This is a genomic window from Streptomyces flavusporus, assembly GCF_046267975.1.
GTDB lineage: Bacteria > Actinomycetota > Actinomycetes > Streptomycetales > Streptomycetaceae > Streptomyces > Streptomyces flavusporus.
Genome location: NZ_CP176503.1, coordinates 1,863,295 through 1,978,637, shown reverse-complemented (window position 1 = coordinate 1,978,637; position 115,343 = coordinate 1,863,295). Strand labels below are relative to the sequence as shown.

The 115,343-nt window shown below is 69.8% G+C and carries 67 protein-coding genes and 6 pseudogenes (1 of these 73 running past the window's edge); 43 read left to right on the top strand and 30 right to left on the bottom strand.

Going from position 1 to position 115,343, the window contains the following annotated elements; translation table 11 throughout:
• Positions 1–62 precede the first annotated feature (62 nt).
• Positions 63–377, top strand: coding sequence for a DUF5955 family protein (locus tag ACKTSN_RS09400; protein ID WP_409468660.1), 315 nt, complete (start codon positions 63–65; stop codon positions 375–377).
• A gap of 3 nt (positions 378–380) precedes the next feature.
• Here the strand turns inward: ACKTSN_RS09400 and ACKTSN_RS09395 are convergent, their stop codons facing one another.
• Entirely contained in the window at positions 381–1,178 is a 798-nt protein-coding gene (locus ACKTSN_RS09395) for an IclR family transcriptional regulator (protein WP_409468659.1), read from the bottom strand.
• A 259-nt stretch (positions 1,179–1,437) separates the two neighbouring features.
• On the opposite strand from ACKTSN_RS09395, the gene allB reads away from it, so the two are divergent.
• Positions 1,438–2,775 (top strand): allantoinase AllB, encoded by a 1,338-nt coding sequence (gene allB, locus ACKTSN_RS09390; protein WP_409468658.1) that lies wholly within the window; start codon positions 1,438–1,440, stop codon positions 2,773–2,775.
• A gap of 32 nt (positions 2,776–2,807) precedes the next feature.
• The gene (alc, locus tag ACKTSN_RS09385; protein ID WP_409468657.1) at positions 2,808–3,938 is read left to right on the top strand and encodes an allantoicase; all 1,131 of its coding nucleotides are present in this window, start codon (positions 2,808–2,810) and stop codon (positions 3,936–3,938) included.
• A 46-nt stretch (positions 3,939–3,984) separates the two neighbouring features.
• Here the strand turns inward: alc and ACKTSN_RS09380 are convergent, their stop codons facing one another.
• Positions 3,985–4,728, bottom strand: a complete 744-nt coding sequence (locus tag ACKTSN_RS09380; protein ID WP_409468656.1) for an SDR family oxidoreductase — start codon at positions 4,726–4,728, stop codon at positions 3,985–3,987.
• Between the two features lie 163 nt (positions 4,729–4,891).
• Here ACKTSN_RS09380 and ACKTSN_RS09375 point away from each other — a divergent pair, with 163 nt between their 5' ends.
• Positions 4,892–5,518, top strand: a complete 627-nt coding sequence (locus ACKTSN_RS09375; protein WP_409468655.1) for a dihydrofolate reductase family protein — start codon at positions 4,892–4,894, stop codon at positions 5,516–5,518.
• A gap of 99 nt (positions 5,519–5,617) precedes the next feature.
• Here the strand turns inward: ACKTSN_RS09375 and ACKTSN_RS09370 are convergent, their stop codons facing one another.
• From ACKTSN_RS09370 to ACKTSN_RS09355, 4 genes are all read right to left on the bottom strand, one after another.
• A complete protein-coding gene (locus tag ACKTSN_RS09370) occupies positions 5,618–8,335 on the bottom strand; it encodes an ATP-binding protein (RefSeq protein ID WP_409468654.1) in 2,718 nt (905 codons plus the stop codon).
• Between the two features lie 218 nt (positions 8,336–8,553).
• Positions 8,554–9,060 (bottom strand): SsgA family sporulation/cell division regulator, encoded by a 507-nt coding sequence (locus tag ACKTSN_RS09365; protein ID WP_409468653.1) that lies wholly within the window; start codon positions 9,058–9,060, stop codon positions 8,554–8,556.
• A 434-nt stretch (positions 9,061–9,494) separates the two neighbouring features.
• A complete protein-coding gene (locus ACKTSN_RS09360) occupies positions 9,495–10,415 on the bottom strand; it encodes an RNA polymerase sigma-70 factor (RefSeq protein ID WP_409468652.1) in 921 nt (306 codons plus the stop codon).
• A 177-nt stretch (positions 10,416–10,592) separates the two neighbouring features.
• Complete coding sequence (locus ACKTSN_RS09355; RefSeq protein ID WP_409468651.1) at positions 10,593–11,525, bottom strand: RNA polymerase subunit sigma; 933 nt, start codon at positions 11,523–11,525, stop codon at positions 10,593–10,595.
• Between the two features lie 626 nt (positions 11,526–12,151).
• Between ACKTSN_RS09355 and ACKTSN_RS09350 the strand changes: the two genes are divergently transcribed.
• Positions 12,152–13,102 carry an alpha/beta hydrolase gene (locus ACKTSN_RS09350; RefSeq protein WP_409468650.1) on the top strand — a complete coding sequence of 317 codons (951 nt, stop codon included), beginning with the start codon at positions 12,152–12,154 and terminating at the stop codon, positions 13,100–13,102.
• Positions 13,103–13,191: 89 nt separating this feature from the next.
• Positions 13,192–14,034 carry an alpha/beta fold hydrolase gene (locus ACKTSN_RS09345; protein ID WP_409468649.1) on the top strand — a complete coding sequence of 281 codons (843 nt, stop codon included), beginning with the start codon at positions 13,192–13,194 and terminating at the stop codon, positions 14,032–14,034.
• A 98-nt stretch (positions 14,035–14,132) separates the two neighbouring features.
• Here ACKTSN_RS09345 and ACKTSN_RS09340 read toward each other — a convergent pair whose 3' ends face one another.
• From ACKTSN_RS09340 to ACKTSN_RS09325, 4 genes are all read right to left on the bottom strand, one after another.
• Positions 14,133–14,630, bottom strand: a complete 498-nt coding sequence (locus ACKTSN_RS09340) for an Ohr family peroxiredoxin (RefSeq protein ID WP_409468648.1) — start codon at positions 14,628–14,630, stop codon at positions 14,133–14,135.
• 290 nt (positions 14,631–14,920) lie between these two features.
• Positions 14,921–15,847, bottom strand: a complete 927-nt coding sequence (locus ACKTSN_RS09335) for an RNA polymerase sigma-70 factor (protein WP_409468647.1) — start codon at positions 15,845–15,847, stop codon at positions 14,921–14,923.
• A 194-nt stretch (positions 15,848–16,041) separates the two neighbouring features.
• Entirely contained in the window at positions 16,042–16,806 is a 765-nt protein-coding gene (locus tag ACKTSN_RS09330) for a class I SAM-dependent methyltransferase (protein ID WP_409468646.1), read from the bottom strand.
• 134 nt (positions 16,807–16,940) lie between these two features.
• On the bottom strand, positions 16,941–17,732 hold the full coding sequence (locus ACKTSN_RS09325; protein WP_409468645.1) for an SDR family oxidoreductase: 792 nt from the start codon (positions 17,730–17,732) through the stop codon (positions 16,941–16,943).
• A 224-nt stretch (positions 17,733–17,956) separates the two neighbouring features.
• On the opposite strand from ACKTSN_RS09325, the gene ACKTSN_RS09320 reads away from it, so the two are divergent.
• Positions 17,957–18,478 carry a hypothetical protein gene (locus ACKTSN_RS09320; protein WP_409468644.1) on the top strand — a complete coding sequence of 174 codons (522 nt, stop codon included), beginning with the start codon at positions 17,957–17,959 and terminating at the stop codon, positions 18,476–18,478.
• A gap of 67 nt (positions 18,479–18,545) precedes the next feature.
• Here ACKTSN_RS09320 and ACKTSN_RS09315 read toward each other — a convergent pair whose 3' ends face one another.
• The 5 genes and pseudogenes from ACKTSN_RS09315 to ACKTSN_RS09295 form a co-directional block, all read right to left on the bottom strand.
• Entirely contained in the window at positions 18,546–19,034 is a 489-nt protein-coding gene (locus ACKTSN_RS09315) for a cupin domain-containing protein (RefSeq protein WP_409474783.1), read from the bottom strand.
• 112 nt (positions 19,035–19,146) lie between these two features.
• Positions 19,147–19,299 (bottom strand): annotated as a pseudogene (locus tag ACKTSN_RS09310) (PIG-L family deacetylase); the annotation flags it as partial.
• A 23-nt stretch (positions 19,300–19,322) separates the two neighbouring features.
• Positions 19,323–19,796: a carboxymuconolactone decarboxylase family protein gene (locus tag ACKTSN_RS09305; RefSeq protein WP_409468643.1), complete on the bottom strand. Its 474-nt coding sequence runs from the start codon at positions 19,794–19,796 to the stop codon at positions 19,323–19,325.
• A gap of 88 nt (positions 19,797–19,884) precedes the next feature.
• The gene (locus ACKTSN_RS09300; RefSeq protein ID WP_409468642.1) at positions 19,885–20,817 is read right to left on the bottom strand and encodes an SDR family oxidoreductase; all 933 of its coding nucleotides are present in this window, start codon (positions 20,815–20,817) and stop codon (positions 19,885–19,887) included.
• Between the two features lie 282 nt (positions 20,818–21,099).
• On the bottom strand, positions 21,100–21,486 hold the full coding sequence (locus ACKTSN_RS09295; protein ID WP_409468641.1) for a ribonuclease domain-containing protein: 387 nt from the start codon (positions 21,484–21,486) through the stop codon (positions 21,100–21,102).
• A gap of 193 nt (positions 21,487–21,679) precedes the next feature.
• On the opposite strand from ACKTSN_RS09295, the gene ACKTSN_RS09290 reads away from it, so the two are divergent.
• From ACKTSN_RS09290 to ACKTSN_RS09280, 3 genes and pseudogenes are all read left to right on the top strand, one after another.
• Complete coding sequence (locus tag ACKTSN_RS09290) at positions 21,680–21,877, top strand: hypothetical protein (RefSeq protein ID WP_409475123.1); 198 nt, start codon at positions 21,680–21,682, stop codon at positions 21,875–21,877.
• 111 nt (positions 21,878–21,988) lie between these two features.
• Positions 21,989–23,101 carry a hypothetical protein gene (locus ACKTSN_RS09285; RefSeq protein ID WP_409468640.1) on the top strand — a complete coding sequence of 371 codons (1,113 nt, stop codon included), beginning with the start codon at positions 21,989–21,991 and terminating at the stop codon, positions 23,099–23,101.
• Between the two features lie 43 nt (positions 23,102–23,144).
• Positions 23,145–23,812: pseudogene (locus ACKTSN_RS09280) on the top strand (response regulator transcription factor).
• Between the two features lie 34 nt (positions 23,813–23,846).
• Here the strand turns inward: ACKTSN_RS09280 and ACKTSN_RS09275 are convergent.
• Positions 23,847–24,869: a Gfo/Idh/MocA family protein gene (locus ACKTSN_RS09275; RefSeq protein ID WP_409468639.1), complete on the bottom strand. Its 1,023-nt coding sequence runs from the start codon at positions 24,867–24,869 to the stop codon at positions 23,847–23,849.
• Positions 24,870–24,986: 117 nt separating this feature from the next.
• Between ACKTSN_RS09275 and ACKTSN_RS09270 the strand changes: the two genes are divergently transcribed.
• The 9 genes from ACKTSN_RS09270 to ACKTSN_RS09230 all read left to right on the top strand — a co-directional run bounded on the left by ACKTSN_RS09270 (position 24,987) and on the right by ACKTSN_RS09230 (position 36,038).
• On the top strand, positions 24,987–25,736 hold the full coding sequence (locus tag ACKTSN_RS09270; protein WP_385515323.1) for a GntR family transcriptional regulator: 750 nt from the start codon (positions 24,987–24,989) through the stop codon (positions 25,734–25,736).
• A 169-nt stretch (positions 25,737–25,905) separates the two neighbouring features.
• On the top strand, positions 25,906–26,910 hold the full coding sequence (locus ACKTSN_RS09265) for a sugar ABC transporter substrate-binding protein (RefSeq protein WP_409468638.1): 1,005 nt from the start codon (positions 25,906–25,908) through the stop codon (positions 26,908–26,910).
• Entirely contained in the window at positions 26,907–27,935 is a 1,029-nt protein-coding gene (locus tag ACKTSN_RS09260; RefSeq protein WP_409468637.1) for an ABC transporter permease, read from the top strand. The genes ACKTSN_RS09265 and ACKTSN_RS09260 overlap by 4 nt, the downstream gene beginning before the upstream one ends.
• On the top strand, positions 27,932–28,723 hold the full coding sequence (locus ACKTSN_RS09255; RefSeq protein ID WP_409468636.1) for an ATP-binding cassette domain-containing protein: 792 nt from the start codon (positions 27,932–27,934) through the stop codon (positions 28,721–28,723). Before ACKTSN_RS09260 ends, ACKTSN_RS09255 begins: the two co-directional genes overlap by 4 nt.
• A gap of 139 nt (positions 28,724–28,862) precedes the next feature.
• Positions 28,863–30,044, top strand: coding sequence for an ROK family glucokinase (locus tag ACKTSN_RS09250; RefSeq protein WP_409468635.1), 1,182 nt, complete (start codon positions 28,863–28,865; stop codon positions 30,042–30,044).
• The gene (locus ACKTSN_RS09245; protein ID WP_409468634.1) at positions 30,041–30,634 is read left to right on the top strand and encodes a sugar kinase; all 594 of its coding nucleotides are present in this window, start codon (positions 30,041–30,043) and stop codon (positions 30,632–30,634) included. The genes ACKTSN_RS09250 and ACKTSN_RS09245 overlap by 4 nt, the downstream gene beginning before the upstream one ends.
• Positions 30,635–30,732: 98 nt before the next feature.
• Entirely contained in the window at positions 30,733–33,606 is a 2,874-nt protein-coding gene (locus ACKTSN_RS09240) for a DEAD/DEAH box helicase (protein ID WP_409468633.1), read from the top strand.
• Positions 33,603–35,633, top strand: coding sequence for an SWIM zinc finger family protein (locus tag ACKTSN_RS09235; RefSeq protein WP_409468632.1), 2,031 nt, complete (start codon positions 33,603–33,605; stop codon positions 35,631–35,633). Before ACKTSN_RS09240 ends, ACKTSN_RS09235 begins: the two co-directional genes overlap by 4 nt.
• A gap of 84 nt (positions 35,634–35,717) precedes the next feature.
• Positions 35,718–36,038 carry a hypothetical protein gene (locus ACKTSN_RS09230; protein WP_409468631.1) on the top strand — a complete coding sequence of 107 codons (321 nt, stop codon included), beginning with the start codon at positions 35,718–35,720 and terminating at the stop codon, positions 36,036–36,038.
• Positions 36,039–36,219: 181 nt separating this feature from the next.
• Here ACKTSN_RS09230 and ACKTSN_RS09225 read toward each other — a convergent pair whose 3' ends face one another.
• Positions 36,220–36,342: a hypothetical protein gene (locus tag ACKTSN_RS09225; protein WP_409468630.1), complete on the bottom strand. Its 123-nt coding sequence runs from the start codon at positions 36,340–36,342 to the stop codon at positions 36,220–36,222.
• 310 nt (positions 36,343–36,652) lie between these two features.
• Between ACKTSN_RS09225 and ACKTSN_RS09220 the strand changes: the two are divergent.
• From ACKTSN_RS09220 to ACKTSN_RS09210, 3 genes and pseudogenes are all read left to right on the top strand, one after another.
• Positions 36,653–37,647, top strand: a pseudogene (locus tag ACKTSN_RS09220) (Rieske 2Fe-2S domain-containing protein).
• A 176-nt stretch (positions 37,648–37,823) separates the two neighbouring features.
• The gene (locus tag ACKTSN_RS09215) at positions 37,824–38,567 is read left to right on the top strand and encodes a GNAT family N-acetyltransferase (protein WP_409468629.1); all 744 of its coding nucleotides are present in this window, start codon (positions 37,824–37,826) and stop codon (positions 38,565–38,567) included.
• Between the two features lie 218 nt (positions 38,568–38,785).
• Positions 38,786–40,042: pseudogene (locus ACKTSN_RS09210) on the top strand (PP2C family protein-serine/threonine phosphatase); the annotation flags it as partial.
• A gap of 153 nt (positions 40,043–40,195) precedes the next feature.
• On the opposite strand, the gene ACKTSN_RS09205 reads toward ACKTSN_RS09210, so the two are convergent.
• A complete protein-coding gene (locus tag ACKTSN_RS09205) occupies positions 40,196–40,474 on the bottom strand; it encodes a hypothetical protein (protein ID WP_409468628.1) in 279 nt (92 codons plus the stop codon).
• A gap of 293 nt (positions 40,475–40,767) precedes the next feature.
• The gene (locus ACKTSN_RS09200; protein WP_409468627.1) at positions 40,768–41,874 is read right to left on the bottom strand and encodes a PucR family transcriptional regulator; all 1,107 of its coding nucleotides are present in this window, start codon (positions 41,872–41,874) and stop codon (positions 40,768–40,770) included.
• Between the two features lie 227 nt (positions 41,875–42,101).
• Here ACKTSN_RS09200 and ACKTSN_RS09195 point away from each other — a divergent pair, with 227 nt between their 5' ends.
• The 5 genes from ACKTSN_RS09195 to nhaA are packed head-to-tail and all read left to right on the top strand — an operon-like array spanning position 42,102 to position 46,448.
• On the top strand, positions 42,102–43,451 hold the full coding sequence (locus tag ACKTSN_RS09195; protein ID WP_409468626.1) for an NfeD family protein: 1,350 nt from the start codon (positions 42,102–42,104) through the stop codon (positions 43,449–43,451).
• A complete protein-coding gene (locus ACKTSN_RS09190) occupies positions 43,448–44,236 on the top strand; it encodes a slipin family protein (RefSeq protein WP_409468625.1) in 789 nt (262 codons plus the stop codon). Before ACKTSN_RS09195 ends, ACKTSN_RS09190 begins: the two co-directional genes overlap by 4 nt.
• 24 nt (positions 44,237–44,260) lie before the next feature.
• The gene (locus ACKTSN_RS09185; protein ID WP_409468624.1) at positions 44,261–44,668 is read left to right on the top strand and encodes a DUF3040 domain-containing protein; all 408 of its coding nucleotides are present in this window, start codon (positions 44,261–44,263) and stop codon (positions 44,666–44,668) included.
• Positions 44,655–45,113 (top strand): CBS domain-containing protein, encoded by a 459-nt coding sequence (locus tag ACKTSN_RS09180; RefSeq protein ID WP_409468623.1) that lies wholly within the window; start codon positions 44,655–44,657, stop codon positions 45,111–45,113. The genes ACKTSN_RS09185 and ACKTSN_RS09180 overlap by 14 nt, the downstream gene beginning before the upstream one ends.
• Positions 45,114–45,161: 48 nt before the next feature.
• Complete coding sequence (gene nhaA / locus ACKTSN_RS09175; RefSeq protein ID WP_409468622.1) at positions 45,162–46,448, top strand: Na+/H+ antiporter NhaA; 1,287 nt, start codon at positions 45,162–45,164, stop codon at positions 46,446–46,448.
• A 540-nt stretch (positions 46,449–46,988) separates the two neighbouring features.
• On the opposite strand, the gene ACKTSN_RS09170 is transcribed toward nhaA, so the two are convergent.
• Entirely contained in the window at positions 46,989–47,510 is a 522-nt protein-coding gene (locus tag ACKTSN_RS09170; RefSeq protein ID WP_409468621.1) for a nitroreductase family deazaflavin-dependent oxidoreductase, read from the bottom strand.
• Positions 47,511–47,674: 164 nt separating this feature from the next.
• On the opposite strand from ACKTSN_RS09170, the gene ACKTSN_RS09165 reads away from it, so the two are divergent.
• Entirely contained in the window at positions 47,675–48,316 is a 642-nt protein-coding gene (locus ACKTSN_RS09165; RefSeq protein WP_409468620.1) for a SpoIIE family protein phosphatase, read from the top strand.
• A 34-nt stretch (positions 48,317–48,350) separates the two neighbouring features.
• Entirely contained in the window at positions 48,351–48,887 is a 537-nt protein-coding gene (locus ACKTSN_RS09160; RefSeq protein ID WP_409468619.1) for a MarR family winged helix-turn-helix transcriptional regulator, read from the top strand.
• Between the two features lie 215 nt (positions 48,888–49,102).
• On the opposite strand, the gene ACKTSN_RS09155 is transcribed toward ACKTSN_RS09160, so the two are convergent.
• From ACKTSN_RS09155 to ACKTSN_RS09130, 6 genes and pseudogenes are all read right to left on the bottom strand, one after another.
• Positions 49,103–50,047: an MIP/aquaporin family protein gene (locus tag ACKTSN_RS09155; RefSeq protein ID WP_409468618.1), complete on the bottom strand. Its 945-nt coding sequence runs from the start codon at positions 50,045–50,047 to the stop codon at positions 49,103–49,105.
• Positions 50,048–50,676: 629 nt separating this feature from the next.
• Positions 50,677–50,862: pseudogene (locus tag ACKTSN_RS09150) on the bottom strand (cellulase family glycosylhydrolase); the annotation flags it as partial.
• Positions 50,859–51,530: an MMPL family transporter gene (locus ACKTSN_RS09145; protein WP_409468617.1), complete on the bottom strand. Its 672-nt coding sequence runs from the start codon at positions 51,528–51,530 to the stop codon at positions 50,859–50,861. The gene ACKTSN_RS09145 and the pseudogene ACKTSN_RS09150, both read right to left, overlap by 4 nt.
• A 647-nt stretch (positions 51,531–52,177) precedes the next feature.
• Positions 52,178–52,354 carry a hypothetical protein gene (locus ACKTSN_RS09140; protein ID WP_409468616.1) on the bottom strand — a complete coding sequence of 59 codons (177 nt, stop codon included), beginning with the start codon at positions 52,352–52,354 and terminating at the stop codon, positions 52,178–52,180.
• Between the two features lie 708 nt (positions 52,355–53,062).
• Positions 53,063–53,551 (bottom strand): nitroreductase family deazaflavin-dependent oxidoreductase, encoded by a 489-nt coding sequence (locus ACKTSN_RS09135; RefSeq protein WP_409468615.1) that lies wholly within the window; start codon positions 53,549–53,551, stop codon positions 53,063–53,065.
• A gap of 335 nt (positions 53,552–53,886) precedes the next feature.
• Positions 53,887–55,062, bottom strand: coding sequence for an acyl-CoA dehydrogenase family protein (locus tag ACKTSN_RS09130; protein ID WP_409468614.1), 1,176 nt, complete (start codon positions 55,060–55,062; stop codon positions 53,887–53,889).
• Between the two features lie 331 nt (positions 55,063–55,393).
• Here ACKTSN_RS09130 and ACKTSN_RS09125 point away from each other — a divergent pair, with 331 nt between their 5' ends.
• From ACKTSN_RS09125 to ACKTSN_RS09115, 3 genes and pseudogenes are all read left to right on the top strand, one after another.
• Positions 55,394–57,073: an ammonium transporter gene (locus ACKTSN_RS09125; protein WP_409468613.1), complete on the top strand. Its 1,680-nt coding sequence runs from the start codon at positions 55,394–55,396 to the stop codon at positions 57,071–57,073.
• 24 nt (positions 57,074–57,097) lie between these two features.
• A pseudogene (locus ACKTSN_RS09120) lies at positions 57,098–57,550 on the top strand (GTP-binding protein); the annotation flags it as partial.
• Positions 57,551–57,740: 190 nt separating this feature from the next.
• Positions 57,741–60,605 carry a helix-turn-helix transcriptional regulator gene (locus tag ACKTSN_RS09115; RefSeq protein ID WP_409468612.1) on the top strand — a complete coding sequence of 955 codons (2,865 nt, stop codon included), beginning with the start codon at positions 57,741–57,743 and terminating at the stop codon, positions 60,603–60,605.
• Positions 60,606–60,618: 13 nt separating this feature from the next.
• Here ACKTSN_RS09115 and ACKTSN_RS09110 read toward each other — a convergent pair whose 3' ends face one another.
• Both ACKTSN_RS09110 and ACKTSN_RS09105 read right to left on the bottom strand, forming a co-directional pair.
• Positions 60,619–61,326: a LuxR C-terminal-related transcriptional regulator gene (locus ACKTSN_RS09110; RefSeq protein ID WP_409468611.1), complete on the bottom strand. Its 708-nt coding sequence runs from the start codon at positions 61,324–61,326 to the stop codon at positions 60,619–60,621.
• Between the two features lie 223 nt (positions 61,327–61,549).
• A complete protein-coding gene (locus ACKTSN_RS09105; RefSeq protein ID WP_409474782.1) occupies positions 61,550–62,125 on the bottom strand; it encodes a transporter substrate-binding domain-containing protein in 576 nt (191 codons plus the stop codon).
• A gap of 591 nt (positions 62,126–62,716) precedes the next feature.
• Between ACKTSN_RS09105 and ACKTSN_RS09100 the strand changes: the two genes are divergently transcribed.
• A complete protein-coding gene (locus ACKTSN_RS09100) occupies positions 62,717–66,010 on the top strand; it encodes a right-handed parallel beta-helix repeat-containing protein (protein WP_409468610.1) in 3,294 nt (1,097 codons plus the stop codon).
• The gene (locus ACKTSN_RS09095) at positions 66,007–67,308 is read left to right on the top strand and encodes a S8 family serine peptidase (protein WP_409468609.1); all 1,302 of its coding nucleotides are present in this window, start codon (positions 66,007–66,009) and stop codon (positions 67,306–67,308) included. Before ACKTSN_RS09100 ends, ACKTSN_RS09095 begins: the two co-directional genes overlap by 4 nt.
• Positions 67,309–67,402: 94 nt before the next feature.
• On the opposite strand, the gene eccCa is transcribed toward ACKTSN_RS09095, so the two are convergent.
• The gene (eccCa, locus tag ACKTSN_RS09090; RefSeq protein WP_409474781.1) at positions 67,403–71,326 is read right to left on the bottom strand and encodes a type VII secretion protein EccCa; all 3,924 of its coding nucleotides are present in this window, start codon (positions 71,324–71,326) and stop codon (positions 67,403–67,405) included.
• A 305-nt stretch (positions 71,327–71,631) separates the two neighbouring features.
• Here eccCa and eccD point away from each other — a divergent pair, with 305 nt between their 5' ends.
• The 8 genes from eccD to ACKTSN_RS09050 all read left to right on the top strand — a co-directional run bounded on the left by eccD (position 71,632) and on the right by ACKTSN_RS09050 (position 80,306).
• On the top strand, positions 71,632–73,026 hold the full coding sequence (eccD, locus tag ACKTSN_RS09085; RefSeq protein WP_409468608.1) for a type VII secretion integral membrane protein EccD: 1,395 nt from the start codon (positions 71,632–71,634) through the stop codon (positions 73,024–73,026).
• Positions 73,027–73,046: 20 nt separating this feature from the next.
• On the top strand, positions 73,047–74,534 hold the full coding sequence (gene eccB, locus ACKTSN_RS09080) for a type VII secretion protein EccB (protein ID WP_409468607.1): 1,488 nt from the start codon (positions 73,047–73,049) through the stop codon (positions 74,532–74,534).
• Between the two features lie 360 nt (positions 74,535–74,894).
• Positions 74,895–75,230 (top strand): WXG100 family type VII secretion target, encoded by a 336-nt coding sequence (locus tag ACKTSN_RS09075; protein ID WP_409468606.1) that lies wholly within the window; start codon positions 74,895–74,897, stop codon positions 75,228–75,230.
• Between the two features lie 65 nt (positions 75,231–75,295).
• The gene (locus tag ACKTSN_RS09070; protein ID WP_409468605.1) at positions 75,296–75,613 is read left to right on the top strand and encodes a WXG100 family type VII secretion target; all 318 of its coding nucleotides are present in this window, start codon (positions 75,296–75,298) and stop codon (positions 75,611–75,613) included.
• A 27-nt stretch (positions 75,614–75,640) separates the two neighbouring features.
• Positions 75,641–76,183, top strand: a complete 543-nt coding sequence (locus ACKTSN_RS09065) for a type VII secretion system-associated protein (protein ID WP_409468604.1) — start codon at positions 75,641–75,643, stop codon at positions 76,181–76,183.
• Between the two features lie 73 nt (positions 76,184–76,256).
• On the top strand, positions 76,257–79,454 hold the full coding sequence (locus ACKTSN_RS09060) for an AAWKG family protein (protein WP_409468603.1): 3,198 nt from the start codon (positions 76,257–76,259) through the stop codon (positions 79,452–79,454).
• Between the two features lie 59 nt (positions 79,455–79,513).
• The gene (locus ACKTSN_RS09055) at positions 79,514–79,960 is read left to right on the top strand and encodes a YbaB/EbfC family nucleoid-associated protein (protein WP_409468602.1); all 447 of its coding nucleotides are present in this window, start codon (positions 79,514–79,516) and stop codon (positions 79,958–79,960) included.
• A gap of 4 nt (positions 79,961–79,964) precedes the next feature.
• Positions 79,965–80,306: a hypothetical protein gene (locus ACKTSN_RS09050; RefSeq protein ID WP_409468601.1), complete on the top strand. Its 342-nt coding sequence runs from the start codon at positions 79,965–79,967 to the stop codon at positions 80,304–80,306.
• Positions 80,307–84,702: 4,396 nt separating this feature from the next.
• Here ACKTSN_RS09050 and ACKTSN_RS09045 read toward each other — a convergent pair.
• Positions 84,703–85,446: a hypothetical protein gene (locus ACKTSN_RS09045; RefSeq protein ID WP_409468600.1), complete on the bottom strand. Its 744-nt coding sequence runs from the start codon at positions 85,444–85,446 to the stop codon at positions 84,703–84,705.
• Positions 85,447–86,157: 711 nt separating this feature from the next.
• On the opposite strand from ACKTSN_RS09045, the gene ACKTSN_RS09040 reads away from it, so the two are divergent.
• Positions 86,158–115,343: the 5' portion of a protein-glutamine glutaminase family protein gene (locus ACKTSN_RS09040; protein ID WP_409468599.1), read on the top strand. The gene runs 280 nt beyond the window's last position; the window shows 29,186 of its 29,466 coding nt (coding positions 1–29,186); it begins with the start codon at positions 86,158–86,160; its stop codon lies beyond the right edge, outside the window.

The window sequence follows — 115,343 nt, the reverse complement described above, 5'->3', positions numbered from 1 at the left end:
CACGGGGCCGCACGGCGGGATCGGACATCACTGCGCACAACGGCGTGCCAGGGGGGAGAGCTGTGTTGCGGAGCTTGGGGCAGAGGTCAGTGACCGGCAGCGACGAGGACCCGAGGGTGGCGGAGCTGCGGACCGCCGTGTCCCGGCTGCGTCGCGAACTCGCCGCGCACCCCGCCGAATTCCCCGACCGGGCCGCCGCCGAGGACGAGCTCGCCGCGCTCGCCGCGATGACCTCCGACGGCACCCCCGAGATTCCCCGGCTGCGCCGCTCCCTGCTGCTGATCGCCGGCGCGATCGGCTCCGTGAGCGCGCTGTCGCAAGGACTGTCGGACGTACGCAGCGCGGTGGAGCTGTTCGGCCCGCCGCCGCGCCGCTGATCCTTACTGGGTGCCGGAACTCGCCAACGCCTGGGACAGTTCCGTCGCCACCTGCTGGAGCACCGGCACGATCCGGTCCGTCGCCGCCTCCGTCACCCGCCCCGCGGGGCCCGAGATCGAGATCGCGGCGGCGGTGGGGGAGTCGGGCACCGACACCGCCAGGCAGCGCACGCCGATCTCCTGCTCGTTGTCGTCGACGGCATAACCGAGGCGGCGCACATCGTCGAGCGCGGCGAGGAAGCCGTCCGGCGTGGTGATCGTCTTCTCCGTCGCGGCGGGCATGCCGGTACGGGAGAGCAGGGAGCGCACCTCGTCATCGGGGAAACCGGCCAGCAGCGCCTTGCCGACGCCCGTGGAGTGCGGCAGGACGCGCCGGCCGACCTCGGTGAACATGCGCATCGAGTGCTTGGACGGTACCTGGGCCACGTAGACGATCTCGTCGCCGTCGAGCAGCGCCATGTTGGCCGTCTCGCCGGTCTCCTCGACCAGCCGGGCGAGGTAGGGGCGGGCCCAGGTGCCGAGCAGCCGGGAGGCGGACTCGCCGAGGCGGATCAGCCGCGGGCCGAGCGCGTAGCGGCGGTTGGGCTGCTGGCGGACGTAACCGCACGCCACCAGGGTGCGCATCAGACGGTGGATGGTGGGCAGCGGCAGCCCGCTGCTCGCGGAGAGCTCGCTCAGCCCGACCTCACCGCCCGCGTCCGCCATCCGCTCCAGCAGATCGAAGGCGCGCTCGAGGGACTGGACACCACCGCCGCCTGCGGGCTTGGCGGAGTCGGTGGTGCTGGCGCTGGACGTCGGCACGGCGCGTTCCTTTCGGCACAGGCAGAACGGGCGGGAAAGGCAGCAGCCTACCCGGCAGTCGGTTGACTCCCCGCTTGTGCGTAGCTACGTTCTGCGTGCTGGAATGCTAATTCCGCTTTGTGGAAACGTCCAGAGAGTGGGCGTCGGGTGCACTGTGGAGAAGTGTGCCCTTGACGGTGCGGGAACGGGAGTGAAGACTCCTTCAACAGAAAGTTGAATTCCGTTACGCGGAAGTTAACGGCGGCAGAGAGGGGTCCGGGTGTCCGACGCTGAACTGGTGCTGCGCTCGACGCGCGTCATCACGCCCGAGGGAACGCGCGCCGCGTCGGTCGCGGTCGCCGACGGCACGATCAGGGCCGTACTGCCCCACGACGCCGAGGTACCTGCCGGAGCACGTCTGGAGGACGTCGGCGACCACGTCCTGCTGCCCGGCCTGGTCGACACCCACGTGCACGTCAACGACCCCGGCCGCACCGAGTGGGAGGGCTTCTGGACCGCCACGCGCGCGGCGGCGGCCGGTGGCATCACCACCCTCGTCGACATGCCGCTCAACTCCCTCCCGCCGACGACCACGGTCGACAACCTCCGTACGAAACAGAAGGTCGCCGCCGACAAGGCCCACATCGACGTCGGCTTCTGGGGCGGCGCCCTGCCCGGCAACGTCAAGGACCTCCGCCCGCTGCACGACGCCGGCGTCTTCGGCTTCAAGGCCTTCCTGTCGCCGTCGGGCGTGGACGAGTTCCCCCACCTCGACCATGAGCAACTCGCCCGGTCCCTGGCCGAGATCGCCGCCTTCGACGGCCTGCTGATCGTGCACGCCGAGGACCCGCACCACCTCGCCGCCGCCCCGCAGCAGGGCGGACCGAAGTACGCCCACTTCCTCGCCTCGCGGCCCCGCGACGCCGAGGACACCGCGATCGCCCACCTCGTCGCGCAGGCCAAGCGCCTCCACGCGCGCGTGCACGTGCTGCACCTCTCCTCCAGCGACGCACTGCCGCTGATCGCCGAGGCCCGCGCCGAGGGCGTCCGGCTCACCGTCGAGACGTGCCCCCACTACCTGACCCTGACGGCCGAGGAAGTCCCGGACGGGGCCAGCGAGTTCAAGTGCTGTCCGCCCATCCGTGAGGCCGCCAACCAGGACCTGCTCTGGCAGGCGCTGGCCGACGGCACCATCGACTGTGTGGTCACCGACCACTCGCCGTCGACCGCCGACCTCAAGACCGACGACTTCGCCACCGCCTGGGGCGGCATCTCCGGCCTCCAGCTCAGCCTGGCCGCGGTGTGGACCGAGGCCCGCAAACGCGGGCACACCCTGGAGGACGTCGCCCGCTGGATGTCCACGCGGACGGCGGAACTGGTGGGACTGGGGCAGAAGGGCGCCATCGAGGCCGGCCGGGACGCCGACTTCGCCGTCCTCGCACCCGACGAGACCTTCACCGTGGACCCCGCGGCCCTCCAGCACCGCAACCGCGTCACGGCGTACGCCGGCCGGACCCTCAGCGGCGTCGTGAAGTCCACCTGGCTGCGCGGCGAACGCATCGTGGCGGACGGCGAGTTCACCGCACCGAAGGGGCGCCTGCTCACCCGCACCCCCTGAATCCCGACTCCCGAAAGGAAGCCCTGATCACCGTGACGGCGCAGCATCAATTCCCTTTGGCGACTTTCACCGGCGACGCCAACCCCTACGCAGGCGGCGACCCCTACGCGGACTACCGCACCGCCGACTTCCCCTTCACCCAGTACGCCAACCTCGCCGACCGCCGCCTCGGTGCCGGAGTCATCGCCGCCAACGACGAGTTCTTCGCCCAGCGCGAGAACCTGCTGGTGCCCGAGCGCGCCGAGTTCGACCCCGAACACTTCGGGCACAAGGGCAAGATCATGGACGGCTGGGAGACCCGACGCCGGCGCGGCGTCTCCGCCGAGCACCCCTGGCCCGCGCCCGACGACCACGACTGGGCGCTGGTCCGGCTCGGCGCGCCCGGCGTCGTCCGGGGCATCGTGGTCGACACGGCCCACTTCCGCGGCAACTACCCCCAGGCGGTCTCGATCGAGGGCGCCTCGGTGCCCGGCTCCCCGTCCCCGCAGGAACTGCTGGCCGACGACGTGAAGTGGACGACGCTTCTCCCGCGCACCCCGGTCGGCGGCCACGCGGCGAACGGTTTCCCCGTGTCGGTGGAACAGCGCTTCACCCACCTGCGCGTCAACCAGCACCCCGACGGCGGCATCGCCCGTCTGCGGGTGTACGGCGAGGTGGTCCCGGATCCCGAGTGGCTGTCGGTGCTGGGCACCTTCGACGTGGTGGCCCTGGAGAACGGCGGCCAGGTCGAGGACGCCTCCAACCTGTTCTACTCGCCGGCCACCAACACCATCCAGCCGGGCCGTTCCCGCAAGATGGACGACGGCTGGGAGACCCGCCGCCGCCGCGACCGGGGCAACGACTGGATCCGCTACCGGCTCGTCGACCGGTCCCAGATCCGCGCGATCGAGATCGACACCGCGTACCTGAAGGGCAACAGCGCGGGCTGGGCGTCGGTGTCGGTACGGGACGGCGAGGACGGCGAGTGGACTGAAGTCCTGCCGCGCACCCGGCTCCAGCCCGACACCGACCACCGCTTCGTCCTGCCCACGCCCGCCGTCGGCACGCACGCGCGCGTGGACATCTTCCCGGACGGAGGCATCTCCCGTCTGCGCCTGTTCGGCTCCCTGACGCAGGAGGGCGCGACGCGGCTGGCGGCCCGGCACCAGGAGCTGGGCGGCTGACGACCTCCATCCGACTCGCGGGGCGCGCCGGTGCGCCCCGCGAGGCTCACGCCGCGTGCCCGCCGTCGACGGAGAACTCGGCCCCGGTGACGTACGACGCCCCCGCCAGGTGGGCGACCGTCGACGCCACCTCCTCGGCCGTCCCGAAGCGTCCCAACGCGGTCATCGCCGCCTGGCCGGCCGCGTACGGGCCGTCGGCCGGGTTCATGTCGGTGTCGATCGGCCCGGGGTGGACGATGTTCGCGGTGATCCCGCGTCCGCCCAGCTCCCTCGCCAGGGCCTTCGTCAGACCGATCAGCGCCGACTTGCTGGTCGCGTAGAGCGTCCCGCCGGGCCCCGGCACCCGCTGGGTCATGCAGGTGCCGATGGTGATGATCCGTCCGCCGTCCGTCATCCGCGCCGCGGCCGCCTGGGAGGCCAGGAACACGCCGCGTACGTTCACGGACAGCACTCGGTCCACATCGGCGAGCGCGATGCTGTCCAGTGGCCCGAGCAGCCCGACGCCCACATTGTTCACCAGCACGTCGAGGCCGCCGAGCGCCTCCGCCGTCCGCTGCACCGCTCCCGCCGCCTCGTCCGCGTCGGCGGAGTCCGCCCGCAGAGCCACGGCCCGGCGCCCCAGCGCCTCGACGGCCCGTACGACGTCGTCCGCCGCCTCCTTGCCGTTCACATAGGTGATCGCTACATCGGCGCCCTCACGCGCCAGCCGCACCGCCGTCGCCGCTCCGATACCGCGGCTGCCCCCGGTCACCAGGGCCACCTTGTCATGGAGGATTCCTCGAGAAGTCATGCGTCCATTCCAGCGACGGCCCCACAAGAGTGCTGGCGGCGAACGGACACCGAGGTCGCACGGCCGGAACTTCCGACTCACCGACGAGTTGCGGGTGCCGGTGGGGTCTGACCTGATGACAGCAGGATCCGCCCCACGCAGACCCAGGAAGAAGGCACCCGTCATGGGCAAGCTCGTCCTCACCTCCTTCGTCAGCCTCGACGGCGTCCACCAGGCCCCCGGCGGCCCCCAGGAAGACACCCGTGACGGCTTCGAGCAGGGCGGCTGGACCGTTCCGTACGCCGACGAGGACTTCGGCCGGTTCGTCAACGAGGTCTTCGAACGCGCCGGCGCGTTCCTCCTCGGCCGCCGTACCTACGACATCTTCGCCGCGTACTGGCCGAAGGTGACCGACCCCGAAGACCCGATCGCCTCCCCGCTGAACGCCCTGCCGAAGTACGTCGCCTCCAGCACCCTCACCGACCCCGACTGGGCCGGCACGACCGTGATCGGCGGTGACCTCGCCAAGGAGGTCGCCGACCTCAAGGAGCGCACCGACGGCGAGCTCCAGGTGCACGGCAGCGGAGCGCTGGCCCGGTCGCTGCTCGCGCTCGACCTGATCGACACGGTCCACCTGCTGACCTTCCCGGTCGTGCTCGGCGCCGGCCGCCGCCTGTTCGCGGAGGGAACCGTCCCGACCGCCTTCCGGCACACCGGCGGCCGGATCACCGCGGCGGGCGTGTCCATCCAGACGTACGACCTGGCGGGTCGCCCGGAGTACGGCTCGTACCCGCTCCCGGAAAACGCCTAGTCGGACAGCATACGCGCCGGTACGGTGATCAACCCCGTGTGAGCCACCGCCGGACTCCACGCCCGCCCGCGGCGATCATCCGAGCCGGACCCCGACGGCTCATTCCGCGGGTTCCTCGTGGAGGGCGGCCAGTGCGGCGGCGAGCTTGCCCCGACTGGTGATGCCCAGGCGTGGATAGATCCGGTACAGATGGGCCCCGACGGTGCGGTGCGAGATGAACAGGCGCTGGCCGATCTCCCGGTTGCTCAGCCCCTGCGACGCCAGCACGGCTATCTGCATCTCCTGGGCCGACAGCTGCTCGCTCTCGTACGGGTGACGCCGACCGCTCGACTCACCGGCGGCGCGCAGCTGCTCGAGGGCCATCTCCGCCCAGGGCTGCGCGCCGGCCCGCTCGAACTCGTCGCGGGCCAGTCGCAGCGGGTGCCGGGCGTCCACATTGCGGCGTTGCCGGCGCAGCCGGCGGCCGTGGTGCAGCTGCAGCCGGGCACGCGCCAGCGCCCAGCCCGCCGGCAGTGCGGTGAGCGCCGCGGCGTACCGCTCCTCAGCTGTGTCGTCCGGTGCCAGCACCGCGTCGGTGTAGGCCCGCGCGACCACCATCATTTCCGAGGGCAACCGGTCGGCCAGCTCCGGAAGTTCGGTGAGCAGGCCCCGGGCCCGCTCAACGGTGCCCGCGGCCACCGCCGCGTCCGCCAGGTCCGGCGCGAGCAGCCAGCGGCTCACGGAGTGGTAGTGCGGGTCGGCCGGATCGAACGCGCGCGCGAGAATGTCGTAGGCCTCGGTGGCGCGGCCGTCGAAAAGAGCGAGCAGACCGTCGATCTGCTGCGCCATCACCGTGACGAACGGCATCCCGGGGAACAGGCTGTGGGTGCGCAGTTCGCGGACCAGCCGCGCCGCGGCCTCGGTCTCCCCGCGCAGCGCTGCCACCAGGCCGGCTGTCGCCTTCACCCCCAGCCAGACGATCCATTCACCGGTCTCCTCCGCCAGGGCGATCCCCTCGCCGGACTCCTCTCGAGCCCGGTCCAGCTGACCGAGGTACACCCGCGGCCAGCTGCCGGCCAGAGAACGGGCGAGCAGCCCGAGCCTGCCCTGCGACCGCCAGGACGCAGCCGCCAGCGACAGGTACCGGGCGGCGCGGCTGATCTCGCCGATGACCATCGCACCGCTGCCGAGGAAGTGCAGGATCCGGCCGTCCTGGCGGTTCGGCTCGATGCTGCGGAGCCGCGCGATCACGTCGGCCCCGTGTCGGTACGGATCGGTGTATGCCCGTACCGTCAGCACGTGGGGGGCGTCCGGATCGGGGTTCCAGCGATCGAGTTCGGCTGCGGCCTGAGCGCGCACCTGTGCGTCGCCGTCCTGGAAGAAGCATCGTGCGGCGGCCCGCCACAGCAGGTCCTCGGCGATGCCCGCGGCTCCCGCATCCATCGCTCCGGCCGCCGCGGTGACCATGTCCTGGATCCGTCGGTGCGGCTCGTCCGGTTCGAATGCGGCCTTGTCCGACACCACCATGAGGCGGGCCTGCTCCACCGGGCCGAGCACACTCATGTCGGCACGGTCCAGCAGCATCTGGGCGTTGATGCGGTCGTTGATCTCGGTGGACAGCTCGGCCGCCCGGACCAGGATGCCGGTGCGGCGGCGCGCGTCCTGCACAAGCTCGGCCGCCTGGCGCAGGGCCGGGACGGCCGCCGCCACCTTGCCCCGGGCCTGCGACGCGTCGGCGAAACGCTCGAGCCGGGCGGCCAGTTCCTCGTCCGGGCCGAGCGTGGCGGCCGCCTGGTGGGCGAGTTGGAGCTCGGGCGTGTCCGCCAACGCCGCTGCGAGGGCGCGGTGGGTGGCCAGCCGGTCGGCGACCGTGGCGCGGGTGTAGATCGCGGAGCGCATCAGCGGATGCCGGAACTCGGCGGTACGGCCGACCAGGGTGACCAGGCCCGCGTCGACCGCCTCCTGCAGCGCGTCCACGGAAACCGCGGAGCCGCAGAGCCGACTCGACACCTCCAGCAGCCGGCTCAGCGGTGCGGTCGGCTCGGCGGCCAGAGCCAGGAGGAAGGTGCGGCACTCGCGGCTCGCAGAGTCGGTACGCGCGGCGAACGCGGCCTCCAGCCGCTGGGTCAGCGGCAGGTCGTCCAGCTGCGCGGGGATGCCCTGCACCGCCTTGGGCAGCTCGACCAGGGCCAGCGGATTGCCTGCGGCGCGCTCCAGGATGAGCGCTCGCAGCGGCGCGGGCAGGCCGGGCGTGCCGGCATCGAGCAGCTCGGCGGCCGCCGCCCGGCCGAGCGGTTCCAGATGGAGGTCCGGGTGCATGCCCAGGCTGAACTCGTCGGTGGAGTGGATCCGGGCGGCGGCGATGACCAGGATGGGAAGGTCGCGGGTGCGCCGGGAGACGAACCTCAGCACGTCCCGGCTGGACGAATCGAACCACTGCAGATCGTCGAGCAGCAGCAGGAGTGGCTGCTGGTCGGCTGCGTCGGCGAGCAGTTCGAGTACGGCCAGTCCGACCCGGAATATCCGGGGCTCGGTCTCCGTGGCGCTGAACGCGTCGGTCAGCGCTTTCCGCTGCGGGTCCGGCAGGTTCTCGATACCGCCGGAGGTCGGTTGCAGCAGCAACTGCAGTGCGGCGAACGGCAGCCACTGCTCGGTCTCCACCCCGGATGTGCGCAGCACCCTGAAACCGCTGTCGGCCGCCTCGGCGCCGACCGTGCGCAACAGAGCCGACTTTCCGACACCGGCGGTGCCGTGGACCAACAGCGCGCCGCCCTGCCCGGCCGCCGCGTCCGTCAGCAGCCTGCGCAGACTGCGCAGCTCCTCATCACGGCCGATCATCGCGCGCGTGCGGGCCTCGCCGGGTGTCCGGTCGTCGGCACGATGGGCAGCGGGCTGAGCATGTGGAGATTCCTCCGAAAACGGCTTACTTCGCGCCACATGCTACCCGTCCGGCGATTTCTCGCAGCAGATGGGGTTCACCATCGGTTGAGCGGTGCACGACGACTCGTCGCATGGCGAGTGATCGTGCACGACACGGAGTCACGCAGAGGGTCTCGTCATATTTCGTCCAGCAGCTGACTGACGGGGCTGTCGATACCCGAGTGACGCTCTTCTTCCCCCAGAGGTACAACTTCCAGGGTGCGCTCGAGGAATATGTCGATCACCTTTGCCGGAGCGGCCACAACGTCCATTTCTGCACCCGAGCGCAACGAGATGAAAACCACGCCGGAACCGTGGATTTCGGAAGGCCAGATCTGGACGTCGCCGGCACCACTGAGCTGCCTCTGGCCGGACAACAGGAGCTCGCGTCCGAATGTCCACTCGACGGTCATATCGGTGTGCGCATTGAATATCACGCACACTGAATACGGGTCGGCGCTGTCGTAGTGGAATTCTGTTACAACCGGCAGACGCCTCTGCCCTCTGATGAGATGCACGACCGTCCGGCGCGTCACAGGCCCGGGTTGATTGTCCACCCACCCCGCCTGGACAGCTTGTGGATATCTGTGCTCTAGGTGAGCAAACCCGCGCTCGTCATCGGTGTCGGAAGCCTTCCCGGTCATCGATTCATCCCTTTCCCACTTCCTGCCCCCGGGGATTACTGATCGGTATTCGATCGGTACACCGGGTTGCCAGAAGTCTGGGGGCCGGTTGAGACCTGAAGCATCAGTCAAGTGACTATGGGCGGCAGCGCGTAGCCGGAGTGCTGCCCGTGTCTGATGATCGGGGGATGCGTCCGCTGAAGCACGGCTGCACCAACCGCACCGAGCATGCTGACGGTGGGTGCGCACAGGGCGGGCCTATGGCGGGGAGGTGCCGCCCTGGCCGGTCCGCAGGGCCGCCATGCTGACCAGATGCGAGGCGCTGCGGCAGTTCTGCGACCGGTGGGAGCCGAACGGTCCGGGTGTGAGGCAGTGGCAGAAGCGCGCTACTGCGACAGCGGGCCGGCAGGCGTAGCCCTGCATGGGTGTGAAGGTCGTGTGGCCACAGCTCGTGATCAGGTGCCGGGCACTGTGGTGTGGCGGGAACACGAGTCGACGAATGCGGCGATCTTGCTCGGGTTGAACACCCACATCACCTGGTGAATGCCTGCCTGCGAGGCCGCTATCGTCATGAAGGTCGATGGCCGGCCGTCCCGGTAGAGCAGCACGCCGCTGCGTCCGTTGGCCTCCACGGGGCGGATGTCCACCACGCCCCAGAATCGCCGAGTGGCCGTCGCCAGGTTCGCCACGCGTGTGCGGCCCAGAACGGGGACGCGAGCGGCGCCCCGGATGCCGTTGCCGTCGGACAGGCTGACGGCATCCGGCGCGAGGAGGGCCTCCAGTGAGGCGACATTCCCCGTCTGCGCTGCCGAGACGAAGGCTTCGAGAAGTTGTCGGTGCACCGCCGTGTCCACGGTCTCCCGCTGGTCGGCCGCGAGATGCTTGCGGGCCCGGCTCACGATCTTCCGGACATTGACGAGACTGAGCTGGAGCATTTCCGCGATCTCGGCATAGGTGTAGTCGAACGCCTCTCGCAGAACGTATGCGGCCCGCTCCGTGGGAGTCAGCTTCTCCAGGATGAGGAGCAGCGCAAATTCCAGGGCTTCGGCCCGCTGTGCGCCCAGCTCGGGATCGGCGCTCGTGTCCACGGGCTCGGGAAGCCACGGGCCGATGTAGGTTTCGCGGCGCACACGGGCCGACTGAGCCACGTTGATGGCCAGCCTGGTGGTCGTACTCGACAGAAAGGCCACGGGGCTGACCACCACCGAGCGGTCGGTTCTCTGCCAGCGCAGCCAGACTTCCTGAACCACGTCTTCAGCCTCAACCGCGCTTCCCAGCACACGGTATGCGATGCCGAAGAGACGTGGACGGAGCTCCACGAAGACAGCAACGGCATCGTCCAGGGCGCTTTCCGCGGGGGATGACTTGAGATCCATGATCCTGCTGTCTCCGTTCCTCCGAGTAACAGCTGTTCCGATCGCGTCCGCTTCATTGACCGGGTGGATCCCCGCCCTGTGACAGGTTTGCCATAGCAAAATCACGCCCGGCGTTCGGAGCGCAGTCGTCGCAGCGTGTCAGACCCCGCGTCTGCGACCTGATCCGCCGGACAGGCCCTAATCCCCGGGTTGCCCGGCCGGGTTGTTGTGCGGCCTCGGCGGGCCGGGAGGAGCGCTGGGTCGGTTCCAGGAGCGGAGTTTGTCGGGGTTGAGGATGATCCAGACCTGGACGATGTGGGGGCCGGCGACGTCGAGGCTGATGATGGCGACGACTTGGTGGTCGTAACGTACGAGGAGGCCGGTGCGTCCGTTGACGGAGTGGGTGTCGAGGGCGGTGCGGGGGTGGCGGGCCAGGAGGGTGAGCAGGCTGCGGGCGACGTGGGTGTTGCCGTGGACGGGTTTGACCAGGGCCCTGACCTTGCCGCCGCCGTCGAAGAAGGCCGTGGCGTCGGGGGCGAGCAGTGAGGCCAGGAGGGCTTCGTCCTGGGTGGTGCAGGCCTCGTGGAGGGCGCGGGCCAGGGCGTCGTGCTGCTGGGGTGGGGTGGGCCGTGCGCGGCGGGCACGCAGGCTGCGGCGGGCGCGGTCGGCCAGTTCGGTGCATTCCGGTTCGCTCTGGCGCACGATGTCGGCGACCGCGCCCGGGGCCATGCCGAAGACGTCGTTGAGGACGAACGCCGCCCGCTCGGTGGGGGACAGGGCATCCAGCGCGTCCAGCAACACCCCGCTGATCTGTTGCTCCAGCGTCCCGGGGGTTTCCGCGGCCGGCTGTGCGGTGCGGGTTGTGTGGTCCTGGCCGGTGCGGGTTGGGTTGCGGTCGGGCAGGGTCAGGCGGGCCAGGCAGATGCTGCCGGCCACTTTCGCCAGCCAGGAGCGCGGCGTCGTGATCCGGGCGCGTACCGGGTCGGACAGGGCGTACCAGCGCCGGTAGGTTGCGTCTATGACACTCTCGGCCTCCACACTGTTGCCCAGCATCCAGTAGGCGACATCGAGCAGGTGCCGCCGCTCGTCGAGCAGCTCCGCGATCGGTACCGCGTCATCGCCACGGTCCATACGGCATCCTCCCTCTCCACACCACCACACAACTGCCGCGGCACTCTGTCTTCGTCCGCTTGACAAGTCAGACCGGACAGACGTGGATCGTGTGACATCAGCCCGGCGAGGACCGCGGCAGCGGCCGGGTGGGCTATGACCGCGCGGGCCGCGGCACGGCTGCGCCTCGCCATCGAAGACGAGTGCCCAGCGGAGGCGGCAGGCATCACGCAGTCGGGCGGCCGACACACCGTGTGCAGCGTCAGCTCGGCCGCACCGTCACCGCCATACCCGCGACGGGTGGCCATCCATCGCGGTGTGTCACATTTTCACGGGTCGGCCGGTCAGAGGAAGGACGGCAGTTCACGCACCCTGTCCAGGCGTACAGCCGGAACCAAACCCGGGCGCCGGCGCGTCATCCGCGGATCTTCCCCGCCTTGTGAAATCACGAACCACACGTTGGGAACAGTGGTGAGGCATGGGAACGAGACCAAATTCCAAGCCCACCGTGCGGGAGCGCGAGGAGATCACCAGCGGAATCGACGGTGACAAAAAAGCTTTCATCAACTTATGTCACACATTGCATGGATGCTCTGTCATAAGGGTGAAAACCCCACACACACGCCCGCCGACCCAAGGAGCACATCGTGAACAAACCCATTCTCGAGCCCGCCGCGCAGAAGATCGCGGAGGCAACGGCCAACCCGCCTTTCCTGTACGAACTCGGCCCCGAAGGCGCTCGGAAGGTCCTCGACGATCTCCAGGCGGCGCCTGTCGAGAAGCCCGACGTGCAGGAAAAGTGGATCACCGTACCGGCCGAGGTCGGCGATGTGCGGGTCCGCATCGTCAAGCCCGTCGATGCTCAGGGCACACTGCCGGTCGTCCTCTACGTGCACGGCGGAGGCTGGGTTCTCGGAAACGCCGGAACGCATGATCGCCTCGTGCGCGAACTGGCCGTCGGCGCGGACGCTGCCGTGGTGTTCGTCGAGTACGACCGTTCCCCGGAGGCCAAGTACCCGGTGGCCATCGAGCAGGCGTACGCGACGGCGCGGTGGATCACGGCGAATGGTGTCCACGAGGGCCTGGACGCCTCTCGCATGGCTGTGGCCGGCGACTCCGTCGGCGGCCACATGACCGCGGCGCTGACCATCATGGCCAAGCAGCGCGGCGATGTGTCCTTCGTGCACCAGTCGCTGTACTACCCGGTCACGGACGCCGCCCAGGACACCGACAGCTACCGGGAGTTCGCGGAGGGCCCCCACCTGACCGCGAAGGGCATGGCCTGGTTCTGGGACTCCTACACCACCGACCCCGCCCAGCGGGCCGAGATCACGGCGTCGCCGCTGCGGGCCGGCCTCGCGGACCTGGCGGGGCTGCCGCCCGCGCTTGTCATCGTCGACGAGAACGACGTACTCCGGGACGAGGGCGAGGCGTACGCCCGCAAGCTGACACAGGCCGGCGTTCCCACCACCAGCGTCCGCTACAACGGCGTCCTGCACGACTTCCTGATGCTGAACGCCGTCCGTTCCACACAGGCCGCCACTGCCGCGATGCAGCAGGCCATTCACACCCTGCGCACCGCGCTCCACACCGGCTGACGCACGGCCGGCAGTCCGGGTCGACCGCACCGGGCCTGCGCCCACCTCTTGCCTCCGCTGAAACCCACACCTTCTTCGAAAGGCCTGTCATGAACCGCCGTTCTCTCTACCGACGTGCGCGCACTCCGCTCTCCCTCATGGCTACGGCTACCGCCGCCGCTGCTCTCCTTGCCACCTCGGTCGCTCCCGCGAGCGCGGGCAAGGGTTCCTCCTCGCCCGGCCGTAAGCCGACCGTGGTTCTCGTCCACGGCGCATTCGCCGACTCCACCAGCTGGAACGGTGTGGTGAAGAAGCTGAAGCGGGAGGGCTATCCGGTGGTGGCCGCGGCCAATCCGCTGCGCGGGCTGTCCAGCGATGCCGCCTACCTCAAGGACCTCCTGGCCGGCATCGACGGGCCCGTCGTGCTGGCCGGTCACTCCTACGGTGGAGCGGTCATCAGCAGCGCCGCGCACGGTGCCGACAACGTCAAGGCACTGGTCTACATCGCCGCGTTCCTCCCGGCGAAGGGGGAGAGCGCTGCTGAGCTGGCGGCCAAGTTCCCCGGCAGCACGCTCGGCGAAGCCCTGCGCCCCGTCCCGATCACCCTGCCCGACGGTTCCCAGGGCGCGGATCTCTACATCGAACAGGCCAAGTTCCACGACCAGTTCGCCGCGGATGTCCCGGAGAACACCACCGAACTCATGGCGGTCACCCAGCGTCCGGTGACCAACGCCGCTCTGGAGGAGGGTGCCTCCGAGCCCGCCTGGAAGACCATTCCGTCCTGGGTCCTGGTGGCCACCGAGGACCTCAACATCCCACCGAAGACTCAGACCTACATGGCCGAGCGCGCCAAGGCCCACACGGTGGAAGTCCGTGCATCGCACGCGGTGAGCGTCTCCCGCCCCGATGAGGTCGCCCAGCTCATTCAGAAGGCAGCACGGTCGGTCCGCTGACCGGCCGACTCCGAGGGCGGGCTGGCTGCGTTGCCATCCCGCCCTCTCGCCTGTCTGCCGCCCAGAGGGCGCGGCTGCGCATGGCCCTGAAGTTGGGGCTAGGAAGCCAACATGATGGTTGTCGGTGTTCCCTGCCAGGCCATCTTGGCGTAGGGGCACAGTGATTCGGCCTTCTCCAGGAGGGGAGTGGCGATCTCCGAAGTGACGCCTGGCCACCTGACCACCAGGTCGACGTGCAGCAGATAGCCGCCGTCTTCCGGATCCCGCCCGAACGCCACGGTCGCCTCCACGGAGATTGCGGCAGGGTCGAGTTCCTCCCGCCGCGCCACCAGACTCAGGGCCCCGTGGTAGCAGGCCGCGAAGCCGGCGGCGAACAACTGCTCGGGGTTGTTTCCCTGACCGTCCCCGCCGAGTTCGGAGGGCATGCGCAGGTCGATGTCCAGGGTCCCGTCGGCCGACCGTGCTCTCCCCGTGGCTCGCCCGTGCGCGGCAGTGCCGCCGCTGACGGTCACAGTCGTGGAGTAGATGGGAGAGAAGGATTCCCCGTCGAAGTCCTTGTCGGTGGACAGATCGGGCAACTTGATCTGGTCGTTCACAGCATGACTCCGGTGTCGTCGCGGTGCCCGCCCGGGCAGGACCTCCCCAGCCCGCACAGAGCGGGCAAGGCGGTGGAGGGGGAGGAGCCGGCCTCTGCGGGCGTTCTTGCCTGGCGGGTGGGGCAGCACACCCGTCCGCGGGCAAGGGCCACCCTGCCGCTCATGACCATCGTCATGTCGTGTGTCCTTCGAGTCTGGGAGAACCCTGGGTTCCGGATAACTGGTAGACCGACAGGTCATCCCTCTTGTGACACGGCGAGGACCCACTCCACCGACTGCTGCGGGAGGTCTCAGGCGCTCAGGGACGCCACGTAGGGCAGCAGCTTGGTCGGATTCATCACCCACATGATCCGGTCGATCCCCTCGGCGGACGCGTCGACGGACAGCAGGGCCACGGCGTTCCCGTCGGCGGAGACAAGGACAGCCGGCCGTCCATTGGCCTCGACCCACCGAATGTCCGCCTGGGGCCAGAACCGGGGTGCGAACGCCGCGAGGTACTTGGAGACGCGCGTACGTCCGACGACCGGGATCTTCGACGCGCCGCGCAGCCCGCCGCCGTCGGACCAGCTGACGACGTCCGCGGCGAGGACGTCCTCGAGCACCGCCAGATTGCCCGTCTGCGCGGCGGCGAGGAACACCTCCAGCAGCCGTTTGTGATCAGCCGGGCTGACGCGCTTCCTGCGCTCGGAGGCCAGGTGTTTGCGTGCACGGCTCACCAGCTGGCGGGTGTTGGCCTCACTCGTTTCCAGGATGTCCGCGACCTGCTTGTAGGGGTAGTCGAAGGCTTCTCTCAGGACATAGGCCGCCCGCTCCACCGGGTTCAGCTTCTCGAGGAGGAAGAGAACCGCCAGCTCGAGCGCCTCGGCCCGTTCCGCCCCCAGTTGAGGGTCCTCCGTGGTGTCGATCGGCTCGGGAAGCCACGGCCCGATGTACGACTCCCGCCGTACCCGGGCGGACTGGGCGAAGTTGATGGCCAGCCGTGCGGTGACGGTGGTCAGGAAGGCCGCCGGCTCCAGGATGTCCGTGCGGTCCGTGTTCTGCCACCGCAGCCATGCCTCCTGGACGATGTCCTCGGCTTCCACCGCGCTGCCGAGGATGCGGTACGCGATGCCGAAAAGCTGCGGGCGCGCCGCGAGGAATTCCCTCGTCGCCTGCTCAAGGAAGTCAGCGTCATCACCAGCGTGCACGGTTGTCCCTTCCGGCTTCGGGGCCACCATGTTACAAGCCGCCGCAGCAGCGTGTGCATACGGCCGTGGTAGGGCACACACCGATGCCAGCATTGTGGATTTCAGTGTTACTCATTGTGTTCCTGTGGACTGTTCCGGGCACCCGTTGCTCCCGCGTCACCCATCCGGTGCCTCTCCGGTCCGGCGGCCGATGCCCTGGTCGCGGGCGCTGCATGAAGGGGCGCTCACCACTGAGTGAGGGTCAGCGCGAGCACGGCCGGTTCGTCCCGTCGGGGCAGCGGGACGAACCCGTGCTCTGCCAGGTCGCCGGCGATCTCGGCGCGAGAGGCCGGCCACATCCAGAATGTCTCGGTGTGCTCCTGCAGGACACCACCCTCCGCCCCGCGCACCCAATAGTCGAAACGTGTGTGGATCCGGCCCCCGTCGGCCGACAGCACCATGCGTCCTCCGTACTCGTGCTGCCCGACTCTCTGACTCGGCAGGACACGCACGGTTTCCTCATCCGGAAGGTGAGCGGGCGGGAGCTGAAGGAGCAGTGAACCGCCGGGAACGAGCGCCCGTGCGAGGGCCGGCCAAAGGGCACGCCGTGCGGCGGGTGCCAGACAGGCGATCGTGTTGTGGCAGACGGCCACGTCCGCGATCCCATGCAGTCCCGCCTCGCCAAGCGTATGAGGGTGAACAGTGACCCGCTTCCTCAGCTCAGCGGGGAGGGCGGCGAGGCGCGTCATCAGCGGTGTGCGCATGGCGCGTGCAGGCTCGACGGCGTGCACGCCGACCCGGGATGCCAGCAGACTCATCAACGTGACACAGCCGGTGCCGGCACCGACATCCAGCACTCCGAGACGGGCCTTCGCGACATCGCGGCGGTAGAGGCGACGGACCTCTATGGCGTCCTGCCGGCCCTGCAGGATGTCGTAGAACTCGGCGCTGACCGCATAGTCGTCCCGCAGCGTGTGAACGGTAGATTCTCTGGATATAACAGGCTGCATAACAGCAAGACAGACTATGCGGTGCATTTGTGACAGCTCGCGCAGGGCCGGTTCGTAGCTGCTGGTGGCCGGTGCGGTACACAGTGATGCGCGCGGTGACGAGTGCGGTGAAGGCGCGCATCACGCGGAGGGGGTCACCGGCGGGCGAGCCACTGGGCGAACGTTTCGTGCCCCAGGTGGGCGTCCGGCGCGGGAAGCAGCGTCCGTTCCCCGATCTCCGCACCGAAGAAGGGGACATGCGTATCTGCGACGACATCACGCAGGTCACCCCGCGCGGCCAGCAGCTTCGCGGCGAGGTCGTCGAGACGGTGTTCCTCCGGGCCGGCGACCTGAAGAATGCCGGCCAGCGGCACTCCCACGGCGACATGAGCAACCGCAGCGGCGACATCGTTCGCCGACACGGGACGCATCAGGACGGGCGCGACGTGCACACTGTCCGCATACGTGTTCATCAGCATCGTGGTCTCGACGGATTCGAAGAACGGCGTGGCGCGCACGATCGAGGAGAAGGGAATCGGCGAACGCCGCACCTGGTCCTCCTGCAGCAGCTTCGCTCGGAAGTACCCCGACTTCAGCCGCTCGACGCCCACGACGGACAGAACCACGTAATGCTCGGCACCTGCCGCCGCCGCGGCCTCCACAAGGGTGGCCGTGGCGGTGCCGAAGAAGTCCACGCTCGCCTTCTCCGTACGTGTGGGTGCGTCGGTGACGTCCACCACGACCTCGGCGCCCCGCAGGACCTCGGCGAGACCTTCTCCGGTGATGATGTCGACGCCCTCTTCGCGCGATACGGACACAACCTCCATGCCGTGGTCCCGGAGCCTGGCAACAGTCCTGGAACCGATCAGCCCGGTGCCTCCCGCAACAACGACTCTCGTCTGGGTCTCTTTCCGTCGGGGGGTCGGTGACCCCACTGGTGCCTTCATGCCGGTGGCGGTGACGGTGAAGTCAGCCGTCCACCACACCTAGGACAGGGCTCACACTGTTGTTGTGACACTGCTCGACGCAACGCGGTCGGCCACCGTGTCACAGATCCACAGCGCACTCGGTCATCATCGGAAACGGTCATGGGACCAAGACACACGATCACACCGAGAGCCGAGGCCGCTGACGTGGGGCGCCGCCACTCCCGAGCATTTCGAGGACACCCGTGAACGACAGACCCGCCCGCCGACCGAGCAGCTCACAGGTGACCGGCGGCACGCAACGGCGACGGCAGCAAGGCCGCCTGTTCTTGGGCGCGTTGGTGGGCTCAGCCGTACTCGCCGTGGCGGCCACCGGCCTGGCCGTCCGCCATGATGCGGAACCGGTCCAGAGCGACCGCGTAAGCGTCGGTCGCACCTGCCGCTCCACGCTCGGGCAGTATCTGGAGCTCTCCTGTGGAACGTACGGATTCGGAGACTTGCGCCACGTCTGCCCCACCGCAGCGGCCGGAGGCGGCCGGTGCGTGCCGACGAAGGCCGTGACGGTACGCAACACCGGTCCCTCCATGGTGTATGTGACCGTCATCAACGGGCCCAGGCAGGGCATCCGAGTCCAGGGCGGGGAACGGGCGATCACCCCCGGGCACTCGGCCACCCTGCGTCCCCGTGAAGGACAGCTGTTGTTCGACATCACCCTGCGCGGCGCAGGCGGGGACCCGAAGAGCCTGACCGTGACCCGCGTGCAGTGAGGCCGCAGAGCCACGTTCCGACGGCTGACAGCGCCTCGGTCGTCGACCGGCACGGTGCATCAGCTCGTCACTCCACGAAGTACGAGTCGTGCTTGTCGAAGAACCTGGCGCGCTCTTCATCCGTGGCGTGGGCCAGCTGCGACACCTTCTCGAAGTACTCCTCGCGCGGTGCGCCCGGAGTGAAGAGCAGCAGCATTTCGGCCGGGGCGTCGGAGTCGTTGCGGAAGGCGTGCAGTCCGCCCTGCGGCACGTGCAGGAAGTCGCCCTTCTGCGCATCGATCCACTTGTCTCCGTTGAAGAGACGGACGGTGCCTTCCAGGATGTAGAAGGACTCCGAGATGGTCTTGTGGAAGTGGGTCTTGGGACCGCCGGCCCTCGCCCTCATCTCGACTCGGTAGAGTCCGAACTCACCCCGTGTGGTAGTCGTGGTCGCCAGGTAGTGAATGGCGTCCTCGCCCGCTTCGCCGAGTTCGGGCGGGGTGTTCGACGGACGGAAATCGGCGCTGACCTCGCCGCTCTCTCCCCAGTACACCTGCTCCGGGTACGACATCTTCAGCACTCCTTGCGTACGGTGAATGAACAACGCTCGTGAACAAAGACCGAGGCTCCCCGGCGGATGTGACAGCTGACACCGGCCAGGAGCTGTGGCGGCAGCTTGAGTGCCCCGGTCACCGGCTGCACAGTTCGAAGACGACGGCCGGATTCCCGCCGAACCGCGCACTGTGCCCGCCGGTGCCGGCGGTCAGGAAACGGCGCGCGTACGTCTCGGGATCCTCGTCGGTCAATGCCTCGATGTACGCGCGATGCCGCAGCAGCGAAGGGCGGCCGGGTCGGTTGTCCTGGGTCAGCCGAACTGGCCGGGCCGGTAGCTGCCGGCGGGCTGCTGGTTGATGACGTTGATGCGGTTGTAGGAGTTGATGACGGCGATGAGGGAGATCAGCGCCACGAGCTGGTCCTCGTCGTAGTACTTGGCGGCGTTCGCCCAGGCCTCGTCGGTGACCCCACCGGCCGCGTCCGCGATCCTGGTCCCCTGCTCCGCCAGCTCCAGCGCGGCGCGCTCCGCCTCGGTGAAGACCGTGGCCTCCCGCCAGGCGGCGACCAGGTTGAGGCGTACCGACGTCTCACCGGCCGCGGCGGCGTCCTTGGTGTGCATGTCGGTGCAGAAGCCGCAGCCGTTGATCTGGCTGGCGCGGATCTTCACCAGCTCCTGGGTGGCGGCGGGCAGCCCCGAGTCCGACAGCACCTTGCTCGCCGAGTTGATGTGCTTCAGCACCTTGTTCGCGAGGGAATTGCCGAAGTAGTTGACACGCGGATCCATGGCGATCTCCTAGCCGAGTTGCGGATACACACCACTGACCGGACAGCCCGGCAGAATGTGACGCGATCCGGTGAACGGGCCGGCTGACTCAGACGGCCGCGAACGTGACGCCTGTGAGGCGCTCGGAGATCTGCCAGAGCCGGGCTGCGTCGGCCTCGTTCCGGGCCGACTTGTAGATCGCCAGTTGTGTGGGGCTGCCGGTGAACTGCCCCAGACCGTCAGGGCCGTACAGGCACCCGCCCCGTGCGTCACGGCTCGTGGCCGCGTACAGCAGGGGAAGCACGCCGGCGTCGACGGATTGCACGAACACGCCCCAGCGGGCGAGCCGCTTCATGATCGCCTCATGAGGTGCGGGGCGGGTGCGTCCGAGGTTGGGCCCGGATGCGTAGAGGTTGGTCAGTGTCGTACCGGGGTGAGCGGCGTTGCTGACGATGCCCCATTCGCCTGCTGTACTCAGGCGGTTCAGCTCGAGGGCGAACAACAGGTTGGCCAGCTTGGACAGGTTGTAGGCCCGCACCGGCGAGTAGCGCTGCTCGCTCTGCAGATCGTCCCAGTCGATCCTGCCGCCGCGTGCGGCGCTGCTGGTCACGGTTGTCACACGAGCCTGACCGGCGCGCAGCAACGGCATCAGACGCCCGGTGAGCGCCACATGGCCGAGATGGTTGGTGCCGAACTGCAGCTCGTACCCGTCCTCTGTGGTGTGTCGGACAGGCGGCGCCATCACGCCGGCATTGTTGATCAGGAAGTGGATCGGTCTGCCTTCCGCGTTCAGCGTGTCAGCGAGGGTTTCGACCGAGGCGAGGGAAGCCAGGTCGAGGACGCGTGTGGAGACCTGCGCCTCGGGCACGTTCACACGGATGCGTTCCAGCGCAGCGGCACCTTTGGAGGCGTTGCGCACCGGCAGGACAAGTTCGGCGCCGGCGCGCGCGAGCCGTTCGGCCAGCCCCAGGCCGATGCCGTCGCTCGCCCCGGTCACCACGGCGAGCTTTCCTCGCAGGTCGGGCACGGTTACTTCAGTCATCTCAAGCTCCCACTCGTGCAGGCCTTTCAACCAGCACCAACGTCCATGAACGGAGCCGCCCGATCCATGTGGTGCTCAACCATGGACTGACAGGGCATGGATGACATCGGTGCTGCGGAGCGGACGCTTGTGACAACACGGTGTGACGCAATGCGGCAGAACGCGCCTTGCCCCGCGTCCACAGGCGAGGTGGGGGGTACGCGGGGCAAGGGGTTCTGCGGTCAGGGACCCGGCCCTTCCGGGGCGGGTTGCACCGTTCCTCGGACTGAGTCGTGGGGGGACTCAGCAGTCGTAGTCGATCAGGTCGAACGAGGCGTAGTGGTCCGCCGTGTAGTAGTCCTCCTGGTACTCCTCACCGGTGACGATGCGGCGCGCGCCGCGCGTGGAGGAGCCCGGCGTGATCACGGTGTACTCGTGGTAGTAGCCGGAGGACTGGCTGGGCAGGATGCCTTCCCGGTTCTGGAAGACGGTGCCGTCCTGTTCGTAGGGGAAGGGGCCGCCGGCCTCGATCAGCTCGAGGGTGTCGTACGCCGGCGAGGGCAGGTGGCTGTAGCAGATGCTGCCGACCGCGGCGGCCGCCGGCGTGGCGGTGACGGTGCCGCCCACGAACAGGGCGGACAGGAGAGCGGCTGCGGCGCCGATCCGAGTGGCGCGTGGGGGGAATCTCATGCCCCCATAGTGACGCGCGTAGAGCATGGCATGTCAATGACAATCACGAGATTTTCCCGTCAAGTCCGATGAGTTTTCGGGAAGTTAACCTCGCGTGCCGAGGCGCTGCCGGCCCTCAGCCGGACTTCCGGCTCTCCGCGGCGGCGAACAGGGCGAACGCCAGCACCACCAGGGCGACGCTCGCGTAGATCTCGTGACGGGCACGCCGGGCGAGGGCCTCACCGTCTACGTACGCAACCCGGCCCCCGAGGGGGAGGTCCCGCCCGTCCCCGGCTCCGGACAGGGCCTGATCGGCCTGACCGAACGCGCCACGCTGGCCGGCGGCCGCCTGGAGCACGGGCCGCGCGAGGACGGCGGCTTCGAGGTGCGGGCGTGGCTGCCCTGGGGGTGAGTCGAGCTCTGCCCATGTCTCCTCGGTGCACAGCGAGTTGACTTGTGTGACGCGATGGGCTGACGTATGTCCAGCCGTCAGCAACGCACGCACCGGAAGGGAAACAGCACAGTGAGTTTCGGGGGACCCAACCCGTACCAGCCGCAGTGGCCACCGAACGGCGGACCGTATCCGCCGCCCCCGAACCCGGGACCCTACGTCCCGCCCCCGAACCCGGGACCGTATCCGCCGCCGTACGTCCCGCCGCAGCCCGGTCAGCCGCCGTACAACCCGTACGCCCCGCACCCCCCGGGCTTCCCGCCGCACCCGCAGCCGTACGTCCCGCCGCGCCGGAACGACTCCTTGTGGTCGCTGCTGGGCGGACTGCGGGGCGCCGAATGGCCGCCCCTGCGTGACCTGTTGCGGGCCGGGCGGACCCGGATCCACGGCTGTGTATGGGCGCTTCTGGTGTTCCCGTGCACCTGGTTCGCGATCGTGCCCCTCATGGTGGGCTATTCCTTCGCTCGTTCGGCCCGTATCCGGGCCCACCGGCTCTTCCCGGTGCGCGGGCACCGGCACTTCGACGACCCCCACGTGTGGCGCATCCAGAAGGCGCGGGCCTGGACCGCGGCCGTCATGTCCCTTCTGCTGCTGGCCGTGTACGGAAAACCGGAGGACATCAGTGAGGCCCAGCAGCAGTACATGATGCGGCTGGCCGTCACCCCGCCGCTGCTGCTGGTGAGCGCCCCCGTGGTCATCGCCCTGCTGTTCCGCATGGCGTCGGCGGCGACGCGGGCCGAGATGCGTCCCCGGCTGCGCGCGGCGGGGCGGTCGGCGCTGTGGTATGTCGGCGCCGTGACGGCGGTGCCGCTGTGCCTGGTGGGGATCACTCTGGCCGACAGCGAGGCGCAGATCCCCGGCGGTGCCTGGTACGGCTCGCCCTGGGTCGTACTGGCGATCTTCCTGCCGTTCGTCTGGCTGCTGTTCTTCCTCGGCTTCGCCACCGGCCCCGCGATCCGCAGCGGCTTCAACGCCGCCGCGGTGCACCCCGCGCTGCCCGCCCTGCTCACCGGCACCCTGGTCTGGGAGTTCGCCGCGATCAGCATCCTCGCGGGCGGACTGCCCCCGGGCCCGCCCGTGATCCAGATTCTCGCCCTGCTCGGCGGCCCCGCTTCGGTCACCGCGGTGGCCTGGTGGGAGATCCGGCGACTGCGCACCCTCCACGGCGTGACCGTGCGGCGCTGAGACCCACACCGCCGCGCGGCGTGTCCGTGATTACGTATGGCCCATGACTGCGATCAGGCTGCTCCTCGTCGACGACGACCCACTGGTGCGGGCGGGACTGTCCTTCATGATGGGGGTGCGGAGGACATCGAGATCGTCGGCGAGGCCGCCGACGGCGGCGAGGTCGAGGCACTCGTCGACCGCACCCGCCCCGACGTCGTCCTGATGGACATCCGGATGCCGACGGTGGACGGTCTCACCGCCACCGAGCGGCTGCGCGGACGGGGGGACGCCCCGCAGATCGTGGTCCTGACCACCTTTCACGCCGACGACCAGGTGCTGCGGGCGCTGCGCGCGGGCGCGGCCGGATTCGTCCTCAAGGACACCCCGCCCGCCGAGATACTCGACGCCGTGCGCAGGGTCGCCGCCGGGGACCCCGTCCTGTCGCCCACCGTCACCCGCCAGTTGATGGAGCACGCGGTCGGCACCGCCGCCGACGACCGCCGCACACGCGCGCGGGAGCGCATCGCGGCCCTCAACGACCGCGAGCGGGAGGTCGGCCGGGGTCTGGCCAATGCCGGGATCGCCGCGGAACTCTTCATGGGCGTCGCCACGGTCAAGACCCACGTCTCCCGCATCCTCGCCAAGCTCGACCTGAACAACCGGGTGCAGATCGCCCTGCTGGCATACGGCGCGGGACTTGTCGGGGACGGCGATCAGGACGGGCAGTAGGCGTGTCGACCTGATGCCCTCACTCTGCTCCTGCTCACCTCAGCACCGGCTCGGCCCCGCCCGGGATCTCCGCGAGCCGGACGGGTCTGTGCTCCCGGCGCGACAGTTCGCACGCCTCGGCGATCCTGAGCGCCTGCAACGCCTCGCGCCCGTCGCAGGGGTTGGCCCGCTCGCCCCGCACCACCTCCACGAATGCGCACAGTTCGGCCTCGTAGGCGGGGCCGAACCGCTCCAGGAAGGTGGTCCAGGGCTTGCTGGCGGCCGGCGGCCCGGTCGGCTCGGTCGACGCGATCGGCGTACGGTCGTCCAGCCCGACCACGACCTGGTCCAGCTCCCCGGCGAGCTCCATGCGCACGTCGTAGCCCGCGCCGTTCAGCCGTGTCGCGGTGGCCGTGGCCAGCGTGCCGTCGTCGAGGGTGAGGAGCACGGCCGCCGTGTCGACGTCGCCCGCCTCGCGGAACACCGGGGGACCGGCGTCGGACCCGGCGGCGTACACGTCGACGACCTCGTGCCCGGTCACCCAGCGCACCATGTCGAAGTCATGGATCAACGTGTCCCGGAAGAGCCCCCCGGACAGCGGCAGATACGCGACCGGCGGCGGCGTCTGGTCGGAGGTCAGCGCCCGTACGGTGTGCAGCCGCCCGAGCCGGCCCGATCGGACCGCCTCGCGCGCGCCCGTGTAGCCCGCGTCGAAGCGGCGCTGGAAGCCCATCTGGAGGATCGTTCCGGCGGCCTCGACCTCGGCGATCGCATGCAGCGAGCCGGGCAGGTCGAGCGCGATCGGCTTCTCGCAGAACACCGGCAGCCCCGAGCGCGCTGCCCGACCGATCAGTTCGGCGTGCGCCGACGTCGCCGTCGTGATCACCACGGCGTCCACACCCCACCGGAAGATCTCTTCCATGCCCGGCGCGGCCGTCTCCCCGAGCCGGCGCGCCAGCTCCTGCGCCCGCGCGGGATCGGTGTCCGTGAGGATCAAGGAGCCCACGTTCCGGTGGCGGCTGAGCGTGTTCGCATGAATGGTGCCGATGCGGCCCGTCCCGATGACCCCGATGCGCATGGAAACAAAGTGGGGTCGCACCCACCGCACTGTCAATGCTTATGTCCGGACAATCGGACTACACAACTTCCCGTCATCCCGTCACGGAGCTACGCTCGGCCCGTGCCGAAACCAGATGTGGACCCGACCGTACAGCTCGACCTCAGCGTGGACCGGAGTTCCCCGGTGCCGCTGTACTTCCAGCTGTCCCAGCAGCTCGAGGCCGCGATCGAGCGGGGAACGCTCACCCCCGGCAGCCTGCTGGGCAACGAGATCGAGCTCGCCGCCCGGCTCGGCCTGTCCCGCCCCACCGTCCGCCAGGCCATCCAGTCCCTGGTCGACAAGGGCCTGCTCGTGCGCCGCCGCGGTGTCGGCACCCAGGTCGTGCACAGCCAGGTCAAGCGTCCGCTGGAGCTCAGCAGCCTCTACGACGACCTGGAGGCGGCCGGGCAGCGCCCGGCGACCAAGGTCCTGGTCAACACCGTCGTCCCGGCGTCGGCCGAGGTGGCGGCAGCGCTCGGGGTCGGCGAGGACAGCGATGTGCACCAGGTGGAACGGCTGCGGCTGGCGCACGGGGAGCCGATGGCGTATCTGTGCAACTTCCTGCCGCCCGGCCTGATCGAACTGGACACCGCGCAGCTGGAGGCCACCGGCCTGTACCGGCTGATGCGCGCCGCCGGGATCACCCTGCACAGCGCCCGGCAGTCCATCGGCGCCCGCGCCGCCACCGCCGCCGAGGCCGAACGGCTCGGCGAGAGCGAGGGTGCCCCCCTGCTGACCATGCAGCGCACGACCTTCGACGACACCGGCCGGGCCGTCGAGTACGGCACGCACACCTACCGTCCGACCCGCTACTCCTTCGAGTTCCAGCTGCTCGTACGGCCCTGACGGCCCCACGCGGAGACGGTCCCGTTCGTCGCAATGTCCGGACAAGGCGACCGACTCGCGCTCCCCGGTCACGAGACACACGGTCCCCGTGTTCATACTGGGGCGTTTGGGGTCGGCGGGATGACCGGCCCCTTGCGTACCTGGAACACAGCAAGAAGGGCACGGCCTCGTGGCACGGTTTCGGACCTGGGTAGGCATCGCGGTGGCAGGGGTGCTGTGTGCCTCCCTCGCGGGTTGCAGCAGCACCGGCGGCAAACGCGCCGAGGACGCCCGCAAGGCCGCGGCCGCCCAGGGCAAGGCGGCGGTGAACACGCCCCGCTGGACCTTCGCCATGATCACCCACTCGGGCGACGGCGACACCTTCTGGGACATCGTCCAGAGCGGCGCCGAGCAGGCCGCCGTCAAGGACAACATCAACTTCCTGTACTCCCACGACGACGAGGCCCAGCAGCAGGCGCAGCTCGTGGACGCGGCCGTCGACAAGGGCGTCGACGGCATCATCGTCACCCTCGCCAAGCCCGGCGCGATGAAGGCCGCCGTCGCCCGCGCCGTCAAGGCCGGCATCCCGGTGATCACCGTGAACTCCGGCTCCGCGGAGTCCAAGGACTTCGGCGCACTCACTCACATCGGCCAGGACGAGACGATCGCCGGCCAGGCCGTCGGCGAGGAGCTGAACGAGCGCGGGAAGAAGAAGGCGGTCTGCGTCCTGCACGAGCAGGGCAACGTCGGCCACGAGCAGCGCTGCGCCGGTGTGCAGGAGACCTTCGACGGCGCGGTGCAGAACCTCTACGTCACCGGTACCAACATGCCCGACGTGCAGTCCGCCCTCGAGGCCAAGCTGCAGTCCGACACCGCGATCGACGCTGTCGTCACTCTCGGCGCCCCGTACGCCGACACCGCCGTCAAGGCCAGGGAGAGCGCCGGCAGCGACGCCGAGATCGACACCTTCGACCTCAACGCCAAGGTGGCCGCCGGACTGAGGGACGGCACCCTCGGCTTCGCCGTCGACCAGCAGCCCTACCTCCAGGGCTATCAGGCGGTCGACCTGCTGTGGCTGTACAAGTACAACGCCGACGTCCTCGGCGGCGGCAAGCCCGTGCTCACCGGCCCGCAGATCATCACCAAGGACCAGGCGGGCGCGCTCGCGGAGTACACGGAGCGGGGCACCCGATGAGCGCGATCACTGACGAAAGGATTCTGCACGCCTCGCCGCTGCGTAAGCTGCTCGGCCGCCCGGAACTGGGCTCGGTCGTCGGCGCGATCGCGGTCTTCCTCTTCTTCGCGGTCGCCGCCGACAGCTTCCTGAAGGCATCCAGCCTGAGCACCATCCTCTACGCGTCCTCCACGATCGGCATCATGGCCGTCCCGGTCGCCCTGCTGATGATCGGCGGCGAGTTCGACCTGTCCGCGGGCGTCCTCGTGACGTCCTCGGCGCTGGTCTCGTCGATGTTCAGCTATCAGATGACGGCGAACGTCTGGGTCGGCGTCGGCGTCTCCCTGCTGGTCACGCTCGCGATCGGCGCCTTCAACGGCTTCATGCTCACCCGCACCAAGCTGCCGAGCTTCATCATCACGCTCGGCACCTTCCTGATGCTGACCGGCATGAACCTCGGCTTCACCAAGCTGATTTCCGGCACCGTCTCCACCAAGACGATCGCCGACATGGAGGGCTTCCCCACCGCCCACCACGTCTTCGCCTCGACCCTGACCGTCGGCGGCGTCGACTTCAAGATCACCATCCTGTGGTGGTTCGCCCTGATCGCCCTCGCCAGCTGGATCCTGCTGCGCACCCGCGCCGGCAACTGGATCTTCGCGGTCGGCGGCAACCAGGACGCGGCCCGCGCGGTCGGCGTCCCGGTCACCAGGACCAAGATCGGCCTCTACATGGGCGTCGCCTTCGGCGCCTGGGTCTCCGGCCAGCACCTGCTCTTCTCCTACGACGTCGTCCAGTCCGGCGAGGGCGTGGGCAACGAGCTGATCTACATCATCGCCGCCGTCATCGGCGGCTGCCTGATCACCGGCGGCTACGGCAGCGCGGTCGGCTCGGCGGTCGGCGCGTTCATCTTCGGCATGACCAGCAAGGGCATCGTCTTCGCCGAGTGGAACCCCGACTGGTTCAAGTTCTTCCTCGGAGCGATGCTGCTCCTCGCGACCCTGCTCAACGCCTGGGTCCGCAAGCGCGCGGAGGCCACCAAGTGACGGAAACCCCTCAGCGTACGGCGCTCGTGGAGCTGTCCGACGTCAGCAAGCACTACGGCAACGTCCGCGCCCTCGAAGGTGTCTCCCTGGAGGTCCATGCAGGGGAGATCACCTGCGTCCTCGGCGACAACGGGGCGGGCAAGTCGACCCTGATCAAGATCATCGCCGGTCTGCACCAGCATGACGGCGGCACCCTGCGCATCGAGGGCGAGGAGACCCGCCTCGCCTCCCCGCGCGAGGCCCTGGACCGCGGTATCGCCACGGTCTACCAGGACCTGGCCGTCGTCCCTATGATGCCGGTCTGGCGGAACTTCTTCCTGGGCTCCGAACCCCGCAAGGGCACCGGCCCCTTCAAACGCATGGACGTCGACCTCATGCGCCGTACCACCCACTCCGAACTCCTGCGCATGGGTATCGACCTGCGCGATGTGGACCAGCCGATCGGCACCCTCTCGGGCGGCGAGCGCCAGTGCGTGGCCATCGCCCGGGCCGTCCACTTCGGCGCCAAGGTCCTCGTCCTGGACGAGCCGACGGCGGCACTGGGCGTGAAGCAGTCCGGGGTGGTCCTGAAGTATGTGGCGGCGGCCAGGGACCAGGGGCTGGGCGTTGTGTTGATCACCCATAACCCGCATCACGCGTATTTGGTGGGCGACCGGTTCGTGCTGCTGAAGCGCGGCAGCATGGTGGCGAACCACACGCGTGACTCGGTGACTCTGGACGAGCTGACACGCCAGATGGCAGGCGGAAACGACCTGGACGATCTACGCCATGAACTGCAGCGCACCTGAGGGGCGCGGGGCTGCATCAATTTGCGGCTCCGCCGCGTGGGCGCGACGAGCCACAACGGACCCGCACCCGGCATACGGCACGCACCCCCTCGCAGCCCCGTTCGGCACCCAGCGTGACCGTGAGGCAGAATCAGCGGCGATGAGCACCTACCGCGACCTCGCCTTCCCCAAGGCCCTGAGCAACGCCCGGGTGACTGGCGCACCCATCGGCTCAAGGCGCGCCCCCGCGCTGCGCACGGTCGGCACCAGGGAACGCCGCTCCCATCTGACGGCGCCCCGCGTGCCGACGGTGGGCATCGACATCGGCGGCACAAAGGTGATGGCCGGAGTCGTCGACGCCGACGGCAACATCCTGGAGAAGCTCCGCACGGAGACCCCGGACAAGTCCAAGAGCCCGAAGGTCGTCGAGGACACCATCGTCGAACTGGTCCTGGACCTGTCCGACCGCCACGACGTACACGCGGTCGGCATCGGCGCGGCCGGCTGGGTCGACGCCGACCGCAACCGCGTCCTGTTCGCCCCCCACCTGTCCTGGCGCAACGAACCCCTGCGGGACCGCCTCGCCGGCCGGCTGTCCGTCCCGGTCCTGGTGGACAACGACGCCAACACCGCCGCCTGGGCCGAGTGGCGCTTCGGCGCCGGCCGCGGCGAGGACCACCTGGTGATGATCACGCTGGGTACCGGCATCGGCGGCGCGATCCTGGAGGACGGCCAGGTCAAGCGGGGCAAGTTCGGTGTCGCGGGCGAGTTCGGGCACATGCAGGTGGTGCCCGGCGGCCACCGCTGCCCGTGCGGCAACCGCGGCTGCTGGGAGCAGTACAGCTCCGGGAACGCGCTGGTCCGGGAGGCCAGGGAACTGGCCGCCGCCGACTCGCCGGTGGCGTACGGGATCATCGAGCACGTCAAGGGCAACATCGCGGACATCACCGGCCCGATGATCACCGAGCTGGCCCGCGATGGCGACGCGATGTGCATCGAGCTGCTTCAGGACATAGGGCAGTGGCTCGGCGTCGGCATCGCCAACCTGGCGGCCGCCCTGGACCCCTCCTGCTTCGTGATCGGCGGCGGCGTCAGCGCGGCCGACGACCTGCTGATCGGCCCTGCCCGGGACGCCTTCCGGCGCCATCTCACCGGCCGCGGCTACCGCCCCGAGGCCCGCATCACCCGCGCCCAGCTCGGCCCCGAGGCCGGCATGGTCGGCGCCGCCGACCTCGCCCGGCTGGTCGCCCGCCGTTTCCGCCGCGCCAAGCGCCGCCGGGTGGAGCGGTACGAGCGCTACGAGCGGTACGCGGAGGCCCGCCGTACCGGGGAGTGGACGTGACCGGTTCCCTGCCCCAGCAGGGCGGTCCCGCGGAGGAGCCGGACGCTCAGGCCGAGGACCGTGCTCACGTGATCCGCCGGAGAGCGTTCACCCTGCTCATCATCGTGCTGCTCATCGGCATCCCGGCCGGCTACCTGGTGATCTCCGCCAACCAGAGCCGCAACAGCGGCAAGGAGAAGGAGGAGAAGTACTCGGCCCGGGGCCTGACCGAGGGCTGGCCGTCCAAGGTGCAGCGCCGCCTCTACCAGGTGCCGATACCGCATCCGGCCAACCAGGTGGCGTGGTACGAGACGAACAACTGGCGAACCAGCCGCCTCTACGTGCAGTTCCAGACCACGCACGCCGGACTGGACGCCTTCCTGAAGGAGATCGGTGTCAGCCGCGGGCAGCTGAACAAGGGCAGCATCACCATCGGTGCCCGCGACCGGAACGTCACCCGCTGGAAATTCGCCGGCCCCGGCGCTCGGCCCGGCACCTACTGGGGCCTGGTCCACGAGCAGAAGGACCCCAGGCCGACGCAGCAAGTGGTCGTGAACACGGGCAATCCGACCTACCCGATGGTGTATGTCGTCTCCCGCGTGGTTCCCTGACCGCGCCCGGCCGCGCGCCGCCGGTCGCCGGGGCCGATTGTCAGACCCCGCCCGTAGAGTCGAAGACGTCTGATCCGACGAGCGGGCGGGAGGTGACCATGCGTACGGGCGAGCAGGCCGGGGCGGACCGGCGGGCGGACGGTTCTGCCGTGCCCGCGGGACTCGCGGCCGTCTTCCTCCCCGCACCACTTCCGCGCGCGGGCCGGGTCGCCTTCTGGGATCCGCAGGGCGGTTCGCCGACCTTCCCCGCCCCCGCAGCGGCACCCCCAACGGGTGCCGAGCGCATGGACCTGACCGTCGTACGACCCCATGGTTCCGGCGTGCGCCGCAGGCGGACGCCCGCACTGACCCTGCCGGTCGGCGAGGCCCTGCCGCTGCTCGTGCACGCGCGGCACGACCCCGCCGCCCACCCCGCCACGGCCTGCTGGGGCGCGGCCGCCCTGCACGCGCTGCGGCTCGCCGCCCGCGGCCGCCTGCTGCCCGGCCTGACGCCCACCGGCCACGACGCCTGGCGGGCCGGCCCCCTCGACCCCGACGACATCGCCCACCTGCGCGCGGTGGCCGCCGCCCTGCCGTACGAGGGCCATGCGGTGCCCCTGCCCGGCCCGGGCCCGCTCCTGCTGCCCGAGCCGGAAGCCCTGATGCGCTCCTTCCTGGACGCGGTGGCCGACACCCTGCCCCGCACCCCGGCTGCCGCGCACGCCTGCGGCAGGCCCTTCGCGGCGCAGGAACCGCAGCACCTGCCCACCGCACACGACTGGGCCGCCGAGGTCGCCGCCGGGATGGACGCGGGGGTGCGGATCTCGCTCCGCCTGGACCTGTCGGCGTACGACCTGTTCGACGTGGGGGAGAGCGGCGACGGGGTGCGCCGGGCGGGCGCCGCGATCGTGCAGGTGCACAGCCTCGCCGACCCCACGCTCGTGGTCGACGCGGTGGCGCTGTGGGCGGGCGACGCGGACGCCGAGTTCGGTCCCCGCGCGCGGGTGGACGCCGCGCTCGCCATCCGCCGGGCGGCCCGCGTCTGGCCCCCGCTGGACCGGCTCGCCGAGCAGGACGTGCCCGACGTGCTCGCCCTGTCCGAGCCGGAACTCGGCGACCTGCTGGGCGCGGTGGCCGGCCGGCTCGCGGTGGCCGGGGTCGCCGTGCACTGGCCCCGCGACCTGGCCAGGGACCTCACGGCGGCCGCGGTGGTACGGCCCGCGCCGGGCTCGGCGACCGACGGCACCGGCTTCTTCGAGAGCGAGGAACTGCTCCAGTTCCGCTGGCAGTTGGCACTCGGCGGCGAGCCGCTCACCGAGTCCGAGATGGACGCGCTGGCCGAGGCCCACCGTCCCGTCGTACGGCTGCGGGACCAGTGGGTGCTCGTCGACCCGGCCCTGGTCCGCAAGGCCCGCAAGCGCGAACTGGGCCTGCTCGACCCGGTCGACGCGCTGTCCGTCGCCCTCACCGGCACCGCGGAGGTCGACGGTGAGCAGGTCGAGGCGGTGCCGGTCGGCGCACTCGCGGCGCTGCGGGAGCGGCTGACCGCCGGCGTACGGCCCGCCGAACCACCCGCCGGCCTCCGGGCGACCCTGCGCGACTACCAACTCCGGGGCCTGGCCTGGCTCGACCTCATGACCTCCCTCGGCCTGGGCGGCTGCCTCGCCGACGACATGGGACTGGGCAAGACGGTCACCGTCATCGCCCTCCACCTCAAGCGGGCCCGCACCGAACCGACCCTGGTGGTCTGCCCGGCCTCCCTGCTCGGCAACTGGCAGCGGGAGATCAACCGGTTCGCCCCCGGCGTGCCCGTCCGCCGCCACCACGGCTCCGAACGCACCCTGGACGACCTCGACGGCGGATTCGTCCTCACCACGTACGCCACGATGCGCTCGGCCGCCGCGACACTGGCACAACAGAAGTGGGGCATGGTCGTCGCGGACGAGGCACAGCACGTCAAGAACCCCTACTCGGCGACGGCGAAGGCCCTGCGCACCATCCCGACGCCCGCGCGCGTGGCCCTGACCGGCACGCCGGTGGAGAACAACCTCTCCGAGCTGTGGGCGCTGCTGGACTGGACGACCCCCGGCCTCCTCGGCCCCCTGAAGTCCTTCCGCGCCCGGCACGCGCGCGCGGTGGAGAACGGCGAGGACGACGAGGCGGTGACCAGGCTGGCCCGCCTCGTCCGGCCCTTCCTGCTGCGCCGCAAGAAGTCCGACCCCGGCATCGTCCCCGAGCTGCCGCCCAAGACGGAGACCGACCACCCCGTCCCGCTCACCCGCGAACAGGCCGCCCTGTACGAGGCGGTGGTGCGGGAGTCCCTGCTGGCCATCGAGACGGCGGAGGGTATGGCGCGCCGCGGGCTGGTGCTGAAGCTGCTGACCTCGCTGAAGCAGATCTGCAACCATCCGGCGCTGTATCTGAAGGAGGAGCACGGGCCGGGCGGCGGCGACCGGCTCGCGGCCCGCTCCGGCAAACTCGCCCTGCTGGACGAACTGTTGGACACACTCCTCGCCGAGGACGGCTCGGCGCTCGTCTTCACGCAGTACGTCGGCATGGCCCGACTGATCACCACTCACCTGGCCGCCCGCGCCGTCCCGGTGGACCTCCTGCACGGCGGGACGCCGGTCCCGGAACGCGAACGCATGGTGGACCGCTTCCAGAGCGGCACCACACCGGTCCTGGTGCTGTCCCTGAAGGCCGCCGGCACGGGCCTGAACCTGACCCGGGCAGGTCACGTCGTCCACTTCGACCGCTGGTGGAACCCCGCAGTCGAGGAACAGGCCACCGACCGCGCCTACCGCATCGGCCAGACCCAGCCCGTCCAGGTCCACCGTCTCATCACCGAGGGCACGGTCGAGGACCGCATCGCCCAGATGCTGGAGTCCAAGCGGGCCCTCGCCGACGCGATCCTCGGCTCCGGCGAGTCCGCCCTCACCGAACTGACGGACCGTGAGCTGTCCGACCTGGTGTCGTTGCGGAGGGCATCGTGACGGGCGCGAGCGAAGAACACCCGACGGTCCCGAACGGTCCCGCCGCGCCGGACGCCGCCATCCCGACCGACCGCACGCCACAGCCACGCCCCGCCGACGCGGCCCGCCAGGCCCTGCGGACCGCGCGGGAACAGGGGAGCCGGGATCCCGAGGAGGCCGCCGACCGGTCCACGGACGAGCCACCGGCCCCGCTGCCGGACCGGCCTCCCGCGGCAAAGGACTCCGCGGCTCAAACGCCCAGGCCCGGCGACGCAGCCCGCGCGGCACTACGCCGGGCGGTATCGACGCGACGCGGTGAGGGCGAAGCCGAAGGCGCGGCGGAGGACGTCGAGCCGACCGACCGGACGAACGCCCGCCCCGCAGACGCCGCGCGTGACGCACTCCGCGCAGCCCTGCGCGAGCGCGCGGCGGCCTCGGAGACGGAGTCGGGCACGGACCCCGCCGGTGGTTCGGGGTGGGGTGCCCGTCCTGACGTGTCTGCTGCTGGTTCGGGGTTGAGTGCCCATTTCGGCGTGGCTGCCGCTGGTCCGGGGCTGGGTGCCCGTTTCGGAATGCCTGCCGGTGGTCCGGAGCCGGGCACCCACCCCGACGGGTCCGCCACTGGCCACCCCGGAACCCACCCCCGCAGGTCCGCCGCCGGTCCGGGGCCGGGCACCCACGCCGGCGGGTCCGCGGCCGACCCCGGGCCGGACACCCGCCCTGGCGGGTCCACCACCGGCCCGGAGCCCGGCACCCACCTCGGCGTCCCCGCCGCAACCCCCCGCCTCCCCCGCTCCATGGGCTCGCCGCACCGCGACGGCGAGCTGCGTCGTACCTTCCCCGCCTTCCCGCCCCGGCCGTCCGACGACGCACCCTTCGCCGCCGCCTGGTGGGGCAACGCGTGGATCACCGCGCTCGAGAAGGGCGCGCTGGACGTCAAGCGGCTGGCGCGTGGGCGTGGTTACGCCGACCGCGGTCACGTGGACGCCATCACGGTCACGCCCGGACTCGTCCTCGCCTACGTGCGCGGCAGCCGCCCCCGCCCGTACCGCGTGCAGGTCCGGCTGCGCACCCTGGACGACGCCGAGTGGGAGCGGTTTCTGGACGCCGCCGCCGACCGGCCCGCGCACATCGCCGCGCTCCTCGACAAGGAGATGCCCGAGGCGCTGGCCGAAGGGGACGTGCCGCTGCTGCCCGGCCCCGGTGACCTCGATCCGCGCTGCAGCTGCCCCGACCGCGGCCACCCCTGCAAGCACGCCGCCGCCCTCTGCTACCAGACCGCACGCCTGCTCGACGCCGACCCCTTCGTCCTGCTCCTGCTGCGCGGCCGGGGCGAACGCGAGCTGCTCGACGCGCTCTCCCGGCGCAACGCTGCCCGCGCGGCCCGCGCCGCCCAGGACCGGGAACCGTCCCCGTTGCCCGGCACGCGGGCCACCGACGCCCTCACCCGGCGCGAACTCCCGCCCCTCCCACCCCCGTTGCCCCTCCCCCCGCACCCCGAGCAGCCCCCGGCATACCCGGCTGCGCCGGGCGGCCCGGACCCCTTCGCGCTGGACCAGCTGGCCACCGACGCCGCCGCCCGCGCCCACGCCCTGCTCACCACCGGCAGGGACCCGGTGGCCGAGCTGCCCCTGTGGCAGGACGCGGTACGGCTCGCCGCGGCCCGCCCCGGCTCCGGCCTCACCGCCGGCACCCGCGCCCTGTACTCCTCGCTCGCCTCCGCCGCAGGCCGCACCCCGGCCGAGCTGGCCCGGGCGGTCGCCGCCTGGCGGCAGGGCGGCCTCGACGGCCTCAGCGTCCTGGAGGAACCCTGGGACCCGCCGGCCGGCCGCTTCGACCGGGCCCGCCCGCTCCTCCTCGCCGCCGACCTCCCCGCCTTCCGCCCCTGGCGCAACCGCCTCACCCACCCGCACAGCCACGTCCAGCTCCGCCTCGGCCGCGACAACCTGTGGTACGCCTACGAGTCCGAGCCGGGCCACGACGACTGGTGGCCCCGCGGCACCCCGGACCCCGACCCGGTCGGCGCCCTCATGGGCCTCGGCGCCTAGGGCTCGGCAGGGTGCGTCTGTACGATGCCCGTTCATCGGCCGAGCACAGCGCGATCGCGTAGCGCGTCGCCCGCCACGGTCTGGGTGACCGGCCGGTCGCTGGCCGACCGGCGGGCGGCGGCCTACGTGTTGGCCGAGCGGCTGACCGCCGAGGGGCGCCGGGCGGAGGTGCTCGACGGCCTCGACGCTCCCGGCAGCGAGGCCCGGCGCGTGGGCATGATGGCCGAGGTGCTCGCCCGCAACGGGATTGTCGCGATCGTTCCGCATACCGCTGAGAGCGTGGCCGCGGTGCGCATTCGTCACGAGGCAAGCGGCACACGGTACATCGATCTGTCCGTCACCGAGCGGGACAGCCCAGAGGATTCGGCGCTCGCGGGGCACGGGCTCCTCGCCGGCCGGAGTTGAACGGCAATGCGGACAGGTGGTCGGAGCGGGCACCAAGCCGGGACGTACCTGCTGTGCGAGGCAAGGGCGTTGGCAGGATCCTGGTTTGGCCCCCTGAGGGTGCCGATCTGCGCGGCTGGGGGACCACAACGGCAGTCGGCCGGGGCCGCGCTTGTCAGAGCACGGAGTCAACACGTCCTGGTCACGGACGCGTCAGCCGGCGCATCCGGCGGGCGGGGGTGGGGAGGGGGTACTCCATGTTCGCCTGTGCCTGCGCCGACGTACCCGGTATCGCCCGCTCCACCGTGGCTTTCGGAGTTGTCATGCCGGTCATGCTCTTGCTGCTTGTAGGAGCCGCCCTGTGCGCCGTCTTCGCAGCGGCCTGGGTGACGGGCCGCCTGTTGGGTCCCCACCCCCACGGCAAGGGGGACGAGAACGACACGCGCCAGGGCGAGACAGTCGGCCATCCCGTGAGCGCCGAGCCTGGGTACGGCGGTCTGGACGCGTTCACCTGGACCGAGAAAGAACCTTGGGAACGCGACACGGGCCCCATACGTGAACAAGCGTCGGGGTTTGAGGGGTCGCTCACCCACCCGGACGCAGTGGGCAGGGCGTCGGCGCGGGAGGCCGCCAGGATGGAGGATGCTGGGACACCGCTGTCGTTCGACCGCGATCCGCATGCTGACGGGTCTGACAGTTCTGGCCGTTCTGACGTGGTCGACCTTCGGCGCGTCGGGGCGAACCCGGATCACTGGTATCCCGTCGCGCTGTCCGGGAGCGTGCGCAGCGGGCGGGTGCTGGCGACCGCGTTCGCCGGTGAGCGCATCGCGCTCTACCGCGGGGAGAGCGGCACCGTCTACGCACTGGAGGATCGGTGCGCCCACCGGCAGGTGCCGCTGAGCATGGGCGTCGTGGAGGGCGAGACGCTCCGCTGCTGCTATCACGCGTGGGCCTATCGCGGCGACGGCCGCATCTCGCAGATCCCGTACCTGTCCAAGGGGGACGGCCGACCGCCGCGCGGCGTGCGCGGCTTCCCGGTCCGTGAGGGTACGGCCTGGTGTTCGTCTTCCCGGGCGACCCGGACAAGGCGGTGGTCACCGCGCTGCCCGAACTGCCGGCCTTCGGCTCACCGAAGTACAGGACCATGACGTTCTCCCGGACGGTGCGTTGCCACTACTCGTTCATGCACGAGAACCTGCTCGACATGAACCACCAGTTCCTCCACCGGGGCGTCGTCGGCAGGCTCCACCCCGAGCTGCTGGAATACCGGACCGGCGCACGGACTGCGGAGGCCAGGTACCTGTTCACCCGCGCCGGGGGAAAGCGGAATCGTGGCGCCGGTCTGCTGGCCGGCGAGGGCATCGGCGGCAGCGGCGCCCGTGACGTCATGACCATCCGCACCGAATATCCGTACCAGACTCTCGACCTGGTGCCGGAGAAGGCAGAGCGTCCGGCCTTCTGCCTCTGGGCCGTGTACGTTCCCGAGGACGCCGAGCAGCGGGCGTGGGAGGAGCAGGGCGAGGACCGCAATCACGAGGTCTTCCCGCTGATCCTGGACGTCCGCGAGATGCTGCGCGCCAACGGCGTCCCGATCCGCCCTCAGTCGGCCGCCTGTTCCGCGCTCGGCTGAGCGACGGCCAGGCGCCGACGCCCGGCGGCCACTTTGACAGCGGCGTACTGGGCCGGATCAATGGCGGGTGATTCAGACAGCCGGCACCCGAAGAGCAGGGAATGAGTGTGACGAACACAAGTGCAGTGTCTGCCCTCGACGCAGAAGCGCAGATGAGGGCAGCGCACGGTGCGGACATGGCGCCGCTCACCGCCAATTTCCGGCAGTATCTCCTGGGGTGGGGCGAGGCGGAGCGCGGTGAGGGTGCTCTCGACTACTTCCGTAGTGGCCTCGCCGCGCCGCAATTCAACGGTGTGGTCCGGATCCACTCCCTGGACGAGGTCGGCCAGGCCGTGGCGACCGCCCGGACTCGGCTGGCCGGCGTTCCCTGGTGGTGGTGGGTCGGCCCGGACAGCCCCGAAGGCACCCCGGCCATCCTCGCTGAGCACGGCATGGTGGCGTTCGTAGCCGTTCCGTTGATGGTTCGCCCCCTCGACCAGCCCGTGGAGGCCGAGGAGGCGCCGGCCGGCCTGCGGATCGAGAGAGTCGAGGAGCCGGGGCGCTTGGCGGAGTTGGTTCGCACCTACAGCGCCTCCATGGGCGTCGCGTCCAGCCTGGAGGCCGACATGGTGCGAATAGAAGCGCAGCGACCCGACAACGCGGATGTCGTGCGGCTTGCCGCGGTGCTCGACGAGCGCGTCGTAGGTACGACAGTGGTGATCACGACGCATGGTATTGCGGGGATCTTCCTCGTCCACGTCGCTGAGACCCACCGTCGGCGCGGCATCGGCGGGGCACTCACAGCGGCGGCCCTGCACGTGGGACGGAAGCGTGGGATGAACCTTGCCGCGCTGGCAGCGAGCCCAGCCGGCGAGCCGCTCTACCAACGCTTCGGCTTCGTCAAGGTCTCCGAGTACCGCCTCTTCACCCTTCCTGCATGAGCCGCCTTTCCGGAAATCGGGCGTAGGGCCCAGGAACTCGATTACTTGCTGCTGGACGCCGTCCGGATCGAACGTGGTTGCCACGGTGATCGCTGGAGTGGGCACCCGGGTAGCGCTCCTGGCGGCCGGCGAGCGCCTCGGACAGCAGACGCCGCCTCCTCCTCGGCCGGCGCTCCGGCGGGAGCCGTCGACGCCCAGCACGATCGGACCGTTGGCGTGCGGCGATAGCCGAAGCCGGCGTCCGCATCGGCACCACGCTGGACCTGCGCCAGACGGCACGTGAACTCGCGGACGTGGCTGTTCCCGAGCTTGCCGACCTCGCGGCCGTCGACGTGCTCGACTCGGTGGTCCATCCTGGCGGCACGGCCACCGTGCGGGCGGACGACTCCCTCGACTTCCAGGCGCTCGCCCTCAAGGCAGGCCGTCCCACCGATGCGATCAAGGCCGCGGATCCAGTCGGCGAGCCGGCGTCCTACAGCTCGTCAAGGGTGATCACCCGGTGCGTACGAGAGGCGCGACCGATCCTGGTGCAACTCGGGAACGACACAGCGCTACGGCGTATCGCCAGGGACGACTCGGCCGCCGAGACGCTGCGGCGGGCCGGGGTCCACTCCTATCTGGCCGCTCCTCTGATGGCCCGCGGCGAGGTGCTGGGCACGCTCAGCCTGTGCCGCACGGTGAACGCCCGGCCGTTCGACGACCAGGACGTCACGCTCGCCACCGAACTGGCCGCCCGCGCCGCCATCTGTATCGACAACGCCCGGCTGTACGGGCGCGAACGCACCACCGCGCTCACCCTTCAGCGCAGCCTGCTCCCCCAGGAGCCACCGCACTACGGCGGCATCGAGGTCGCGTCCCGCTATCTGCCCGCGGTCAGCGAGGTGGGCGGGGACTGGTTCGACGTGCTGCCCCTCAGAGACGGCAAGGTCGGCCTGGTCGTCGGCGACGTGATGGGCAAGGGCGTGCACGCCGCAGCGATCATGGGCCAGCTCCGCACGGCCACCCGCGCCCTCGCCCGACTCGACCTGCCTCCGGCCGAGTTGCTGTACCACCTCGACGGCATCGCCGCCTCACTCGGCGACTCCGACACGCTCGCCACCTGCCTCTACGTCGTCTGCGACCCGCGGCACGGCCGATGCGAAGTCTCCCGCGCGGGCCACCTGCCGCCGGCAATGGTGGACCCGGCCGGGAAAGCCGCACTCCTCGACATCGCCGACGGAGTGCCGCTCGGGGTGGGTGGCATGCCGTTCAGCGTCGAAGAACGGGAACTCGCCGAAGGGACACTGCTCGCGCTGTTCACGGACGGCTTGGTGGAAAGCCACGCAACGCCCATCGACACCGGACTGCAGACCCTGCTACGCCTGCTGGACGGCACCCGCCTCCCGCTGGAAGAGACCTGCGACATGCTGCTCGGCGCCCTGAGCCGGGAGCCCGACGACGATGTGGCGTTGCTCCTCGCCCGGCGCAGGAGTTGATGCGGTCCCGTATGTCGGGCCTCGACGCAAGGTCCGTCGGACCTGAGCGGTCAACTCCCGTGCGGGAGTTACGCGTGCCTCGCACCATTCGCGGGAACGGCCGGGCAGACCCCGAACAGACCTGCCGGACCTCCCGAGACGGCGGCCGCGGCCTCAGAAACGCGGCAACCAGGTCAGCGCCGTTTGCGTACGAGCCCCGCGGCACCGGTGAGCCTGGCTCCCGCTGCCGCGGTGAGCAGGGCGCCATGCCACGGTGAGGTGGAGCGCCTTCTGGTCGGTCTCCTGGCGGATCTGCTCCTTGCAGCTGAAACCATTGGCGATGACGCATGCATCTTCAGCGGCGTCGCGTACGGCCGGCAGCCGTACCCGTTCACCTGACGCGAGCCCGACGTCGTAGCGTTCGCCGCTCTCGAAGCCGAAGGAGCCGGCCATGCCGCAGCAGCCGGTGTCCGGGCGGAGCAGTCGAGACCGGTCAGGTCCAGCAGTCGCATCTCGGTGTCCATGCCTCGCCGAAGGCGGCCGGGCAGCATCACCTGGAAGCCCGCATCCTCCAGCACCCGTGCGGTGGCAATGCAGGTCTCCGGTGTGAAGTAGTCGTCCTACCACCCGGATGCGCGGGCTGGTGGCGGGCGAATCAGTGGTGGAACGGGATGGCGGTGAAGGAGGGCGCTTGCCTCTTCTGGGCCACCCCGCCCGCCAGTTTGAAGATCCGTGAGACCGCCGGATCACTCGGAAGGCTGGAGGGGGCGGGTCGGCCAATCCAGGAGGCGGGCACCGAGTACGGCGGTCTGCAGGATGTACCGCTGGTCGGGATCGGCGGGGTCGTGGCCGGTGAGCTGCCGGATGCGACCGAGCCGGTAGGTGACGGTGCGCACGCTGACACCGAGTCGGCGTGCCGTGGTGGTGTTCAGGCAGCCGCTGGCGAAGTACGCGGTCAGGGTTTCCAGGAGTGCCTTGGGCCCGCCGCGCGCGCCTTCAAGGCCGCCGAGGACGGTGGCCACCAGGTCGGTGATGGCTGCGCGGTCCCTGCCGAGGACCTGGAAGACCAGCAGGTCCGCGGCCTGCACGAGCGGAGGGCTCAGGCCGAGCAGGGCGGCGAGGTCGAGGGTGCTGCGTGCCTCCTCGTAGGAGCGGACGATGCCGCTGGCGCCGGGGCGAGGGCGGCTGACGGCGATCTTGCACGGTTGGTCCACGGCGCTGCGTACTGCGGCGGCGAAGCACTCCGGAACATCGGGCACCGCGCCGTGCGATACGCACACGAGCAGGCCGTCCTTCGTGGTGATCAGCACATCCTTCGCCGTGAACCGGGCAGTGAGTGCTTCCTCGACATAGCGGGTGGTGTCTTCCCCTGCCGCGAAGGGCCTGTCGGCTCGGGCGACGGCCACGCTGTGCGGCCCGACCAGTCGCAGCCCGAATCGTTCGGCCCGCTCGGCCAGGCGGCCCAGGGCGGTTCGGCCGTTGAGGAGGTCGTCGACGAATTCCCGCCGCATCGCTTCCTCGCCTCGGATGGCTGCTCGATGGGCGGTTTCGTAGCCCTCGGCCAGTGCCACGGTCCCCTCGCCGATCGCCCTGATCAGCGCCGAAGCGACCTCCACGGCGTCTTGGAGGTCCTGGGCCCGCCCGGGGGCCGCGAGGTCCGTCCAGAGGCAGCGGGCCGAGTCGAGGTACTCGGCGACCAGGAACCGCAGGCCCGTTCCGCGGCCGGCCGCCGCTGCGGCGAATCGTCGCAGCGGCGCCAGGTCCTCTTCGGACAGTGACCGTTTGTCGAGAGAGATGCCGACGAGCTGCTTCACATGGCGGTCCATGTCCGCCATCAAGGGCTTGCTCTCCACGTCGGCTACCGCATCCGGTACGGGCCGCGTGGCACCTGGTGGCGCCGGACGCGGATCTTGAGGGCGCTTTCCCCTCGGCATGCTCCTATTTTGCCGAAGGGCGGCAAAGTGCGCGGGAGCAAGACGGCCGGGTTTGTGCCTGCTCGGCCCGCGTCCAGCTGATCCGCACGGGTAATCCGTGAGTAAAACGCCAGGTGGAAAGCCATGCGAACAGGGGGTACTGCGCTGTGCCCCGAAACCGCCTTGTCACGTCGGCCCGGAGGGTCATACAGATCCTGCTGATGGCGCTGGGCTGTCTGCTCGCCGCGTCGGCGGTGAGCGCGGCGCAGTCGCCGACCGTCCTCGTGATGCGGATCGACGACACCATCACCCCGGTCGTCGCCGACCACCTGGAGGAAGGACTGCGCACCGCCGAGCGGGACGGGCATGAGGCGGTCCTGGTCGAGATGGACACCCCGGGAGGGCTGCTCCAGTCGACCAGGGAGATCGTCCAGGACGTCCTCGCCTCCGACGTTCCGATCATCGTGTACGTCACTCCGTCCGGAGCACGGGCGGCGTCGGCAGGTGCCTACATCACGCTCTCGGCGCACGTCGCCGCCATGGCGCCGGGCACCCACATCGGGGCCGGCACGCCGGTGACCGGGCAGGGCGAGGAGACGAGCGAGAAGGTGGTCAACGACGCGGTCGCCTTCGCCGTCTCGATCGCCGAACAGCGGGGGCGAAGCACTGACTTCGCCCGGGACATGGTCCGCGACGGCAAGGCGGTGCCCGATCGGGAAGCCGTGCGCCTCGATGTCGTCGACCGCGTGGCGCCGTCCCGCGGTGTCCTGCTCACCGAGTTGGACGGCCGCCGTGTCGTGGTCGGTTCGGAGGACACGGAGCGCGAGGTGGTGCTGCGTACGGCAGGGGCACAGGTCGTGGAGCACGAGCTGGGGTTCTTCGGCGAGCTGCGGCAGCTGCTGGCCAGCCCCGAGCTGGCATTTCTCTTCCTGTCCATCGGCACCCTGGCGGTGATCTACGAGCTGGCCAACCCGGGCATGGGATTCGCCGGTGTCATCGGCGTCATCCTGCTCGTCCTCGGCTTCGTCGCGCTCAGCGTGCTGCCCTTCAACGTCGGCGGTCTGCTGCTCCTCGCCCTGGCCGCCGCCCTGTTCGTGGCAGAAGTACTCACGCCGGGGGTCGGGGTCTTCGCCGCCGGGGGAACGGCGGCCCTGGTGTTCGCGGGAGTGCTGATGTTCCGCGGGGAGCTCGGGGTGGATCCCGCCGTGCTGTGGCCGACCGCGCTGGTGGTGGGAGGGGGCTCGGTCCTCGCCGGCCGGCTGGCCTGGCGGGCCAGGAAGGCGCCGCCGACCACCGGGCATCAGGCGCTGCTGGGCCGCGAGGCGGTCGTACGGCGCGCCGAGGGCGGGGCCGGTCAGGTGCTGCTCGAAGGGGCGTGGTGGACCGTCCGCGGCCGCGACGGCGCGCTCACCGAAGGGCAGCACGTGCGTGTGGTGGACCACGAGGGCCTGGAACTGATCGTCGAATCCGTCGACCCCGCCCAGGGCCAGGGCACTGAACAGGAGGACAGGCCATGAACGCAAGCCTGCTCGGCATCATCCTCGGCGCAGCCGTCCTGCTCCTGCTGCTGATGGCCGCCGTGAAGATCGTGCCTGAGTACGAACGTGGGGTGATCTTCCGTCTCGGCCGGATCATCGGAGCGAAAGGGCCGGGGCTGTTCTTCATCATCCCCGTGGTGGACCGCATGGTCCGCGTCTCCCTGCGCACCGTCACGATGGACATCCCGCCGCAGGACATCATCACCAAGGACAACGTCACCGTACGGGTCAACGCCGTCACCTACTTCAACGTCGTCGACCCCAACCGCTCCGTGGTGGCCATCGAGGACCACATCAAGGGCACCTCACAGATCGCCCAGACGACCCTGCGCAGCATCCTCGGCCAGGTCGACCTGGACGAGCTGCTGGTCAACCGGGACGAGATCAACCAGCGGCTGCAGCGGATCATCGACGACGTCACCAACCCCTGGGGCGTCAAGGTCACCCTCGTCGAGGTCAAGGACGTCGAACTGCCCGAGGCCATGCGCCGCGCCATGGCACGCCAGGCCGAGGCCGAACGCGACCGCCGCGCCAAGGTCATCCACGCCAAGGGCGAGTTCGAGGCCGCCCAGACCCTCGCGGACGCCGCAGAGCGGCTCGAGGGCCACCCCGCGGCCATGCACCTGCGGATCCTGTCGACCATGGCGGAGATCTCCAGCGAGCGGAACTCCACCCTCATCTTCCCCCTGCCGATGGAGGTGCTGCGCCTGGTCGACATGCTCCGGCCCCCCGATGCCGCGCCAAGCGGCGCCCGCACCGGATAGCCCCAGAACACTCAGGTGATCGCCATGAACCCTTCGATGGACGACCGGCGCATCCTCGCGGAGATGGAGCGACACCTCTCCCGGGACGATCCCGAGCTGGTCTCGCTGATGGACGCACTGAACTACCAGTTCCCCGAAGAGCAGCAGGACGCCGACAGCCGCAACGACGGCGGCGGACGGCACGACTGGCGCTGGAAGGCATGCATCGCGTTCGCCCTCGTCCTCGTGGTGGGCCTGATCCTCACGCTGGTTCTCAGCGGGCCGCCTTCGGCCGTGGACAATCACGGGCCGCCCAACAGCCGGGTTCCGGCCGTATCCGTCCACACGCAGCGCCGGGGCCCTTGTCCCGGCGCGAGGCACAGGGCAACGCCTGCCCAGCAAGGGCGACGAACCACCGAGCTTCCAAGGGGGGAACCTCATGCGTGCACGTGATCTCGCGCAGTCCTGCGTCACGACCGGCAAGGACGCTCAGGCCATAGAGGCGGTAAGAGCCCTCGTCGAGCACGATCTGCCCGGGCTGCTGGTGGTCGATTCCGCCGGGCAGCCGTACGCGACTCTGCCCGCCTGCGACCTGATCAGGGCGCTGGTGCCCGCCTACATCCGTGAGGATCCCGTACTCGCCGACGTGATCGACGAACCGCATGCCGATCATCTGTGCCACGCGGTCGCGGGGCGCAAGCTCATCGACTGCCTCCCGGTGGGCAGGCCGTTCCTGCCCACGGCCGCTCCCGACTCCACCGCCATGGAGATCGCGGAACTGATGGCCCGCACCCGAAGCCCGCTCATCGCGGTCGTCGAACAAGGCGCCACAGGCCAAGGCCGCGTCCTCGGCGTCATCACGGCCGCCCACCTGCTGAAACAGCTCCTCCAAACGTGACGACTCGCCGACTCAGGAACTCGTCCAGGTCACCGAAAGGCCAGCTGGATGCCCGGACACAACCGCAGGAACCGCACCTTCCTCGGCCGTCTCCCGCTGCCCGAGCGGACGTTCGTGGCGGACGCCCTGCGCACGGAGACGGTCGGCGGAATGGTGCTGCTCGCCGCGGCTGCGGTGGCGCTGGTGTGGGCCAACACACCGTTGAGCGTTGCGTACGAGTCCGTACGGGAATTCCACTTCGGCATCGGGGCCCTGGGGCTGGACCTGTCCGTGGCCCACTGGACGGCCGACGGACTCCTGGCGATCTTCTTCTTCGTCGCCGGCGCCGAGCTCAAACGCGAGCTGGTGGTCGGGGAACTGCGTCATCCGGGAACAGCGGCACTGCCCGTGATCGCGGCGGTCTGCGGCATGGTCGTACCGGCCCTGGTCTACGGCCTGGTCGCCACCAGCATGGGAGGGACGTGGAACGGCTGGGCCGTCCCCATGGCCACCGACATCGCCTTCGCGCTGGGCGTGCTCGCGGTGATCGACACCCATCTGCCCTCCGCGCTGCGCGCCTTCCTGCTGACGCTCGCGGTGGTCGACGATCTCGGCGCCATCGTCGTGATCGCTCTCTTCTACACCTCGACGATCAACTTCCCTGCTCTCATCGGCGCCGTACTCGGGCTGGGGCTCTTCTTCCACCTGCACGACCAACGGCGCGTGCACGGCTGGTACTGGTACCTGCCGCTCGCGCTGGTGATCTGGGGCCTGATGTACAACAGCGGCGTCCACGCCACCGTGGCAGGAGTCGCCATGGGGCTGCTGCTGCGGGTGGCCAAGGACGGTGAGAGAGGCCGGCGTCCGGCCGAACAGATCGAGCACCTGGTCCGCCCGGTCTCCGCCGGAGTGGCCGTCCCATTGTTCACGCTGTTCGCGGCCGGCGTCAGCGTCACCGGCGACACGCTGGGGGCGGTGGTCAGCGAACCGGAACCCCTCGGCGTGGCACTGGGCCTGGCAGCCGGCAAGGTGCTGGGCATCTTCGCCGGTTCGTACCTCGCCGTTCGTTTCACCCGCGCCCGACTGAGCCCGGATCTCGCGTGGGCCGACGTGCTGGCCGTGGCCATGCTGGCCGGCATCGGCTTCACCGTCTCCCTGCTCATCGGCGAACTCGCCTACCCCGACCCCGCGGACCGCGAGCAGATCAAAGCCGCCGTCCTCCTCGGGTCCCTGACCTCCGCCCTCCTGGCCTGCCTGCTGCTGCGGCTGCGGAACAACAAATACCGACGGCTGTACGAGGAGGAGAACCTCGACGTCAACGCCGACGGCATCCCCGACATCTACCAACAGAGGTGACCCGCCCATGCCCCGGAGAGAGCCATGAACAGCTCGGTACGCACCTTCGACAGGTCCGGGCGGATGCTGGTGGCCGAGGCCGCCGAGTCGACGGTGAGCACGTACAGGGTGCGCGCCGAGGGCCGCCTGAAAGTCGTCCAGCAGCCGCTGGCCAACGGCCAGGACACACTGTGCTGGCTGGAGCGCGCCGGGGACTTCTTCTACGGCGGCAACACCGGCAATTCCACCGTCACCGGCTACCGCACCGACGCCCGCGGCAGGCTCGCGCTCACCGACGACGTCGGGATCGCCACTCCGCCGTCGGCGAAATCCCAAGGTGTCATCGATCTGGCGGTGACCAGGGACGAGAAGTTCCTGTACGTGCAGAACGCCGTCTCCGGCACGGTCGACGGCTTCCGTATCGGACGGCACGGCTCGCTCACCAGGTCACCACCGCTACCGGACTGCCCGCCTTCGCCGAGTCCGGCATGGAGGGCATCGCCGCGGTGTAAGGGAAAGCGGCCGCCGCGGCCCGGCGCCCCGGACGCGTTGTCCGGGGCGTCACCCGCGTTCGCGGCCGTGCCGGCGCTGTCTGTCGGCGGCTTCGAGCCGTACGAGAGGGATCGCCCGCCCCGCCTCGCGGAACGACGCCTCGCCGCCGCCCACGGGAAGGCCCATGAACGCACACAGGCGGCGGGCCGTCCTCGGATGCCGCCGGGCGTAGTCGGCCATGACCTCGGCGCCTTCGTCGGGGGAGAGGAAGTGGGCGGTGACGGCGTGGTGGCGGTTGCCGACCTGGATGACGGTCTTCGGCTGATGGCGCAGGTTCCGGTACCAGTCGGCCTGCGGCCCGAAGCCGGAGGCGATGGTCCAGCTGTTGTCGTCGGGCCCGTGGGCCACGACCTCGAGGACCACTTCGCGGTCGCGGCCGGTGACGCGGCCGGTGTGGTGCAGCAGGAGCAGCCGCCTGCCGAACACGGGCGCCAGGCCCGCGCGGAAGAAGAGAATCGGCAGCCGTACCACCAGGCGCCGCCATCCGGTGGGGAGCCGGGGTCGGCGTAGGGGGGTGTCTCTGTGCGCCATGGTCGCCTTCCGCGGGTCGGTGGAGGTCGGCTCCGGGCCTCGATCGGGTAACGGGCGGGGACGGGGAGCCGTCGCGCGACAACCACCTTTGCATAGTCTAAAGATGGGGGAGGGGCGCCTGGGTAGGGCGGCTCTCCAGTGCTGGGACACCGCTGGAGTACGCCATGATCACGAAGAAGCCGCCGTCCGCTCTCACGGTGCTGTCCCGGATGCCGGTGGCGGTGATGTCCGTGGTGGCGGTGGTGGACGTCGTCGCAGGGCCGGACGTGGGGTTCCTGCCGCTTGTGTCGCTCGGCCCCGCCTTCGCCGGCCTGGTCGGCGGATGGCGCCGCACAGCGGTGATCGGCGCGGCGGCGCTGCTGCTGTGCGTCGGGCTCGGACTGTACGACGGCCTGTTCGAGGGGCGCCGGGGATACATCGCCCTGGCGTCGGTGGCCGGGGTGACCGGCGTGGGCATCGCGGCGGCCGTGATGCGCTCGCGCCGGGAGGCGGAGCTGGCCAGTGTGCGGTCGATCGCCGAGGTCGCCCAGCGGGTGCTGCTGCGGCCGGTCCCGCTGACCGCGGGCCCGCTGCAGGCGGCGGTGTCGTACACCTCGGCGGTCGCCGAGGCCCGTGACGAAACCGGCCGCTTCTATCCGCTCGACGAGCGCGCGCACCTGCTGAAGGACCCCGACGCGCACCGCGCGTTGGAGGCGCTCCGCGAAGACCTGGTCCAGCATGCCGCCGGGCCGCCCCATGGCGACGCCGCGATGCTCCTTCTGCGCCACCACGGTCATGAGCAAGGAACATCTGCCCCCACCGGGTGAGTGAGCAGGGATTTCGGCACGGTAGAAAGGACGCATGCCGGAGCGAGAGACGCCTGCTGGGGCCACGGACGATGTCGATGCGGTCACCCGTGCTGTCCTGACCGCGTCACGCCTGCTGGTGGCGGTCTCCGCCCGGTCGCTGGCCGAGGTCGAGGAGCGGGTGACGCTGCCGCAGTTCCGCATGCTGGTGGTGCTGTCCACCCGCGGGGCCACCAAGCTGGTGGCGCTGGCCGATCTGCTGCAGGTGGCCCCGTCCACCGCGATGCGGATGGTCGACCGGCTGATCGCGGCCGGGCTCGCCGACCGCAAGGCCAACCCCGACAACCGCCGCGAGACCCTGCTGCGGCTCACCGAGGAGGGCCGGCGCACGGTCGCGGACGTCACCGCCCGGCGCCGTGCCGAGATCGCCGCGATCGTCGAACGGCTCACGCCGACGCAACGGCTGGCACTCATCGAGGCCCTCGCCGCCTTCAACGAGGCCGGTGGAGAGCCCCTTGCGCCGGCCCTGGACGATGCGGAGCCGCACCCGCTGGGCTGGGCGGTGGACGTCCCCGTGACGCGCGACGCCTGACGCGCCGGGGGCATCTGCTCCGTGCGTCACTTTTCCACCCCTGGCCGTTTTGCATAATGCAAGGGAACTGTGAAAGCGCGGCCCGCTGCCCGATCCCGGCAACGGTGGCCGCACCCGTGTGTCCTGCCGCGGGCAGTGCGGATCGTCCGCCCGTGCGGGGCCCGGCGCGGGACGCGCTCGTAGAGGACGGCTCCCCGCACCGGGTAGATCACTGGCTAGTCCTCGTCGGAGGTTGTAGGACGCGTCCGCCCCGGTTCCGGAAGCTCGCCCATCTGTGTGCGGAGGTGCAGCACGTCCCCGATGAAGAGGTCGTACACCAGCACTCCGATCGTCCCGCCGACGAGCGGCCCGACGATCGGAATCCACCAGTAGCCGCTGAACGCCCCGGACAAGCTGCCCGGAAACGCGAGTTCCCCCCAACCCGCCATCCAGGTGAACAGGCGCGGGCCGAAGTCGCGGGCCGGGTTGATGGCGTATCCCGCGTTCGCCCCGAAGGACATGCCGATCGCGGCCACCACGAACCCGATCACCAGCGGACCCAGGTTCGCCTTCACGGCCACGTTGCGCAGATCGATGACCGCCGCCACAAACATGACCAGGAAAGCGGTGCCGACGATCTGGTCGATCAGGGGCCCCCAGATGCCGCCCTGGAAGTACGGCGCCGGGAAGGTGGCGAAGATCGAGAACGAGGCGAGCGTGTGCCCGCCCGTCTTGGGCCCCGTCATGGCGTCGTCGAAGGTGTTGATGGCGTCGTGGTACACGGCGTAGACCAGCGCCGCCCCGGCCAAAGCCCCGAGCACCTGTGACACCCAGTACGGGACGACCTTCACCCAGGGGAACTTGCGGCGAACGGCGAAGGCCAGCGTCACCGCCGGGTTGATGTGCGCCCCGCTGACCCCGCCGGCCACGTACACCCCGAAGGCCACGGCCATCGCCCAGCCCCAGGTGATCAGAAGCCAGTCCCCGGCCCCGAGGAAAAACGTGGTGGGCCCCGAGGTGCGGCCCGAGCCGGGCAGCGCGGCGACCGCCGTCGCCACCACGCCGCAACCGAAAGAGATGAGGACGAACGTCCCCAGGAACTCCGACAGACATTCGCCCCACAAGCCCGCGCGGCGACGGAACCGAGAGGGCTTCATCAGAGGCTTGATCTCCACAGCCATGCGATCCTCCCAGATGTGTGCTGCGGTCACCGCCGACCGCAGTTCTCACGTCGTAACGCGGCTTGGGAGTCGCGGCAACCGCAGAAGGCGCTGCGCGGTACCCTGCGGGGCGGAAACTGCTGGCCAGGGTCGGTAGGCCAGGTTGCGGAGAGCGCTTTGACGAGTTGCTCACGGTTCATCCTTGAACGTCCGACCATCGAGCTTTCCACCTGCCCGCCCGAGGGCGCGACGGCCGTCTGCGTCGACGAGTTCGAGGAATCCAGCACCAGCTTGCCGTCCACCCAGCCCAGCGGATACGGGTGGTGATCGGCCGGCCAGATTCGGACCGGCGATGTGAGACTTCGAGAGACATGAGAGGGTCAGACGGGTGAGCGAGACACCACCGAACACCCTGCAATACCGCTTTGACGGGCCAGAAGACGCACCTGTACTGATCTTGGGTCCCTCGCTGGGCACAACATGGCACAGGTTGTAGGGACCGTCCAGGGGGGGCTACGCCAGTCCAGCGAGGGCATGAAATCGCAGCAGAGCCCCGCATCCTTCCACCGGAGCTTGCCGCGGTCGTAGAAGGAGCCGTTGTCCCACAGGACGGTGGTGACCTTGTTGGTGCGGGCGGCGTGGCCGAGCGCCTCGAAGTACTTCAGCATCTCACCGCGTTCCACGGCGCCGGGACCGTGGTCGTAGCCGAGCAGGCCGTACTCGCCGAGGACGACGGGGATGCCCTGGGCGACGAAGGTGTCGCGCATCCGCTTGAACGTCTTGTCCAGGTCTGCCCGGGTCTGCGCGTCGAACCGGGTGGAGCCGGCGACGTTCACGCTGAACGGGTAGTAGCCGTAGAGGCCCACTTGCCGAGCATCTGTATGACGGAGGGGACGATGAGGCAGCGGATGACCACCGCGCCGAGCAGGATCGCGACGGCGAGGCCGAGTCCGAACTGCTGGAGCATGCGGTCGGAGCTGAGCACGAAGGCGGCGAAGACCACGATCATGATGGCGGCGACTGCCGTGATCACCTTGCCGGTGGAGGCCAGTCCTTCACGAACGGAGTGTGAGTGGTCCTTGGTGCGTGTCCATTCTTCGTGGATGCGCGAGATGAGGAAAACCTCGTAGTCCATGGACAGGCCGAAGACGATCGCGAAGATCAGTGCGGGGATGAACGCTTCGACCGGTCCTGGCTGTGCTCCGAACCAGCCGTGCTGGAAGACCAGGGTGATCACGCCGAGTGCGGCGGAGATGGACAGCAGGTTCAGGACGGCCGCCTTGACGGGGATCCAGATGGAGCGGAAGACCAGCAGCAGGAGGAGTGAGGAGACGCCGACGACCACGGCGCCGGCAGTGGCGGATCGCCTCGACGGCCCGTTCCACGTCCTCGGCACGGTACGAGACGGCCCTGAACAGCACGTCGAAAGGGAAGGGACCGAGGTGCGTGACAGCGCCTTCGCCCGGTCCTCCGCGAGCCGGTCGGCGTAGCCGATCTTGAGCATTTCAGGGAAGGCAGGGTTCTGCTGAACGTACACGAACCCGGTAGTCCGAGGGGAAGGCAGGGGAGTCAAGGTGCGCTCCGCTGTGCGTCGCCGGATTGCCGGTCCCCCTGTTGCCCGAGAGAAACCGGAGAGCACGACCGGCGGATCGGCCGACAGCGCTACGACCCCGCCTTCGAGGTCGCGGTGGGACGATGCGGTGATCTGGTGGCCCGAGGAGACGTGCTCCATCGCCTGAGCCGGCAGTGGCCGACGTGCCGGGAGGTCTGGCGCGGGCTCGCTCGAGACGGGGGGGCAGGAGCGAACCCGCATGTGAGAACCGTATCCGAGGGATGAGTGGACGAACGGTCCGCGCGGCAAGGGTGGGAACGATCAGGAAGGAAAGACTTCCCCTTTGGTCTTTTACCTTTGGTCTTTTACCTTTCCGGGCCCGGCCGCGAACGTCGGCCGCCGGCTCCTGACGGCGCGGACCTGTCATGGGGCGCCTCGCTGCGGGTACCGCTTGCCGTGGGCCGTTGACCGCGCGCCTCGCGGTCGCGCTGACGGTTCAGCAACCCGATCACGACCCTGTGGCTGGCCCCATCCGCCACGCCGGATGCCCGGGTAGTGCTCAGTGCCTCCGGGTAACGGGCGCGCCCGCCTGGCGCACGTCACCCCTGGGAGGCGGTGAAGAATCTGAGCCACGCCTCGGCCCGGGTCTGCGTGAAGCCCTCGCGCCGATGCGCCGATCTCGGCACGGACTGCTGGGCATCCGCCTCCAGTTCAGCGAGCCGGCGTTCGGCAAGGTGCACATCTGCGGTGGGACCGGGCGTCGCCCGGTCCGTCACCGGCCGTCGGTGGCACCAACTCCCGCCGTGCGCACCCGACGGGCCCACCGTGCCGGGGCCCACGCACGCCGTTGAGCACCCTGGTTGCCGCTGAGCCGCCCGCAGCATCCGTTGCCTCGGGCAGAAGGGCCCAACACAGCGCCCGGCAGTGGGGCGTCGACAACTCGTATTCGAGCAGGCCCCGTTGCGCCTCGGGCTCCAGGCGTCGGGGTGAGGACGGCAGGGCAGGCGGGTCGGAGTTCGATGGAGCAAGCGGGCGCGTGGGCGACAGGAGACCCAACGCGGAGCGATCACGTGGCCGGTCGTCGGCGGGATACCCGGCCATCGTCGTGTCACGAGTGCGGTGCAGGCAGACCTGGTGATCGCAGGCTGAAGGCCACCGACGGGTGGGCGAAGCGGCGACTCGGTGAACAGCCCGAAGTTCAGCGCAACGTGGTGGGGCAGGACAGATTCCCCGGCCTGCCCCACCACGTTGCGGAAGGCGTGTTCAGTTCGGTCGCCTGCGGCGGCTGGGTTGCACGGCCGGCTTCAGCCTCCCCCTTGTCCGGAGCATGCGCTGCGCCTCGAGCCATTCGCACCGTGGACACAGCGGTAGCCCCGGGTCACTCTCCGAGAACTCAGCGGGGCCCGACAGAGCACCCACTCTGCGGTCGGCTCCCTCAGCAGGCGGGGAGGCATATCCCACCTTTCAAGACGTACGGCGGGACCCTAGCCCGCCGGCTCAAGCACGAGCACGGGAATGACGCGGTCGGTCTTGGACCGGTAGTCGTCGTAGGACGGCCAGGCCGCGACGGCCCTGTCCCACCACTCCTGACGCTCGTCGCCGTGGACCTGCCGTGCCCGGTACGCCTTGGTCTCCGTGCCGTCCCAGACCTCGACGTCGGGGTGGGCGACAAGGTTGTGGTACCAGGCGGGGCTGGTGGGGGCGCCGCCCTTGGAGGCAACCGCCGCGTAGCAGCCGTCATGCTCCACGCGTATCACGGGCGTCCGGCGCGTCCGACCTGTCCTGGCGCCGCGGGTGGTGAGAATTACCAGCTGTGTCTTGGTGCCGCCGTACTCAACGGCAATGCTTTCGGTCGTACCGGTTTCGAGGGCTGTGCCTACCAGTCGTGCCTGGTCCTGAACCCACACTTCGTCGGGCAGGACACTGAGGTCCATGTCGGCGGTGGGCTGTTCGGGCTCTTCCTGCTGTGTCATTCGATCTCAGTTCTTCTCTGTGGATGCCTCGGTAAGCGTCGGACAGCGCTCTACCGAGACCATATGGTGAGCGGTCGCTCTCGACTGGGGGCTTAAGCACGCGAGTGGCGCGAAAGGTTGCCCCCGCGTAGCGATATCGGGTAGTCCCGAAGTGCCCTGAGAGTTTCTAGCACCCAACAGGTCACTCAGGCTCTGTCGTTCGCGGCATGAGCCGAAGGAATGGCGTGCGTGGCACGTCTTTCGTGATGCCGTGCTGACGCAAGCGACACAAGTGCGGCTCCTGGACCTTGTTGCCCCGGAGCCGGGCTTGTGTCGCGATGGGTCCTTGGATGTGCTCAGACCATGAGGCTGACGCGGTCGTGGATGCCGAGGAGGGACTTGCCGTAGACCTCCAGGCCGACGGCGGGAACGAGGCCGGCGTGGCGGGCCGCGGTGTTGGCGTCGCGCCAGATCCGCTGCAGCGGGCTGTCGTCGGCGAACGCGGACGAGCCGCGCGCGTTCAGCAGCGTGCTGATCGCCTCAACCACCTGCTGGGCCGCATATCCGGCTCGGGCCCGGATGTGCGTACGTGTGGCGTAGTCCAGCCGGCCCGCCGCGCCGCGGTCGACCTCGTCGACCGCCTGATAGGTGAGCAGCCGGGCAGTCTCCAGCTGCAGCGCGGCCTGCGCCACCTGGGTCTGGATGCCGACCGAGTCGGCCTGCCGGCCGTGCACGGTGAACGCCAGCGGCTTCGATCCCGCGGCCTCCACTACCGCCTCGAGCGCCGCCTTGCCCAGCCCGAGCAGCGGCCCGACCAGACACAGCAGCAGCATCGGCCCGAACGCCGCACCGTACAGCGCCTCCTCCCGGTCCGAGCGCGGGTACGCACCCTCCGCCGCCGCCGGAACCGACAGCACCCGGTGCTCGGGAACGAACACGTCCCGACCGACCAGGGTGTTGCTGGCGGTGCCCCGCATCCCGGCCGTGTGCCAGGTGTCCTCGATGGCGAGCTCGGAGGCCGGGATCAGCACCAGTGCCTGGTCCTTCACCTCACCGGTCTCGTCCTTCAGCAGCGCACCCACCGCCGCCCACGTCGCAAACGGCGCACCGGAGTTGTACGACCAGCGACCCGTCACCCGCCAGCCACCCGGCACACGTTCCCCGACACCCGTCGGCGCCGCAACGCCCGTCACCCGCGCATCCGGATCCGCACCGAACACGTCCTCCTGCGCCTGGTCCGGGAACAGACACGCCAGCCAGTTCGTCACCGAGATGATCATCCCGACCCAGGCCGCCGAACCGTCCCCCTCACCGAGTACCTCCGACACCTCCGTCAGCGTCCGCAGATCCGTCTCATACCCACCGAACCGCCGAGGCGTCAGCAACCGGAAGACCCCCGCGTCCGCCAGCGCGTCGACCACCTCCTTCGACACCATCCGCTCCGCATCCCCGCGCACCGCAGACTCCCGCAGCAACGGCCGCAACTCCGCCGCCCGCGCCACCAACTCCTCCCTGGGTTCACCTGCATTCACGGACGATCGGGCCACTCCAGCACCGTCGCCAACACTGCCCACCGACTACTCCTACGTCGCGTCATTGGATTGGGCGCCCGATCTACCGGGCGTATACAAACGCAGGAGCCCGGCCACCGGGCCGCGCTCCTGCTGGAGAGCCTATGACCGACCGGGCACTGTGTCCAACAGCACGTCATCGTTTGCCTTGCTGCCGGGCTCTGCTCACGAGCCGGCCATGTAGAGTGGCTGAAATCGCGTATGTAAGTAGCTGTGCGCGGCGGAGGTCTGCTTACGCACTACGTCGAGTGACGTATAGACAATCGTCGAGCGCGCGGGAGAATGGCGCTCGGTGATCAAGGGGGCATCAACATGGCCGTCCGCACCCATTCTCTGTCAATACAGGATTCAATTTGTTCTCGATTTCCGCCGCGCCGTCCAGCATGCGTTTGCCATACCTGCATCAGGAGACAGTGTGAAATACAACCCGGAATCCATGGACCCCGCGGCCATGGCCTGGGTGCTGGCTAGCGCGGCGCTGGTCCTCATTATGGTGCCGGGTATTGCATTCTTCTACAGCGGAATGGTCCGGGCGATGAACGTGCTCAGCATGCTGATGCAGAATTTCGTCGTGATGGCGCTGGCGAGTGTCCTCTGGGTGCTGGTCACTTTCTCACTCGCCTTTGGCGAGGGGAATGCCTTCGTCGGAGATCTGCACTTCGCAGGGCTGAGTAATCTGGACGAAGTCGTCCCCGGATTCACGGACGAGCACGCCCTCGTCGTGCTGCCGATCGTGTTCGCGCTGTTCCAGATGATGTTCGCGGCGGTCACGCCCGCCCTCATCACGGGAGCGGCCGCCGACAGGTGGCGCCTCGCGGCGTTCGTCCCCTTCGTGGTCTGCTGGTCGATCCTGGTGTACGCACCGGTCGCGCACTGGGTCTTCTCCCCCCTGGGCTGGGTCAGCCGACTCGGAGCCCTGGACTTCGCCGGCGGCCTGGTCGTCCACGTCAGCGCCGGGGCGGCCGGACTGGCCCTCGCCGTTGTCATGGGCCGACGCCAGGGCTGGCCGGAGGAGCCCATGCCGCCGCACAACCTCCCGCTGGTGCTGCTGGGCGCGGCGCTGCTCTGGTTCGGCTGGTTCGGATTCAACTCCGGCTCGGCTCTGGCGGCGAACGGCCTTGCCGCCCAGGCCTTCATCAACACCAACACCGCCTGCGCGGTGGGGCTGCTCTCCTGGATCAGCGTCGAGCGTCTCCGGTATGGCAAAACCACGACCCGGGGCGCCGCCTCCGGTGCTGTGGCGGGGCTGGTGTCGGTGACGCCCGGCGCGGGCTACATCACGACCAGCGAGGCGATAGTGGTCGGCGTGCTTGCCGGTGTGTGCTGCTCGTTCGCCGTATCGGCCAAGGAATGGCTCAGGCTCGACGCCTCCCTGGACGTCGTCGGGGTCCACCTCATCGGCGGGTTCATCGGTTCGCTCGCCGTGGGCCTGTTCGCCTCGGAAGCGGTCAACCCGCTCGGTGGGACAGGCCTGTTCCACGGCGGGGGCTACCGGCTGTTGTCACTTCAAGCCCTGGCCGGTGTCGTCGCCGCCGCGTACAGCTTCGTGGCCACCTACCTCATCGCCAAGCTCATCGACCGGATCGTCGGCCTCCGGGTGTCCCCGGCGAGGAGTTGCAGGGCATGGACCTGGCGCTGCACGGCGAAATGGCCTACAACCTTCAGGGCCGGAGGCGTCCGGAACGCAGGCGCCCCGCGCCTACGGGCAGCTGAGGTCGCCGCAGAGGAATGCGCCGACCGTCCCGAGTCCGTCCGTGTCACGACTTCCCCTGGTTCTCACGTGACCGGGAGTGCCCGCCCCCAGACCGTGACCAATCTGCGTTCCCCCAGAAAAATGGGTGTCAACCATGAAGCGCGTCCCAACTGCACCCCGGTCCGGACCCTGGCGCCTGGTGGGTGTCGTCGCACTGGCGGCGTTCCTCGTCGTCCCCTTCGGCGTCATGCTGGTCCAGACGCTTTTCTCCACGGGTGACCAGCTCCGCACGGTGCAGGCCAGGCTGAGGGAGTCGACGACTTCAGCCATGTGCCGGTGAAGACCGCCACGACGGTCGCCATGGACTTCGGCAGGATCACGATCGACGACGACCTCGCCCTGTACTTGGTCGGCACTCCAGGCCAGGACCGCTTCGGATTCATGTGGCACGAAGTGATCCAGGGCGCGCTGGGTGCCTTGGTCATCGTGGACAGCCGGCGGCTGTCCGACTGCTACCCCGCGATCGACTACTTTGAAAAGCTGCAGCTTCCCTTCGCGGTGGGGGTCAACCGCTTCGACGGCGTAGTCGCGCACGACCTCGAGTCCGTCCACTGGGCGCTGGCTATCGACGAAAGCGTTCCCGTCGTGTCGTTCGACGCCCGCGACAGGCTGTCGGTCCGGGAGGCCTTGCTCGTCGTGCTGGGTGTCGCCCTCCGGCGGACACAGGAGCAGTCGGCCACGGAGGCGGACTGGTAACCCTGCGATGCCGTCACGTCGGGAGAGATCGACGCTCCCGTCGCCCCGCTCCAGCGAGTGAACCTGTCGCTTTCCCGGACGGGTTGGAACAACAAATTCCCGAAAGGCAGTTTGTGATTCAAGTAGTTGTATCGACACCCCTTCGAGCAGTCGCGTCGACAGCCGCTGAGATGTTCTTGGCGGAGTGCCGATGACGCTGAACGGACAGAGCCGGGACCGGACAAGCACGCAGGGCCCCGGGCAGCCACTGTCGGGAGGGGACGAGCCGGCACGGACGGAGTCCGGCCACGTTCATCTGGTCGGCCGGACCAACGAGCTCGCGATGCTGGACAGGTTGATCGAACAGGTGCGGGGCGGCCGGGCGCCATCGGTGCTGCTCCATGGCGCCGCAGGAGTGGGCAAGACGGCCTTGCTGGACGCGGCGGCGATCCGCGCGCGGGCCGACGGGTTTCAGGTGCTGCGGGCCACCGGCGTGGAGTCGGAAGTCACTCTTCCGTTGTCAGGACTGCACCAGCTGCTGTACGGCCTGGCAGATGAGTTCCGCCGGCTGCCGGACGGGCAGCAGGCGGTCCTGGAGTCCGCCCTCGGGCTCTCCCAGGAAGCCGTACCGGAGCGATTCGTTCTCTCCTCGGCCGTCCTGACGCTGCTCCACTCCCTGGCCTCGGACCGTCCTGTGCTACTGGTCGTCGACGACGTCCAGTGGATCGATCGGGCCAGCGCACGGATCATCGCATTCGCCGTCCGGCGCCTGGCGCCGAAGCAGAGCGGCTTCCTCGGCGCGGTGCGGACGGAGTGGAAAACGTCCATCGACATGAGTCCCCTGCTGCCCTACCGCGTCGAGCCCCTCCAGCACCCGTCCGCGGCCGAGCTTCTGGACAGTCGCTTTCCTGGGCTGGCTGAGACCGTGCGGCAGCGGTTGCTCGACGAGGCGGCCGGCAATCCACTGGCGCTGCTGGAGCTGCCGACACTGCTCAGCCAGGAGCAGCTGGCGGGCCAGGCGCAGCTGCCGAGTTTGCTGTCGCTGAGTGACCAGCTGGAATCGCTTTACATCGGCCGGGTCCGGAGCCTGCCGGAGGCCACCCGGGACCTGCTGCTGCTGGCCGCCTTGGAGACGACAGGGAGCATTCGTGCGATCTGGTCGGCAATGCCCGGGGGATGCCCCGCCGCGGACCGCGCAGTGGTCCCGGCCGAGCGGGCCGCGCTGGTGAGAACGGATGCGGCGAATGACCGGTTGACCTTCCGGCACCCGCTGGTGCGGTCGGCCATCGTGCAGTTGGCAACGCCCGACCGGCGCCGCTTCGCACACCGCGCTCTGGGTGCCGCTCTCGACCATGAGCCGGAGCGTCAGATCGGGCACCTCATCGCCGGTTGCCTGGGACCCGACGAGGACGCGGCCCAGATGCTCGAGAGCGCCGCCCACCGGGCCGCGCAGCGCGGCGCGGCGACTGTGGCCGTCATCGCACTGCGCCATGCCTCCGGTCGCAGCCCCAAGGACGAGGACCGATCCCGTCGGCTCACCATGGCCGCGCTCGCGGCCAGCCACGCCGGCCAGCTGGACGCCGCCGCGGAGATGCTGGACAGCGGCAACTACAACTACTCCAGTCCCGAAGACGCGGCCCGAGCCGCGTCTGCCGCCGCCTTCCGGCTGATACATCGTGACGGCGACGTGCGCTCGGCCCACCGGCTGCTGCTGCGCGCCCTTGACGATGTCACCGGCCGCGGTGCCGCGGAGGTACCCGGCGCTCTCGCCCAGGAGCTGACGGACGAGCTCTTCTACCTGCTGATCAAGGCCTCGTTCTACGGTGGGAGCCGGGAGCTGTGGGAGGAGATCGCCGACCGGATATCGCGTGCCTCGGAGTTCACGAAGCTGAGCTTCGACGCCCTGGCCGACCCCGTTCGTCGCGGCCACACCGTGGGACGGCGGCTCCGGTTGGCATTCGACGGCCTCACCGAGGCGACAGACCCGCGGCGCATCACACAGCTGGCCTGCGCCGCCTTGTTCTGCGACGACCTCAGCCGCTACCGCGAGCAGGCAGCGCGTGCCGCGGAACAGGCGCGCTCCGGTGGGGCGTTCGCCAGCTGGGCATCCGCGACCCTGCTGCTCGCCCTGGAGGCCTACCACACCGGTCGCTGGCAAGAGGCGGAGGGCTTGCTCCGAGAGGGCCTGAAGGTGACAGACGAGTTCGACTACGCGCTGCTCGGCTGCCGGATGCGGCACCAGTTGGCCCTCATCGAGGCCGGGCGCGGGCACTCGGAGGCGGTTGAGGCCCTGACCGACGACATCGTGGCGGTGTCCGTGCCCCGGGGCGTTCAGTCCGGGCAGATGATGCTGCGCCAGTCCCGTGCTCTGCTCGCACTGGCAGACGGCGACTATGAGACGGCCTACCGGCACTGTGCTCGCATCAGCCCGCCAGGGCAGTTCCCGGCTTACGTGCCCTGGGCGCTGTGGTCGGTGCTGGACCTGGTCGAAGCGGCCGTCATGACCGGCAGGATCCAGGAGGCCCGCGCTCATGTGGCCGCGGCCGTGCAAGGTGACATCGGTGCCCTCTCGCCCAGGACCGCCCTCCTGGTCGCAGGAGCTGCCGCGGTCGCCGCCACGGACGAGGAGGCGCAGAAGCTGTTCGAAGAGGCACTCACCCTGCCGGACGCCGACCGCCATGCGTTCGAGAGCGCACGCATCCGCCTCGCCTATGGTCAGTGGCTGCTCGACCAGGGGCACAACGCTGCGGCACGCGAACAGCTCGGGTGCGCCATGGGCACGTTGGAGCGGCTGGGAGCCGAGCCGTGGGCGAAGCGAGCCCGCGAGGCATGCCGGAATACCGGGCTCGTTGTCGATGCGCGGCCCGAAGCGGACGAGGCCGCGCTCACGCCCCGAGAGCTCCAGATCGCGAAGCTGGCCGCCACCGGCAAGAGCAACAAGCAGATCGCAGCCGAACTCTTCGTGTCTCAGCGGACCGTGAGCACGCACTTGTACAACATCTTCCCCAAGCTGGGCATCACGTCCCGGGCAGCGCTGCGCGACGCGCTCAGGGCCATCGGGGAGCACGGCTCGTAGGGCGCAGGCCCCGTCACAGGATCCCGAGACGGGCTCCGTAGCCGACAGCGTGGGCGCGGTTGCGGAGCCCGAGACGGATGAGCAGGCCGTGGATGGCGTTCTTGATGGTGCGCTCCGAGTAGCTGAGTTTCTCCGCTATCTGCTCCGTCGTCCAGCCTTCGGAGAGCAGCCTGACGATGTCGATCTCGCGCTCCGTCAGGGCGAACTCGGAGGACTCGGCGGACTGCAGGACGCGCAGCCCCTCCACCAGCTTGCGGACCAGTGCTGCCGGAAGGTGGGCGTGGCCGGCCCGGCTGCTCATGATGACGGAGAGGAGGTGCTGCATTTCCGTCTGGCGACGGGGGAGGAAGCTCACCAGCCGGTGACCGATCGCGCCGGTCAGCTGGGTTTCGCTGATGCTGTTGGCCACGAGGACAATCCGCATGTCAGGGTTTGTCGTCTCCAGCGCGGCCCGCCTGAGTCCGGCCAACGTCGCGGACGTCACGTCGTTCGCCAGGATCAGTACCACATCGGCCTTGGCCCGGTCCGCGACATCGAGTACATCGACCTGCGGTCGGGAGCGAAGGTATTCCGTGACACCCTCACGGGTGAGCGGATCTCCGGCCAGGACGGCAACCGTGGGCGGCCGCTCGGGACCTGAGCCCCCCTGAGCGGGATCAGCGGTTCGTGCGCGGCCGCCGGGATCTCGCAAAGCGGGGCGGGATGGGATGGTCGGTTCCATGGGACACTTCTGCGACGGGTCGGCCAAAGGTGCGTTTCTGGGCAGGCAGATTTTCCGAATTGCCGAACCGAGCTTCCCTCACGGCAGGCAATCGGTCCATACGCGAAATGACTCAGATCGCCGGGTCATGGTCGTCGGGCAGTCTCACCGGTACTACGTAGCAGACGTAGCGGGTCCTGGGATGCGGTGACCGGGAAGTGGCCGGCAGAGGGTCAGCCCGCGGTCAGAGTGCCGGCGCTGACGGCCCTTCAGCCTCGTAGCGCCTGTCGCTGTCGACGCACCTCACGGAGTAGAGGGCGGCGGGGGTGTCCGTGATCTGCACGTCGGCGGTCCCCGCACCGACCAGGTCAAGCGTCTCCCCGTTGGTGTCCCCTTCCACGACCGTGGGGGCCTTCTCTCCCCTCGTCAGGCAGTTGGTCACCTGTTGGGCCATGAAGTCCACCTGGGTGGTGGCGCGCTGCACGGCCACGGTCCGTCCGCACAGATCGCCAGGCTCGTCGATCCGGCGAGGGTTTCCCTCGCGCACCACGAGGGAGCTTCCCGAGGTGAAGTAGTCGAGGAAAGCGACCTGGTTGCGCGCGGAGAAGGCGCCCGAGTTGCCGAGCTGGCGCTTCTTGGTGTCGGTCATCCCCGCCACCACGACGTCGAACTTCTTCGCCTTGAGGCCGGGGAGCAACTGGTCGAATGATGCGTGCTCAAACCGGAACCGGACTCCGAGCTTTCTGCCGAGGGCGGCCGCAAGGTCCGGCTCGAACTCCACCGCCGAGCCGTCGGCCCCCCCTGAACTCCATGGGCGGATAGACGAGGTCGCTCCCGACCACGATCACCCCGGACTCCCGGTAGGGCTGGGGCAGCAGTTTTGTGGGCAGCTCGCCGCTCGCCGCTCGGCGCCACCACAGCCGGCCAGCAGGGAGAACGCCACCGACAGGGGGACGAGCCGCCTCATGGCTCGGCCGTGCTTCGGTCGAGAAGCCATGATGAGTCTCCTGATGGGGCAGGCGAACGGGTGCCTCGACACCGAAAGATCCAGCGGCCGGTCTTCGTGCTCCGGGGTTCGTCACCCGCGAGCGACGTCCGGTCGCAAGGCATGATCGCGCCGTGGCGTCCCGCGGACCATGCGGCTGCCCGTTTGTACCCCTTCGAACTGCCCTTGGGACCCGGCCGCCGTGTCGTGCGGGAGCACGCACCGGGATCCTGGGGGCGACGGGCCCCGCGAACAGCACGTTCGACCGGCTGCCGCCGTAGGTGGACAGCAGTGAGGGCGGTCGCCGGTGCCGATCGACGCGGTTACAACTGCCTGACCGGTGCATGCATGATGGCCCCGTCAGAGTCGGCACCGGCTCCGGGCCAAGTGGAGCCATGCGGTGCCACGATCAGGAGGTTTCCGCTCGTGTCACGCCAGGTACTCCACGTCGACCCGTCGAGGTCCGGCGCCTACAGCACGCTCGGTGAAGCGCTGAGCCGTGCCCGCAGTGGGGCCGTGGTCAGCGTCGCACCGGGGCAGTACCCCGAGAATCTGGTGATCACGACGCGCGTGACTATAGCCGCCGAGCAGGCCCACGGAACCGTCCACATCTGCCCTCCCGAGGGCAGCGCGGTGGTCCTGAAGGCCGATGCCATGATGATGACGGACCTCGTGCTGCGCGGACGGGACGAGAACGTCCCCGTGGTCGCCGCGCTGCGCGGCCAACTGGCCATGGACGGCTGCGAGATCACCGGCTCCGCCTGGACGGCCGTGCTGGCCCGCGACGGTGGCGCGCTGGCCATGCGGAACTGCCGGGTGAGCAACCCGCGCGGAGCGGGCATTGTGGACACCTCCGGCCAGGAGTCCTCCATCGAGTCCTCCGTGATCGAGCACCTGGGCACCAGCGGGATCGTCCTGACCGACGAGAGCCGCGCCGCCGTACGCGGGTGCACCATCAGGGACGCCCGGGGCAACGGCGTGCTCGCGAGCGGTTCGGCCCAGGGCTCCGTGGAGGACTGCGACATCTCGTCCACCGACAAGCCGGCCGTCGCGCTGGAGGAGAACAGCACGACCCGGGTGCTGCGCACCGTGGTGCACGACACCAGCACCGGTGTGCAGGTGTCGAGCGCGGCGCGCAACGAGTTGGAGGAGGTACGCGTCACGGCGACCACTGCCGCCGGGTTCGTCCTGACCAACGGCACCGATCCGGTTCTGAGGCGCTGCCGCGCGGCACGCACCAAGGGCCCGGGGTTCTTGGTCACGGACCGGTCCCGGGGCACCTTCGAGGACTGCTGGCTGGAGTCTGCCGACGTCGCTGCCCTCCAGGTGAACGGCGCGGCCACGCCGGTCCTCATCGGCCTGTCCGTGCGCGACAGCGCGTCCGGCGCCGAATTCACCGACGGGGCCGCCCCTGAACTCGACCGGCTGGAGATGCAGGACATCCGAGGCACGGCCGTCTCCGTGCGCGGTGCCGCCAACCCGCTGCTACGGCGCGCAAGGCTCCGCGGGACCGGCGGCCGCGGTGTGGACGTGTCGGACTCGGGGCGCGGGCGGCTGGAGGACTGCCACCTGGAGAGGACCGGGGAGACCGCCGTGTACGTCGGCGACGGGGGCGACCTCTACGTCGGAGGCGGCAGGATCGAAGAGCCGCAGGCATCCGGACTCGTCATCGGATCCGGCGGAGCGCTCACGGTGCGGGACTGCCTGGTCGTCAGGGCGAAGGGCGTCGGCGTGCAGGTCGAAGCGGGCGGCGAACTGACCGCGAACCGGCTGCGGGTGCATGGGGCGGCCGAGCACGGCCTCCTGGTCGCCGAGCGGGCCCGCGCCTCGCTCAACTCCTGTGAGGCGGGCGCCTGCGACGGCGACGGCTTCCGGATCGAGAGCAGCGAGCCCGTCCTTCTGGCCGGCTGCTCGGCCCGGGAGAACCAGGGCGGTGGCGTGGTGCAGACACGGCCCGGCGATCGGCTGTCCGTGGAGGACCTGACGTCGGCCGACAACGGAGCCCCGGACGCGTACGGCGACGGGGCACTCGATCACCTGGACCCCGATCAGCTCGCCCGGGGCTCCGGCCCGCTGGCCGAGCTCGACCGGCTCATCGGTTTGGAGAACGTCAAGCACCAGGTGCGCACCCTGGTGAGCCTGGCCCAGCTCGCGCGCCGCCGCGCCGAACTCGGCATGCCGGCCCCGCCGATGGCCCGCCACCTGGTCTTCGCGGGTCCGCCCGGTACCGGCAAGACCACCGTGGCCCGGCTGTACGGATCGGTCCTGGCCGGTCTCGGCGCGCTGCCCAGCGGGCATCTCGTCGAGGTCTCCCGGGCCGACCTGGTTGCCCAGGTGATCGGCGGCACCGCCATCAAGACCACCGAGGCGTTTCAGCGCGCCCTCGGCGGCGTGCTGTTCATCGACGAGGCCTACACTCTGCTGTCGGACAGCGGCCGCTCCGGTGCGGACTTCGGCCGCGAGGCGGTGGACACACTGCTGAAGCTGATGGAGGACCACCGCGAGGAAGTCGTCGTCGTGGTGGCGGGCTACTCCGAACGCATGGAGGAGTTCCTCGCCTCCAACCCCGGCCTGCAGTCCCGCTTCTCGCGCACGATCGAGTTCGAGAACTACACCGTGCCCGAACTCGTCTCGATCATGGAGAGCATGTGCGCCTCGCACCAGTACGAGCTGGGCGAAGGCACACGTGAGGCGCTTGCGCTGCTGTTCGAGCGGATGCCCCGCGACGCCGGCTTCGGCAACGGCCGTGCCGCGCGCCAGGTGTTCGAGGAGATGGTCGACCGCCAGGCCTACCGGCTGTCCACCATGCCCAATCCCGAGCCCGGAGACCTGACCACACTGCTGCCGGTGGACGTCGGAGAGCGGGAGGCCGCCGAGGTCGCCGGCACCGGCGGTACGGAGACCGGCACCCCGCTGGAGCGGCTGAACGAGATGATCGGCCTCGCCACCGTGAAGCGGGACGTCACCGACCTGGTCAACCTGCTGGGGACGGCGCGGCGCCGGGAGGCCGCCGGACTGCCGGCGCCCCGCATCAGCAACCACCTGGTCTTCACCGGCCCTCCGGGCACCGGCAAGACGACCGTGGCGCGCCTCTACGCGGAACTCCTGGTCTCGCTCGGCGTGCTGCCCCGCGGCCAGCTCGTCGAGGTCGCCCGGGCCGACCTGGTCGGCCGCTATATCGGGCACACTGCACAGCTCACCCGCGAGGTCTTCGAACGGGCCCGGGGCGGCGTGCTGTTCATCGACGAGGCGTACACCCTCACCCCGGTCGGTGTATCCGGGGCGGACTTCGGCCGTGAGGCGGTGGACACGCTGCTGAAGCTGATGGAGGACCACCGCGACGAGGTCGTTGTGATCGTCGCCGGATACACCGAGGAGATGGACGACTTCCTGGCCTCCAACCCCGGCCTGGCGTCGCGATTCTCGCGACGCGTCGAGTTCGGCAACTACTCGTCCGACGAACTGGTCACCATCGTGCGCCAGCACGCCACGGCGGCCAGCTACGACTGCGCGCCCGGCACGGCGTCGGTGCTGCGGGCGTACTTCGACTCCCTGCCCAGGGACCGTACGTTCGGCAACGGGCGCCTCGCGCGCCGGGTCCTGGAAGGCATGATCACGCGACAGGCGGGGCGACTCAGCGCCATGTCGGCGCCGTCCCTCGAAGAACTGCGCACCCTGCTCCCCGAGGACCTGGCCGGCGCGGAGGCGACGGCGCGGTGAACACCCCCGAACCCACCCGGACCGACGCCGCCGCTCCTGCTTCGGCCTCCGCGCCCGTCTCCGCCCCGGCGCCGGTCCCTGCCTGCTCCCCGGCGCCGGCCCCGGCACAGCGGCGGCCCCGCATCCGGGGCGGACGGTTCCTGACGGCAGCCCTGTCCATGGCGGCCGCGGCGCCGCTCCTGCTGCCCTCGGCGGCCTTCGCCGCGGAGACGGCCCGGCGCGGCGATCCGGTGAAGCTGCCCGTCATGCCCGCCGTGCTCGACGACGGTGACGCCTGCACAGCGGCCTCCGCCACGACGGTCCGTGCCGAGCCGCGCTACCAGCGGACGCTGGCGCTCCAGCAGTCCTGGCGGTTCAGCCGGGGCGGCGGGGTGAAGGTGGCGGTCGTGGACACCGGCGTCGCCGCGGGAACCGCCCGGCTGGACGGCCGGATCACGACAGTCACCGGCAGTGGCGACTGCGTCGGCCACGGATCCTTCCTGGCCGGCCTCGTCGCCGCGGCGCCGAAGCCGGGGACCCGCTTCAGCGGAGTGGCGCCCGAGGCCCGGATCCTCGCCGTGCGCGGCACCGGCGAACGGGGCGTGGCGAGCGCCGCCACGCTGGCGGCGGGGATACGGGCCGCCGCCGACGCCGGCGCCGAGGTGATCCTCGTGGGCCCGGCGCTGGCCCGTGGCTCGTCCGAGCTGACCAGGGCGGTGGAGCATGCCATCGACCGGGACGCCCTGGTCGTGGCGGCCGCGGCGCCGCAGATGGAGTCCGGGACACGGGCCGAAACGGCCCAGGACTACTGGCCCGCTGCGCAGCGCGGGGTGCTGTCCGTGCTGGGGACGGCGGACGACGGCTCGCTGCCGGACGGCACGGCCATCCCGAGGAAGGCCGACCTGGCCGCGCCCGGCAGCGGTGTGATCGGCGTGGGCCCGCGCGGCGAGGGGCACTTCATCGGCAGCGGTTCCTCCCTCGCGGCGGCCTTCGTGGCCGGTACGGCGGCACTGGTGCGCGACCGGTATCCAAGTCTGTCCGCGGCCGGGACTGCAGAGCGGCTCACCAGGACCGCATACCCCGCCGATGTGCCCAGGGTGGACGTCTACGCGGCTCTGAGCAGTTCGGCGACCGGCCGCGAAACGGTGGCGGAGCCGTCACTCGTACCGGCCCGGATGCCCTCCACTGAGGCCACCGAGGCCGCCGTGCGCCGCGGAACGCTGCTGGCGGGTGCCGGGGCGGTCACCGCGGGCCTGGTGGCCTGGGCGGGGTTGGTGGTCCGCGTTCGCCGACGGCGTTTTCGGGACGCCACCGACTGACGCGCCGGCCCGTCCCCGGGCCGGGGACGGGCTCGACGGGGACGGCGGGGACAGCGGGGAGGGCGGACCCGTCCTGCTGCCCCCGCCGGGGCCGTCAGCTCGCCTGCTCCTCCTCCAACAGCGCTGTCTGGACCATCACCGGCTTGCGGCGCACGAAATAGTGCGCGCGGCCGGGCGGGAGGTTCTTCGGCTTGAAATTGCCGAACACAAAGCCTTCCGTCGGGTGGCACGACAGCAGCAGACCCGGTGTGTTCGCCTCATCCATCCGCCGCATGAGCGGGTCCGACATCACCCGTGACGCGCCCGACGCCGAGCGGGCCACCACCACGTTCAGACCCACTTCGTGTCCCAGCGGCAGGAACTCGAAGAGCGGTGTCAGCGGATGCCCCGACAGGCCGCTGCCCAGCAGCTCGTAGTCGTCTACCAGTACGAACAGCCGCGGTCCCGTCCACCAGTCCGCCAGCGGCATCCTCGCGGGGGTGATGTCCGCCCCCGGCAGCCTCTGCTTCAGCGCTTCCGCCGCCCCGCTCACCAGTTCCTGCAGCACCTGCGCCGACACCGCCGTGCCCAGGCGGTACTCCTCCGGCACCACCTCCGTCAGACTCCTCCGGAAGTCCGCGGTGAGGATCCGCGCCTCGTCCGGCGAGTACTTGTCAACGATCGACCGCGCGATCAGCTTCAGCAGATTGGTCTTGCCGCTCTCCGTGTCACCGACCGCCATCAGATGCGGCGTACGGCCGAAGTCGTGCCACACCGGCGCCAGCTGCTCCTCGTCCATGCCGATGGCCACCTTCAGGGCCGAGCCCTCCCGCTGCGGGGCGGGCAACTCCCGCACCGGCAGGCGGGCGGGCAGCGTGCGCACCGGCGGCGCACCCGGACCCTCCCACGCGCCGGAGACCCGGGCGACCAGGTCCGCGACCCCTTCCGACAGGTCCTCGACGCTCGCCTGCCCGTCGATGCGCGGCAGGGCGCTCAGGAAGTGCAGCTTGTCACCGAAGGTCAGTCCTCGCCCGCCGCTGTTGGGCACCTCCCTGGCCTTACGGGTGTCGACGAGGGAATCGATGCCGTCGCCCAGGCGCAGCTCCAGCTTGGTCGCCGCCTGGTCGCGCACCTGCGCCGACAGCTCCACCCACCGTGTCGTGGTCACGATCAGGTGGATGCCGTAGTTCAGGCCTTGTGTGGCGATCTGGTTCATCACCGGTACCAGGTGGTCGAAGTCCTGCCGTACGGACTGCCAGCCGTCCACCACCAGGAATACGTCCCCGTGTCGCTCCTCGGGGAAGTCGCCCTGCGCACGGCGCCTGCGGTAGGTCGCCATCGAGTCGATGGCCTGGTCGGCGAAGAACTGCTCCCGGTGCGCGAGCACCGCCGTGATCTCCGCCACCGTCCGCTTGATCCGGTCGGCGTGCAGCCGTGCCGCGACCCCGCCGACATGCGGCAGTCCGGCCAGCTGCGCCAGGGTTCCACCGCCCAGGTCCAGACAGTAGAACTGCACCTCGGCCGGGGTGTGGGTGAGCGCCAGCGCCGAGATCAGCGTCCGCACCAGCGTCGACTTGCCGCTCTGCGAGCCGCCGCCGATCGCCACGTGGCCCCCGGCCCCCGAGAGGTCCACCAGCAGCGGGTCACGCCGCTGGTCGAACGGCTTGTCCACGATGCCGACCGGCACCCGCAGCCGCCCCGTACCCGGCCGGCCCGCCGTCACCAGCACCGGCTTCCCGTCCGCTGCCACCCCCGGAAGCAGCCCGTCCAGCGTCGGCGGCTCGTTCAGCGGCGGCAGCCACACCTGGTGGGCGGGCGGCCCCGCGTCCCGCAGCCGTTCCACGGCGGTCTCCAGCAGCGACTCCGTGCTCTCCTCGTCCTCCTGAACCAGCGGCTGGGGCGCGGCCACCGGCTCCCGGGGCACCACCCAGCCCGAGGTCCACGGCACGATCTGGTTGGCCACTCGCGCCTGGTTGGCCGCCGACATCCGCCGCCGGTAGGGCCCGGACACATACGCGGCCCGGAAGCGGACGAGTCCCTCCGTGCCGTGCTTGAGGAACCCCGCACCCGGCTGGGACGGCAGCTGGTACGCGTCAGGCACCCCCAGCACACCGCGGCTCTCGATGGCCGAGAAGGTCCGCAGACCGATCCGGTACGACAGATGGCTCTCCAGCTGGTGCATCCGGCCCTCGTCCAGCCGCTGCGAGGCCAGCAGCAGATGGATGCCGAGCGACCGCCCCAGGCGGCCGATCATCACGAACAGCTCCATGAAGTCCCGGTGCGCCGCCAGCAGTTCACTGAACTCGTCCACCACGACGAACAGGCTCGGCAGTGGAGCGAGGTCCGCCCCCTGGGCACGGGCCTTCTCGTACTCCAGCGCCGAGCTGTAGTTGCCCGCCGCGCGCAGCAGTTCCTGGCGGCGTATCAGCTCACCCTGCAGCGCGTCCTTCATACGGGCGACCAGTGCTACCTCGTCGGCCAGGTTCGTGATCACCGCAGAGGTGTGCGGCAGCGAGTCCAGCCCCAGGAACGTGGCACCGCCCTTGAAGTCCACCAGGACGAAGTTCAGCGTTTCCGAGGAATTCGTCAGGGCGAGCGCCAGGACCAGGGTGCGCAGCAGTTCGCTCTTGCCGGAGCCGGTCGCCCCGATGAGCATGCCGTGTGGACCCATACCGCCCTGGGCAGACTCCTTGATGTCGAGTTCGACGGGCTGACCGTCCGCTCCGACCGCCACCGGCACCCGTAGCCGCGCCGACCCCGTCGCACGCTGCCACAAATCCGTCGGGTTGTGCTGGTGCAGATCGGCGATCGACAGCAGCGTCGTCAACTCCGTGTCCGCGCTCAGCGGCTCCGAGGCGTCCGACCCCACACTCATCCGGTACGGGGCCACCATTCGCGCCAGCGACTCCGCCATCCGCGGGCCCAGTGCGTCCGGCCGGCCCAGCACCGTGGACTGCTCCTTGCGGGACTTGTCGGTCCGCACCAGGGCGACCTTCTCCCGCTGCACGTCCAGCCGCAGAGTGGTGCGCCCAGGCCGCCACTCCAGCTCGCCGGACACATCCACCACCACCACGTTGCGGAGCCCCGCTCCGTTGAATCGGTGATCGGCGGGAAGTCGCACACCGTCGACCACCACGACCGTCAACGGCTCGTCCCGGCCCGGTACCGCGTCCGGGTCGAACGCCGGACGCTCGAAGATCTCGGCATCCAGCAGATCGCCCAACTCCTCGATGGTGGATGCCGTCATCCGTGCTTCCCCGGCACCGTCCTGCTCGTGCGGATGCAGATGATGCGGCAGCCACTTCAGCCATTCCCACTCGGCACGCCGCTCCTCCGCCACGCACAACGCGATCCACAGATCGTCCGGCGCGTGGAACACCGCCAAGTGCGCCAGCGCAGCCCGTACCAGGTCGCGGCGCGCCGCCTCGTCACCGCGCAACAGCACCTTCGACCACGACCGCAGGTACAGGGAGATCGGCTGCTCCGGTACTGTCGCGTAGGCCCGTACGAACCGTCGCAGCGCATGTGCGCTGAGCGGTTCCAGATCCTCCACCGGAATGGTCGCCGCCGGGGCCATCTGCAGGGCCAACTGCTGATCACCCACCGCGATCCGCGCCTCGCCGAAGTCCTCGTCGGCTGGTCGCCGTTCCCACAGCCGGGTCGTGCGCACCAGACTGCGCAGCGCGGCCGGCTCCGGATGACGCCACGCCAGTGCCTGCTGCTGCTGCGCCACCGCTCCACGCACCTGCGCGCGCATCTGAGTCAGATACCGCAGGTAGTCACGCCGTTCACCGCGCAGCCGTTGCTTGCGCTCACCACTGCGACGCGCCCATTGTCCCAGCAACATTACGGCCGAGGCCAGGACCATCATCCCCATGGCCACGTAACTGAGTATGTTGTTTTTTCCGGGCCGTATGAACATGAACATCATGGAACCGGACATCATCGCCATCGGCAGATAGGTCCACACCGCGGAACTGTCCGGCACCACCTCCGGCAGGCCGGGCGGCTCCTGCAGGCTCAGTTCGCCGTCAGGCATACCGGGGCCCCGGCGCCGAGCCGGGCGCCGGAAGAGAACCACACTCAACGGAAGTCTCCTTAAACGCGGAGCGCGTCACCGCGCCCGCCTCGACGGAAGACGGTCCTGACCGGACAGGCACCTCAGCTGACACTGAATGTGTAACGGCTAACACTGGCGTGTAACGGCCAACACTGGTGTGAAACGGCAGGCCCGGAAGAAGACTCGGCCCGCTCAACGGACCGGAGTCGGCCCGAGTAGTCTGCATCCGATCCACGCACATTCAAAGCCGGTCTCATGCTGCATAGAGAAGGCGCTTCCTCATCATGCCCGAAACCTCCCTCGCGGGACTGTGCCGTCTTACTGTCCGCACCCCCCGCAACTCCCTCGACCTCGCGGTCCCCTCCGATGTGCCGGTGGCCGATCTACTGCCCGCCGTCCTGCGCCACGCCGACGCTGACACCGAGGAACAGGGCCTGGAACACGCAGGCTGGGTCCTCCAGACACTTGGCGGCAGCCCCCTGGAGGGCGAAGGCACCCTCGCCTCGTCGAACATCAACGACGGTGAGGTGCTCTACCTGCGCCCTCGCACCGACCAACTCCCCGAAGTACGGCTGGACGACCTCGTCGAGGGCATCGCCGACAACCTGCGCGACCGCCTCCACACCTGGAGCCCGCAAAGCAGCCGCATGCTGCTGCGCTCACTCACCGGCTTCGCCCTGACCGCCGGCCTGCTCATCCTCGCCTCACCCGGGTTCGCCGCCCTCACCCGCGTCGCCGCACTGGCCGTCACCGCCGCACTCCTCCTGGCCGCAGCGGCCACCGCCAGTCGCGCGGTCGGCGACGCGGCCTCCGGCGCGGTCCTCGGCAGTTTCGCACCGCCCTGCCTCGCCCTGGCCGGCGCCCTGGTGGCGGGCACCCCCGGAGGCCGGGGCGACGAGGCGCTCGGTGCCGCACTGCTGGCGGCCGGCGCGGCCGGCGCCGGATCCGCGGCCCTGGCACTCTCCCTCGTCGGACTTCACACGCCGCTGTTCTCCGCCTGGATCCTTGCCGCTCTCGCCGGCGCCTCGACCGGCGCCCTCATGGCCTTCACCGGACTCCAACTTGCAGAGGCCGCCCTGGTCGTTGCATCCATCGGCGCCATTCTGAGCCCCTTCGTCCCGTCCGTGGCCTTCAAACTGGCCGGGATGCGCATGCCCTTCCTGCCGTCCAACCCGCAACAGCTCCAGGAGGACATCGAGCCGTACTCCAGTCAGACCGTCGCTTCCCGCACCACGATCGCCAGCACATGGATGACTGCCCTCTACGGCGTCATCGGTGCCGTGGTCACCGTCTGCTTCGCCGCCGCGACCACCAGCCAGAGCCTGCCCGTCCGCATCACCGAGACCGTCCTGTCCCTGCTCCTGTTGCTGCACGGCCGCGCCATCGGTAACGTCTGGCAGCGCCTCGCCATGGTCCTGCCCGGAGCCGCCGGCCTGTCCCTGCTGGCCATCTCCGCGGCCATGACCGCTCAGCCGGGAACCAGACTGCTGCTGGCCGCCGCGGTTCTCGCCACCGCCGCCGCCCTCGCCGTCGTCTCATGGTTCCTGCCGGGCCGCCGGCTCGTGCCGCACTGGGGCCGCGCCGCCGAAATCCTCCACAGCGTCCTCGCCATGAGCCTGCTCCCACTGCTTCTTTGGGTCCTGGGCGTCTTCGGCCGGCTCCGCGGCTTCGGCGGCTGAACCAGGAAAGGAGAAATACCGTGCAGTCCAAGCGAGACCAGGTCCAGGCCCACATGTTCGTCATGGGCCGACTCAACTCCGGCATGCTCAGCGCCGAACCGGACGCCCCCGAGAGCCCGCTGGCCCGAACCAGCCGCGGACTGACGATCGGCATCGTGATAGCCCTGATCATCTGCGCCGGCGCCTTCATCTTCGGACACCTGTCACCCGGCGGCAACAACTCCTGGCGCAGTGGCACCGCGCTGGTGGTGAACAAGGACACCGGAGCGCGCTATCTCTACCTCGACGGCCGCCTCCGCCCCGTCCGCAACTATGCTTCCGCCCGCCTCCTCGGCGGCAAGGACCTCACCGCTGTCACCGTGGGCACCCGCTCGCTGGGCGATACCCCTGTCGGAGCACCCGTCGGCATCGAGGGAGCGCCCGACAGCGTCCCCGGCGGCGACCGGTTGGAGCGCGGCGCCTGGCGGGTCTGCTCCGCCCCAGGCACCGGCCCGGCGACCGAGGGGACCCGGCAGTCCACCGGCAGGTTCCGGACCGTTCTGGCCGTGGGCGGCGGCACCCGCTCCGCCGACCGTGCTCTGAGCAACAGTCAGGCCGCCCTGCTCAAGGGCCCCGATGGCACACTCCACCTGATGTGGCGCGGCAGCAGGCTCCGTCTCGACAAGGCCGGCGGCGCCGTGACCTCGCTGGGCTACGGATCCGCCGCCCCCCGTCCGGTCACCGCAGCCTTTCTCGACGCCCTGCCCACCGGACCGGACCTCGCACCCCTCAACGTCCCCGGCCGGGGCGAACCCGGCCCCGCCCTCGGCGGCGCCACCCGCGTCGGGCAGCTCTTCCAGGTACAGGTCCCCGGAGGCACTCCCGCCTGGTACGTCCTCACCCGCGGTGGCCTGAGCCCGCTGACCGAAACCGCCGCCGCCCTCCTGCTCGGAGACCCCAAGACCCGCACGATCGCCTACGAGGGCAAGGCTCCCCAGCCCCGCACACTCGGCTCGGACATCCTCGGACGGCACCTGGCGCCCCGCACCGCCGACACCTCCGACACCCTGCCGGACACACCGCCAGGGCTCACCGACATCACCGCCGACACAGCACTGTGCGCTGTCGTCGAACCCCGCGGCTCCGGCGGTACCAAGGTCTCGGGTGCCCTCGTGCCCGTCTCGGCGCTCACCCCGCTCGCCCAGCGCACAGCGGCACCCACCGCGCCTGCCTGCAACCCCGTCGACGGCATCGTGGTCCCGCCCCGGCACGGCGCGCTCGTGCGCGTACTGGGGGCGGCCGGCGGCCCGCTCGGGGACACCACGTACCTGGTCACGGAGAACGGGGTCAAGTACCGCGTCGACGGGGAGAAATCACTGGGCGCTCTGGGGTACACCGTCCAGGACGCGGTCCAACTGCCCTCCCCGCTCCTCGCGATGCTTCCCACCGGCCCCGACCTCACGTCCGACGCCGCCGCCGGTGTCACCTCACCGCGCACCACAAGTGCCGCCTGTGCGAAGCGTTCCTGACGATGAACTACACCTGCGCCCGGCGCGACGCCGGCTCCTCGGGCACTCAGCGGTGTGCCGCGGATCCCACCGGCGGTCCTGAAGACATACGCCGGCCGCAGTGAGACACAACGGCGGTTCCTCTCCGGCCACACGGTCGGTGAGTACGGTCGGGCACCACCGGCTGCCCGATCGCTCCCGACCCATGCGTGTGACTTCCGCGCCGCGCTGTACAGTCCTGACTGAACCGTCTCGGTGACCGACAAGCGGTAAGCGGTGATCAACCCCTTACGTGTTCCTGGGAATTCCGCCCGGCCGTCTGACTCCCGGCGCCGTCATCATGGTTGTCCGCGCTGCCCGAGCGTTGAGAAGGAGACAGAAATGTCCACACCCACACCCGCCATCTCCGGAAGTCAGAGTGAGAATCAGCGGGCGATCGAGCGTCTGACGCAGGCCAAGCAGGGCATCGAGATGCAAATCGACACAATCGATGGCCAGGTAGGCAACCTTCAGACGCAGTTCCGAGGTTTGGACGGTTCGGCGTACAGCGGTCTTCTCCAGGAATGGCTCAGCCATGTGATGAAGATCGTGAAAGACCTCGAAAACATCACCACGGCGTACGGGGACACCGCCCGGATGCAGAGCAATCAGACCGCCCTGAGTGTGGATGCGGTTAGCGCCCGTCAGAATGCCCAGAACGCCATGATGGGCAATTGATACACGGCGCTTTCGCGTAGCTGCGATCGATCGAGTCCCTCAACCAGCAAAGGAGTGTGCCAGTCGTGTCCACGCCCACGGACGGTCCTGACATCTACATTGACCCCAACGGGTCGCGAGTCACCGCGGAGGAGTTGCAGCAGATCAACAGCAAGATCCGCCAGATAGTCACCGAGCTCCAGAGCGACATCAGGACCAGCTTCACCCAGTGGCAGGGAGAGGCCCGAGATGAGTACAACGTCGTCCAGGCGCAGTGGGATGGCGACATGAATGCGGCGTCAGCCGCTCTCGAGGGCCACACCGGCCTGCTGGTGGACCTGGCGGAGGGGTGGCAGCGGGCGGACATGCAAGGGACGGATCTTTGGCGCGGGCTGAGCCGCTGACCCCCGGCTGAAAGGACCATCCCCCTCATGCCCATCATCGGTTTCGACGCAGCGGGAATGCGTGCCTTCCGAGACGTCGACATAGTCGAATTCATCAGCGAACTGGACCGCATCAGGCGCGGTGACTGGGCCCCGTCCCTCATCGGTCTGCTGACCGGCGAAGAGGCGGACGACGGCGCCCGGCAGCAAGACCCCATGCTGGTCATCGGGGGCATGACGTCCGGTTCGGTGAACGGGGGGCCCTTGTTGACGAGGGTGAGGGATCAGGCACAGGACATCGACGACATCCTCCAACAGGACCAGCGGAGACTCTTCCCGGAGATCTCTGAGGCCCTGGGTGAAATCATCACAGATTTCCTCACCAACCAGGAAGCCAATCTCCACGCGATTTCCGCGGAGGACTTCCTGGAGCACTTGGACGAGGTGGAGGATGCCCTGGGAGGTCCGGACCAGAGTGGTTCCGATTTCCCCGTGGTCGTCAATTCGAACGACTCCGACTCGTCCGATGACTCCGGCTCGTCCAACGACTCGGATTCATCCGACGACTCGAACTCGTCCGATGAGTCCTAGTACTCGGACTGCTCTGGACCCGTACCGCTCCCCCCTTTGCGATCCCCTCTGAGAGAAACGTCAAGAGTACGTCGTGGCTGAGAATGACGAATCCGGTTCCGAAGGCGGTTCGGCCGCCAACGACTCATGGGGCAGGGCCGTCAGCCTGCTCACCGGTTACCCCATGCCCGACCGTGCGGGACTGTTCGAAGAACTCACGAGCCAGCACGGCATTCCCCTCTTCGACATCGTCGGCATCGACCACTGGCGGATGCAGCCGACGTCGCAGGACGCATGGGGCTGGCAGACCCACGGATTCGACTTCGTCATGCCGTTCTACGAAACCCGAGGCGGCAACGGCGCACACAAGGGTGTCCGGATGCGAGGCGTCAACATCCGGTTCATCGGCACCAATGGACGGCCGCTCCTGGGCCCCGGCGGCACCATGTCGGAGGGAGCCTCCGCCGCGGAGAACAGCACGGGCACGTGGGACCGCGGGAAGCTCGCCGCCTATATCACCGGCCCTACCGTCGCCCTGGACGCGTTGCTGCGGCCACCGTCCTACACGACCCGTCGCGTGGCGTTCTCCGGTCTCTCCGTCCCGGACTCGGCCCACGTCAGCCTGGACTCCTTCCAGCGCACCGGCATGGCCTTCGACCGGGCCTCGCTGTTCTTCCAGGGGCGCGCGGAGGTACTGCTGTCGTGGGAGAAGTCCTTCGGCGACGAGGAGTCCCCGTTCCGAGGCGAGGCCGCGGGTGCCTTCTGGGACCTGATCCACATCATCCGCCAGAACTACGACGGTTACGTCGATCAAATGGGCGGCCGCGACTTCACTTCCGGGCGCGCCTACATGAACGGCCAAACCCCGCAGTCCCAGATAGGGGACTCGCTGGCCTGGGCTCAGGAGGCCCTGCGGCACGGGGCGGCGTCACTGCGTGCTGCCTGGGACCACTGGGCGGCAGACGGGTGGCACGATCCGTATCGCTGGGTTCTCGCCGAGATCGAGGACCTGGTCAGATGGACCGTTGCCAACAACCACTCCCAAATTGTCCAGCAGCGGGGAAATCTGATCGCAGATAATTTCGACCCCGATTTCACTACCCTTCCTCCGTTCCGCCAGGACCATGACTGGGGTCCCCTTGCCTATCCGTCCACCTGGGTGCAGGTGGGCAGGGCGGCCATCGCCAAGTGGAATCAGCACGTCGACACCACGATCGGCCTGGTGGCGGAGCAGGTCACGAGTAACCTCAGCAACAACTGGCGGCAGGCCCTGGAGACCGTGGGAGAACGGGTCCGCAAAGTCACCACGGATACGCCCAGCCAGATCCAGAACGGTACGGGAGACACTGACCTACCCGACCTCGCCGAACTTTTCGGCATCGACAATCTCCCCCCCTTGGACGGCCTGCCCGGCGGTGGTGGGGACGGCAGTCTGCTGAACGGGGACCCGGGTCTCGGCAACCTTCCGGGACTCGACGGCCTGCCCGGCGGTGGCGGTGGTGGTGGGGGCGGCAGTCTGCTGAACGGGGACCCGGGTCTCGGCAACCTTCCGGGGGCCGACGGCCTGCCCGGCGGTGGTGGGGGCGGCAGTCTGCTGAACGGGGACCCGGGTCTCGGCAACCTTCCGGGGGCCGACGGCCTGCCCGGCGGTGGTGGGGGCGGCAGTCTGCTGAACGGGGACCCGGGTCTCGGCAACCTTCCGGGGGCCGACGGCCTGCCCGGCGGTGGTGGGGGCGGCAGTCTGCTGAACGGGGACCCGGGTCTCGGCAACCTTCCGGGGGCCGGCGGCCTGCCCGGCGGTGGTGGGGGCGGCAGTCTGCTGAACGGGGACCCGGGTCTCGGCGACCTTCCGGGGGCCGGCGGCCTGCCGGGGGCCGGTGATCTGCCCGGCGGTGGCAGCAGTGTGCCCGGTGGCATCGGCGGCGACCTCCCTCCCGCTCTGCTCAACCCCGGCATACCATCTTTTTCTGCTCCAGGCAGCAGCGGCGGCGGGGGAGCGATCCTGCCCCGTCCCCAGACGCGGCTCAATTCGGACGGCACGCTGACCACGACGTATGGGAACGGGAACTCCGTCACCCTCAATCCCGGCCAGGGAACCGCTGTCACGACCAGGCCCGACGGCTCCACCGTCACCACGGATCTCGGGAACGGCCCCGTGTACAACCCCGACGGCAGTGTGACGGTCGCCAACCCGGACGGGTCGATCACCACAACACACCAGGACGGCACGGTCAGTGTTCTCAACCCGGATGGCACACTCACCGATCTGAGCCCGGACGGGACCCTGACGAACACCTACACCGACGGCAGCACCGTCGAGATCCATCCCGACTCCGGCCTCGCCACTGCCACCGCCGCGGACGGCACGACCACCACCACCGACCTCAACAACGGGCCGCTGGGAGCGCCCGACGGCAGCACCATCGCACTCAACCCGGACACCGGCGCGCTCACCACCACCCACCCCGACGGCTCCACCGTCACCCTCGACCCCGCCACCGGGAACCTTGTCACCCACCATGCCGACGGCACGGTCACCACCCTCAATCCGGACACCCACACCCTCACCACCACCAATCCGGACGGCACCACGGAGACCACCGATCTCAACGGCACCCTGCCCAACACCGGCAGCGACGGTCCGGACTCCCTGTTCCCCGGTGGGGACCTGAACCTGCCGAACGACCTCAACACCGAGGTGCCCACGTTCGACGGCAGTGGCCTGGACACCGGCTCGTCCGGTGGTGGCAGTCTCCTCAACAACGGCTTTGACACCGTGGGCAGCTCCGGACCCGGCGGTCCCGAGGAGAGCGCCTACTTCGACGACAGCCAGGACAGCGCCGCCGGACGGGGCATCGGTTCCCCCGTCCAGGCCGCCGCGACCGGGCTGGGCGGGGGCACACTGCTCAACCCGGATGCGGGAGGCGCACCGATGTCCCCGGGCATGATGGGGCCGGGCATGATGGGGCCGGGCATGATGGGATCCGGCGCCGGCGGTGCCGGCGGCGGCAAGGAAGGCGGCTCCGAGCGCCGCCGAGAGGTCTACGCCGGCCCCCAGGGCACCTCGGGCATCACCCCCAAGCACAACGGCCGCGCCGCGGCCCTGGACGACGAGGACGTCGTCATCACCCGGGGACGCACCTCCACCAGCTCCGGCTCCTACGGCGGGGGCGCGGGATCCGCCCAGCGGCGCACCGAGAGCGCCGACCGGACCCGCGACAGCTGGAAGCCCGAGGACGAGGACGTGTGGGGTACCGACGAAGGCGGTGCGCCGGCCGTCATCGGACGGTGACCGGCTCCCCTACACGACCGCCGTTGAGCACACGAGGGCAGGAAGAGCGGATGACAGGAATGGACGACATACAGCAGCGCCTGGCGGAGGCCATGGAGCAGCTCAAGGACACAGAGGCCGCCGTCGCACGGGCCGAGGAGGAACTCAAGGGCTCTTCCTGCACCGTGAAGTCCGCCGACCGTTCTGTCGAAGTTACCGTCGACGCCCAGGGATCTGTGGTTTCGATGCGTTTCCTTGGCGGGCTGTACCGGGACATGGCGGCCCCGGAACTGGCAGCCAGCGTCCTGGAGGCGATGGAACGCGGTAGGATGATCATGGCGCGCCAGGTGATGAGCGTCCTCGACCCGCTAACCCAGGCCCTGCCCGCCATACCCGAGATGCCCAACCTCACTGTGGACTGGGCGAAGATATTCGGTCCCGGTGTCCTGGAGGAGCCGGCGGACGCCGACGTCCGCTACTCCCAGCGCAAGTTGCGCGACGAGATCAGCGAGGATGAGGAGGACTAGCAGCATGCCCGAGGTCTTCTCCGCTCAGACGGCACGCATCCGCGAGGCGACCAACAACATCGCCCAGTACGTCGCGGCCGCGCAGGCCATTGTTGACAACTTCCGGACGGGGATCGCTCCTACGCGTCCCTGGCCGGGACTGGACGACGCCTTCGCCCAGCAGACGCGACCGGGGGAGATTGAGGAAACCGATACCGCCAACAGGACCGGCACCAGCCTCGCCGGGGCGGTCGCCGGCGTCCAAAGAGGAGTTTCGATGACTCTGGACGCGCTGGTCGGGACGCAGACGAACGCCCTCGACGCCATCAACGAACACGCCAACCGGCGTCGCCCCCCACGCATCTGATCCCTCTCCCCCTCAACTGATCTTGGACCGGTAAGTCATGGCCATTGAGCTGTCGCCCGAGTGGCGGGCGTTCATGATGGTGGTGGCGGGTCAGCCATTTCCGCAGGCGAACGAGGATCTCGCGGCGCTGAGCGAGGGTCCTTACCGGGAGATGGCGCGACAGTTGGGGGATTTCGCGGATCTGTTGAGTGGCACGGTCGAGCAGACGGCGCGTGCGTTGCCGGCATCGATCGGGGAGTCGTTCCTGGCGGCGATACGGCCGTTGTTCGACGACGGTGGGAAGAACCATCTGCGGGAGTTCTCCCGGGAGATGGAGGCGGTGGCGGACGGCAGGCGCCGGATTGCCCTCGAGATCATCGAGAGCAAGTGGAGTATGTTCGCCGAGCTGGTGCGGCTGTACATCGAGATCCAGATCGCGCTGCTGATCGCGATCTTCACGGGCGGGTCGGCGGCGAGCGAGATTCCGCAGGCGATGGCGCGGAGCCGGGTGACGCTGCTGACCTATATGGCGATGTTGCTGACGCGGGTGCAGCAGTACATCGGGGGGCTGACCGGTGCCGCTGATGAGGCGTTTCAGACGCTGATGGTGCGTTTGGCGCTGATGGCGTTCGGGCCGCAGCGGTACCGTCCGCACGACGTGGACTGGGGGTCTGTCGGGCTGTCCGCGGCGTTCGGTGGAGTCGCGGGTGGTCTGGGCGGCGGGTTGGGTGCCGCGTCCGGTGGTCTGCGGAAGCTGACGCGGAATCAGTTCGGGGACGACGGTTTCGACGATGTGGTGTTCCGGGATCCGCCTACTGGGGGGCTGGGGCCGGTCAACCACGTGCCTCCGCCGGGTGGGAGGTCCGGCCGTGGGCCGGGGAACTATGTGGTGGACGTGGGCGACGGGTTCGTCGTCGGGGCTCTGGCGGAGGCTCTGGCCGAGGTTTTGGTCATGGGTGCGTTCGGGTTCGGGTTCGTCTGGAACTGGACGACGTTCTGGAGCTCGGGCGTCATGTCGGTGGCTGAGGGCGGTGCGGAACGGGGGGTGGAGAAGTTCGGCACCTCTTTGCGTGAGTTCTTCGGCCTGTCCACACCCAATCGCATGGGTTCCGGTACCGCTGCCGGCGGAGGCGACCGGGACGGGGCGGGCAGTGGTGGCTCCGTCTTGGGTGGCGGTCGTACGCGCGGTGGCGCCGCTCGCCCCGAGGGGGGTGGCCCTCGGGTACCGGGCGCCACCGGCACCCCCCCCGGTGCGACGGTCCCCCGCCTCACTCCCGCCGCCTTCGGCGAGTTGGGGATACGGAACGTCACCCCGGGCGCGACCCCGGGCTCCCTGGGCACGCCGGTCCCCCGCGGCACCGGCGCGGGTGCCGCCCGCCCCGTGGACAGCGGCACTCCGGCCGACGGCACGGCCCCGGACACGTGGGACGTACCGCACGGCACCACCCCGGCCGAGGGCGATGCCGCGACCCTGCCCTCCACCGCGACGGGACAGGCATCCGCCGGCACCTCGACCGGTGCGGGCCCGGTCCGTACGACGGGCAGCCCGGCCCCCGCAATCCCCGGCGCCCCGGCCGACACTCCCGCCGACACCCGGACCGGCACCCCACGCCCGGTGCCCCCCGGCACCCCGGCCGACACGCCCGCCGGTACCCGCACCCCCGGGAGCGGCGAGGGGGCCGGCGCTTCCCGCCCGGCCACCGCTCGGGCCGAGACCTCGTCTGGTGTGCGTACCGAGACGCCCGCCGGTACCCGCACCCCCGGGAGCGGCGAGGGGGCCGGCGCTTCCCGCCCGGCCACCGCTCGGGCCGAGACCTCGTCTGGTGTGCGTACCGAGACGCCCGCCGGTACCCGCACCCCCGCGAGTGGCGAGGGTGCCGGCACTTCCCGCCCGGCCACTGCACCGGCATCCGGCGCGACCGGCCCGGTACGGACCGTCGGCGGCCAGACCCCCGCGCCCGGCACGGCAGACAAGGACGACGACCGCGACACCACGGTGGCAACCGGGGACGACGACCTCGACACCGCCACCACAACCGGGGACGACCCCGCCGCGCCCCGCACGACGAGCACGGCAGAGGAGACGGCACACACCCCCGCCGGCAGCCCCGATGCCGCAGCTCCCCCCGCACACGCCACCGGCACCGCCCCCACAGGCATCCGCCAACCCGGCGCTCCGGCACCAGGACAGGCCGCCGAGCGGACCGCCCCCGATGCCGACGCCCCGCCGGCGTCGGCGCCGGACGCGCTCTCGTCCCCCGCCCGGACCGTCGGCCAGTCCCGGGAGACCGCCTCCGCCGCTTCCTCGGCGGCCGCCGGTAGGGCCCCGTCGACGGGAGCGGCCTCCGCCGCTGTGTCTGAGGCCTCTGGTGACAAGGGCAAGGGCCGTGAGGACGGCCGTACCAGGGAAGCCGTCCTGCGGGAACTCCTTGGTGCGGGACATGAGCAGCCTTCTGGCATGCAGACTGCCGACACCGAGGGAATCACACCGTCGTCCGCTCCGGCTGATGCCGGTCAGGAAGATGAGCCGGTGACGGCGAGTGAGACCGCCTCCGACACGTCCGGCCGGGCGGTCAGGACTGAGGCCCCGGACCGCACTGAGTCTCCCGACCGGTCCGGAGCCGACGGCGCCGCGTCCGGCACCCCGTCGGACGACTCGGCCGTGACCGGAGCTGCGAGGACCGGACCGGGTGGGCGGAACGACAACGCGGCATCGCCCACGTCCGCAACGGCCGGGCGGCGTCCGCCCGGCGTGGAGTTCGATGGGCGCGACGACCGTGGAGAAGTGTCCTCCTCTGCGAAGACGGGTGACAAGCCACGTGCCGCCTCCGGTGAGCCTGCGGCGGCCCAGGGGCGGACCGGTAACTCCGTCCGCCGGGGCCCTGCCGGCGTGGGCGTGGCTTCAGAAGTCGGCGACGAGCCGGAGACTTTGACGCCCAGTGAGGAGACGCCTTGGGAGCAACTGTCGGAGAAGGAACGGTTGGTCGTTCTGGACTACGTCCGGAAGGACTTGGGCGGATGGGTCGGCCAGCGTGCTCTTTCCTTTGAAGAACTGACAGATCTGGTGGCGGAGACGTATAACCATCCGCAACTGCAGTCCGTAAGGAGGCAGCCGCTCATATCTCGGTCCTACCGGATCGTGAACAGAATTCTGACTGGCGATGCTTTTCCTGTGCGTGGTGGTGCGCGGAGTGAACTGCTGGCGGATGGAAGCTCTCGCGGTGAAGCTCTTCCGCTGTCTGATGGGAATCTGCACCATTCTGTCCGCGATATGGAGGCCATGCCGCTAACGCCCTGGTTCGAGGAGGCTGCAGGGGGCGTTTTCGAGCCGGTCAGGCATGTGGCGCCTGGCTGGCGTGATGCGAAGGTCGCGAAGGCCTTGGTGCGTGAAGAGCGGCTGGAGGAGGACGGGTACACAGAGATCTATCAGGCGCTCTCGGGGCTATGGCCGGAGGATGTATGGGTCACGGTGGGCGTCGAGAAGGCGGCTACAATTGTGGCTCTTGTTCGTGTGGGTCAGGGACTGACAGGTCTCAATGCGACTGATTTTGTTGCACGTATCCAAAGGGGTGACTGGGGGCGGCTGCGGGGTCAGCAGCTGAGCCCGTTTCTTCTCGATAATTTTATCGATGCTGCTTATGAGATCCTTCGTCATTCTCAGATGATGGTACCCAGCGGCCGTGATCTGGTAATTGCAGGCTTGCTCAGATCATCGACGGATGGCAAGAGTGCACCGGCCGTCACAGAGGAAAGCGCACCGACCATCACGGAGGAAGCTTTCCTGGAAATCCCGTCAAGGATTTTGGACGAACTCAGGGAGAAAACGGATCCGGAGGATCCCTACTATAAAGTTCTGATGCGCAGGTTGGCCTATGCCGAAGAAGACATCAGCCTCTTTGAAGATCTTAAGATGAGAAGAGGCTGGTCGGATCTATCGCCCGAGCAAACGGCTGCCCTGGTGGTCATCGAACGGCGAGGCCGCGAGGTCGCGGACTTCGAACGGCAAAATCTAATCAATCGGCTAAGAAGTGGGGAGTTGTCCTGGGCCAGCAAATATCCGTTTAATGAGGACGGGGCGTTGAATGACATTATTAATCGCGCCCACTCCTTCATGTGTGAGGAAATGGATATCACGGTTAATGTGAATCCGGACATGTTGGTGGATGGCCTTCGTGTTTTCGATCACATGCTGAATGATGTCGAGGTCGTCTTCCGGGGTGTATGGGAACTCGGGCCCTCAGTGAAGGGCGTGCAGTACCTCAACTCGCGCGGCAACACTGAGGAAGGTCTCGGCTACTCTGCTTCGGTGAAAAGGACAGAAAAGGGTGGAGGGGGCTATCCGGCATACGACGGTGCCGACCTGCCGAATCCATGGCAAGCGGCGCCTGGGCTCGTTGAGCGCCTGGCGTTCGCGCCGTCAAGGGCCGACGTAAAGGATCTTCCCAAGTATGCGGCTCTGGCCTTTCCTGGAAATCTGGAGGGAGGCGCATCCGACTATGGCTCGATGATTTTCAGGCTGAAGCCGCATGTGCGTGACAGAGTCACCCATACTCCGCAGGATTCCTATGCCCTGGGTCCTGGAGGCGTGCGCGGGGTTACCGGACCAGGGTATCTTTGGCCATTGCTCGCTAATGGCAATGAGGAAGTCGTCAGGCGGGTTTTTGCGGAGGCCACGAACTTCCGTTACGACTCTGAATCCGATCTCCCCGACGGTCATCTGTATATAGAGACTCAGATTCACGGGACTGTGCGCTGGGATGACGTTGATCTCATCAGGCTGATTGCCGAGGATGGATTCAAAGAGGCGTACAGGAACGACAAGAAAGCGCTGGAGCAGTTTGCGCACTTGCATGGTTTCGACTACCGAGTCGAGGTCATGGATCGTGATGAAGTCGAAGATTACAAATTTCCTGACGGTCCGTTGCAGGGGGAAAAGGATCTGCGGTTCCACGTGGACCGGATCGCAGTTCTGCTGGCCACAGATCCGATTCCCGAGGAACGGCTTAGGGCCAGCATTGAGCAGGTGGAGAAACTGCTCGCTCCCTACTCCTATGAAATGCTGCGAGTGGCTTTCCGCCAGTTTAATTCGGGACGCGACGTTGAGTGGAATCTCTACACTGCTTGGCGGGACGGCAGATTGTCCGACGGGACGTACAGGCAAATTTTGAATGGTGGTGGGAGCGCCGGTCCTTACGCTGGGGCGACGGCTGACTTTGCACGCTCCGGGCCCCGGTCGCACGTGGCTTCCGTCGAAGGCGTCGTACGTAAAGTTCCCAACTGGTGGATGACCTCGGGTTGGGGACGTGTTGGTGAGCAGTTGGGGTCAAACCCTGGCGGCACTTACGTCAATCCCGATGGACATTCCTTCTATCTCAAGCAATCCCCTTCTCCTATGCATTCTCGGAACGAGGTGCTGGCGGCGCGGCTTTACGAGCTCGCTGGGGTGGCCGTCGCCGACATGCGACTGGCGATGGTCGAAGGTATGTCGGGGACAGCATCCGAGTGGCTACCCGGCGCCAAGTCAGACCTGAAACATCGGCTGGGTGACGGAGAGTACATGGCGCTTGTCCGTCAGGGCTTCGCTGTCGATGCCTGGCTGGCGAACTGGGATGTGATAGGGGAGCTTTTTGACAACATCATGACCGTAGAAGGGGCGCCGGTCCGAGTTGATACTGGTGGTGCCCTGCTGTTTCGAGCGCGCGGAGAATGGAAGGGTGAGTCATTCGGTTCCAGCGTGAGCGAGTGGAACAGCCTAAGGGATCGTACTAAGAATCCAAATTCCGCAACAATTTTTGCGGGCATGACGAAAGAGCAGTTGACCCAGTCGGTACAGCGGGTTCTCGACATCCAACCGGATGAAATTGATGCGGCAGTGGATTCTGTCGGATTCGAGGACGGCGTTGCGGAAATGCTCAAGAAGCGGTTGCTGGAGCGCCAAGGCCACCTGGCCGAGTTGATGCGCGACGAAATTATGGCCGAGAGCCAGGCTGGCTCGGCGCCAGTCGGCCAGAGACGAGGACCGGGCCTGCTCGGAGGTGGCCACGGGACGTCCGCCCTCCTCGGCGCCGGTGACCTCATCGAGAGGCTGCGGGCGCGGGCGCTGCCCGACGACGTCGGCGGACTCGGGCCCGGAGGCCCACTGGGCGCGGACGGGTCCGTCGAACTGCCTTCGGCCGCCGAAGCTCTGCTCGCGGTGGAACAGGAGGGCGCCGCGCCGATCGGCGGCGCCGAGGGCGTGTGGCTCGGCGAACAGTCCGTGGCCGTGCGGATGATGTCTCTCCCCGTGACGTCCACCTTCGGCAGAGGCGCCCCGCACGATGACGGCGCGCGAAGGATGCAGGGAGGTGGGCCGAGCCGGTGGGCGGCGGAGGACGGGGACCTCCAGAACGGTGCCGGACCGTCCTACGGCTGGTCAGAGATGGTGGCCCGGCGACGGAACGCCGCGGATCGGCAAGACGGTTCCGCCGGCCCGGAGCCGGCCCGCGGTGAGGAGGAGGACGAGTTCTCCGGAACCCCCCGCGCCAACCTCGTCGAGGCCGTTTCCATCCTGCAGGCGTACAACCGTTTCCCGCCGATCATCGGCCGCGGCGTCGCCGAGGAGCGGGCCAGGAAGGAGCAGCACGAGGCGTTCCGCCAGGTGCTGGCCGCCCTCGTCGGTGACGGACCGCAGGCGGCCGTGAGGGTCTCGCAGGAGATCTCCGTCCGCTCCGCGGCCCCGTGGAAGCACCCGCACCGGCCGAACCACGGGGGGACCCCGTCCGGCGCGAGCGCTTCCCTGCCCGGAGGGGCCAAGAGCAAGAAGAAGGGAGGGAAAGCCGCATCTGACGGCACACGGGTCGCCAACCAGCAGGAGCAGTCCTACCTGAGCCGGGAAGAGCGCGCACGGTTGGACCGTGAACTCCGGTCCGAACTGGCAGGGATCCAGGCGGTGAGGAAGGAGTCGTACGAGAGGATCGTCGAGACCACGCTCGGTCTTTTGGCGAGGGCACCGCTGCCCGCTGATGTCACCGCCCTGTCCGTGGCGCAGGTCGTCACCCGTGTACAGGGGGCCGCGAGGGCCGACGTGCGCGACGCGATCCTGGCGGTCCCTCAGGTGGTGTACGCCCTCGTCCAAAGGGTCCAACTGTACGGCCTGGTCGATGCGGAGCCGGTTTTGGCGGAGCGGTTGGGCCGTGCTCCGGCGCTGCTGGAAGGGCTGGTGTCGGCGTCTGAGCAATGGTGGCTGGCGCAGGACCCGCATACCGCGGAGATCCTCGGCCGGGAGGAGCTGGCACGGGAGCTCGAGGACGACCCTCTGCTGCGCAGGATCTTCCTGAATGCCGCGCACGCCCGCCTGGCGGTCAATCTGGACGGACAGCCGGATCTGATCCGGGCAGTGATGGAAGCCCGTACGCTGATGGAACTGATGAACGACTCCCCTGAGTTCGCCTCCGCCATGGTGTCCTTGTGGCGGGAGGACCCCGCAGCGGGGAACGAGATCCTGAGGGAGGTCTCCCGTGAGGTGGGCCTGCTCTCGTCCCTGGCCACCGAACTGATGCGGAAGAGCGAACGGCCGCAGGAGTACTTCACAAGGCTCCTGGCGGATGACGCACTGAGGGTCGTGCTCAGGCGGCACCCGAAGGTGCACAATGTCGTCCTGTCCGACCAGCGGCTCTTCGACATCGTCGTCCGGAACCCGCGGGTCCTGGAGATCCTGCAGAGTGCGCCACGGCTGACGGACGTACTGGAAACCGCGCCGGGCATCGCGGTGCGGCTGCTCTCGGACGAAGGCAGGATCGCAGCCGCAGTGGAGAACGCGTCGGTCGCGCTGGCGCTCTCCTACGACCCGCAGCACTACGACGGCGTCGATGACGCGCATCTGGCCGAGGAACTGCGGCGGCCCTGGACGCCGCCCGCTGCCGACAGGACCGGAGAACCCACCCGTGAGGCCGTCGGACGCATGGGCATCGGGCCCATGCTGGCCTACCTCCGCTCGGCGAGTCCGGCGTTCCGCGCCGTATGGGAATCCCTGCCCAGGAGCGAGCAGCAGTGGTTCCTCACACCCGGTGATCCCCGGGTGGAGGTCGTGCGTCTGCTGGCCCGGACCATGGCCGCGGACGACAGGCCCGGCAGGAACGGTGAGGCGGGGTCCCGGCCGGGGCAGTGGTATCACGATGTCCTCGCCTACCCGCACCGGGTGCGCGCGATTCTCAACCTCGTCAGCGTTCTGGGCGGAACCACGCTTGATTCCGACGACGATGTGTCGCTGGCCATCCTCGCTTCGGCTTCACGGCACCTTTACCTCGCCTGTGCGTTCTCCGACGAGTACCGGAAGGAATTCGCCGCCAACGCCGCGTCGTGGCTGAGGGAGAGGCTGCGCGAGCACCCGGACGGCGAACTGGGCGCACTGGCCTACGAGTCCCCCGTACTGGCCGATCTGGTCCTCTTCGACCTCCGTCCGCTCATGGCCTGGGAGCCCGCGACGCTGGCGGGCAACCAGTGGCTGGCCGGCGTATCGAGGAAAGTGCCGATCATCGCCGAACTGGGCCGGAACGAAGAGATCGGAGCGGACGACCTACTGGCGGACGATTCCGCGCTGCTGCGTCTGCTGGACGGCCACGCGCAGTTGGCCGATGAGCTCACCACCGACGGATGGCCGCAGGTGAGGCACCACCTCGGTGTCGAGGCGCCGAGAGTGCTCGGACGTCTGGTCCGGCATGCCGGGCGGATTCCGCCCGCGCACTGGAAGCGCCTGCTTGTCGACGGCGGCCTGCTCAAGGTCCTCGGTCGACGGATCGAGGAGCCCACGGCACAGGCGCTGGCCGCGGACAGCGTGCTGCTGCGGGAGGCGATCGCGCGTCCCGCCTTCGCGCAGGCCTGGGACACCTCGCCGGACGCGTTCGACGCCGCCGCGGAGCAGACGGGTTCCAAGGGGAAGCACCGCGCCGACACGCCCGGACCGTTGCTCAGGGCCGTCGAGGCGTCGGGGCCGCGGACGCTCAGCCCCGAGGGATTCGAGTTCACCGCCGAACTGGCCGGCCACGCCGAGATCCTGACGCGAGGCGTCGCCGAAGGCAGGACGACGGAACGGATACGGAACGAGCTGGGCACAGGTCCGCTTGCGGCGGACGGCGAACTGCTGGACCGATACGACAGGGTGGTGACGGACCCGGACCTCCGCGACGCGGCGAGGGCGAACGCGTATCTCGCGCAGGGACTGCTCTTCGAGCCCGCACTGATCCCCCTGCTCACGGTGCGCCCCTCGCTGCTCGGGCTGTTCCGGCGCATACCGGACTCCCTCAGCCAGGTACTCCGGGTGGACGGGCTCGCGTCGCTGCTGGCACACGACGACAACTGCTTCCGCCTCTTCTCCACCGATGCGGGGCTCCGCAAGAGCTTCACGACGACCCTCGTTCCCGTCATGCAGCGCAACCCGTACTTCGTGTCGCTCACGGAGCATCGGAGCGCCCACCTGGTGGCGGCGGAGAACCGCCGTCTCGTGTCCGTTCTGGGGGAGAGCCCGGCTGCGGCCCGGGCGGTCCTGGACCGTCCGGAGACCAGCAGCCTTCTGCGCTCCCCGGAGCTGCTCTCCGTCCTGGCGCCGTCGGAATCCGAGACCGCACCGTCGGTCGCGGTGCGAGAGGAACTCGTCCGCGCCGTGGTGGCCTCCCCCGGCCGCCTGGAGGCGTCCGCACAGCGTCCCGCGCTGGTCGCGCGGCTGGCGGAGGTGCCCGGCCTCGCCGACGCCCTGGCGGACCGGCCGGACGTCGCGGCCGACGCGGCGGGGTGGCTCGCCCTGCTGGGGAACCAGCAGGTACTGGAACAGCTGGCGACCCACGGAGACGTGATCGGCGACGTCCTGCAGCCGCAGGTGCTGCGGACGGTCCTGAAGGCTCCGCGGTTCGTGGAGGCTCTCGCCGGGCTGCCGGCGGGGGCACGGCGGGCGCTGACGAGGAAGCCGGTGCTGAGGCTGGTCCAGGAGTCGCCGGAGCTGGCGGACGTCCTGGCCGGTGACGAGTCGCTGCGGACGGTGGTCGGCCTACGGGGCGCGGCGGAGCTGCTGCGCTCCCGGCCGGAGCTCCTGCGGACACTGCGGGAACGCCCCGCGCTGGTCGCTGCGGTCCGTGCCGACCGGACACTCGTCGACGAGGCCCAGGCGGACAGCGATGTGTGGAAGGTGGTGGAGCGCCATCCGGAGCTGGTCGCCGCAGGCCGGCTGAGTTCGGGGTTCCGGAACGTACTGCGCAGGTCCCCGGAGACGGCGCGGCTGCTGGCCGACCACGGCGGTCCTCTGGACACCGGCGACGGCACGCTGGTCCGCGCCCTGGGCCCGGCGGGCGTCCGCCGGTTCCTGGAGACGCGTCCTGACTTCGCGCGGGCCTTCCTGGACCGGCCGTCGTGGCAGCGGCGCGCGGCCGGCGACAGCGGCTTCACCCGTGACCTGCAGAGGCTGGAGCAGGACACGGAACGCTTCGCGGAGCTGGTGGCGGACGCCGACCCGGACCGGCTGCTCGCGGCCGTGGACGCGCTCCGGACGGCCGACACGGAGGCGACTGTCCGGGCCCGGCCCGTCGGAACCTCGGCGGAGCCGACGCGGACCGCCACCCCCGCCGGACCGGGACCGGCGGGCCGGGCCGAGGCGGACGCCCCGGGTGCCGGCCGCGGCACGGACGTGCCCGGTCCCGGGCAGGAGGCGGCGGCCGGTCTCCCCGAGGAGCTGATCGATCTGCTGGCGAGCGGGCAGGGGACGAAGACCGCCGGGAAGCTGACGGACCACCCGGAACTGCTGCCGCTGCTGATCGCGGCGCCCGCGGTCGCGGCGGAGATCCAGAGCCACCCGGAGCGGACAGACGAGTACCTGTTCCGCACCTTCCTCGACCAGAGCGCCGCACAGCCGGACGGCGGCACCGCTCAGGACGCCGCCCTCCCGGAGGGACCGGCCGCGGAGGCCTCGTTCGAGAAGCAGTTCGCCGCCTACCTGGGAGCGGTGGACGTCGCACCCCACGGTGCGGTGTACGACCGGCTGAAGGCGGCGGCCGCCGTGTCCTGGAGGGCTCTGTCGGCCGAGCGGCAGGCGCGACTGGACGAGCGCGACCGCCGGTTCGAGCAGTTCCGTCCCCATGAGCCGCACACCTGGAAGCTCAGCCGCCGGGTCCGGTACGCGGGCGGCCTCGCGGAGGGCACGTTCACGAAGGAGCAGTCCGACGTCCTGAGGAGGATCGCCTCAAGCGCCGAAGGCGTGCGGGAGCGGTCCGGTGCCCGGCGGATCAACACCCCGCTGCACGCACACCTGGACGGCGGAAGCGGGGGCGTCGCGTTCTTCTGGGCGCTGGCCCCCGACGGACAGGTCGACACCGTCGTCTATGCCAGGGCTTCGTCCCGCCAGGGCAACGACTACCGCTGGGACAGCGGCCAGTACAGTGCCGGCCCGCCGTCGCTGGAGGCGGTGGCGAACGACGTTCACCTGACCACGTCCAGGGAACTCGTCGGCCGTCCGCCGGTCCGCGGCACCGCCGCGGCCCCCGCCGCCGTACGCGACGCCGCCACGGCCCTGGGGGAGCAGGAGACCGTCCGGGCCCGTGCCCTGGCCGAGGCCGTCACCGAGCTGCACGGGGCCCTCAAGGACCTCGCCACCGGCCGGCCGACGACGGACGAGGCGCGGGAGCGTGCCGTGACGCGGCTGCTGGAGGCCGGGACGGCGCTGCGCGACCAGGGGGCGGATGTCTTCGCGCGGACCTGGGAGACGCTGCCCGCCGACCGTGTCCCGGTGGTGGACGCCTTCGTCCCGCAGCCGTCGAGCGCCTTCGGCCCGAACCGCGGCACGCCCTCACCCCAGCCGGACGACACCGTGCGGGGCGTGCTCGCCTTCGTCCTGACCGCCGCGGACGAACCCACTGCGCGGACCGCCGCCCGGTCCCTCGCCACCACACCCCCGGAGCCCGGGACCTGGAGGGCACCGGCGGCCCCGTCGACGGGGCCGGAGCCCACCGGTGACCAACGCACGCGACTGCGCCAGGGCCCCCTCGCCGACGCCCGCGTGACCAAGAGCGACCTCGACCGCCTCGGCATCCCGTACGGCACGGAGGCGGACGCCGCCTGGCAGGTCGACCCCCAGACCCCGCCCCGGGTTGGGGGACCTCTGTCCCTCTCACCTGATGCGTCCGGGACACAGGGAGCAGGCCCCAGCGCGCTGGGAGAGAGTTCGTCCGTTCCGGTGCGAGAGGGCGGCCGGCGGTCGACCACCATCGACGACGCTACCGACAGTGTCGAGGCGGGCGGCCCGACGGCGGAGCGGGGCGTGCTGGACCTGGATCCGCGGTGGCACGCGGCGCGTGACGCGGTGGCGCCGGTGAGGGTGGAGCGTAGTTGGGTGGATCCGGTGTCGCGTCCGGAGGGGGAGGGGGCGCATGCTCCCCGGTACGAGGTGCGGTCCGCCTTCGATGTCCGGCGGTTCCGCCTGGGTGAGGAGGGTGTGGCTGATCTGACGGTGCGGGTGCGCCTTACGGGTACCGACTCGGTGGCGGCGCCTGAGATCGATGCGCTGTGGGACCGGACGTTGTCGGGTGTTGAGCGGGTTTTCAACGCCCCGGGGCATAGGCTGCCGAACGGTGACCTGCTGCACGTGACCCTGGAACGTGCCGACGAGGCCGTCACCGGTGCGCATCTGACGGTGGAGGTCGGCGGTCCGGAAATCCGGATGACCCAGCATCAGTGGTCGGCGAACGCCGGCGAGCTGGATCTGGCGCATGAGATCGGCCACCAGCTGGGTCTGCGCGATGAGTACACAGACGAGACGGCCGGGCATCGTCCGTCGATCGACGGCAGCCTGATGGGCAATTACCACAACCCGGCACCGGAAGGGCTGGCCCAGGGCGGCCTGCGCGACCGCTACCTGGACCTGCTGCACAGCCACATCACCAGTGCGGATCACGCCCTGTCGACGCCGGACTCGGGCAGCCGTCCGCCGAACACGACCACGGGCGTCGACCCGCAGGCGCCCACCGCGGTGGCAGTCCAGGCAGACCGTGCCTCGGTGGACGGCGCCGGGTCGTTCCGTCGTTCGCCCCTCCTCGATCTGCCGCATTGGCGCTCGGCCGCAGAGGAGTTCGAGAAGGGTCTGGCACGCCATGCCTATCAGGACGAACGGGCTCGGGAGGCGGCCAGCCACGCCTTGAACCGTCTGGTCGACGTGCTCCGGGACTACTCGGGCCAGGACGAGGACGCCGTGCTGCGTTCCTTCGTCCGCGATGACGAGACGTATGCCGGCCAGGTCGGTACCGCTTTGAGCTCGAATGAGATCAGGCAGATGCTCACCTCGGGCTCGACGCGGGAGATGTACACGGCCTTCTTCAATGCCGCCTTCGAGAATGCCGAAGCGGGGGTCACTCTCAGGACGGTGCTCAACGACATCCTGGCCCGGGCGGACTGGGCGCGCGCGGAGTCCTTGGGGCTGGACGTCGGTGCGTTGCGCGACCACCACAGCGTGATGAACGGTACGTATGGGCGTGTTGCGCGTGTCCTGGTGAGGATGGCCTCACCCGAGCATGCACGGCTCTTCGGCTTTGATGCCTTCTCCCTGGGAAATATCGCCCTCCAGAGTGAGAACTGGCTTAAGGACAGTGCGGAACTGCTGGCCAGCCGGGCCTCGCGGATCAAGCTCAGCGAGGAAGAGCGCATCCGGATGAGGAGGACTCCCGGCTCCTACCGTGAGGCCGGCGCCGAACTCAGCTCCCGCGAGATCGAGTTCCTCCAGCGGAAACAGGATCTGCTGGTCCCTGTCGGCGTGTCCCGGGAAGAGGTGCCGCTGAACACGCTGCCGTTCGACAGCGACGGCTTCCCGATCCTCACCGAGGTGTGGAAGCAGCCCGGAGTGATCGACGTCAAGACCGACGGCACGGCGCTGCGACAGCGGTTCGCGGTCACCAACGTCGTGAAGGTCGTGAAGGAGACCCAGAGACTCGGCGACCTGGGCCCGGAGCATCCCCTCCTGTGGGAGGAAGGCCGGCTGCGGTTCACGGTCAGTCATTCGTCGTGGGCGAAGTATCTGGCATCACGGGGCATCCCCACGCTCGCCGGTGTTTCCGGCACCGCCGCGTTGATGCTCAGCGCCTTCCGGTGGCTGAATGTTCCTCAGGCCGAACAATCGCACTTCCTCAAGGGCCTGATCGGCTGGATGGGTGTGCACGGGGACCACTCGCTCTATGAGATTCTCCGCGGAGCGGAGATAGCCGGCTTCACCGGCATCGACGGCAAGCGAGTCGATCTGACCGACGGCCCGTCGATGTACCGGACCCTCACCGCCCTCGGCAGCGGATTCGAGCGCTCCAACCTGCTCCCCAAGCGCGAACACGGCCATTACCCGTATCTTCCGGACGAGGAGGCCTACCTCCAGCATGTGCGCGAAGGCCGCAACGGGGACGTCCAGGCTTCGGCCGCGAAGATCTACAAGAAGATACTCAAGTCCCAACAGAGGGTTGACGGGTCACTCGCACGCTGGTTGAAACGGAACAGGGAGACCTCACACGGCCTTCTCGAGCGCATCAGCCCCGCCCATATCCACGCGCTTCGGATGTACACCGGCTTGCAGTACGTTCCGATCAACCATGTGATGGCGTCCACCAGTTGGACAGATGGTGTGCACTTTGTTCCGGATGTAGCGCGCGTGGCCACGCGCAATGCGGCCCGAATAGAAATTGACCAGAAAATGGCGGAGAATTCTAACTCTTTGCCGGAATTTCTGTCATTTGACGATCAGATGCTCGACCTGTACCGCGAGTACCGGAATGCATACCGGCAGTTTCGGGCTATGCAAAGGGAGGCGCCAGGGCTGCTGGACTCCGCGTTCGACGGGTACCGGCTCGACATGCGGGCCAAGCTGTATCAGCGCCTGGAGGAGCTACTGCCCGACCTTGTGGCCGAGTCGCGACTGCACGCGGAGATGGTGACAGCGGCACTGCGAGCGCTGCCCGCCGTCAGGGATGCCACCGTGTGGCGAGGGAACTGGGCCATGGGCGGCGACAGTCTGATCAGTCCACTCCTGAAGGCACTGCCCGCCGGATACAACGCACCGGTGATTACCGTCAACGACTTCACCAGTGCCTCCCTTAGTCGGGACGCGGCTCGGTTCTTCATGGAGAAGCATCGGTCGACGGCAGTCCGCCACCCGGTCATGCTTCAGCTCAGCTTGTCGGGTGCGTACGGGCGAGATATCTCCTTCTTCTCCCCGCACCCCGATGAACAGGAGGTCGTCTTCCTGCCCGGCGCCCAATTCCGGGTCACCTCACGCAACTGGGTCGAGGAACCGGGGCAGCGGTACGAGTTGATCGTGGCGGAGGAAGTGGGCCCGGCCACCGGCGACCGGAGGTCGGCCGGGGCCTGGACGGCTCCTGCCGCGCCTTCGGAGCGTCGGGGAACGGCAGCGCCGGGTGGAACCGCCCGCTTCTCGCAGCTGGACAGTGAGTTCGCTGCGCAGCTGGAGGGCCTTCTGCGCGACGGGGGCCAGGTGGATGTCGCACGGGCCCTCGCCATTCTGGGCCGTCGCAATTCGCTGTCCCAGTTCTCCTCCCCCACGGCGTTGGACGAGGCGTTCGCCGCTGTGAGCGGCGGCACACTGCGCGAGACTCTCGAACGTGCTGTGGACATGAGCAGGCTGTCCCGGACGGATCGCACCGCGATACTGGTGGCGGCCGGCCTCGAGAGCGATGTCCCCTTCGCCGACGAACTCCGGCCTCCCGCCACCGTCACCGACATCACCAGTCAGCCGTACGTGATCGAAACCGCCACGCGAGTGCACGACGGGGACCTGGGCACCGCGCTGGGAATCCTCAAGGGCCTGGGCCGCGACATGCGGCGGATCTGGGCGGTGACCGGCGCCTGGCGGCAGAAGTACGGCACGGACATGCGGACGGACTTGTCGCGTAGATGGCCCGACAGCGCTCCGCGGATCAACTGGCTGCTCGGCGAGGTCGACGATGCGCCTGTCCCCATGGCACAGGTCAAGCACTGGTTCCGACAGCTGAACAGCGCCCAGTTCTTCCACCCGCGCCACGGATGGCTGCCGATCACCACGGAGTATTTGGACGACGGTTGCGCCGAACGTGCCCACCTGTGGTCGTTGCAACTCATGCAGTGGGGAACCCGGCCCCGCGCGGTGATCGCAGGCGGTTGGCCGTCCCCGCATGTCAGTTCACCTCGTCTGGAGGAGAGAAATCCTCGGCACGTGAACTGGTCCTTCCACGTCGCTCCTGTGGTGAACGCTCTGGATGAGGCCGGCGATGTGGTTCCCATGGTGATGGACGTCACGTTGGGTAACCGACCGATGACGGTGGATGAGTGGTTGGGCGCCATGGGTATCGAGCGAGCCCGGACGGCTGAGGTGGAAGGGTCCCTTGCGGACGTCGTCAAGGCCATCAATGACGCATATGACGCCCATCCTGAAGGCTGGTATGGAAGCGATGGGTTCTTCCTCCCCCGCTTCCAGGTGACGATTCTGACGGACGGATTCGCGGTGAGATTTCCGACACCGCGAACCTGGCAGCCCACCTCGTGGGAAGAGGCGCACTCTTTCTTGCGTGAATACGGGGAGGACAGGCTCTACGCGCACTACCTGACGGTTTCCGAGCGGCCCTTGGCGCGGACTCTCTGGCAGCAACTGAAAACGCAGGACAGAACGCTGCTCTCCAGGCTGATTCGAGCAGTGACCGATACCCACCCGGCCCCGGCGGCGGACTTCATGGAACGGCACCAGCTGCTGGCCACCGCGCTTCAGACTGTTCTGCGTGATGCTTACCCACGCCTTCTGAATGCGTTCGTCCCGAAACAGCCGTTCGGCGTCGTATCTGCTCCTGCGGTGCCGGACCTGGCTGCTCCCACGCATGCCAATCGGACCCGCACCCCTTCCACGTTCGAGAACATTCTCCGTGCGGTGCGAGACAGGCTGGAGTTCAGGCCTGTCAGCAAGGGCAGCGGTCCGAGCCTGCTGGCGACCGCCACCGACGTGAGCCGTGCCGCAGGAGCAGCCTCGACGGCGGTGCTGCCGCACGCCACCGCTGCCGTTCCCGCGACGAGCCGTGGAGGTTCTGGTTCCCCGAGGCCTGTGGTGCCGACTGGTGCGTACGGGGCTGCGTACGATGTGTCCCCTGCGGTGCCCGTGTCCGGGCCTGCGCCGGACCGGCGAGGCCGGTCGACGACCCGGCAGCGCAGGGAGATGTCCGCCGAACCCTGGAGGGCGCCCAAGGCCTGGAGGGCCGCCGAGCCGACCGCCTCCTCGGCCCCGCCGGACGCCGGAGGTCCCGCACGTGACCTGGCGCTGCTGGCGGAACTGCGGGACATGGCCGAGTCGGTACGGATCGACACCACGCGTTTCGATCCGCTGCGGCCCGCTCCCCAACCGGGGGAACAGCGTTCGGCGGAGCCCGGGCGGCTGCCCGGGACCATGACGGCCATCCGCTACGACCTGCGCCGGTTCCAGCTCGGATCTGGCGAGTGGGTCTCGGATTTCACCGTGATCCTGCATCTGGAACCTGCTGACGGGATCGAGAATGCGGATGTCCGCTACCTGGCCGCACGACTCGGTTCGGAGGTCACGCAGCACGTCAACGGGTGGCTCGGCCTCCGTCTTCCCAACGGCGACCTCTTCCACCTCAACGTGCTCTTCCACGCCTCGCCCGAAGGCGCGCATCACACCGTTCGTGTCCATCGCAAGCGGGGCAGGACCACCACGCAGGACTGGTACACGCTTGACGAGAACAATCAGCCCCTCGAGATGTACCAGCTGCTGCACGAGCTGGCGCACTTCATCGGACTGCCGGACCGCTATCACGACGAGCAGATGCTCTTCCGGCGGTCGGCCACGTCTGCGGCCGTTCGCGGCCAGGGGTCCATCACCGCGGGACGGCCCCTTCCGGGCGAACCCGTGTTCAGTGAAGAGGACCTGGTGACCATCGCCTCCGTCGCCCGGGCCGGAGGGCCGGAGGTAGACGACCTGCCGCACCCGCTTGTCGGGTGGAATCCGGAGGAGCACGCCACCGACGCGCAGATCGTACGACTGGACCCCCCCGGGCAGTCGGCAGCCGGTGCCGAGCACAGCGCGTCCCCGACGCCACAGGACGCCGGCGTCACGGAAGGATCACTGTACGAACCCGTCCCCGCCGAGTGGCTGGACGAGCTGGACATCAACGCCGGCCATTTCACTCCCGCCGATCTTGCGGACAAGCCTGCGCACTTCCCGAGGACCCGTGCCGAGGCATGGAGCCGGTTCCTCGCCTCGCACGCGCGGTATGTGGTCGCGGCCGGGTCCCTGGCGGCAGAGCGGGTGCAGGGTGAGCAGTACGACGACGTGGCCCTGAGCCCTGCCCGCACGGCGCTCGCCGCGGCCGGTCTGCGATTGATGGTCGACCAGGAGGCCATGTGGGCCTGGGGCCATGCCGATCTGCCCGCCCTCGTGATCCGGTACGAGTCGTGGCGCGTGACGCCTGGCGCCGCTGGTGCCAGGGCGGTGACGGACCGGGTCACCGAGGACGGCGGTCGCACCGCCGAAGCGGGGGCGGATGCGCCGCCCGTCGTCGGCGGGCCGCACGGCGGTGATCCGGACGCGTTCGCCCTGACGGAGAACCACCTGGGCCAGATCGCCGACGTCCATGCCCCGTACGCGCACGGCACGCCTCTGGCTGGAGACTCCTCCAGAGGCGGTCGACCGGACGGCGCTGCGCCGGGAAGGGAAGCACATCCCGGGGACGGCGCCGGCAGCAGCCCGGTCGGTCGGCTGCCTGGGGAGCAGCCGCCGCCCAGTGAGGAGCAGGCCCCGGAGCCCGCAGAGGGGGATCCGGAAGCCCGCGTACGTGCCGCCTGGAAGGAGCCGGTGAAGTGGGACCGGCTTGAACGCGATGAGGAGACCGATTCCGACGGTCCCCTCCTCGGCGAACTGAGCGCCTATCCCGGCCGCACGTATTCGTCCGATGTGACGCCTTCGACCACTGAGGTCGTGGGGGGGCCGACGTCGACCGACGGGACCGAGGTGAAGGGCGATTTCACTTTCCTCGAGGGCGCACACGATCTCACTGTTGTGGAGCTGGCCCGGCTGGACGACCTGGCCCGGGGGGTGGCTGTCGCCGGGCTGCGGAACGCCGAGGACGGGCTGCGGTTGCCGGTCGTGCGGATCTCGGCTGGTGGTAACGGGACGCGGACCGATCAGGAGCGGAGTGCGGGTGCGACCGGCGGGAGGCGGGTCCGGAACCTGGAGAAGTTGTTCCGCAGACGGCTCGGGCACCATCTCGCCGCTTTGCAGGACTCCTCGACCGAGGGCCATGGCCCCGGAGCGCCGACCGCCGAGCAGTTCGTTTTCGTGCTGGAGAACCGGGGCCGTGCTCTGCCCCCCGGCACGGGCAGCCGAGGGAACGACCGCGAACTTCGACGCCGTGCCTGGATCACCGTCGAGATCCCCTCGGCTCCCGCCACTGCCGAAACCCCCTCGGCTCCTGCGGCGGAAGACGACTACGCCCGTGAGCTGGCGCGCCACCTACGGGCCCGGCCGGCGGTAGACGTTCCTGCGGTGCTGCAGCTTCTCGGCCGCCGCGGCCGTCATATGGCCCCGGGACTGCTCACCCCCGCCTCGCTGCGTGAGGCCATGCGCCCGCTGGGAACGTTGAACGGGTTGCTGGACCTCGCCTTCGCGGCCCGCGCGCTGTCCTTGGAGGACCGCCAGACGATCCTCGACTTGGTTGGGGCGGACAGCGGCTTGCCTGTCGCCGACGAGGGCGTGGCCGCGCCCTCCGGCACGACGGAGGCGGATGCTGAGGACGGCACCACGGCCCAGCCGGCCCAGCTGGACAAGCCCCTGCCGCCGCTGCCGACCGGGAGCGAAGGTCCCTCGGCCCCGGTGGGCAAGCCCCTGCCGCCGCTGCCGGCCGGCGGTCAGGCGGCCACGGACCCCGACGCGGCAGTCACGGCCGGTACCGGTACACCCTGGGACGTCGAGCGCGGTGCCCTGGGGATGCTCGAGGTCGGCAAGGTGGAGCTCCCGGAGAACGCCGAGGAATCGGCGCAGGCGGTCGCCGCGTCGGCCGACGACCGGGCCCGGGAAGCCGAACTCCGCCCGGAAGCAATGACCTGGTCGGCCCCGGCCGCACCCTCCCGCTCACGCAGCCGCCACCCGGCGGACAGCACCACGGCCGTGTCGGCGGCCGCGGACGACCAGTACGCGACGGAGCTGGCGCGACTCCTGAGGACCCGCCCCTCGGTGGACGTCCAGGCGGTTTTGACCGTCCTCGGCCGCCGCCGGTCGACCCCGGACCTGCTGACGCCCACCTCGCTGGACCATGCTCTGCGCGCCCACAGCGGCCGGACCTTGACAGAACTGGTGAACCGTGCCCTGTACCGCCGTGCCCTGTCCATGTCGGGCCACGAGACGATCCTCGTCGAGGCGGGGCTGCGGGAAGGGCCCTCCGTGCTCGGCGGGAGCCGGTGGGCGACCTCCCTGATCGCGGACGCGGGCTCGTCCTCCCAGGCCGTCGGTGCGGCCAGGCGGCTCCACGACGGGGACCTGGACACCGTACTCGCGGACCTGCAGGCCCTGGGCCGCGACATGCGCCGCATCTGGGCGATCGCGACGGCATGGCAGCGGCAGTACGGGACCGACATCCGCCGGGAACTGCCGGCGAAGTGGCCCCAGGCCGCCGGGCGGATCGGGTTCCTGCTCGGTCACACGACGTCGGACCCGGTGCCGATGCGGCAGGTCGAGAAGTGGTTCGAGCAGCTCCGCAAGACCTACTTCCTCCACTCGCGGCACGGCTGGGTGCCCGTCACCACGAAGCACCCCGAGGACGGCTGCGCGCTGCGGGCGCACCTGTGGTCGATGCAGCTCCTGCGGTGGGGCGTGACGCCCCGCAAGGTGATCGTGGGCAGTGCCCTGGGACTCCGGGTCTCCACGACCCGCGCGGAAGGAGCCCTGCGCGGCCGTCCCCGGGACATCGGGTGGCGGTTCCACATCGCTCCCACGGTGGACGCCCGGCTGGCGGACGGCCGGGTCGAGCCTATGGTCATGGACCTGACTCTGTCCGACCGGCCCCTGACCGTGCAGGAATGGCTGGGGAGCATGCAGGGGCCGAGCCGGGGGTACACGTTTCTGGAACATCCGCTGGCGGACATCCACAGACTTCTGGACCGCTGGTACGCGGAACAGCCGGAACGCTGGACACTGTCGGGAAGCGAGCAGTACCCGAAGTACTACCTGGCCATGCTGACCGATGGCTACGCGACGGGCTTCCCCACGCCCGGCACACGCGTCGTCTCCTCCTGGGAAGATGCCGAAAAGGAATTCCGCAACGCCGACGACGAGCTCTTCGCGCACTTCCGTACCGCCCGGGACAGGTCTGTCGCGCGGAGGTTGTGGCAAGAGCTGGGGAAGCTGGACTCCGCGCTGGTGGCACCGCAGGTGGCGTCCCAGCGGTTGACAGGGAAGCTGAAGAAGTCCAGTCCCGCGCCCGACTTCCTGGAAAGGCATCCCGAGCTCGACCGAACGCTCCGGGGAGTTCTGGGGCCCTTCCACTCGGACTTCGCCGCCCTTGTCCGTGGGTCGCGGACCACGGAATCGCCCATGGGCCCGGCTGTCGCCACCCCGCGGACGGAGCCGCGGCGAGGCCGCTCCCACTCCACCGCCCCCGGGGACGCGGTGTCGTCCCTGCTGGCGGCGGCGACCGGCGCGCACGCTCCGGCCGGACGAGGACGTTCCGGCTCCGTGGTGCCCCTGGGGCACGCCCCCGTGCCGCCTTCGCTGATTCACCCTCCTGTGCTGCCCCCGAGTCACGCCCCCGTGGTGCCCACGGTCACCGGCTTCCGGGCGGAGCCGACCCGAAAACGCTCCCGGTCCAGGTCCGTCATCAGGGCGACGAGCAAACTGGCGTCCGCCATCGGCACGGTGCTCGTCTCCGGCATGGCCTCGATGTCCCTGTCGACGGAGCGGGTCGACCTGTTGCCGACGGGAGGCCGGGCCCGCTCTCGTTCCCGCGCGGGACGCGTCCACGACCCCGCGACCACGCGCTGGGTGCCCGGCTTCGTGTTCCCGGAGGGCCCGGGCCCGTCGGGGACCGCCACCGAACGACGGGGCCGCGACGAGAGCCGACGACGCGACCGTACGGACGGCACCGGCCGCTGGAAGGCGTCGGCTACATGGGAGTCGGCACCGTCCCTCGCCTCCCCGGCAGGAACCGACGGGACCGGTACCCCTGTTCGGGACCTCTCCCTCCTGGCTGAACTGCGGGAGATCGTCGATCCGGACCGGATCGACACCAGCCGCTACGAACCGCTCCCCTTCGGAACGGGACGGCGCGACCGCCTGCCCGGTGAGCCCGCACTGTCCGGGGAACCGCTGCCCGACGGGACCCGCCGGCACACGCTGCCTGGGACGATGAGCACCATCCGCTACGACCTGCGCCGCCTCCTGCTCGCGACGGGCGAGTGGGTCTCGGACTTCACCGTGCGACTGGGGCTCGAGGCAGGGACCAGTACCTCGGAGGCGGACCTGCGCTTCCTCGCCGGGCGCCTGTCCGACGCGGCGACGGAGTGGATCAACGGCACCCCGGGCTTCAAACTGCCGGGCGGGGACCTGTTCCACCTGAACATGGAGTTCGGCGACGCCGACGACGCGCACCACAGCGTCCGCGTCCACCACGAGCGGGGCCGGACGACCACCCGGGACTGGTACACGCTCGACGAGTCGGGTGCCCCGCTCACCACGTACCAACTGCTGCACGAAGTACTCCACTTCATCGGCCTCCCGGACCGCTACCGGGACGAGGGCACCGTCTTCCGGAAGTCGCAGACCTCGGCGGCCGTCCGCGCCAACGGCTCCCTCACCGTCGGCCCACCGGTCGACGGCGTGCCGGTGCTCAGCGCCGAGGACCTGGCCGTCATCGCCGACACCGCACGCGCGGGCGGACCGGAAATTCTCGACTGGCGCCACCCGATGGCCCCGCGGCCCACCACGACCCCGCTGCCCACCGAGCGGGACGCCGCGTACGAGCCCGTACGGGACGCCGAACCGGGTGCGGAACCGGATGCGGAACCGGACGCCGAACCGGATGCGGGACCGGATGCGGCACAGGACCAGGGCGGCGCCTACCCGGCGAGCAGCACCGCTCCCGGTGACGACGACGCGTGGATCGTCGAACTGGACTTCCGGGCAGCCCACTTCACGCCGCCCGACCTGGCGGACCGGCCTCCCCACTTCCCGAGGACCCGGGCCGAGGCGTGGAACCGTTTCCTGGCCTCGTACGAGCACCACCGCGAGCTGGTGGACACCCTGTCCGGGGAACGAACCGGCTCCGACGGCGATGTCATTGAGATCCTGAGTCCGCAGGTCGCGGCTGAGGCCGCGGCACGGGCACGGGTGGACGTCGATGCCGCCGCCCTGTGGGAATGGGGCCATCCGTCCGTCGACGACCTCATGACCGACTACCGCACCTGGCAGTTGGCCGGTGCGCAGGGAGCTGCGGACGCCGACGCGGTCCCGTCCGTGGAACAGGCCGACCCCTCCGCCGTGCCCGCGGATGCGGGCTCCGGTGCGCAGACCGCGATGTCGTCGGGCCCGGACAAGGGCCAGGGGGGCTCTTCCGGCGCGGTAGCCGCTGTGCTTGCGCATGACCGCAACGCGCTCGGGATCTACCGAATGGGTGACACTCCGGGGTGGGGTGCTTGGAAGGAGCCGGGTCACGGGGCCGCCGGGGTTAACCGGACATTTACGGAGGGTGGTCTCGGAGAGGCCGGGCAAAGCGTCAAGCGGTTCTTCGCGGAGAAGGCCAGCCAGGTCCTCGCCGGTGCGCGCAACAGAGGCGGCCTCAGGCACCCGGCGAATCCCGACGCACCGGGCGACGTCCCGGTGGACGAGCTGAGCGACGGTGACATCGACCGGCTGAACGCGCACCGAATGGGCGACGGAGTGACCTGGGGAGTCCTCAGTCTCCACGACAACGAGGACTGGGCCCTCCGACAGCGTCTCTGGGCGACCCACTCCGGCGGGCACTACGCCTCACTGCGGCCCGGTGAACTGATGTCACGCGAGGAACCGGCGCCCTGGGGCACACGTCCGGTCTATTACGTCACCGGTCATGGCCAGTACGACAAGGCCAAGTCGTACCTGCACTCCGGCAGGAAGAAAGTCATCGACGGGCACGGGCTCAGCCGGATTCTGCGACGCGATCCTGTCTTCACCGCTCTGCGACAGCGGCAGCCCTCCGTGGAAGTGGTGCTCGTGATCTGTGAGACGGGGTGGACGGGCGAACGGAGCATGGCCCAGCAGCTCGCGGACCAGCTGGGCGTGACCGTGCACGCGCCGAACGGCGAGGTGTCAATAAAGCCGGCGCCACTCCACGGAACAGGGCTGCTGACCCTCTATCCCCAAGGCGACGCCGCCGGGGTCTACACGACGTTCACGCCCCGCACGGCTCCCACCTCCCCGTCGACCGCACCTTCCGCCAGACAGGTGACGGGGACTTCCCGTCCCGGTGGGCAGACCCGTTCCGACGCGGCGGACGCCGCGGGCAGTGTTCCGGTGGGCCCTGCCGCTGAGCGGTCGGCGCCGACGGAGTCCGGCCTCGCCACCGATCACGGCCGGGTGGCACCACGCACCAGCGAGGACGACTTCCTGAACCCCGACGTATTTCGGCAGATGAGCGCGGACCCTCGGCCCTGGCATTCGCGTTCCCGTTCACGTCTGGCGCACATCGACCGGTTGCTGAGCGAATTCCAGAGGATCGAGCCGGGCCAGTACGGACAGCGGGCCACCGCGTTGGAGGAAATAGCGAACCATGCTCGCTCCTACGTGGCCACCTCTTCCAACGAAAGCCGTCTCGAGGGCGTGGAAGGCCTGCTCGTCCAGAGCACGGCCGAGGCCCGGGTGTACCGCGCGTTGGAGCACGCCTATGCGACAACCGACGACGAAGTGCGGTATCGCCGCCTGATGTCGGCGCTGGACGGCATAGTCTCGCTCGGGACGGCCCATCCTGCGTCCTTCATCCGTTTCAGCATCCTTGACATTCCGGCGGAGTTGTCGAGGACGGCCTTCCGCATCGGAAGACAGGAAGCGGTGGGCGACGGCCGGTTCCGTCGACTCGTGCAGGGTTATATCGACGAGCTGGGCAACCTGCGTGCCGCACCGATTCCCGCGACAACCCGTCGGGTGCTGGACGAGATCCTGCCCTTCCGGGACAGGTTCCACTTCCGGATGGGTGGTCGGCACGGGGCGATGCTGACCGATCGGAACAGCGCATCGGCTCCCCCTCAGGAATTCACGCTGATACCGGCGATGAACGGTGCGAGAGGAACCCCCGAACTCCTGGGACATCTTGCTCATGAGCTGACCCATGCGGCGGCATACCGGTCGTATCACAACACCCCGGCCATGCTCCTCTTCGACGGCAGTGCGACGCTGGACCAGGTGACGGACATCGCCAACCGGAGAAGGGCGACGCTGGCCCGGCTGGAGAGCCTTCTGGCCGCCCGTCGGCAGCATTTCACCCAGCTTCAGATGACGCTGCTCGACGAGAAGGTGCGCTACGGATCGGCCGCGGGCAAGGTCGCCGGGTACGCGCAGGCGCTGCTGACAGCTGGCCGGATCGACCGCGGCACGTACGACCGGATGGTCACCTGGGACCGAGCCGCGGGCGGGAACTCCGGCCTGCTGGTCGAGTACGACACCGTGCTCAACCAGATGCTCGTCTACCTGCACCTCTGGAACGTTCCGCAGGACAATCCCTTCTACCGCGCGGTGATCGACGCGGCGCAGGAGGCCTACAACGCCCGGCGGGCCGCCCGGGAGGGGAGTGCAGGAGCCACTCGCCGTGGCGCCGTCTCCTCCAGGCAAGCAGGTTCTTCTCGCGGTGCCCGGCTGCTCGGCGGTGCTCCTGACGCCGCGGGAACCAGCGGTGGGGTGTTGCCACGAGAATACGAGTGGCTGGAATCTGTCAACCCGCATCGGGAGCGGGGCGGCGAGTTCGCGACGAACTGTGTGCTGACGGCTATCGCTGTCGATATGTCGTTGGCGGACCCGGATGGTGCGGTATATCAGGCGTCGCCCTCGGAATTGGGGACGACGGACCGGCCGGAGGGTGAGGTTTCAGGCCTGCGGAACTCTCTGGCCGACTATCTGGACCGCGATCCGGATCCGGTGGATGGTCCGGCGGCGGTCGTGGAGGCGATGTCCCGGGCGCCGTTGGGTGCGCGGGGAATGGTCGTCGTCGGGAGTGAGGGCGGTGAGATCGCCCACGTGATCAACGTGGTGCACACTGATCGCGGCGTTGTCTTCCTGGACGGGCAGGCCGGTGTTCTCGCCCCCGCGCCGGCCGACGCGGAGTCCTTCCTGCCGACCACGGAGGGCATTCCCGGATTCCCGCTGCGGCGGGAGACCAGGCCGAGTGCTTCCCCGAGGCCGAACACCTTGCTTGGGGCGCGTGGTCGGAGAGACACCACCGCTCCGGAGCCGACCGCACAGGAACCGGCGGCACCGGCGCCGACGGCACCCGAGTCGGCGGCATCGGAGGGTGCGCGGCAGTCGGATCCCGCCGCGGAGCCGGTCGCCGGAGAGGACGGCGCGAGTCCGGAGGGGAGCCCGCGGGACCCGGGCGCCCTGGCCGAACCGCGGCCCGTACCCGAGAGTCGGCTTCGCGAACTGGACGCCGATGCCCTCGCGACAGACGCGGAGACCGCGCCGTCCGCTGCTCGCATCGATGTCGCAGGCGGGCCGGAGCTGACGGACGACCTGCGGGACCGCCTGCGCCGGAGCCCCCTCGCCGACGTCCGGGTGAGCAGGAACGACCTCCAAGACCTCGGCATCAAGCAGTACGGCAGTGCCGCGCACGCGCGCTGGCAGCTCGCGCCCAGCGACCCGGTGCCCGTCAGGGAAGTGGGCCTGAGCGACCACCACCTGGTTTCTCTGCTCCTGAGCAAGTCCGACATCGACCCCGATCTCGTTCGTGATCTCCGTCGGCACTACGCTCCTTCGCCCGCCCCTCGGGCCGTTGAGGACAGGACGCCGGCGGCTCGCACACGGTCGGAGGGGGCCGGGGACGCCTCCGATCCCGCGCAGTCCCGCGACACCGCACCGGGGCAGAGCGATGCCGCATCGCCGGTGTCACCCGACGATGAGCCCGCGACGCGGCGTGACTCGGCTGCCGATGCCGGCGTCCGTCCGCCGACAGGAACGGAACGCACCGCCGCCGCGGCAGCCACCACCGCTGCTGCCGACCTGATGCCCGCCCCGCTGCCCGCGGCGGAGCCCGTACCCGCATCCGGCCCGGCGAGCGAGGTCGCCGGGAGCCAGGGCCTGGCCGCGCAGACGAACGCGGACCCGGGCAAGGACCCCGGCCAGGACCCGGGCAAGGACCCGGGCAAGGACCCCGGCCAGGACCCGGGCAAGGACCCCGGCCAGGACCCGGGCAAGGACCCCGGCAAGGACCCCGGCCAGGACCCGGGCAAGGACCCCGGCCAGGACCCGGGCAAGGACCCCGGCCAGGACCCGGGCAAGGACGTCGGCACGAGCGCAGGCAAGGGCGCAGGCGAGGACGTGAAACCGGCGGACGTTTACGACGTGGACGTGGACGCCGCACTCGACCGGCACCGGCCGGCGAGGGTGGACGAGACCATGCCGCCTCCCGCGCCGCTGGCCGGGCCGGTGAGGTTCGACGACGGCACACAGCTCCCCGAATGGCTCACCAGCACCACCGAAACGACCTACGGCACATCCCTGCCCGCCCTGCGGGGGATCGACGAGGTCGTGGCGCACATCGTCGGAAGAGCGGGGGTTCCGGAAGGCGAGGAGCGGAAGCGCATCGCCACCGAGCTCAAGAACGCACTGGCGAACACCCCGCGCCGGTTCGGCGGCGACGGGTGGGAGTCCTCTCCCTTCACCGCGGCCGACAAGACGCGCCGCATCCTGCACGTCGTCACACGTCCGCATCACAACTGGGAGAGGTTCACCGGACCGGCCGCCTCGGCGAAGCTGCAGGACGGCCAGCGCAGCCAGACCAGTACCGGCGCGACCCGGTCCCTCTCGAGCACCCGCCAGTTCTCGCCGGCCGTGGCACTCGGCCCGCTCGGTGCCGTCGCCGCCGGGTTCGGCCGTCTGGGGTTCGGGATCGGCCGCGCCCGCGGCTACGACTTCAACCTGACCGACCAGAACGTCAGCCAGGTCGAGACCAGCACGACCGAGAAGGCCGGTCTGCACCTGACGGACGTCCAGTACGACGTCGGCGTACGTACGTACTCCAAGCGCCGCCGCCCGTGGTACCGCAGCCTCCTCCCGGGCCCTCGCCGGGCGTTCCCCTGGGACACCCCCGCGCTGTCCGGCTTCACCTTCGGTGTCCGACACGGGCTCTCCGTGCGTCTCGCCGACGGCATGATGACTCGGGAGGAACGCGACACCCTCAGTCCGAAGGAACTGAGGCTCGGCCCGTCGGCCGACTACCGGATGGTGCGGACCGAAGGCGTGCTGTCCGTAAAGGCCCTGCGGCGCGATGCGATCGAGGCCATCGGTGCTCGGCCGGGCAGCACCGCCTACGCGCGGATATCGGAGTTCTTCACCAGCGAGTCCTTCCAGCAGCACTCGGAACGGCTCTCGCACGGTCCCGTACCGGGGCCGCCGCTGCTCCGGGACGACTCCGACCGCACCCCCATCGGCGCCTTCGTCGTGGAGCGCATGGTGCCGCTGCGCGGACGGCTGCTGTCGGAGACCGAAGCGGTGGAGCTGAGCAACGCCGTGCAGCAGACGGTCAAGAGCGAGCGGACGCTGACCCTCACCAACAGCCAGGAGATCAACGCCATAGCCGGGCCGAGCAGTAGTTTCGGTCTGGACTTCCTGGGGCTGGACGCCTGGGTCGGTCGTCTGACGGCGGGCCTCTTCGGCAGGATCAGCCGCTCCACCACGCACGGCATGGGCTTCGGCGGATCCGGGGCCGTCAGGTCGGCCGTCGGTGTCAAGAATGTGCCGACCGTTCTCTACGAGGTGGAGAAGCAGGTCGTCGTGCGCTGGACCGGCAGCAGCGAGGCGAAGACGTACACGGTGCGGACCCTCGATCGGATGCCCCGCTACGAAGCACGGCGACTGGCGGGCTGGGACGACGGTACGGGGCTGCGCCGGGACTCGGGTGCCGTCCCGCAGCCCCCGGTGTACCTCTCCAAGGACAACCCGCTGATGCTCGGCGCGAGCCGGGTGGAGACGTTCAGCTGGGACGACGGCGGGTATGCGCGCCCGGTGCCCGAGCGGGCCGGACGGCCGGCGGCGGGCCCCGTGACAACGCCCGCACCGGGTCCGGGCACCGGGCCCGCCACGCAGAGCGGTGCGCAGCCGCCCCAGCAGACCCTGCTGGAGAGCTTCACCGACCAGGTGCTCAGGGCGCTCGCGCAGCGCTATCCCCGTACCATCGCGCCCCTGGAGGAGCTCGGCGACCCCGACGACAAGAGATGGCAGGGCAGGCAGCACTACCTGATGGTGCTGCAGAACACGCTCAGGGTCGTCGGAACCCTGGGCCACCACAGCATGGCCGGAAACCTGGAGGCGCTGATCACCACAGGTATCCGGATCCCGCTGGTGGAACCCAGGAAGCTGACTCGGGCCCATCGGTACCTGTGGATCGACGCCCGAATGGTCAACCGCAGGTACGAGGGGACCCAGAGCGGGCCGAGTCTGAGGCAGGGCCGCTCCGGCAGTGAAAAACTGGACGGGTCGCGCAGCGCGGAGCGGGCCGCCGAGGAGGGCCTGGAGTTCAGCCTGATGGCGCGGGACCCGGCCACGTCGGGTGTCTCGTCCAACGCCGTCACGTTCGGCGCGGGGCCGCGCTGGGGGCAGCAGCGGTCGGAGAAGACGGGCTACGGGGGGAGTGCCTCCTTCGAGACGTCGTCGACCGGTAAGGCGCCCCATCTGTACCGGTACGACCTCCTCCTCTCCGCGCAGGTCGGCGGATACTCACGGCCGCGCAGCCTGTGGCGGGGCATCGGCACCCTCGGGGTGCTGGGACTCCAGCACTTCGTGCGCAGCAAGCCCCCGGAGGCGCTCATCGGGGCCGCGGAACCCGTGAGGGGGCAGGTCCTGCTCTCGGTGCCCGACGAGTACACGCCGCCGGTGAAGAAGACGGGAACGGGAGCCGAGGCGGACGCGTCACCTGCGGACACTGTGCAAGCGGTGGTCACGCGGAAGGAATCCCTGAACGCGGACACGGCCGGTGCCCTCGCCGACGGACGTGAGCTCGCGCCCGGCACCCCCGGCGGCCCGGCCGCCGAACGGTCCCTCGCGCAACCGTCCGCCGATCCTCGGCCCTTCGGCGGCCAGCACTACCTGAGCATCACACTCGCCGCACACCGGGACCTCGGACAGGCGGTCGAGGACGTCATGTCCGCGGCGTCCGACCACTCGTGGCAGTTCACCCAGCTCGGTGCCCCGGCCCGGGACACCACCGATCGCGCTGTCCTTCCGCACTTCCTGAGCGCGGGGACCGACCTCACCACCAGTGCCTCCGGCCTGCGCCTCACCGGTCTCTTCGGGGAGGGTTCCTATCTGGACCGGCTGGGCACGTTGATCCAGCGGGTGCGGTTGCAGGACGTCAAGGTGGTGTCGGGGCCGATCGTCCTGGACATGAACCAGCAGGTCTCCGCCGATGTGCAGGCGTCCGGAGGGTTGACCACGGGCCGGTCGTTCGCGGTCGTCGGCCAGCTGTCGTACACGCGCGCGCAGGGCCCGGGAGCGCAGCCGGTCATGGGCAGTTACGGTATGGCCGGGAGGATCGGCAGCCAGCGGAGCAGTTCCTCCAGCGCGACGCGCAGTGTGAGCATCGAGCACGGCCAGGGGGACAGGAACCGCAAGTATCTGGTCATCGCGGACGCCCAGCACCAACTGCTCGCCATGGTCGAGTCCAGAGGCGTCCTGGGGCCGGTGCACCAACTGCTCACCAGCGCCGGAAACCGCTGGCACGGCTTGCTCCTGACCATTCCGAACGGCTGGCTCGGTGCCGTACCCGAGCGGGTAGCCCACCGTCTGGGACTGGTCGATGACGGCGCCGGAGACGTTCCGCTCTACACCGAGCGGGAGTGGAGCCCCCCGGCCTGGGCCGGGGGAGTGCCGTTCCACAGCTTCCCCGTCGGCACACTCGACGCCTCACAGGCACTGGCCACCTTCGACGAGACACTCGCCGCCCTGGGGGTCGACGAGGCCGAGCGGAACCGCGTGCGCAACCTGGCCAGTCCGCGGGCCCTGCGGTCGATGCGTGAGCAGCTGACCGCGGCAGGTGTCGCGGGCCGAGCCCGCGCGGGCCGGCTGAACATGCGGTTCCCGCACGGCATGCTGAACCTGCACATCGGGGGGCAGACCGTGCCGGTACGCGTCCAGCTCATCGCCGAGAAGCCGGTCTTCGACGGCCTCGGACACAGCGCCACCCTCAGCGACAACCGGACCGCCGGCGAGTCCGTCGAGACATCGGTGGCGACCAGCCGGTCGAGAGGACTCGGCATGTCGGCGCGCGAGGGCGTGCCGACCGGCGATTCGGTGGCGCGGTCGGCCAGTGCCGCCTACACGGAATCCGGCAACAGCCAGCTGAGCACGGCCACGTCCAAGTCGAGGGAGAGATCCGCCGACCAGAGTTTCTCCCTGGACGAGCCGCACGCCGAGTTCGTCACCCGCTACCGGCTGCGGTTCACCATCGGCATCGAAGGAGTCCCGCCGCTGGAGGAGGGGATCGGCGAGCTGCGCGAGCGGGTGCCGCTGAGCCTGACGGTGCCCCAGGCCTACCGGGAGCCCACCCGGAACCCGGCGGGGGAGCCCGGATCCGCCGGGCAGGACCAGCTGGGAACGACGTCACTGCCACAGCCCCCGCGCGCCGTGACTCTCCGGAGGAACGAGGTCGCGGCGGAGGATGTCGCCAGGTGGCGTCGGGAACGCCCGGTGCCCTCCGGGCTCGCTCCGCACACCTTCCAGCCCCGCCGGATCGTGGGACTGGAGAACCTCAGGGACGCTTCCGAGATCGTGCTGGCGACCGCGTACGGAAAGGCGGCCGAGCAGACGGGCGAGCTGACCGGCGGGGCCCTCGACGTGGCGGTGGCGCAGGCCCGCCGCACGGGGCTGACCACGCCCGGCACCGCCCCGTCGCTGGCCCGTGAGAACGCCATCAGCGACGCCTCCCTGTCCGGGTTCTTCATGGACGCCCTGGGCGAGGACGGTTATGAGGTGCTGGGGCAGACCGACGATCCCCTGCTGGGGGACGTCCGCGGGGAGCTCCGGTTCTGGGCGAGGCCGGACCTCACCGGTGCGCGACTGCTGGCCGTGGCTCCGTCGGCGACCATGAACGGCACCAGCAAAGTGACGGAGGGGCATGGCAGCACCGTCGCCCGCGGCGGAACGCACGACACCTCGCTCAACGCGGTTCCGATACTGATCTCCCCGGCCACCGGAGCGATCGTGCCCGGCCCCTCGGGAACACTCCTCAACACCAGTGAGAACGACGGCAAGAAGCTCGGGGACAGCCCCTCCTCCTCGACGGCCCTGACGCAGGAACCCTCCCGAGCGTTCCTGTTCGCCGTGCCGACCGACTGGCTCGGCGTCGCCGAGGTGGACCACACTCTGCGGGACAGCACGGTCGGCAGGTCGGTCAACTGGATGCTCGGGCCGTTCGGTCAGCTCAACCCGGGACAGCGCGGCGCCGAGACGCGGGCCTTCACCCTCGCGTGGATACGCGAGGACGCTGCCCGGGCCTGGGGGATGATCGGTGAGCGCAACTTCCCCGAGGAGCTCGCCGCCGCATGGGACGCGGTCAAAGAGGCCGGCACCGCCTGGGTCACGGCGGACCAGGCCTACTGGGACAAGCGGCGTAGCTTCGGCACCGTCCGGGACGAACTCCGGGAAGTGGAGAAGCAGATCGAGGCCGCGGGCACGGGTCGGCCGGAGCCCGCCACCGCGGGCGTGCCGTCCGCGGGCACGGGCCGGCCGGAGCCCGCCACCGCGGGCGTGCCGTCCGCGGGCGCGTCGCTCCCCGCCGACGGTCCGACCGCGCAGGGGGGCGCCGACGAGGGACCGGCGCCGGTGGCCGAGGGTTCGTCCGATGCCGCCGCTGCCGCCGCTGCCGCCGCTGCCGCCGGTGTACCGGCCGTGACGCCGGAGGGCGTTGTGCCGCAGGAGGGGCCGGACGCGGCGTCGGAGGGCGTTGTGCCGCAGGAGGTGCCGGACGCGGCGCCCAGGGCCGACGAGCGCGCGGTGCTGGAAGTCCGGAGGGCGGCCAAGCAGGAGGAACTGCGCGGGCTCGAAGGGGAACTCGTCCGTCTGAGAGCAGCGGCCGTGCAGGCCGCCGTCGAGTTCCACCGGGTGCGCTACCAGACGGACCGTTTGACCCGCTGGTACCAGCTGGATTCGGCGGATGCGCAGGCCGGGAAGGCCGACCTCCGTGAGGGGGTGCCCAAGCCGTCCGCCGTGGTCTTCACGCCACCGGCCAAGGACACGGAAGAGGCCGTCGAGCACCCACGCTTCACCACCTCCGACGACGGCTCGGTCATCACCTCCCCGGAGGGGCGCAGCTTCGAGGTCCGCGACGTCCCGAAGGACGGCAACGGTTTCTTCCACGCCCTCGACGAGGCCCTCATTGCGGCCGTCCCCAATCACCCGGCACTACCGACGCGCAGCGCGCCCCATGAGCGGGCCGAAGAGTTGCGCCAGTTCCTGGCCCACCAGCTGGCGGACCCGCGGAACGAGGACCTCTGGGCCTTTGCGGTGGCCGACACGCTCGACACCTTCACCCCGGAGGAGTTGGCCGAGGCCGGAATCGTCCTGCCGGAAGGCTCGCCCGCCGCGCGGGAGTTCATGGACGCCCACCGGCTCTCCCCGTATCTCTCGCTCCCCGCCGACCAGCGCGGGCTGCTCGCAGCCGCCGCGCTGCGGCGCTCCGGGGCGGTCTCGGGCAAGGCGGCCTGGAACCGGGGCGCGGCCGACCTGCTGCCCGTGCTCGCGGCGCGGACGTTCGGTGTTCCGGTCACCGTCGTCGGCAACGAGGGACGCTTCGTCACTTTCTCACCCGCCGAGGGCGACGCCCGCGGGCAACAGGGTTCTGCTTCTGCCGTCGGCGTCTCGTCCCCGCCCGATGAGGGAGAGCGGGGTGAGCAGGGCGAAGCCCTGCCGGTGGTGCTCAGAATCACCGATGAGCACTTCCAGGTGGCCCTGCCTCCGGGCACGGAACCCGGCATCCGCGCCACCGCCACCGGTGATAACACGCCGCCGCCTGCCGCCCCTGAGCCCGTGTCGGTACCAAAACGTCCTGCCTATGGCGAAGCGCCGTGGGAGAGGAAACAGGGCGCGGACGCCTGGCGGGCTTCTGCCGACGGGAAGAACGTCACCGCCCCCAACGGGACGGTCCACGAGCTGCTCCTGCCGGCCGGCGGGGGCAACGGTTTCTGGGAGGCCCTGGAACAGGCTGTGCCTGTGGAGGGTCGCCGGTCGCCGCAGGAGATCCTGGCCGACCGGACACCGCCACCCGGCACGGTCCCCAACCGGCTTGTCGTCCTCACGCCGCGGCAACTGGATCCGTTCAGCGACGACCAGCGGTTCAAGGACGCCATGGCCGACCGTACGACGGCCACTAGCCGGGAACTCACGGACGCCGAGCAGACCGCACTGGTCCGCGCCCAGCTCGCGGCGGGCCAGGGGTGGACCCCGGCCATGGCCCGCGGCGCCGCAGCCATCGCCGCCGAGGAGTACCGCGCACACATCACCGTGGTGAACGAGGACGGCACGTCCGAGACGTACGGCCCCGACAGGGGGGCGGCGCACCGTGTCACCCTCTACCGGCGCGGCAGCGAGTACCTGCTCGTCCGTACTGCGGCCGCCGCCGCGTCCGACACACCGTCCGGCCCGCAGTCGGGCACCCCGGCGACCGTGCCGGACGGTGGGGCCGCGGTGCCGGCGCCGGAGCTGCCGCCGCCTGGGCAGGCGGGCACCGGCGAGATGCCGACCGAGGCTCGGCGGCCCGCTGAGCCAGAGGCTCGGAAGCCCCTGACCGCGGAGGGCGTCACCGAGACAGACCTGACCCGGGAAGTGATCGAACGGCTCATGGACCCGGAGGT

Excerpts from the sequence above, each read along its gene's own strand:
- ACKTSN_RS09225 (WP_409468630.1), bottom strand. The coding sequence starts at position 36,342 with ATGACAACTCCGAAAGCCACGGTGGAGCGGGCGATACCGGGTACGTCG.
- ACKTSN_RS09165 (WP_409468620.1), top strand. The coding sequence starts at position 47,675 with ATGATCACGAAGAAGCCGCCGTCCGCTCTCACGGTGCTGTCCCGGATG.
- ACKTSN_RS09375 (WP_409468655.1), top strand. The coding sequence starts at position 4,892 with ATGGGCAAGCTCGTCCTCACCTCCTTCGTCAGCCTCGACGGCGTCCAC.
- ACKTSN_RS09145 (WP_409468617.1), bottom strand. The coding sequence starts at position 51,530 with ATGCTCAAGATCGGCTACGCCGACCGGCTCGCGGAGGACCGGGCGAAG.
- nhaA (WP_409468622.1), top strand. The coding sequence starts at position 45,162 with ATGCCCGGACACAACCGCAGGAACCGCACCTTCCTCGGCCGTCTCCCG.
- ACKTSN_RS09355 (WP_409468651.1), bottom strand. The coding sequence starts at position 11,525 with ATGGACCGTGGCGATGACGCGGTACCGATCGCGGAGCTGCTCGACGAG.
- ACKTSN_RS09365 (WP_409468653.1), bottom strand. The coding sequence starts at position 9,060 with ATGACCGGGAAGGCTTCCGACACCGATGACGAGCGCGGGTTTGCTCAC.
- ACKTSN_RS09325 (WP_409468645.1), bottom strand. The coding sequence starts at position 17,732 with ATGAAGGCACCAGTGGGGTCACCGACCCCCCGACGGAAAGAGACCCAG.
- ACKTSN_RS09300 (WP_409468642.1), bottom strand. The coding sequence starts at position 20,817 with ATGACTGAAGTAACCGTGCCCGACCTGCGAGGAAAGCTCGCCGTGGTG.
- eccCa (WP_409474781.1), bottom strand. The coding sequence starts at position 71,326 with ATGCCTGACGGCGAACTGAGCCTGCAGGAGCCGCCCGGCCTGCCGGAG.
- ACKTSN_RS09345 (WP_409468649.1), top strand. The coding sequence starts at position 13,192 with ATGAACCGCCGTTCTCTCTACCGACGTGCGCGCACTCCGCTCTCCCTC.
- ACKTSN_RS09050 (WP_409468601.1), top strand. The coding sequence starts at position 79,965 with ATGCCCGAGGTCTTCTCCGCTCAGACGGCACGCATCCGCGAGGCGACC.
- ACKTSN_RS09240 (WP_409468633.1), top strand. The coding sequence starts at position 30,733 with ATGCGTACGGGCGAGCAGGCCGGGGCGGACCGGCGGGCGGACGGTTCT.
- ACKTSN_RS09135 (WP_409468615.1), bottom strand. The coding sequence starts at position 53,551 with ATGACACAGCAGGAAGAGCCCGAACAGCCCACCGCCGACATGGACCTC.
- ACKTSN_RS09160 (WP_409468619.1), top strand. The coding sequence starts at position 48,351 with ATGCCGGAGCGAGAGACGCCTGCTGGGGCCACGGACGATGTCGATGCG.
- ACKTSN_RS09115 (WP_409468612.1), top strand. The coding sequence starts at position 57,741 with ATGACGCTGAACGGACAGAGCCGGGACCGGACAAGCACGCAGGGCCCC.
- ACKTSN_RS09380 (WP_409468656.1), bottom strand. The coding sequence starts at position 4,728 with ATGACTTCTCGAGGAATCCTCCATGACAAGGTGGCCCTGGTGACCGGG.
- ACKTSN_RS09110 (WP_409468611.1), bottom strand. The coding sequence starts at position 61,326 with ATGGAACCGACCATCCCATCCCGCCCCGCTTTGCGAGATCCCGGCGGC.
- ACKTSN_RS09155 (WP_409468618.1), bottom strand. The coding sequence starts at position 50,047 with ATGGCTGTGGAGATCAAGCCTCTGATGAAGCCCTCTCGGTTCCGTCGC.
- ACKTSN_RS09190 (WP_409468625.1), top strand. The coding sequence starts at position 43,448 with ATGAACGCAAGCCTGCTCGGCATCATCCTCGGCGCAGCCGTCCTGCTC.
- ACKTSN_RS09250 (WP_409468635.1), top strand. The coding sequence starts at position 28,863 with ATGAGCACCTACCGCGACCTCGCCTTCCCCAAGGCCCTGAGCAACGCC.
- ACKTSN_RS09065 (WP_409468604.1), top strand. The coding sequence starts at position 75,641 with ATGCCCATCATCGGTTTCGACGCAGCGGGAATGCGTGCCTTCCGAGAC.
- ACKTSN_RS09330 (WP_409468646.1), bottom strand. The coding sequence starts at position 16,806 with ATGCAGCCTGTTATATCCAGAGAATCTACCGTTCACACGCTGCGGGAC.
- ACKTSN_RS09360 (WP_409468652.1), bottom strand. The coding sequence starts at position 10,415 with ATGGATCTCAAGTCATCCCCCGCGGAAAGCGCCCTGGACGATGCCGTT.
- ACKTSN_RS09295 (WP_409468641.1), bottom strand. The coding sequence starts at position 21,486 with ATGAGATTCCCCCCACGCGCCACTCGGATCGGCGCCGCAGCCGCTCTC.
- ACKTSN_RS09075 (WP_409468606.1), top strand. The coding sequence starts at position 74,895 with ATGTCCACACCCACACCCGCCATCTCCGGAAGTCAGAGTGAGAATCAG.
- eccD (WP_409468608.1), top strand. The coding sequence starts at position 71,632 with ATGCCCGAAACCTCCCTCGCGGGACTGTGCCGTCTTACTGTCCGCACC.
- ACKTSN_RS09275 (WP_409468639.1), bottom strand. The coding sequence starts at position 24,869 with ATGCGCATCGGGGTCATCGGGACGGGCCGCATCGGCACCATTCATGCG.
- ACKTSN_RS09170 (WP_409468621.1), bottom strand. The coding sequence starts at position 47,510 with ATGGCGCACAGAGACACCCCCCTACGCCGACCCCGGCTCCCCACCGGA.
- ACKTSN_RS09260 (WP_409468637.1), top strand. The coding sequence starts at position 26,907 with ATGAGCGCGATCACTGACGAAAGGATTCTGCACGCCTCGCCGCTGCGT.
- ACKTSN_RS09180 (WP_409468623.1), top strand. The coding sequence starts at position 44,655 with ATGCGTGCACGTGATCTCGCGCAGTCCTGCGTCACGACCGGCAAGGAC.
- ACKTSN_RS09055 (WP_409468602.1), top strand. The coding sequence starts at position 79,514 with ATGGACGACATACAGCAGCGCCTGGCGGAGGCCATGGAGCAGCTCAAG.
- ACKTSN_RS09205 (WP_409468628.1), bottom strand. The coding sequence starts at position 40,474 with ATGGCCGGCTCCTTCGGCTTCGAGAGCGGCGAACGCTACGACGTCGGG.
- ACKTSN_RS09215 (WP_409468629.1), top strand. The coding sequence starts at position 37,824 with ATGGCGCCGCTCACCGCCAATTTCCGGCAGTATCTCCTGGGGTGGGGC.
- ACKTSN_RS09335 (WP_409468647.1), bottom strand. The coding sequence starts at position 15,847 with ATGGTGGCCCCGAAGCCGGAAGGGACAACCGTGCACGCTGGTGATGAC.
- ACKTSN_RS09370 (WP_409468654.1), bottom strand. The coding sequence starts at position 8,335 with ATGATCGGCCGTGATGAGGAGCTGCGCAGTCTGCGCAGGCTGCTGACG.
- ACKTSN_RS09185 (WP_409468624.1), top strand. The coding sequence starts at position 44,261 with ATGAACCCTTCGATGGACGACCGGCGCATCCTCGCGGAGATGGAGCGA.
- ACKTSN_RS09305 (WP_409468643.1), bottom strand. The coding sequence starts at position 19,796 with ATGGATCCGCGTGTCAACTACTTCGGCAATTCCCTCGCGAACAAGGTG.